General features: G+C 66.3%; 98 protein-coding genes and 1 tRNA gene (2 of these 99 only partly in view). 52 read left to right on the top strand and 47 right to left on the bottom strand.

Translation table 11 applies throughout. The features are described 5' to 3' along the window. The 3 genes in view from FEZ61_RS07420 to FEZ61_RS07410 are tightly spaced (each overlapping or abutting the next) and all read right to left on the bottom strand, a layout consistent with a single transcriptional unit that may run on beyond the window. On the bottom strand, positions 1-615 hold the 5' portion of the coding sequence (locus FEZ61_RS07420) for a histone deacetylase (protein ID WP_173148029.1). The gene continues 312 nt to the left of window position 1, outside the view; the window shows 615 of its 927 coding nt (coding positions 1-615); its start codon is at positions 613-615; its stop codon lies off the left edge, out of view. Next, positions 612-1,244 carry an exopolysaccharide biosynthesis protein gene (locus tag FEZ61_RS07415; RefSeq protein ID WP_064308243.1) on the bottom strand — a complete coding sequence of 211 codons (633 nt, stop codon included), beginning with the start codon at positions 1,242-1,244 and terminating at the stop codon, positions 612-614. The genes FEZ61_RS07420 and FEZ61_RS07415 overlap by 4 nt, the downstream gene beginning before the upstream one ends. Next, positions 1,241-2,857, bottom strand: coding sequence for a histidine kinase famiy protein (locus tag FEZ61_RS07410; RefSeq protein ID WP_093252545.1), 1,617 nt, complete (start codon positions 2,855-2,857; stop codon positions 1,241-1,243). Before FEZ61_RS07410 ends, FEZ61_RS07415 begins: the two co-directional genes overlap by 4 nt. Before the next feature lie 171 nt (positions 2,858-3,028). Between FEZ61_RS07410 and tesB the strand changes: the two genes are divergently transcribed. The 3 genes from tesB (at position 3,029) to FEZ61_RS07395 (ending at position 5,844) form a co-directional block, all read left to right on the top strand. Beyond that, entirely contained in the window at positions 3,029-3,889 is an 861-nt protein-coding gene (gene tesB / locus FEZ61_RS07405; protein ID WP_017642206.1) for an acyl-CoA thioesterase II, read from the top strand. Positions 3,890-4,001: 112 nt separating this feature from the next. Beyond that, on the top strand, positions 4,002-5,450 hold the full coding sequence (locus FEZ61_RS07400; protein WP_017642207.1) for an ATPase domain-containing protein: 1,449 nt from the start codon (positions 4,002-4,004) through the stop codon (positions 5,448-5,450). Positions 5,451-5,475: 25 nt separating this feature from the next. After that, complete coding sequence (locus tag FEZ61_RS07395; RefSeq protein WP_017642208.1) at positions 5,476-5,844, top strand: response regulator; 369 nt, start codon at positions 5,476-5,478, stop codon at positions 5,842-5,844. Between the two features lie 81 nt (positions 5,845-5,925). Here the strand turns inward: FEZ61_RS07395 and FEZ61_RS07390 are convergent, their stop codons facing one another. Continuing rightward, positions 5,926-6,177, bottom strand: coding sequence for a CsbD family protein (locus FEZ61_RS07390; protein ID WP_017642209.1), 252 nt, complete (start codon positions 6,175-6,177; stop codon positions 5,926-5,928). Positions 6,178-6,313: 136 nt separating this feature from the next. On the opposite strand from FEZ61_RS07390, the gene FEZ61_RS07385 reads away from it, so the two are divergent. The 3 genes from FEZ61_RS07385 (at position 6,314) to cadR (ending at position 8,726) form a co-directional block, all read left to right on the top strand. Further along, the gene (locus FEZ61_RS07385; RefSeq protein ID WP_173148027.1) at positions 6,314-7,717 is read left to right on the top strand and encodes a hypothetical protein; all 1,404 of its coding nucleotides are present in this window, start codon (positions 6,314-6,316) and stop codon (positions 7,715-7,717) included. Between the two features lie 170 nt (positions 7,718-7,887). Beyond that, positions 7,888-8,067 carry a hypothetical protein gene (locus tag FEZ61_RS07380; protein ID WP_017642211.1) on the top strand — a complete coding sequence of 60 codons (180 nt, stop codon included), beginning with the start codon at positions 7,888-7,890 and terminating at the stop codon, positions 8,065-8,067. 188 nt (positions 8,068-8,255) lie between these two features. Next, positions 8,256-8,726: a Cd(II)/Pb(II)-responsive transcriptional regulator gene (gene cadR / locus FEZ61_RS07375; RefSeq protein WP_017642212.1), complete on the top strand. Its 471-nt coding sequence runs from the start codon at positions 8,256-8,258 to the stop codon at positions 8,724-8,726. A gap of 7 nt (positions 8,727-8,733) precedes the next feature. On the opposite strand, the gene rimO is transcribed toward cadR, so the two are convergent. Beyond that, positions 8,734-10,059, bottom strand: coding sequence for a 30S ribosomal protein S12 methylthiotransferase RimO (gene rimO / locus FEZ61_RS07370; protein WP_093252824.1), 1,326 nt, complete (start codon positions 10,057-10,059; stop codon positions 8,734-8,736). Positions 10,060-10,365: 306 nt separating this feature from the next. Here rimO and FEZ61_RS07365 point away from each other — a divergent pair, with 306 nt between their 5' ends. Continuing rightward, positions 10,366-12,207, top strand: a complete 1,842-nt coding sequence (locus tag FEZ61_RS07365; protein WP_017642214.1) for a potassium transporter Kup — start codon at positions 10,366-10,368, stop codon at positions 12,205-12,207. 46 nt (positions 12,208-12,253) lie between these two features. On the opposite strand, the gene FEZ61_RS07360 is transcribed toward FEZ61_RS07365, so the two are convergent. The 5 genes from FEZ61_RS07360 to FEZ61_RS07340 form a co-directional block, all read right to left on the bottom strand. Then, positions 12,254-12,559 (bottom strand): hypothetical protein, encoded by a 306-nt coding sequence (locus FEZ61_RS07360; RefSeq protein ID WP_173148025.1) that lies wholly within the window; start codon positions 12,557-12,559, stop codon positions 12,254-12,256. A gap of 238 nt (positions 12,560-12,797) precedes the next feature. After that, positions 12,798-14,072 carry a virulence factor family protein gene (locus FEZ61_RS07355; RefSeq protein WP_173148023.1) on the bottom strand — a complete coding sequence of 425 codons (1,275 nt, stop codon included), beginning with the start codon at positions 14,070-14,072 and terminating at the stop codon, positions 12,798-12,800. Positions 14,073-14,079: 7 nt separating this feature from the next. Further along, positions 14,080-16,737, bottom strand: coding sequence for a bifunctional lysylphosphatidylglycerol flippase/synthetase MprF (gene mprF / locus FEZ61_RS07350; protein ID WP_242455107.1), 2,658 nt, complete (start codon positions 16,735-16,737; stop codon positions 14,080-14,082). Positions 16,738-16,927: 190 nt separating this feature from the next. After that, positions 16,928-17,004, bottom strand: a tRNA-Met gene (locus FEZ61_RS07345). A gap of 91 nt (positions 17,005-17,095) precedes the next feature. Continuing rightward, entirely contained in the window at positions 17,096-17,242 is a 147-nt protein-coding gene (locus FEZ61_RS07340) for a hypothetical protein (RefSeq protein ID WP_017642218.1), read from the bottom strand. A gap of 173 nt (positions 17,243-17,415) precedes the next feature. Here FEZ61_RS07340 and FEZ61_RS07335 point away from each other — a divergent pair, with 173 nt between their 5' ends. The 3 genes from FEZ61_RS07335 (at position 17,416) to dinB (ending at position 19,190) form a co-directional block, all read left to right on the top strand. After that, entirely contained in the window at positions 17,416-17,733 is a 318-nt protein-coding gene (locus FEZ61_RS07335; protein WP_017642219.1) for a hypothetical protein, read from the top strand. Between the two features lie 32 nt (positions 17,734-17,765). Beyond that, positions 17,766-17,999, top strand: coding sequence for a hypothetical protein (locus FEZ61_RS07330; RefSeq protein WP_017642220.1), 234 nt, complete (start codon positions 17,766-17,768; stop codon positions 17,997-17,999). Positions 18,000-18,092: 93 nt separating this feature from the next. Continuing rightward, positions 18,093-19,190 (top strand): DNA polymerase IV, encoded by a 1,098-nt coding sequence (dinB, locus tag FEZ61_RS07325; RefSeq protein ID WP_017642221.1) that lies wholly within the window; start codon positions 18,093-18,095, stop codon positions 19,188-19,190. Between the two features lie 4 nt (positions 19,191-19,194). Here dinB and FEZ61_RS07320 read toward each other — a convergent pair whose 3' ends face one another. Further along, positions 19,195-21,963, bottom strand: coding sequence for a response regulator (locus tag FEZ61_RS07320; RefSeq protein WP_017642222.1), 2,769 nt, complete (start codon positions 21,961-21,963; stop codon positions 19,195-19,197). Between the two features lie 211 nt (positions 21,964-22,174). Here FEZ61_RS07320 and FEZ61_RS07315 point away from each other — a divergent pair, with 211 nt between their 5' ends. The 5 genes from FEZ61_RS07315 to mazG all read left to right on the top strand — a co-directional run bounded on the left by FEZ61_RS07315 (position 22,175) and on the right by mazG (position 28,614). After that, positions 22,175-23,065, top strand: coding sequence for an alpha/beta hydrolase-fold protein (locus tag FEZ61_RS07315; RefSeq protein WP_173148021.1), 891 nt, complete (start codon positions 22,175-22,177; stop codon positions 23,063-23,065). Between the two features lie 80 nt (positions 23,066-23,145). Further along, positions 23,146-24,045: a cysteine synthase CysM gene (gene cysM, locus FEZ61_RS07310; protein WP_173148019.1), complete on the top strand. Its 900-nt coding sequence runs from the start codon at positions 23,146-23,148 to the stop codon at positions 24,043-24,045. Continuing rightward, a complete protein-coding gene (gene rlmD, locus FEZ61_RS07305; protein WP_173148017.1) occupies positions 24,032-25,396 on the top strand; it encodes a 23S rRNA (uracil(1939)-C(5))-methyltransferase RlmD in 1,365 nt (454 codons plus the stop codon). The genes cysM and rlmD overlap by 14 nt, the downstream gene beginning before the upstream one ends. A gap of 63 nt (positions 25,397-25,459) precedes the next feature. Then, entirely contained in the window at positions 25,460-27,700 is a 2,241-nt protein-coding gene (gene relA, locus FEZ61_RS07300) for a GTP diphosphokinase (protein WP_017642226.1), read from the top strand. A 68-nt stretch (positions 27,701-27,768) separates the two neighbouring features. Then, positions 27,769-28,614, top strand: a complete 846-nt coding sequence (gene mazG / locus FEZ61_RS07295; protein ID WP_173148009.1) for a nucleoside triphosphate pyrophosphohydrolase — start codon at positions 27,769-27,771, stop codon at positions 28,612-28,614. A 114-nt stretch (positions 28,615-28,728) separates the two neighbouring features. Here mazG and FEZ61_RS07290 read toward each other — a convergent pair whose 3' ends face one another. Next, positions 28,729-29,043 carry an EscU/YscU/HrcU family type III secretion system export apparatus switch protein gene (locus FEZ61_RS07290; protein WP_017642228.1) on the bottom strand — a complete coding sequence of 105 codons (315 nt, stop codon included), beginning with the start codon at positions 29,041-29,043 and terminating at the stop codon, positions 28,729-28,731. Continuing rightward, positions 29,040-30,614 carry a flagellar hook-length control protein FliK gene (locus tag FEZ61_RS07285; protein ID WP_173148007.1) on the bottom strand — a complete coding sequence of 525 codons (1,575 nt, stop codon included), beginning with the start codon at positions 30,612-30,614 and terminating at the stop codon, positions 29,040-29,042. The genes FEZ61_RS07290 and FEZ61_RS07285 overlap by 4 nt, the downstream gene beginning before the upstream one ends. Before the next feature lie 107 nt (positions 30,615-30,721). Between FEZ61_RS07285 and ccmA the strand changes: the two genes are divergently transcribed. From ccmA to FEZ61_RS07235, 10 genes are read left to right on the top strand one after another with little or no spacing between them, the layout of a single operon-like run. Then, positions 30,722-31,327 carry a cytochrome c biogenesis heme-transporting ATPase CcmA gene (gene ccmA, locus FEZ61_RS07280; RefSeq protein ID WP_173148005.1) on the top strand — a complete coding sequence of 202 codons (606 nt, stop codon included), beginning with the start codon at positions 30,722-30,724 and terminating at the stop codon, positions 31,325-31,327. Further along, positions 31,324-31,995 (top strand): heme exporter protein CcmB, encoded by a 672-nt coding sequence (gene ccmB, locus FEZ61_RS07275; protein ID WP_173148003.1) that lies wholly within the window; start codon positions 31,324-31,326, stop codon positions 31,993-31,995. Before ccmA ends, ccmB begins: the two co-directional genes overlap by 4 nt. 10 nt (positions 31,996-32,005) lie before the next feature. Then, entirely contained in the window at positions 32,006-32,752 is a 747-nt protein-coding gene (locus FEZ61_RS07270) for a heme ABC transporter permease (protein ID WP_017642232.1), read from the top strand. After that, positions 32,749-32,925 carry a heme exporter protein CcmD gene (ccmD, locus tag FEZ61_RS24365; RefSeq protein WP_064308939.1) on the top strand — a complete coding sequence of 59 codons (177 nt, stop codon included), beginning with the start codon at positions 32,749-32,751 and terminating at the stop codon, positions 32,923-32,925. Before FEZ61_RS07270 ends, ccmD begins: the two co-directional genes overlap by 4 nt. Then, complete coding sequence (gene ccmE / locus FEZ61_RS07260) at positions 32,922-33,377, top strand: cytochrome c maturation protein CcmE (RefSeq protein WP_064308940.1); 456 nt, start codon at positions 32,922-32,924, stop codon at positions 33,375-33,377. The genes ccmD and ccmE overlap by 4 nt, the downstream gene beginning before the upstream one ends. Then, positions 33,374-35,335: a heme lyase CcmF/NrfE family subunit gene (locus FEZ61_RS07255; RefSeq protein ID WP_173148001.1), complete on the top strand. Its 1,962-nt coding sequence runs from the start codon at positions 33,374-33,376 to the stop codon at positions 35,333-35,335. The genes ccmE and FEZ61_RS07255 overlap by 4 nt, the downstream gene beginning before the upstream one ends. Further along, entirely contained in the window at positions 35,335-35,868 is a 534-nt protein-coding gene (locus FEZ61_RS07250; protein WP_017642236.1) for a DsbE family thiol:disulfide interchange protein, read from the top strand. The genes FEZ61_RS07255 and FEZ61_RS07250 overlap by 1 nt, the downstream gene beginning before the upstream one ends. Next, entirely contained in the window at positions 35,865-36,314 is a 450-nt protein-coding gene (locus tag FEZ61_RS07245) for a cytochrome c-type biogenesis protein (protein ID WP_017642237.1), read from the top strand. The genes FEZ61_RS07250 and FEZ61_RS07245 overlap by 4 nt, the downstream gene beginning before the upstream one ends. Beyond that, positions 36,311-37,498 (top strand): c-type cytochrome biogenesis protein CcmI, encoded by a 1,188-nt coding sequence (gene ccmI, locus FEZ61_RS07240; protein ID WP_017642238.1) that lies wholly within the window; start codon positions 36,311-36,313, stop codon positions 37,496-37,498. The genes FEZ61_RS07245 and ccmI overlap by 4 nt, the downstream gene beginning before the upstream one ends. After that, the gene (locus FEZ61_RS07235) at positions 37,495-38,430 is read left to right on the top strand and encodes a hypothetical protein (protein WP_160924506.1); all 936 of its coding nucleotides are present in this window, start codon (positions 37,495-37,497) and stop codon (positions 38,428-38,430) included. The genes ccmI and FEZ61_RS07235 overlap by 4 nt, the downstream gene beginning before the upstream one ends. Here the strand turns inward: FEZ61_RS07235 and FEZ61_RS07230 are convergent. After that, on the bottom strand, positions 38,356-40,461 hold the full coding sequence (locus FEZ61_RS07230) for an NAD(P)-binding protein (RefSeq protein WP_173147999.1): 2,106 nt from the start codon (positions 40,459-40,461) through the stop codon (positions 38,356-38,358). The two genes, FEZ61_RS07235 and FEZ61_RS07230, sit on opposite strands and share 75 nt — an antisense overlap. 205 nt (positions 40,462-40,666) lie before the next feature. On the opposite strand from FEZ61_RS07230, the gene FEZ61_RS07225 reads away from it, so the two are divergent. Both FEZ61_RS07225 and FEZ61_RS07220 read left to right on the top strand, forming a co-directional pair. Further along, the gene (locus FEZ61_RS07225) at positions 40,667-47,236 is read left to right on the top strand and encodes a response regulator (RefSeq protein WP_346342861.1); all 6,570 of its coding nucleotides are present in this window, start codon (positions 40,667-40,669) and stop codon (positions 47,234-47,236) included. A gap of 6 nt (positions 47,237-47,242) precedes the next feature. Further along, positions 47,243-48,157: a diguanylate cyclase gene (locus FEZ61_RS07220; protein WP_017642241.1), complete on the top strand. Its 915-nt coding sequence runs from the start codon at positions 47,243-47,245 to the stop codon at positions 48,155-48,157. An 18-nt stretch (positions 48,158-48,175) separates the two neighbouring features. On the opposite strand, the gene FEZ61_RS07215 is transcribed toward FEZ61_RS07220, so the two are convergent. The 8 genes from FEZ61_RS07215 to FEZ61_RS07180 all read right to left on the bottom strand — a co-directional run bounded on the left by FEZ61_RS07215 (position 48,176) and on the right by FEZ61_RS07180 (position 56,948). Next, positions 48,176-49,204 carry a diguanylate cyclase gene (locus tag FEZ61_RS07215; protein WP_017642242.1) on the bottom strand — a complete coding sequence of 343 codons (1,029 nt, stop codon included), beginning with the start codon at positions 49,202-49,204 and terminating at the stop codon, positions 48,176-48,178. 96 nt (positions 49,205-49,300) lie between these two features. Beyond that, positions 49,301-50,338, bottom strand: a complete 1,038-nt coding sequence (gene cheB / locus FEZ61_RS07210; RefSeq protein ID WP_017642243.1) for a chemotaxis-specific protein-glutamate methyltransferase CheB — start codon at positions 50,336-50,338, stop codon at positions 49,301-49,303. Beyond that, the gene (locus tag FEZ61_RS07205) at positions 50,335-52,515 is read right to left on the bottom strand and encodes a response regulator (protein ID WP_017642244.1); all 2,181 of its coding nucleotides are present in this window, start codon (positions 52,513-52,515) and stop codon (positions 50,335-50,337) included. The genes cheB and FEZ61_RS07205 overlap by 4 nt, the downstream gene beginning before the upstream one ends. Continuing rightward, positions 52,512-53,039: a chemotaxis protein CheW gene (locus FEZ61_RS07200; protein ID WP_064308947.1), complete on the bottom strand. Its 528-nt coding sequence runs from the start codon at positions 53,037-53,039 to the stop codon at positions 52,512-52,514. Before FEZ61_RS07200 ends, FEZ61_RS07205 begins: the two co-directional genes overlap by 4 nt. Next, positions 53,036-54,283, bottom strand: coding sequence for a protein-glutamate O-methyltransferase CheR (locus FEZ61_RS07195; RefSeq protein ID WP_160924501.1), 1,248 nt, complete (start codon positions 54,281-54,283; stop codon positions 53,036-53,038). Before FEZ61_RS07195 ends, FEZ61_RS07200 begins: the two co-directional genes overlap by 4 nt. Next, positions 54,280-54,735 (bottom strand): chemotaxis protein CheW, encoded by a 456-nt coding sequence (locus FEZ61_RS07190; RefSeq protein ID WP_017642247.1) that lies wholly within the window; start codon positions 54,733-54,735, stop codon positions 54,280-54,282. Before FEZ61_RS07190 ends, FEZ61_RS07195 begins: the two co-directional genes overlap by 4 nt. Before the next feature lie 2 nt (positions 54,736-54,737). After that, positions 54,738-56,543 (bottom strand): methyl-accepting chemotaxis protein, encoded by a 1,806-nt coding sequence (locus FEZ61_RS07185; RefSeq protein WP_173147995.1) that lies wholly within the window; start codon positions 56,541-56,543, stop codon positions 54,738-54,740. A 204-nt stretch (positions 56,544-56,747) separates the two neighbouring features. Next, positions 56,748-56,948 carry a general stress protein gene (locus FEZ61_RS07180; RefSeq protein ID WP_017642249.1) on the bottom strand — a complete coding sequence of 67 codons (201 nt, stop codon included), beginning with the start codon at positions 56,946-56,948 and terminating at the stop codon, positions 56,748-56,750. Between the two features lie 644 nt (positions 56,949-57,592). Here FEZ61_RS07180 and FEZ61_RS07175 point away from each other — a divergent pair. The 3 genes from FEZ61_RS07175 to cysE are packed head-to-tail and all read left to right on the top strand — an operon-like array spanning position 57,593 to position 59,515. Beyond that, positions 57,593-58,135 carry a helix-turn-helix transcriptional regulator gene (locus FEZ61_RS07175; protein ID WP_017642250.1) on the top strand — a complete coding sequence of 181 codons (543 nt, stop codon included), beginning with the start codon at positions 57,593-57,595 and terminating at the stop codon, positions 58,133-58,135. A 9-nt stretch (positions 58,136-58,144) separates the two neighbouring features. Beyond that, on the top strand, positions 58,145-58,711 hold the full coding sequence (locus FEZ61_RS07170; protein ID WP_093252478.1) for a GNAT family N-acetyltransferase: 567 nt from the start codon (positions 58,145-58,147) through the stop codon (positions 58,709-58,711). 15 nt (positions 58,712-58,726) lie between these two features. Continuing rightward, complete coding sequence (cysE, locus tag FEZ61_RS07165) at positions 58,727-59,515, top strand: serine O-acetyltransferase (RefSeq protein WP_093252473.1); 789 nt, start codon at positions 58,727-58,729, stop codon at positions 59,513-59,515. Here cysE and FEZ61_RS24675 read toward each other — a convergent pair. Further along, positions 59,497-60,237: an NUDIX domain-containing protein gene (locus FEZ61_RS24675; protein ID WP_017642253.1), complete on the bottom strand. Its 741-nt coding sequence runs from the start codon at positions 60,235-60,237 to the stop codon at positions 59,497-59,499. The genes cysE and FEZ61_RS24675 overlap by 19 nt on opposite strands. A gap of 5 nt (positions 60,238-60,242) precedes the next feature. Beyond that, positions 60,243-62,768, bottom strand: coding sequence for a mechanosensitive ion channel domain-containing protein (locus tag FEZ61_RS07155; protein WP_173147993.1), 2,526 nt, complete (start codon positions 62,766-62,768; stop codon positions 60,243-60,245). Positions 62,769-63,240: 472 nt separating this feature from the next. Between FEZ61_RS07155 and FEZ61_RS07150 the strand changes: the two genes are divergently transcribed. From FEZ61_RS07150 to FEZ61_RS07140, 3 genes are read left to right on the top strand one after another with little or no spacing between them, the layout of a single operon-like run. Further along, positions 63,241-64,326, top strand: a complete 1,086-nt coding sequence (locus FEZ61_RS07150) for an ABC transporter substrate-binding protein (protein WP_173147991.1) — start codon at positions 63,241-63,243, stop codon at positions 64,324-64,326. Beyond that, on the top strand, positions 64,307-65,299 hold the full coding sequence (locus FEZ61_RS07145; protein WP_173147989.1) for an ABC transporter permease subunit: 993 nt from the start codon (positions 64,307-64,309) through the stop codon (positions 65,297-65,299). The genes FEZ61_RS07150 and FEZ61_RS07145 overlap by 20 nt, the downstream gene beginning before the upstream one ends. Next, entirely contained in the window at positions 65,293-66,084 is a 792-nt protein-coding gene (locus FEZ61_RS07140) for an ABC transporter ATP-binding protein (protein WP_173147987.1), read from the top strand. Before FEZ61_RS07145 ends, FEZ61_RS07140 begins: the two co-directional genes overlap by 7 nt. Positions 66,085-66,118: 34 nt before the next feature. Here FEZ61_RS07140 and FEZ61_RS07135 read toward each other — a convergent pair whose 3' ends face one another. Next, positions 66,119-67,153: an AraC family transcriptional regulator gene (locus FEZ61_RS07135; protein WP_173147986.1), complete on the bottom strand. Its 1,035-nt coding sequence runs from the start codon at positions 67,151-67,153 to the stop codon at positions 66,119-66,121. After that, a complete protein-coding gene (locus FEZ61_RS07130; RefSeq protein ID WP_093252443.1) occupies positions 67,150-68,172 on the bottom strand; it encodes a hypothetical protein in 1,023 nt (340 codons plus the stop codon). The genes FEZ61_RS07135 and FEZ61_RS07130 overlap by 4 nt, the downstream gene beginning before the upstream one ends. A gap of 196 nt (positions 68,173-68,368) precedes the next feature. Between FEZ61_RS07130 and FEZ61_RS07125 the strand changes: the two genes are divergently transcribed. The 3 genes from FEZ61_RS07125 to FEZ61_RS07115 all read left to right on the top strand — a co-directional run bounded on the left by FEZ61_RS07125 (position 68,369) and on the right by FEZ61_RS07115 (position 72,957). After that, positions 68,369-70,423, top strand: a complete 2,055-nt coding sequence (locus FEZ61_RS07125) for an NADPH-dependent 2,4-dienoyl-CoA reductase (protein ID WP_173147984.1) — start codon at positions 68,369-68,371, stop codon at positions 70,421-70,423. Positions 70,424-70,709: 286 nt separating this feature from the next. Then, positions 70,710-72,023, top strand: a complete 1,314-nt coding sequence (locus FEZ61_RS07120; RefSeq protein ID WP_173147982.1) for a chromosome partitioning protein ParA — start codon at positions 70,710-70,712, stop codon at positions 72,021-72,023. Positions 72,024-72,033: 10 nt separating this feature from the next. After that, complete coding sequence (locus tag FEZ61_RS07115; protein ID WP_017642262.1) at positions 72,034-72,957, top strand: pyridoxal-phosphate dependent enzyme; 924 nt, start codon at positions 72,034-72,036, stop codon at positions 72,955-72,957. Here FEZ61_RS07115 and FEZ61_RS07110 read toward each other — a convergent pair. Further along, positions 72,930-73,910 carry a DUF1853 family protein gene (locus tag FEZ61_RS07110; protein WP_173147980.1) on the bottom strand — a complete coding sequence of 327 codons (981 nt, stop codon included), beginning with the start codon at positions 73,908-73,910 and terminating at the stop codon, positions 72,930-72,932. The genes FEZ61_RS07115 and FEZ61_RS07110 overlap by 28 nt on opposite strands. Before the next feature lie 40 nt (positions 73,911-73,950). Between FEZ61_RS07110 and FEZ61_RS07105 the strand changes: the two genes are divergently transcribed. Genes FEZ61_RS07105 through FEZ61_RS07095 form a run of 3 tightly spaced genes read left to right on the top strand, consistent with a single transcriptional unit; the run spans position 73,951 to position 76,660 of the window. After that, a complete protein-coding gene (locus FEZ61_RS07105) occupies positions 73,951-74,835 on the top strand; it encodes an NAD(+) kinase (RefSeq protein WP_007158929.1) in 885 nt (294 codons plus the stop codon). Then, the gene (locus tag FEZ61_RS07100; RefSeq protein ID WP_173147978.1) at positions 74,835-75,794 is read left to right on the top strand and encodes a metallophosphoesterase; all 960 of its coding nucleotides are present in this window, start codon (positions 74,835-74,837) and stop codon (positions 75,792-75,794) included. Before FEZ61_RS07105 ends, FEZ61_RS07100 begins: the two co-directional genes overlap by 1 nt. Continuing rightward, positions 75,791-76,660 carry a rhomboid family intramembrane serine protease gene (locus FEZ61_RS07095; protein WP_173147976.1) on the top strand — a complete coding sequence of 290 codons (870 nt, stop codon included), beginning with the start codon at positions 75,791-75,793 and terminating at the stop codon, positions 76,658-76,660. Before FEZ61_RS07100 ends, FEZ61_RS07095 begins: the two co-directional genes overlap by 4 nt. Here the strand turns inward: FEZ61_RS07095 and FEZ61_RS07090 are convergent, their stop codons facing one another. Together FEZ61_RS07090 and FEZ61_RS07085 are read right to left on the bottom strand one after the other, a co-directional pair. Beyond that, a complete protein-coding gene (locus FEZ61_RS07090; protein WP_173147974.1) occupies positions 76,661-76,984 on the bottom strand; it encodes a hypothetical protein in 324 nt (107 codons plus the stop codon). Positions 76,985-77,055: 71 nt separating this feature from the next. Then, on the bottom strand, positions 77,056-78,822 hold the full coding sequence (locus FEZ61_RS07085) for a thiamine pyrophosphate-requiring protein (RefSeq protein ID WP_173147972.1): 1,767 nt from the start codon (positions 78,820-78,822) through the stop codon (positions 77,056-77,058). Positions 78,823-78,933: 111 nt separating this feature from the next. On the opposite strand from FEZ61_RS07085, the gene prmB reads away from it, so the two are divergent. Both prmB and FEZ61_RS07075 read left to right on the top strand, forming a co-directional pair. Beyond that, positions 78,934-79,848, top strand: a complete 915-nt coding sequence (gene prmB / locus FEZ61_RS07080; RefSeq protein ID WP_017642268.1) for a 50S ribosomal protein L3 N(5)-glutamine methyltransferase — start codon at positions 78,934-78,936, stop codon at positions 79,846-79,848. Between the two features lie 50 nt (positions 79,849-79,898). Next, positions 79,899-81,218, top strand: a complete 1,320-nt coding sequence (locus FEZ61_RS07075) for a DEAD/DEAH box helicase (protein ID WP_017642269.1) — start codon at positions 79,899-79,901, stop codon at positions 81,216-81,218. A gap of 372 nt (positions 81,219-81,590) precedes the next feature. Here FEZ61_RS07075 and FEZ61_RS07070 read toward each other — a convergent pair whose 3' ends face one another. Then, entirely contained in the window at positions 81,591-83,087 is a 1,497-nt protein-coding gene (locus tag FEZ61_RS07070) for an MFS transporter (RefSeq protein ID WP_173147970.1), read from the bottom strand. A gap of 430 nt (positions 83,088-83,517) precedes the next feature. Here FEZ61_RS07070 and FEZ61_RS07065 point away from each other — a divergent pair, with 430 nt between their 5' ends. From FEZ61_RS07065 to FEZ61_RS07040, 6 genes are all read left to right on the top strand, one after another. Then, positions 83,518-83,676: a hypothetical protein gene (locus FEZ61_RS07065; RefSeq protein ID WP_017642271.1), complete on the top strand. Its 159-nt coding sequence runs from the start codon at positions 83,518-83,520 to the stop codon at positions 83,674-83,676. A gap of 91 nt (positions 83,677-83,767) precedes the next feature. Further along, complete coding sequence (locus FEZ61_RS07060) at positions 83,768-84,655, top strand: cupin domain-containing protein (RefSeq protein ID WP_242455106.1); 888 nt, start codon at positions 83,768-83,770, stop codon at positions 84,653-84,655. A gap of 48 nt (positions 84,656-84,703) precedes the next feature. Next, a complete protein-coding gene (locus FEZ61_RS07055; RefSeq protein ID WP_093252414.1) occupies positions 84,704-85,090 on the top strand; it encodes a GFA family protein in 387 nt (128 codons plus the stop codon). 40 nt (positions 85,091-85,130) lie between these two features. Next, positions 85,131-86,024, top strand: coding sequence for an amino acid--tRNA ligase-related protein (locus FEZ61_RS07050; RefSeq protein ID WP_064308966.1), 894 nt, complete (start codon positions 85,131-85,133; stop codon positions 86,022-86,024). Positions 86,025-86,045: 21 nt separating this feature from the next. Beyond that, positions 86,046-86,702: a LysE family translocator gene (locus FEZ61_RS07045; protein ID WP_173147968.1), complete on the top strand. Its 657-nt coding sequence runs from the start codon at positions 86,046-86,048 to the stop codon at positions 86,700-86,702. A gap of 19 nt (positions 86,703-86,721) precedes the next feature. Continuing rightward, positions 86,722-87,759: an extracellular solute-binding protein gene (locus FEZ61_RS07040; protein ID WP_173147966.1), complete on the top strand. Its 1,038-nt coding sequence runs from the start codon at positions 86,722-86,724 to the stop codon at positions 87,757-87,759. Positions 87,760-87,861: 102 nt separating this feature from the next. On the opposite strand, the gene FEZ61_RS07035 is transcribed toward FEZ61_RS07040, so the two are convergent. The 5 genes from FEZ61_RS07035 to FEZ61_RS07015 form a co-directional block, all read right to left on the bottom strand. Then, positions 87,862-88,389 (bottom strand): hypothetical protein, encoded by a 528-nt coding sequence (locus FEZ61_RS07035; protein WP_143075239.1) that lies wholly within the window; start codon positions 88,387-88,389, stop codon positions 87,862-87,864. Positions 88,390-89,110: 721 nt separating this feature from the next. Then, positions 89,111-90,943, bottom strand: a complete 1,833-nt coding sequence (locus tag FEZ61_RS07030; RefSeq protein ID WP_173147964.1) for a GGDEF and EAL domain-containing protein — start codon at positions 90,941-90,943, stop codon at positions 89,111-89,113. Positions 90,944-91,057: 114 nt separating this feature from the next. Further along, complete coding sequence (egtD, locus tag FEZ61_RS07025) at positions 91,058-92,020, bottom strand: L-histidine N(alpha)-methyltransferase (protein WP_173147962.1); 963 nt, start codon at positions 92,018-92,020, stop codon at positions 91,058-91,060. A gap of 3 nt (positions 92,021-92,023) precedes the next feature. After that, positions 92,024-93,307 carry an ergothioneine biosynthesis protein EgtB gene (egtB, locus tag FEZ61_RS07020; protein ID WP_173147960.1) on the bottom strand — a complete coding sequence of 428 codons (1,284 nt, stop codon included), beginning with the start codon at positions 93,305-93,307 and terminating at the stop codon, positions 92,024-92,026. A gap of 97 nt (positions 93,308-93,404) precedes the next feature. After that, positions 93,405-94,631: a carbohydrate porin gene (locus FEZ61_RS07015; RefSeq protein ID WP_017642283.1), complete on the bottom strand. Its 1,227-nt coding sequence runs from the start codon at positions 94,629-94,631 to the stop codon at positions 93,405-93,407. A gap of 206 nt (positions 94,632-94,837) precedes the next feature. Between FEZ61_RS07015 and FEZ61_RS07010 the strand changes: the two genes are divergently transcribed. After that, on the top strand, positions 94,838-95,782 hold the full coding sequence (locus FEZ61_RS07010) for an NAD(P)-dependent oxidoreductase (protein ID WP_173147958.1): 945 nt from the start codon (positions 94,838-94,840) through the stop codon (positions 95,780-95,782). 53 nt (positions 95,783-95,835) lie between these two features. Next, the gene (locus FEZ61_RS07005) at positions 95,836-100,179 is read left to right on the top strand and encodes a DEAD/DEAH box helicase (protein WP_173147955.1); all 4,344 of its coding nucleotides are present in this window, start codon (positions 95,836-95,838) and stop codon (positions 100,177-100,179) included. Between the two features lie 16 nt (positions 100,180-100,195). On the opposite strand, the gene FEZ61_RS07000 is transcribed toward FEZ61_RS07005, so the two are convergent. Next, the gene (locus FEZ61_RS07000) at positions 100,196-100,921 is read right to left on the bottom strand and encodes a TorF family putative porin (protein ID WP_026083989.1); all 726 of its coding nucleotides are present in this window, start codon (positions 100,919-100,921) and stop codon (positions 100,196-100,198) included. A gap of 465 nt (positions 100,922-101,386) precedes the next feature. On the opposite strand from FEZ61_RS07000, the gene FEZ61_RS24585 reads away from it, so the two are divergent. Continuing rightward, the gene (locus tag FEZ61_RS24585; protein ID WP_272917172.1) at positions 101,387-101,518 is read left to right on the top strand and encodes a hypothetical protein; all 132 of its coding nucleotides are present in this window, start codon (positions 101,387-101,389) and stop codon (positions 101,516-101,518) included. An 82-nt stretch (positions 101,519-101,600) separates the two neighbouring features. Here FEZ61_RS24585 and FEZ61_RS06995 read toward each other — a convergent pair whose 3' ends face one another. From FEZ61_RS06995 to FEZ61_RS06975, 5 genes are all read right to left on the bottom strand, one after another. Then, on the bottom strand, positions 101,601-102,365 hold the full coding sequence (locus FEZ61_RS06995) for an ATP-binding cassette domain-containing protein (RefSeq protein ID WP_160924480.1): 765 nt from the start codon (positions 102,363-102,365) through the stop codon (positions 101,601-101,603). 34 nt (positions 102,366-102,399) lie between these two features. Next, positions 102,400-103,512 carry a succinylglutamate desuccinylase/aspartoacylase family protein gene (locus tag FEZ61_RS06990; RefSeq protein ID WP_160924479.1) on the bottom strand — a complete coding sequence of 371 codons (1,113 nt, stop codon included), beginning with the start codon at positions 103,510-103,512 and terminating at the stop codon, positions 102,400-102,402. 37 nt (positions 103,513-103,549) lie between these two features. Further along, positions 103,550-104,260 carry an ABC transporter permease gene (locus FEZ61_RS06985; RefSeq protein WP_064308978.1) on the bottom strand — a complete coding sequence of 237 codons (711 nt, stop codon included), beginning with the start codon at positions 104,258-104,260 and terminating at the stop codon, positions 103,550-103,552. Then, positions 104,257-104,997, bottom strand: a complete 741-nt coding sequence (hisQ, locus tag FEZ61_RS06980) for a histidine ABC transporter permease HisQ (RefSeq protein ID WP_173147954.1) — start codon at positions 104,995-104,997, stop codon at positions 104,257-104,259. The genes FEZ61_RS06985 and hisQ overlap by 4 nt, the downstream gene beginning before the upstream one ends. Positions 104,998-105,099: 102 nt before the next feature. Next, positions 105,100-105,879, bottom strand: coding sequence for an ABC transporter substrate-binding protein (locus tag FEZ61_RS06975; protein WP_064308980.1), 780 nt, complete (start codon positions 105,877-105,879; stop codon positions 105,100-105,102). A gap of 350 nt (positions 105,880-106,229) precedes the next feature. Between FEZ61_RS06975 and FEZ61_RS06970 the strand changes: the two genes are divergently transcribed. Then, positions 106,230-106,667, top strand: a complete 438-nt coding sequence (locus FEZ61_RS06970) for a GNAT family N-acetyltransferase (RefSeq protein WP_173147952.1) — start codon at positions 106,230-106,232, stop codon at positions 106,665-106,667. Positions 106,668-106,670: 3 nt separating this feature from the next. Continuing rightward, complete coding sequence (locus tag FEZ61_RS06965; protein WP_173147949.1) at positions 106,671-107,156, top strand: hypothetical protein; 486 nt, start codon at positions 106,671-106,673, stop codon at positions 107,154-107,156. Here the strand turns inward: FEZ61_RS06965 and FEZ61_RS06960 are convergent. The 6 genes from FEZ61_RS06960 to ntrB all read right to left on the bottom strand — a co-directional run. After that, positions 107,096-108,199, bottom strand: a complete 1,104-nt coding sequence (locus FEZ61_RS06960) for an FUSC family protein (protein ID WP_173147947.1) — start codon at positions 108,197-108,199, stop codon at positions 107,096-107,098. The genes FEZ61_RS06965 and FEZ61_RS06960 overlap by 61 nt on opposite strands. A 3-nt stretch (positions 108,200-108,202) precedes the next feature. Further along, entirely contained in the window at positions 108,203-109,924 is a 1,722-nt protein-coding gene (locus tag FEZ61_RS06955; protein WP_173147945.1) for an ATP-dependent DNA ligase, read from the bottom strand. Next, positions 109,921-110,940 carry a ligase-associated DNA damage response exonuclease gene (locus FEZ61_RS06950; protein ID WP_017642294.1) on the bottom strand — a complete coding sequence of 340 codons (1,020 nt, stop codon included), beginning with the start codon at positions 110,938-110,940 and terminating at the stop codon, positions 109,921-109,923. The genes FEZ61_RS06955 and FEZ61_RS06950 overlap by 4 nt, the downstream gene beginning before the upstream one ends. A 61-nt stretch (positions 110,941-111,001) precedes the next feature. Further along, on the bottom strand, positions 111,002-111,748 hold the full coding sequence (gene cobA / locus FEZ61_RS06945; RefSeq protein ID WP_026083990.1) for a uroporphyrinogen-III C-methyltransferase: 747 nt from the start codon (positions 111,746-111,748) through the stop codon (positions 111,002-111,004). 241 nt (positions 111,749-111,989) lie between these two features. Further along, the gene (locus FEZ61_RS06940; RefSeq protein ID WP_017642296.1) at positions 111,990-112,790 is read right to left on the bottom strand and encodes an ABC transporter ATP-binding protein; all 801 of its coding nucleotides are present in this window, start codon (positions 112,788-112,790) and stop codon (positions 111,990-111,992) included. A gap of 12 nt (positions 112,791-112,802) precedes the next feature. Continuing rightward, positions 112,803-113,283, bottom strand: partial view of a nitrate ABC transporter permease gene (gene ntrB / locus FEZ61_RS06935; protein WP_017642297.1) — the 3' portion only. It continues 365 nt past the right edge of the window; only the last 481 of its 846 coding nucleotides appear in the window; its start codon lies beyond the right edge, outside the window; it ends in the stop codon at positions 112,803-112,805.

The raw sequence follows: 113,283 nt of genomic DNA, 5'->3' as shown, positions 1-113,283 counted from the left end.
CAGCCCGCGCGGCAGGGGGATGTCCCAGTCGCTCTGCGCCTTGCGCGCCGGATAGTTGGTGGCGCAGTGCAGGGAGACGGTGACGGCGTCCGGCACCTCGGCGAGGATGCGTGCCGTGCCATCGCCCTGGTGGACGTCGCAGTCCAGGATCAGCACCCGTCCGGCGCGCCCGCTTTCCAGCAGCGACAGCGCCAGGATCGCCAGGTCGTTGAAGATGCAGAAGCCGGCCGGATAGTCGTGATGCGCATGATGGGTACCCCCGGCGAGGTGACAGGCCAGGCCATGACGCAGCGCCAATTCCAGGGTGAGCAGGGAGCCGCCCACGGCGCGGATGGTGCGGCGCACCAGGGCTTCGCTCCAGGGCAGGCCCAGCTGGCGCTGCAGCGGCGGTGCCAACTCTCCGGCCTGGAAGGCCCGGATGTAGTCCGGTGCATGGGCCAGCGTCAGCAACTCGTCCGGGCAGGGTTCGGGGCGCCGCCAGTTATCGGCGCCCAGGATGCCGCTGGCACTCAGGTGCTCGTGCAGCAGACGGAATTTCTCCATCGGAAAGCGATGGCCGGCGGGGAAGGACGGACTGTAGTCCTCGTGGTAGACCAGCGGCAGGCGGGCGCTCAAAACACCAGGAGCTCCAGGATGAACCAGAGGATACCGGTGCAGAAACCCAGCGCCAGGAGGAACAGCAGGCCGTCACGGGCGATCAGCGACAGGGCGAAAGAGGTCAGCGCCAGCCCGGCCGTGGTGTTGGCGAAGGGCACCAGATCCAGCACCGGCATGGTCGCGGCGATGAGAATGCAGAGCAGGGCGGTGACGAAGTGCGCGGGCCGCGAGGTGAGTACCCGCAGGCGCGACTTGACCACCTTGTCCACCCAGCGCGCCGGCCGCTGCAGCAGGCGCAGCGACTTGCGCAATTTGCCGCGCGAGATCGAGCGCTGCAGCACCCAGCGCGGCAGCCAGAAGTGGTCACGCCCCATCAGCAACTGGCCGCTCACCAGCATGACGAAGACGGCGATGGCGGTGGCGATGCCGGGAATGCCGGTCAGCGGCGAGATCGCCAGTACCCCTGGCAAGAGGATCATGGGACCAAAGGAGCGACTGCCGATGGCATCGATCAGGTGCTGCACCGAGACCTGGCTGGGGCTGTTGCCCACCCGCTCCAGACAGGCCAGAAAGCTCTGGAGGTCCACCGGGCCATCCTGCCCGGTGTCGCAGCTGGCGGGCTCGCGCTCCAGGGCTTCGTTCTTCATGGCTGGGCGCTGTCCAGCATGCGGCGGATCCAGCGGGTCAAATCCTGGCGGCCATAGGGCTTGTTGAGAATGGGGAAGCGCTCGCCGTTGCCTTCCTCCAGTTCCAGGGCGTTGTTGGCATAGCCCGTGGTGAGCAGGATGCGCAGCTCGGGTTGGCGCCGCTGCGCCTCCTTGGCCAACATCACGCCATTCATGCCGCCGGGCATGATCAGGTCGCTGAATAGCAGGTCGATGGCGGGTTCGCGGGCAAGGATGTCCAGCGCCTGCTGGCCATTGTGGGCGACCAGCACCTGGTAGCCGGTCTCTTCCAGAATGGCCTGGGCCAGGGCCGCCACGTCCGGGCGATCGTCCACCACCAGGATGGTCTCGGAACCGCCGCCGTCCTCGTGCGGGGTCGGCAGGGGCGCCGGATGGTCGCGCGCCTCCTCTTCGGAGACCGGGAAGTAGAGACGCACCGAGGTGCCTATGCCGACTTCCGAATATAGCCTGACCAAGCCGCCCGACTGCTTGAGAAAGCCATAGACCATGGACAGGCCCAAGCCGCTGCCCTGGCCTTCGTCACGGGTGGTGAAGAAAGGATCCAGGGCCCGACCGAGCACGTCGGTGGACATGCCGCAGCCGGTGTCGGTCAGGGCGATGCAAACATAGTGCCCCTGGGCCAGGCCGCCGTGAGCCAGATCCTGGCCATTGACCTCGACGTTGAGGGTCTCCAGGGTCAGGGTGCCGGTACCTCGCTCCTGCATGGCCAGGCGGGCGTTATCGACGATATTGAGCAGCGCCGTCTCTAGCTGGATCGGATCGAGCCGGCAATTCCACAAGGCCGGTGCCGGCCGGAAGATGAAGCGGAAGGGCCCGCCCAGCGCCTGGGACAGGCGCCCCTGACGGGCCTCAATGAGTTTGTTCAGGTCCACCGCGCGCCCGGTCAGGCGCTGCTTGCGGGCAAAGGCCAGCAACTGCTGGGTCAGGGTGGCTGCCCGATTCACCGCGTCACGGGTGTTGTCGACATGGCGCTTGGCCTTGTCCTTGTCCAGTTCCGGACGATCCAGATTGATCCTCAGGATGTCCAGGTAGCCGACCATCACCTGCAGCAGGTTGTTGAAGTCGTGGGCGATGCCCCCGGTGAGCTGGCCGAGGGCTTCCATCTTCTGCGCCTGCCGCAGGGCGTCCTCGGCGTCGCGGCGGCGGGAGACGTCCAGCTGCGAGGCGAAGTAGTAGAGCAGCTGGCCCTGGGGATCGAGCACCGGGGAGATGAACAGCGCGTTCCAGAAGGTCGAACCATCCTTGCGGTAGTTCAGCAATTCAATGTCGCAATCCCGTTGCTCGCGCAGCGCGCTGCGGATTTCAGCGATGTGTTCCGGGCGCGTGTCCGGGCCCTGCAGGAAGCGGCAGTTACGGCCCATGACCTCGTCCAGCGCGTAGCCCGTGGTGCGCAGGAAGGACTCGTTGGCGAAGATGATCGGATTATCCGGCTGGTGCGGATCCGTCACGATCATCGGCATCCGGGTCTTTTTCACGGCGGCAAAGAAGATGTCGTCGTGCCCGAGACCCTTGCCCAGCTCCGCGATCTTGGCCGCGGACGGATGGGGAGACGAGGCGTTGGCGGTTTCGGTCATGGGGAGGAAGCCTGCGAGCGGACAGCGGTACCCTCATTGTGACCGCTTATGGGGCCACAAGCTCCACCAGTTATCGTCATACGATGAGTAATGTGTCTGGAAGCACGGCGAACGCACAGGATTTGACCGGTTTTGCGTATGATGATCGCTCTCTGTCAAGGAACCCTTCCCATGAGCAAGGTGCTGGACAACCTGGTCGAACTGCTGACCCTCGAATCCCTGGCCCCCGATCTGTATCGCGGCGGCAGCCAGGATCTCGGCTTTCCCCAGCTCTTTGGTGGGCAGGTGCTGGGGCAGGCGCTGTCAGCGGCCAGCCAGACCGTGCCCGAGGCGCGCCAGGTGCACTCCCTGCATGGCTATTTCCTGCGCGCCGGTTCGGCCGTGGAGGCGGTGACCTACCAGGTGGATCGCATCCGCGACGGGGGCAGCTTTTCCACCCGCCGGGTCACTGCCTTCCAGGGTGAACAGCCGATCTTTTTCTGCAGCGCTTCCTTCCATATCGAAGAGCCGGGCTTCGAGCATCAGACCACCATGCCGGACGTGCCCGCGCCCGAGACGCTGCAATCGGAGATCGCCCACGCGCAAAAGTACGCCGAGCTGATTCCTGCGCCCTTGCGCGACAAGCTGCTCGGGCCGCGGCCGATCGAGATGCGCCCGGTGGTCTTTACCGACCCCTTCAAGCCGGAGCCCACCGAGCCGGTTCGCCACGTCTGGTTCCGCGCCACCGGCGATCTGCCGGACCAGCCGGCGCTGCATCGCTATCTGCTGGCCTATGCCTCGGACTTCAATCTGCTGCCCAGCTCGCTGCTGCCCCACGGCACCAGTTTCTGGGATCGCTCGCTGCAGATCGCCAGCCTCGACCATGCGGTCTGGTTCCACCGCGATTTCCGCCTGGACGACTGGTTGCTCTACGCCATCGACAGTCCCTGGGCCGGCGGGGCTCGCGGTCTGTGCCGCGGCAGCATCTACAACCGCGCGGGACAGCTGGTGGCCTCGGTGGCCCAGGAAGGACTGATTCGCAAACGCGGCTGAGACCAAGCCCTCTAGCTGGCTATTTCGGTAGCACCCTTATAGGCTCTTGCCTGCGAAGCACCGGCCGCCTAGTTAGGCGTCCCAGACACATCATTAGTTTGAGGCATCGTTCTTGAATCGACTCGAGCGCGTCGTAACCGGTATCCAGGGGCTGGATGAGATCTTGAAGGGAGGCCTGGTTGCAGGCGCGTCCTATGTCATCCAGGGCCGTCCGGGCTCCGGCAAATCGATCATGGCCAATCAGATCGCCTTCAACCATGTGCGCGGCGGTGGCCGGGTGCTGTTCGCAACCATGCTGTCGGAAACCCATGAGCGGATGTTCCAGTTCTTTTCCACGCTGGATTTCTTCGACCGCTCCTGCATCGGGGATCAGGTCCAGTACCTGAGCGCCTTCGATACCATGGAAGGCGAGGGGCTGGATGAGGTCGTGCGTCTCCTGCGGCGGGAAATCAGCCGGCAAAAGGCTAGTCTGCTGGTGGTGGATGGTCTGCTGAACGCTCGGTCGCGTGCGGAAACGCCCATAGACACCAAGAAGTTCATCGCCGAGTTGCAGGGGCATGCGGCCTTTGCCGGTTGCACGGTGATCTTTCTCACCAGCGCGCGTCTCGAAGACGGTAGCCCGGAGCACACCATGGTCGATGGCGTGCTGGATCTGCACGAGGAAGAGATCGGCAGTCGCACCATCCGCCGTCTGGCACTGCGCAAGACTCGCGGTAGCGGCGCGTTGCCGGGCTTCCACGAATTCACCATCTCCGATGCCGGCATCACCGTGTTTCCACGGTTGGAAACTCTCTATCGCGATCCCTCGGTGGGCGCGACCTATCGCATTGGGAACCAGCGCGTAACCAGCGGCGTGGCTTCGCTGGATGCGATGATCGAGAACGGGCTACCGGAAAGCTCGACCACCTTGCTCATGGGGCCCTCGGGTGCCGGCAAGACGTCCATCTCGCTGAATTTCCTGGCCGCCTGCACGTCCGAGGCCCCCGGTCTGATGTTCAGCTTCTATGAACCGCCGGAGCGGCTGCAGCTCAAGGCCGACGCCCTGGGGCTCGATCTGGCCGGCCGTATCGATCAGGGCGCACTGCACATGCACTGGCAGCCCACGACCGAGTTGCGCCTTGATGAAGTGGGTCTGAAGCTGCTTGCGCTGGTCCAGCAGCACGGCATCAAACGGCTGGTGATCGACAGTCTGGGCGCCATTGCCCGCTTCGCCTTGCCCCAGGGGCGGCTCATCGAATACTTCAGTGCATTACTGAACGAGCTGCGTACCCAGGGCGTCACAGTTCTAGCTACCTGGGAACTACGGGACATGTTTGGCGCGGATATAGCAGCGCCGGCTCCCGAACTTTCCAGCATGGTGGACAATCTGATTTTGCTGCGATTCGTCGAGGCCGAGGCGGAGATCAAAAGAGTTCTGTCCATCCTCAAGGTGCGGGATAGCCTTTATGACCCCTCGCTACGCGAGATGGTGATAGACAACTCGGGAATCGAACTGAAAAAGGCGTTCAAAGACATGGTGAAGGTGCTTTCCGGTTCAGCCATGCCCTCAATACAACCATGATCGCGTCGGCTGGGAGAGTCTCCACATGACGACGATACTGGTAGTCGATGACGAATTTCTGATAGCGGACATCCTGGCCTTCGCTCTTGAAGACGAAGGCTACATGGTGGTCAAGGCGAGCAACGGCCGCCGAGCGCTTGATGTCTTCGATCGAGAACTACCGTCGCTGGTCATCACCGACTTCATGATGCCGGTGATGAATGGCCGCGAATTGGCGGAGGCCCTGCGCGAACGCCAGGGCCTACAACACCTGCCCATCATCCTGATGAGCGGTGCCCAGGCGCACCTGGCCCAGGAAAGCGCTGAGCTGTTCGATGCCGTGTTCCAGAAGCCCTTCAACATCGGCGATATCGTGGACACGGTGCGCAAGCACCTCGTTGCGCTGGAATCCTGAGCGAGTCCCAAAACAAAAAGGCCTGTCTGAGCAGGCCTTTTCGTTTTGGGGCTGGCGCATCGGCCAGCCCCGCGTCTCCGATCAGGAGCGCGACAGCAGTACGCCCAGAACGAAACCGACACCGCCGGCGATGGCCAGGGCAGTGAAGGGTTTGTCGGCGGTCACGTTGCGTGCGCAGTCGATGGCCTGGCCATATTGCTCCTGCAGCTTGCCTTCCAGTTGACGGGCCTTGCCCTCGGCTTGCCAATCGGCATTGCCGGTCGCGGCGCCGAAGCTGTCCTGGACCTTGCCGGTAGCGTCCTTGGCATTGCCTATGATCTGATCGGTATTCATGAATGCACCTCGTGTTGGGAAACGGGAGAGGTCATGCCAAGCGGCATGCTTCCCTTATTGATCCGCGCCAGACGCATTTCGTTCAGGTCAATTTGCTGTTCGCGACATCCATCGCGGTTTTCAGCCGAGAGGAACCATGATCTCCAACCGTATTTACGCCTTCTGCCTGCTGTCGCTGCTGGCTGGTTGCAGCACCCAGCAGCCGCCTGCCGAACCGGTGACCGATGCCGAGGAGCTCTTCACCCGGCCCGTTATGGCTGAAAGCGTCCTGCGCCAGGGCTCTCGCCTGCAACTAGCGCTGGCCCTGGCGGATGGCGGCGCCGCGTTGGTGGCCTTGGATTGCGTGGATGAACAGGCCGAATTGCTCTTTCTGGAGGGCGATCAGCGCGTCTATCCCGGACGGGTGAATGGCTATGCCGTGCCCTTGGCGCTGAGCGCCGCCAAGGTCGAGGCGCTCAAGCAGCGTCCAGACGTGGCTGCGCTCTGCGCCCAGCCGGCCAGTGCGGATTGGCGTGTCCTCGCCAGCGGCGCCGGTGGCGACACCCTGGTCATCGACCGCAACAGCCTGGTGGACGCCAACGGGGTGCGCCGCTTCTGGGGAGGCCAACAGTTGCCCGTCCAGCTGCAGACGCCGCGCTATGGCGCTCCGGTGCGCCAGTGGCGCGAATCCCTGGCCGCCGACTGTACCGCGCGCCGTTATCTGCTGCTGGCGCGTTACGGCCTGGACGACGCCGGGCGGATAACTGACAGCCAGCCAGGCGCCCAGGGGCAAGAGACCTTCGCTGCCGCTCCCGTCGAGCGGCGCACCCTGCTGGAAGCCGCCTGTGACCGCCGGGATGCCTTACTGGCCACGCCACGCCTGGGCGGGATCAAGGCCGCCGCGACAACGCCGGCTGCACCGTCGCCCGCTGGCGAGTTGCCCGCGGCCCAGGCTCAGCCTCTGCAGGCGCTCAAGGCGCTGGCGTTGCCCGCGCCAGCCATGGCCGTGCAGCGCTTCGTGGAGGCGGGCGAGAGCCGTTACGAAGGCCAGACCCAGGCCTATCGCGAAGAGGTCCGGGTCAGCCCTGGCGCGCAGCCAGGCTTGTTGCGCTTCAGCGCCCAGGGCAGGGCGGCACGGGTCGACTCGCTCAATTGGCGCGGGCTGATCGACCTGGTACGCCGCACCCGCCTCGACAACGGCAATCTGCCGGTGGAAGAACTCGCCAGCCTGGATCGACTGAGCTTCAGCGGCGACTGGCGGAGGCTCGCGGTGGGCAGCCAGGTCGGCTACCAGGCCCGGCAGACCCTGACCGGCAATCTGAAGGGCGCGGAGCAGCGGGAGATCAAGCTGTCCTGCAAGGTAGTGGGCGAGGGTGAGGCGCGCAAGGTGCTGGCTACCTTGAGTGGCAGGGCCAAGACTCTCGAATGCCGACATGGCATCTCAGGCAATGGTCCTTTGAGTCGCTGGACCTATCTGGAGGCCTATGGCTTGTTCCACCTGACCAGTGTCGGGGCAGGCCAGGCCATGGGCCTGGAAAAACAGCTGAGCGAGTTGCAATAGGCAGGGCAGCGCGCCTGGTCGATGAGCGAATGTCCGAGGCAGTATCAAGACGTTCCCTGGTGATATTTGCCTAATAGGTAAATATCACTCACGGAAACGCGACTTTTTGGCGGATTAGTACTGGGAGTATGCTGTGTCTATCGAAAAAGCACAACCAAGAGGTATTCGCTATGAAAGTCCTGGGTATCCAAGCGCTCGTTGCCGTCCTGTTCATGGGTCTGCTGTCGGGTACCGCATCCGCGGCCAGTCGCGACCTGTCCAGCAAGTCGATCCGGGCCAATGCCCAAGCGCAATTCCAGTCGGAACATCCCGCCCGTGCTTCCGCGCTGTACCAGAACAACGCCAACTAGTCTGATGTTTGTCGCGACGCCCCGGCGATCCACTCATCGCCGGGGCGTCGTTTTGTCTTCCTGCACGTCCGCACCGGCTGAGCGTCGCCAACGTCTCTTCCCTCCGCCTGCCGGTAGTTCCAGAACCCTTGCCCCAGGGCCGCGAGCGCGGCAGGCTGTCCGGATGTCAGCGGAGCGAGAAAGGCACGATGAAGATTGGCGAATTGGCCCGGCGCACCGACTGCGCGGTCGAGACCATCCGCTACTACGAGCGTGAAGGCCTGCTGCGTCCGGCGGCGCGTAGCAGCAGCAACTACCGCAGCTATGACGAGGATCAGGTCGAGCGCCTGATCTTCGTGCGTCATTGCCGTTCCCTGGACATGACCCTGGAAGAGATCCGGGCGCTGCTGGCGCTACGGGATACCGCCACGCCGGGGTGCGCCCAGGTGGACGCCCTGATCGGCGCCCATCTGCATCATGTCGAGGTGCGCATTCGCGAGTTGAATCAGCTGCGCGAACAGCTGGTGACCCTGAGACGGCAGTGCCAGGGGGAAGGCGAAGGCGACCGTTGCGGCATCCTGCGCGAACTCGGTCAGCCGGCGGCGCCATCGGCGACCACCGCCAGCTGCAGTGCGGCCGGGCACGCCCATGTGCCCGGCACCCACCGTCTGCATGACTAGCTAGGGATCAGAGCGCCTCTGCCCAGAGGTCGTACTCGTCGGCGTCGGTGACCCGCACCCAGACCTTGTCGCCTGGCTTGAGGGGATTGGCGCTGTCGACATAGACGTTGCCGTCGATTTCCGGGGCATCGGCGTAGGAGCGGCCAATGGCGCCTTGCTCGTCCACCTCGTCGATCAGCACCTCGATCTCGCGACCGATCTTGAGCTGCAGGCGCGCGGCGGAGATGGCCTGTTGGTGCGCCATGAAACGCTCCCAACGCTCCTGCTTGACCTCGTCCGGAACGGCTTCCAGACCCAGCTCGTTGGCCGGCGCGCCCTCGACCGGCGAATACTGGAAGCAGCCGACGCGATCCAGCTGGGCTTCGGTGAGCCAGTCCAGCAGGTACTGGAAGTCTTCCTCGGTCTCGCCGGGGAAGCCGACGATGAAGGTGGAGCGGATGGTCAGCTCCGGGCAGATCTCCCGCCAGCGCTTGATGCGCGCCAGGGTCTTGTCCTCGAACGCCGGGCGCTTCATGGACTTGAGCACCTTGGGGCTGGCGTGCTGGAAGGGGATGTCCAGATAGGGCAGCAGCTTGCCGGCGGCCATCAGCGGAATGACGTCGTCGACGTTGGGGTAGGGGTAGACATAGTGCAGGCGCACCCAGACCCCCATGCCCGACAGCGCCTCGCAGAGTTCCAGCATGCGCGTCTTGACCGGTTGGCCGTTCCAGAAGTCCAGTTTGTACTTGAGATCGACGCCGTAGGCGCTGGTGTCTTGGGAGATCACCAGCAGCTCCTTCACGCCCGCCTTGACCAGCCGCTCGGCCTCGGACAGCACGTCACCCACCGGGCGGCTGACCAGCCTGCCGCGCATGGAGGGGATGATGCAGAAGCTGCAGCTGTGGTTGCAGCCCTCGGAGATCTTCAGATAGGCATAGTGGCGCGGGGTCAGCTTGATGCCCTGGGGCGGGACCAGGTCGATCAACGGATTGTGCTCCAACTGCGGCGGCACCACCTCGTGGACGGCGCTGACCACCTGCTCGTACTGCTGCGGACCGGTCACCGCCAGCACGCTGGGGTGCACGCCGCGGATGTTGCCCTCGTCGACGCCCATGCACCCGGTGACGATCACCTTGCCGTTCTCGGCGATGGCCTCGCCGATGGCGTCGAGGGATTCGGCCTTGGCGCTGTCGATGAAACCGCAGGTGTTGACCACCACCACGTCGGCGTCTTCATAGGTCGGCACGATCTCGTAGCCTTCCATGCGCAGCTGGGTAAGGATGCGTTCGGAGTCGACGGTGGCCTTGGGACAGCCGAGGCTGACGAAACCGACCTTGGGGGCGGACGTTTGGATGGACATGGGCTAACCTCGGCGGGCGCTCAGGAGGCGCCTTGATCAAAAAACGCGCGATTCTAGCCATCTCTGCCGCTGCTTGGAAGGGGTACGCCGGTCCTGGCGACCGCACAGAGCTTTTTGCCGACCAGAGAGTCTATGGTCCTTGAAGCGCTGCGCCGAGAGGTTGCCCGCGCCACGCTACCGGCCTTTTCAACTTGATCCTGACGCCGCTTCGGCGCAGGATGCGCCGATTTTAGACTCTAGGAGCCCTGCATGAGCCGTCCGGAACACGAGCACGGTGGTAAAGCCCCTTCGGCCTTGGGAATGATCGTGCTCGCCACCGGCGTGGTATACGGCGACATCGGTACCAGTCCTCTCTATACCCTCAAGGAAGTCTTCTCGCCGCACTATGGCCTGGCGCTGAACCACGACAGCGTGCTCGGCATCCTGTCGCTGATCTTCTGGTCGCTCATCTGGGTCGTCACCCTCAAGTACATCACCTTCGTCATGCGCGCCGACAACCAGGGCGAGGGCGGCATCATGGCTCTCACCGCCCTGGCCCGTCGCGCCGCTCAGGGCTCGCCGCGCCTGGCCACCACCCTGGTGTTGCTCGGCCTGTTCGGCGCCGCGCTCTTCTATGGCGACAGCATGATCACCCCGGCGGTCTCGGTGTTGTCGGCGGTGGAGGGGCTGGAGCTGGCCTTCGACGGTCTGGAAGCCTGGGTCGTGCCCATCGCCCTGGTGATCCTGGTCGGCATCTTCGCCATCCAGAAGCGCGGCACCGCCACCATCGGCAAGTTCTTCGGCCCGGTGATGGTGCTCTGGTTCACCACCCTGGGCGCCCTGGGCGTCTATGGCATCGTTCAGCAGCCCGAGGTGCTCAAGGCCTTCAATCCCTATTGGGCAGTGGAGTTCTTTGCCGCCAATCCGGTGAAGGGTTTCATCGTCCTGGGCGCGGCCGTGCTGGCCCTGACCGGGGCCGAGGCACTCTATGCCGACATGGGCCACTTCGGGCGCAAACCCATCGCCCGGGCCTGGCTGCTGCTGGTGCTGCCGGGGCTGGTGCTCAACTACTTCGGTCAGGGCGCACTGCTGCTCGCCGATCCCTCGGCGGTCCGTAATCCCTTCTATCTGCTGGCCCCGGAATGGCTGCTGCTGCCGATGATCGGGCTGTCGACCCTGGCCACCGTCATCGCCTCCCAGGCGGTGATCACCGGCGCCTTCTCCATGACCCGCCAGGCCATCCAGCTGGGCTATATTCCGCGCATGCAGATCCAGCACACCTCCAGCCAGGAGCAGGGGCAGATCTACATCCCGCTGATGAACTGGGCGCTGATGCTGGGGGTGATCTTCCTGATCCTGACCTTCCAGTCTTCGGCCAACCTGGCCGAGGCCTATGGCGTGGCCGTGACCGGCACCATGCTGATCACCAGCTGCCTGGTGTCGGCGGTGATCCTCTTGCTGTGGAAATGGCCGCGCTGGATCATGGTGCCGCTGCTGATCGGCTTCCTGCTGGTGGACGTCCTGTACTTCTCAGCCAATGCGCCGAAGATCTTTTCCGGCGGCTCCTTCCCGGTGATCGCCGGTATCGTCATCTTCATCCTGCTGACCACCTGGAAGCGGGGCCGGCAACTGGTGGTGGAGCGCCTGGACGACGGCGCGCTGCCATTGCCGATCTTTATCAGTAGCATCCGTGCCCAACCGCCATTCCGCGCCAAGGGCACCGCGGTGTTCCTCACCGCCCGGACCGACGTGGTCCCCCATGCCATGCTGCACAATCTGCTGCACAACCAGGTGCTGCACGAGCAGGTGGTGCTGCTCACGGTACGCTACGAGGATCGCCCGCGGGTATCGCGTGGCGAACGCATGGAGGTCGAGGACTTCGGCGACGGCTTCTATCGGGTGGTGCTGCACTACGGTTTCATGGACGAGCCGGACATCCCCCTGGCCTTGAGCCACTGCCCTTATCCAGGCCTGGATTTCACCCCGATGCGCACCACCTACTTCCTCAGCCGGGAAACGGTGATCGCTTCCAAGCGCCTGGGCATGGCGCCCTGGCGCGAGAATCTCTTCGTCTTCCTGATGAAGAACGCCAACGGCAACCTGAGATTCTTCAAGCTGCCGGTGAACCGGGTGATCGAGTTGGGCACCCAGGTCGAGATCTAGTCGAGCGCAGAAAGAACAAAGGCCCCAGCAGGGGCCTTTTCTTTGCCTAGTTGAATACCGGCGGGGGCAGGGCGTCAGGGTCGGTGATGAAGGGCATCTGCCAGCTGTCGAGGGTCTGGCCGCGGCCTTCCAGCTCGCTGCGCACCTTGCCTATGTAGCCAGCCAGGCGCAGCGGATCGCTGTAGTCCGTCTCGCTGAGTTGTTCCTCGGTATAGAGCGTCTTGCCCTGGGCATCCACCACGCCCAGCGCCAGGTCATGTCCATCCGCGCCGGACGATACCACGCAGCCGAGGGGTTGGAAGGCATCCACCAGGATCTTGCTGGCGGCGTCGGCGGAAAGCGGTGTGCTCATGACAGAGGTCTCCGTGGCTGTTGCAGCCATAGACCGTTGGAGACCGCCCCCTTGTTCCGGCCGTTCGTCCGGGACCCAAGCCAGTCCAAAGTCTGCTGCGCGTCGGCTAAGCGGCGTTGAAGATGGCTTCGGAATGCTCATTTACCAATCGTAAACTCCGCTTCCTCAGCCATCTTCGCCTTGCTTAGCTCTAGCTCGCTAGACTTTGAACAGGCTTCAAGCCCGGTCTATCTGGTGGCTATTGCGGCGTACGGGCCTCGATGGCCTTGACCATGAAGTCGGCCAGCTTGTCGTAGTTCTCGTCGAAGTGATGACCGCCCGGGCGGGCCAGCTTCTCACCCGGTTGACCCGGCTGGGTGCAACCACTGTCGTCCTTCTCTTCCTCGCCATAGACACAGAACAGCTTGGCGGCGGGAATTCTGCTGGTTTCCGGCAGGGTATCGGCCTCGTCGCCCGGTTTGCCGAGCCAGCCTTCCACGGCGATCTCGAAGTTGCTCTTGCGGCTGAAGGCCAGCAGCAGCAGCGAGGTCACCTGGTCCTGATCGGCCTTGGGCAGGCGGTTGTAGACCGCTGGCAGGATGTCGGCGCCAAAGGAGTAGCCGGCCAGGACGAAGTGCTTGGCGTTCCACTTCTCGCGGTATTCCTGCATCAGGTTGGCGAGGTCGGCGGCGACCTGCTCGGGACTCTTGTGCTGCCAGAAGTAGCGCAGGGAATCCACGCCGACGACCGGATAACCCGCTTCGTTCATGGCCTGGGCCGAGAGACGGTCGATGTCGCGCCAGCCGCCGTCACCGGAATAGAAGATGGTCACCACGTCGGGGTGGCCTGGCTTGACGTCTGGATCGGCCGGCATCTCGATGGTCGGGATGTCGTTGTGCTGGCCCAGCAGACGATTCTTGAGCTGGGTGCGCAGGACCACCGGCAGGGCGGTGCCGTAGTCGGCGATGGTCAGATCGGCGTTGCTCTGCTGGCGCACGAAGATAGCCGAATCGTCGGTCGGATGATCGTTCCAGGCGATGTGCCATTGACCCGCGGCTGCCTTGGCCGGCAGGGCATCCGGGCAATCCAGGGTTTCCAGGTTGAAGCCGACGCTCAGGGCCGCGGCCTTCGGATTGTCCTGTGTGGTCAGCCAGCGCCAGGCGCGGGCGGCGCCTGGGCCGATGCCGCCGACAAAGGTCGGCGCGCCACTCAGCTGCTTGGCCGCGTTGGCGAAGTCATCGCTCTGCGCCTGGCAGCCATTGGATACCCTGACCTCGTACTGGACGATTTCGGCGCCGGTGTTGGTGGCCAGGCCCAGCAGATCGGCATCCGCCAGCTGCAGGTCCGACGGCGTGGCCAGCACCACGTGGGCATGGGGCTCGCCCTTGGGCGCGGCCATGGTCAGCAGCCGACCATCCGGCTGCTCCAGGACCTTGACCTGGGGCGCCGACGGCCAACGATGGAGCCACCACCAGCCCAGGCCCCCCGCGATCAGCAGGATGACGAGCAGTACTGCGAGTGCACGTTTCAGCATAGGAGTCTCAACGTTTGACCAGACCGGTGTAACCCCCGGCGATTAGGGCGGCGGTATCGGCGAAAGCGACCAGGGGGTCCAGGCCGGCGGGTACCGCCATGTAGCGCGGCTCCCACTCCGGATCGAACTTGTCCTTGAAGCGGCGCAGGCCCTGGAAGTTATAGAACTGTTCACCGCGTCTGAACACCATGGCGCCCAGGCGTTGGGTGATGGGGGCGCCACGGCGGGGATGCAGGCCGGCCAGCGGGACCATGCCCAGCGAGAAGCGGGCGAAGCCGGCGGTCTTGAAGTGCAGGATCAGCCCGAGCATGAGGAATTCCATGGTCTGCTTGGGCGCATCCGCGGTGACCCGCATCAGGTCGATGCTGGCCAGATCCGGGCGTTCGGTTTCCAGCAGGTTGGCGAAGGCCACCGCCTTGCTCTGGAAGCGCACCACGGCGATGCGGAAGTGCTGGAGATAGGCGGGGTCGAAACGACCCAGGGAAAAGCCTTTCTCGCGCACCTGCTTGCTTTCCAGCCAGACGTCGGAGATCGCCTTGAGTTCGTCCAGTGGCGCCTCGCCCGGGGCATGGAATTCGATGGCCAGGCCATCGCGCTGGCCACGATTCCAAGTGTATCTCAGGTCCTTCTTGCCCTTGCTGTCGAGATCGAAGGCGTGCAGGTCCACGCGCGCCTCTTCGCCGAGCTTGAGCGCGGTGAGTCCGATGTCCATATAGAAGGGTAGATTTTCGGCGCGCACCTGATAGAACACCGGTCGGGCATGGTGCAGGTCGCAGAGATCACGAAACTTCCAGATCAGCTCGGCGCGCGGCTGGGAGCGGCCGATGGGATCGAAGAGGGCGATCAGGCTGCGGCCCCGCCGTCCGTACATCAGGAAGGCATCGTCGCTTTCATGGAAGAGCAGGGCTTTGTCACCGGTCATCACCAGACCGCCATCCGGCTGACTGGATTTGCGCACGATACCGAAGGCGCGCTCGAGCTCGGCGTTGGTCGGGGCTTCGATGGGCGGCGGCGCGGCGCGCAGCAGCCAGCCCAGGGCAATGATCAGCAGCAGGACCGAACTGCCCAGGGCGGCACGCAGGCCGCGTGGCGCATCGGCGTCCAGGGCGAATTGCCACCAGAGACGGGTATCGTAGGGCACGTCCTGGTAGGCGAACAGCAGCAACCACACCGAGGCCGCGACCACGCAGATGCTGGCGGTCACGTACAGCGGCGAGAAGGGTTGCTCCATCAGCCGGCTGCGGCGATAGAAGGATTTGCGGAAGGTGGCGAGCAGCGCCGCCGTCAGCGCCAGGATGGAGGCTTCCTCCCAGTCGAAACCTTTCAACAGGGACAGCAGGGAACCGAGCAGCAGCAAGACCAAGGTCACCGCCCAAGCCGCGGACAGGCGCCGGCGCAATCCCTGCGCCAGCAATAGACAGACGACGCCGATCAGGCTCGCGCCCAGGTGGGAGGCATCGATCAACCGCTGGGGCAGCAGGAAATCCATGCCCTCCAGACGGGTGTCTATTTCAGGGGTGACCCCAGAAAAAAGCAGGACCACCCCAGAAAAAAAAACCAGGATGGCGAGGATGGGTGCCGCGAGTCCCGAGGCGACCCGTACCGCAGGACTGTTCGACAGCAGGCGCCGGCCTTCGCTGAACAGCAGCACCAGACAGGCGATCACGAACGGCAGCAGCACATAGAACAGCCGGTAGACCACCAGCGCCGCGGCGAGCTGAGCCGCACCCAGTTCGTTGGCGAAGGCTGCCAGCAGCACCGCTTCGAACACGCCGACGCCGCCCGGGACGTGGCTGAGCACGCCCGCGGCCAGCGCCAGCAGATAGACCAGCAGGAAGGCACCGAAGGGCGGAGCCGTCGGCAGCAGCAGATAGAGCACCATCGAGGCGGCGGTCACGTCGAGGATGGTGATCACCAGTTGCAGCGCGGACAGCCGCAGGGTCGGCAGGCGCAGGGCGCGTTTGCCGATGCGGAAATGCAGGGCATGGGCGCAGGGCTGCTCAGGTGCTCGCCAGCGACGCAGCGCCAGGATGCCGATCGCATAGCCGATCAGGATCACGGCGGACGCGGTAACGATCACCGCTTCCGGTACGCGCAGGGCCTGGGTGGAGGCGGGCAGGTTGGTCAGCGCGGCGATGGCGGCCAGTGGCGGCAGGGCGGTGCCCAGCGCCAGACTGGAAAACACCGTCATCCGCGCCACTTCCAGGGCGCTGAGGCCCTGGCGGGCATAGAGGCGATAGCGTACCGAGCCGCCGGACAACATGGAGAGCCCGACCGCGTTGCCGATGGCGAAGGCGGTGAGGCCGCCCATGGTCCAGGCGCGGGCCGGCAGCTTGACGTCGGCGAAGCGCATGGCCGACCACTCGTAACCGAGCAGGATGGTGAAGCCGGCCGCGGCGGCGATCAGGGCGCCGATCAGGGATGAATGTGGGATATCGTGAAGGGCATCGTGGAGCGCCTCGCCGTCGATGCTGCTCAGCAGATGCCAGCAGACCACCAGCGCGGCGGCGAACAACACCAGGGTCACACCCAATTCGATGGGTTGTCGATAGGCCGTCAACCGCTCCAGCAGGCGCCAGGGCAGTGCTTGAGGGGGCGAAACAGGATGGTCCGCAGGGGATGCCGGCTTCGAGGAGACCTCTTTGGCTGGATCAGGTGCAGTCATGCAAACTCCTCTAGACAGGAACGCGCGTCAGATTACTGGTCGCGCGCGGTTTGCCAAGCCTTGTACAGATAAAAAAGCTCTATACCAACCTTTGTAGCTCGCGTAGCTACAGAGTTCGCACCGCTGGGATCTGACCCCGGTCAAATTCAGCGCAAAAAAAAACCACTCAAGAGAGTGGTTTTTTCGAATTTGGTTGCGGGAGCTGGATTTGAACCAACGACCTTCGGGTTATGAGCCCGACGAGCTACCAGACTGCTCCATCCCGCGTCCGATGTGGCTCAGTATAGGGCCAAGAAAAAATTCGTCAAGGAAAAATTTAATATTCTTCAAAGGCTTATTTAGTCAGGCAGGGTCGAGGTCACTTGTCCCCGTCGCTCTTCTGCATCTGGACCGAAGCCTTTTCACCACTGGAGCGATTCTGCTGATCCGATTGATCGCGATCGAAACAACCACCGAGCGCCAGGGTGACGAGCAGGGCGGAGGATAACAATAGAGGGCGTTTCATGGGTGGTCTCCTGGATGTACGTCCTCAGTCGACCTATGAGGACGGCAAAGAGTCCGAAAAGCCGATGAGAGTCCACCGCGCTGACAAGTGAGACGGTGATAGCAAAACGCCGCGTGGTCGCTCAGGCGGGTGGTGGCCATATGCTATCCTCGCTGGGTGTTATGGAGAACCTCATGCACCCTTCTCAGGATTCGAGTGGTCTGGACCAGCGCATCATGCGCGTGATGGAGCACGACATCGCGACGCTCGTCGCCCAGTTGTGCAATCTTTCGCTGGCGCTGACCGGCAGTAGTGCCAATGGCGCCGCCGACATGGCACTTCAAGTCGTGGAAAAAGTCGAATTGCTCGTCGACGACATGAAGACGCTGCGCGTTTCCGCGCAGGCGCTGCTGGACACCACGTCCCGCCATGTTCGATCCGGCCATTTCGAAGAGCGGATCGTCATCGCCGACGACGAGAGTGCACCTTTCGACGATGGGCAACGCGACTGAACCGTTTGACCAGGAAAGTCCAAGGGGTCGCCATGAATCTCCTGCTGGAAACCTTGCTTCAGCATCTCCAGGGTCTGGGGCGTATCGAGTTCTTCGAGCGCAGTGAGCATTTCGCGCGCCTGATGATCACCACCCCGGATGGTGTCATCGCCGAACGCCACCTCTATTACGATCAGTTGCACCATGCCCATGATCTCAAGGCGGTGGTCGACGAGCTGCGCGAAGAGGTCGTGCATCGGCAGCGCCTGCTGCAGGACGTCGGTTAACCGGCGATTCGTCGTCCGCCATGGACAAATCCGGGCGGTCTTGGCTTACTGTACGGATAATCAGCCGCAGTGCCCGGCCCGGCATCTTTCTCCATGGCTCCGGACAATTCCCCCGCCCAGCTCCCACCCAAGCGCCAGCGCAAGATCATCCATGTCGACTGTGACTGCTTCTATGCGTCCATCGAGATGCGCGATGATCCGCGCCTGGGCAACAAGCCGCTGGCGGTAGGCGGAACCCCTGATCGCCGTGGGGTGGTCGCCACCTGCAACTACGAGGCGCGGGCCTTTGGCGTGCGCTCCGCCATGTCGTCCCATCAGGCGCAAAAGCTCTGTCCCGACCTGGTTTTCGTCAAGCCGCGCTTCGACGTCTACAAGGAGGTGTCGCGGCAGATCCACGCCATCTTCCAGGACTACACCGAGCTGATCGAGCCGCTGTCCCTCGATGAGGCCTACCTGGATGTCACCCAGTGCGAGCTGTTCAATGGCAGCGCCACCCTGATCGCCCGCGACATCCGCCGCCGGGTCTGGCAAGAGCTGAACATCACGGTGTCGGCGGGCGTCGCGCCGAACAAGTTTCTCGCCAAGATCGCCAGTGACTGGAAAAAGCCCAACGGCTTGTTCGTCATCGCGCCCCATGAGGTGGACGACTTCGTCGCCGTGCTGCCGGTGGCCAAGCTGCATGGCGTCGGCAAAGTCACCGCCGACAAGCTAAAGCGCCGTGGCATCGTCCTGTGCAGCGATCTGCAGACCTGGTCGCGCTTCGATCTGCTGCGTGAATTCGGCAGCTTCGGCGAGCGCCTCTGGGCACTGGCCCATGGTATCGACGAGCGCCAGGTCAAGGTGGACAGCCAGCGGCAATCGGCCAGCGTCGAGCGCACCTATGACCGCGACCTGCCCGATGCCGCCGCCTGTGCCAAGGAGTTGCCCGAGTTGCTGGCCAAGCTCGAAGAGCGGTTGACGCGCCTGGCCGACCGCTATCGTCCGGAGCGGCCCTTCATCAAGGTCAAGTTCCACGACTTCACCCAGACCACCCTGGAACAGCAGGGCGCCGGGCGCGATCTCGACAGCTATCGGCGGCTGCTGGAGCAGGCCTATCGGCGGGGCAATCGACCGGTGCGCCTGCTCGGCGTGGGCGTGCGCCTGACCGATCTGCGCGAGGCGGCGCTGCAGTTGCGGCTGTTCGAGGACTAGCCCGCTAGAGCGGGCTCTTGGCCTGGGTGGACAGATTGACGATGGCCGCGTCCAGTTCTTCCAGCGCCGGGCTGGAGGTCGGGGCGCCCTGCTTGAGCAGGGTTTCGCTGTGCTGGCAGGCAGCGCGCAGCTGGGGCACGCCGCAATAGCGGGTAGCGCCATGCAGGCGGTGGACGCGCTCGATGAGGGCGATGCGGTCACCGTCTTCGCGGGCCTGGCGAATGGCCTGACGGTCCGCGGCCAGGGAGGCGAGCAGCATGCTCAGCAGGTCCTTGGCCAGGTCCGGCTTGTTGGCCGCCAGGCGCAGGCCTTCGTCCGCATCCATCACCGCCAGCGTGGAAATGTCCTGGCCGCCGCTGTTGAGGCTGGTGACCTCGGGCGCCGAGCTGTGCAGCAGGCGCAGGCCGGTCCATTTGAGAATGACCTGGGCCAGTTGCCGATCGCTGATGGGCTTGGTGAGGTAGTCGTCCATGCCGCTTTGCAGCAGGGCGCGTTTCTCGTTGGCCATGGCGTGGGCGGTAAGGGCGACGATGGGCACTGGGGTGCCGCCTTCGCTGGCTTCCCAGTCACGGATCGCCTCGGTGGCCTGGCGGCCATCCATGCCGGGCATCTGCACGTCCATGAACACCAGGTCGAAGCGCTCCTGCTGGACGGCTTCCACCGCCGCATAGCCGCTCTCCACCGCGGTGACCTGGGCGCCGAGATCGGTCAGCAGGGTCTCCACCAGCAGCAGGTTGGCCGGATTGTCGTCGACGCAGAGCAGGCGCGGTGGTCTGTCGGTGATGCCCAGGCCGCCACTTTCATTGCGTTGCGGACGCTGGTTGAGCAATTCCGCCACGGCCTGTTCCAGCTTGCGGCTGCAGGCCGGCTTGGAGTGCAGTTGGCAATGGACGTCGGGCAGCGAGGCATGGAACACCGCCTGGTCGGTGGTGGGGCAGTAGACCAGGGTATTGCAGTCCTGGCGACCCAGTTCCCAGATGCGTTCGGTGAGCAGGTCCGGCGGAATGCTGCGCGCGCTGACGCCCAGCACCGCCAGGCTGACCGGTAGTTTGCCGGAGGCCGGATGGGCGACGGCTTCGCTGAGCTGTTCCAGGGTCTCGAACGGCTCCACGCTCAGGCCGCATTCTTCCAGCTGATGCTGCAGCGCCTGGCGGGTGAGGGGGTGGGGCTCGACCAGGCCGACGCGACGGCCGGCCAGGGCGATGCGCTTGTGGCTCTCGACGCTGCCGTGGGCCTTGGGCAGGTTGAGGGTGATCCAGAATTCCGAGCCCTCGCCGGGAATGCTCTCCAGGCCGATCTCGCCACCCATCTGCTCGATCAGGCGTTTGGAGATGACCAGGCCGAGACCGGTTCCGCCGGCCTGGCGGGTCAGGGAGTTGTCGGCCTGGGAGAAGGCCTGGAACAGCATCTGGCGGTCTTCGTCGGTCAGGCCGACCCCGGTGTCCTGGACGCTGATGCGCAACTGGGCGTGGTCGTCGGTCTCTTCCTCGACCATGGCGCGCACGGCGATGGTGCCGGAGTGGGTGAACTTGATGGCATTGCTCACCAGGTTGGTGAGCACCTGGCGCAGGCGCTGCGGATCGCCGACCAGGTGGGTCGGGGTGTCGCGGTAGACCAGGCAGACCAGCTCCAGGTGCTTTTCATGGGCCGACGGCGCCAGGATGGTCAGGGTGTCCTGGATCATGTCGCGCAGATTGAACGGCAGATTCTCCAGCACCAGCTTGCCGGCTTCGATCTTCGAGAAGTCGAGGATCTCGTTGATGATGCCCAGGAGGCTCTCGGCGGAATTCTGGATGGTGCTCAGGTAATCCTGCTGGCGCGGGGTCAGCTCGCTCTTCTGCATCAGATTGGTGAAGCCGATGATGCCGTTGAGCGGGGTGCGGATCTCGTGGCTCATGTTGGCCAGGAATTCCGACTTGATGCGGCTGGCCTCCAGCGCCGCCTTGCGCGCCAGATCCAGCTCGATGTTCTGGATCTCGATGGTTTCCAGGTTCTGGCGCACGTCCTCGGTGGCCTGATCGATGTTGTTCTGCATCTCGAACTGGGCATTTTCCATGGCTTCGGCCATGCGGTTGATGCCGGTGGCCAGTTCGTCGAATTCGGGGCTGCCGAGCTGGGTCGGCAGGCGTGTCTCCAGGCGCCCCTCCTGCAGCTGGCTGACGCCCTGGGCGATCACCTGCAGCGGCCGGTTGATGCGCCGGCCCATGCGCACGGCGATGAAGGCGGTGAAGGCCAGGCCGAGCAGGATCAGCAGGAGGCCGGCCACCAGGTTGCGATAGCCGCGCAGCAGGGTGGCGTGATGGGAGAGTTCGAGCTGGATCCAGCCCAGGGTCTGGGGCGTGGCCGGGTTGCCGTCGCTGCGGGTCAGGCGCAGGTCGTGGGTCTGCACCGGCAGATTGAAGTGGGTGATGTCGAGGCCAGACCTCATGCTGATGGTCTGGTAGTCCCGCCCGGTGAGCGCCACCGTCATCGAGGGGCCCGCATGGGCGAGGACGTTGCCATCGTCATCCAGGAAGGTGATGGCCCGGACATCGGCCTGGTCGAGGGCGCGCTGGGCGATACGGTTGAGCTGGTCGTTGTCGCCGGTACGCATGGCCGGGGCAATGAGCGGGGCCATCTGCTGGGCCACCAGCTGACCGTGCTCGATGAGCTGGTTGCGCATGTCGGACAGCTGCACCCAGCTGAAATAGACCCCCAGCAGCGCCGCCATGCAGCAGGTCGGGAGGACGCTCAACAGCAAGATGCGCCCCTTGAGTCCCAATTCGTCCAGCACTGCACGTCCCCCGAGGAAAATGGCGAGTCTAACCCCTTTACCAAATGTAAAGAGAGTCTTTGCGAAAGGGGTCGCACCCCTTGGCGCGCTGATTCGAGAAAATCCGCGAAGGCTGCCACGGCTTCTGGCCGAGGTGCACAACCATTGACCCCGTCGGCGGTCTGGTAGGGACTGCCGGTCGTTCCGGTACGGTTGCGTTCGAGGAGATCCTTTGAAGAAGAGTTGCAGTCTGATGCTGGCGGGTGCCCTGTTGCTGGGGACCGGCTGGATGGTGCCGACCCAGGCCCAGGAGCCCAAGAAGACCACCCTGGTGGAGCGGGGGTCGATGTACTACAGCTTCGAGACGCACCTGCTCGACTCGGCGGATGGCAAGCGCCGCTATCGGGTCTATATCGGCATCCCCAAGCAACCGGCGCCGATGATGGGCTATCCCGCGCTCTTTCTGCTCGATGGCGATGCCGCCCTGGCACAGCTGCAGGATGTCTGGCTGTCCCCGCATAAACTGAAGAGTCCGCCGGTGCTGGTGGCCATCGGGTACGCCGATGCCGCGGACGCCATGCAGGAACGCACCTACGACTACACCCCGGCGATCGGCAGTGGGCGCAATCATGACGACGTGCGCAAGGACTGGCCAGCAGGGGGCTCGCGGGCGTTTCTCGATCTGATCGAACAACGCATCAAGCCGCTGCTGACCCAGAGCGTACCGGTGGACCCCAACCGCCAGACCCTCTGGGGCCATGGCTACGGCGGGCTGTTCGTGCTCGATACCCTTTATCGGCAGCCCCAGGCTTTCCAGCGCTATGTGGCGAGCGATGTCGCCTTTGGCTGGCAGCAGGGTTTCATCCTCAAGCGGGCGCAGGAATTCCAGGGTGTGGGGGGTGCCCGTCCGGTGCAGCTGTGGCTGTACTCCGGTACCGAGGACCTCACCCGCAAGGTCGCGCCCGAGGCCGCCAAGCGGCTGGCCGAACGGCTGGCCGGGTTGCCGGGGCTGCAGGTGACGCCGCAGGTGCGGCCCAACCTAGGGCCGGAGGGCATCCTGTCGCTGAGCCTGCCCGCCGCCCTGGAGGTGGCCAGCGACGGCGCCGCCACGCCGCGGCCTTAGCCAGGCGCCGGATGGGTAGGGTCAGCGGTGCTTTGGGAGTATCATGGAAGGCTTTCACCCCTGGCGGAACGAGCTGATTCATGAGTCTGCACTATCCCACCATCGCCGATTGCATCGGTAACACGCCGCTGGTGCGCCTGCAGCGCCTGGCCGGCGACACCCGCAGTACCGTGCTGCTCAAGCTGGAAGGCAACAACCCGGCGGGTTCGGTCAAGGACCGCCCGGCGCTGTCGATGATCCGCCAGGCCGAGGCCCGTGGCGACATCCTGCCTGGGGATACCCTGATCGAGGCCACCTCCGGCAACACCGGGATCGCCCTGGCCATGGCCGCCGCGATCATGGGCTATCGCATGATCCTGATCATGCCCGACAACTCCAGCGCCGAACGCAAGGCGGCCATGACCGCCTACGGCGCCGAGCTGATCCTGGTCAGCAAGGAAGAGGGCATGGAAGGCGCGCGGGATCTGGCCACCCGCATGCAGGCCGAGGACCGCGGCAAGGTGCTCGACCAGTTCGGCAATGGCGACAACCCGGTCGCCCACTACCTGGGCACCGGTCCGGAAATCTGGCGCCAGACCCACGGCAGCATCACCCATTTCGTCAGTTCCATGGGGACCACCGGGACCATCATGGGTACCTCGCGCTACCTCAAGGAGCAGAATCCCAAGGTGCAGATCGTGGGTCTGCAACCGGAGGAGGGCGCGGCCATTCCCGGTATCCGCCGCTGGCCGGAGGCCTACCTGCCGAAGATCTACGAATCCAGTCGCGTGGATCGCATCATCGACATGGGCCAGCAGGAAGCCGAGGACACTATGCGCCGCCTGGCCCGGGAAGAAGGCATCTTCTGCGGTGTGTCGTCCGGCGGTTCGGTGGCGGGCGCCCTGCGCATCGCCCGGGAAGTGGACAATGCGGTGATCGTCGCGATCATCTGTGACCGAGGCGATCGCTACCTGTCGACCGGCGTCTATGACCCGCGCTAAGCGAGGCGGCGGCGGGCTGCGCTTCCAACCCGCCGGTGGCGCCCGGGCGGCGGCGGTGCCGACTGGCAAGCGGCAGCTGCTGGCCATCGAGCGGCTGTCCCATGACGGCCGCGGCGTCGCCCGCGAAGGCGGGCGGACCTGGTTCGTCGCCGGTGCCCTGCCGGGCGAGCAGGTCGAGGCGCGGGTGCTCGGTGCTCGTAGCCAGGTGGTCGAGGCCCGTACCCTCAGGGTGCTGGAAGCCAATCCGCTGCGGCGCACACCGCCCTGCAGCGTGGCCGACCGCTGCGGTGGTTGCACCCTGCAGCACCTGCCCCATGCCGATCAACTGACCCTCAAGCAAGACGCCCTCGCCGAGCAATTCCGCCGGCTGGCCGGGGTGCAACCGCTGGCCTGGGCCGCGCCCATGGTCGGTCCCGAATTCGGCTATCGCCGGCGCGCCCGCGTCGCGGTGCGCTGGGACGAACGCCAAGGGCGCCTGGAGGTGGGTTTTCGCGCCGAGGCCAGCCAGGACATCGTCACCCCCGACGACTGCCTGGTACTGGTACCGGAACTGCAGCCGCTGCTGCGGGCGCTACCTGACGTGCTGAGCGGGCTGGAGCGGCCCCAGGCGATCGGTCATGTCGAGCTCTTCCAGGGTACGGCCACGGCCCTGCTGGTGCGCCATACCCAGGCGCTGCTGCCAGGCGACCAGGCCCGTCTGCGCGACTTCTGCGCGGCCGCTGGCGTCCAGCTCTGGTGGCAGGGCAAGGGCGAGCCGCAGCCGGATCAGACCGACGCCAGGCTGGGCTATCGATTGGCGCCCTGGGACCTGACGCTGGCCTATCAGCCGGGCGATTTCGTCCAGGTCAACGCTGCCATCAACGAGGCCATGGTCGCCCAGGCGCTGGACTGGCTGGCGCCCACCGCTGACGACCGGGTGCTCGATCTCTTCTCCGGCCTGGGCAATTTCGCCCTGCCACTGGCGCGGCAGGCAGCGGCGGTCACCGGGATCGAAGGGGTCGCGGCGATGACATCCCGGGCAATACAAAATGCGCGTGACAACGGCATCGGCAACGCGCACTTTCTACAGGTGGACCTGTCGAACCCGCTACCCGCCGATCTGGGCAGCCATTCGCTGGCCTTGCTGGATCCGCCGCGCGACGGTGCGCTGGAGGTGGTCCGGCAGCTCAGAGGGCTCGGCATCGGGCGACTGGTCTATGTTTCCTGCAACCCGGCCACCTTGGCGCGGGATGCGGGAGAGCTGGTCCGACAGGGCTATCGCATGACAAGGGCGGGCATTCTCGACATGTTCCCGCAGACCGCCCATGTGGAAGCCATGGTGCTGTTCGAAGCGGGCAGGATGCCCGGGTAACGACGGCTCGCCAACCGATGCGAGCCAATCCGGCGAGAAGGCTACGCCGTGAGGAAGGGGTAGATGGTACAGGTCAGAGCGCATCAGCCAGTCAACGTCGATGGCAGCATCAACCTCCACGCCTGGCTGGATCATATCCAGAGCGTGGATCCGAATCTCGATCGCGAGGCCTTGCTGGATGCCTGCGGCTTCGCCCGCACGGCGGAAGAGAATTCCGGTCAGGTCGAGCACACCTGGGCGGAGGGTACCTCCAGCTTCCACACCGGGCTGGAGATGGCCGAGATCCTGGCCGACCTCAAGCTGGATCAGGACAGCCTGATCGCGGCCATCGTCTATCGAGCGGTGCGCGAGGGCAAGGCGACCCTGGAATCGGCGACCGAGCATTTCGGCCCGGTGGTGGCCAAGCTGATCGAAGGCGTGCTGCGCATGGCGGCGATCAGCGAGAGTCTCAATCCGCGCAAGTCCATGGTGCTGGGCAGCCAGACCCAGGTCGACAACCTGCGGCGCATGCTGGTGGCCATGGTCGACGACGTCCGCGTGGCCCTGATCAAGCTGGCCGAGCGCACCTGTGCCATCCGCGCGGTCAAGAACGCCACCGAAGAGCGCCGCAACCGGGTGGCTCGCGAGGTGGCCGACATCTATGCGCCCCTGGCCCATCGCCTGGGCATCGGCCATATCAAGTGGGAGCTGGAGGACCTGTCCTTCCGCTATCTGGAGCCGCAGCAGTACAAGCAGATCGCGACCCTGCTGCACGAACGGCGGCTGGATCGCGAGCAGTACATCGCCGACGTCATGCAGCAGCTGCGGGACGAACTCACCGCCACCGGCATCAAGTCCGACCTCAGCGGTCGGGCCAAGCACATCTATTCCATCTGGCGGAAGATGCAGCGCAAGGGTCTGGAATTCAGCCAGATCTACGACGTGAGGGCGGTGCGGGTACTGGTGCCCGAGATGCGTGACTGCTATACCGCGCTGGGTATCGTGCATACCCTTTGGCGGCACATTCCCCGCGAGTTCGACGACTATATCGCCAATCCCAAGGAGAACGGCTACCGTTCCCTGCATACCGCGGTGATCGGCCCGGAAGGCAAGGTGCTGGAGGTGCAGATCCGTACCCACGCCATGCACGAAGAGGCGGAGCTGGGGGTCTGCGCGCACTGGCGCTACAAGGGGACCGACGTCAAATCGGCCTCCAACCACTACGAAGAAAAGATCTCCTGGCTGCGCCAGGTGCTGGAATGGCACGAGGAGCTGGGCGACATCGGCGGCCTGGCCGATCAGCTGCGGGTCGACATCGAGCCGGACCGGGTCTACGTCTTCACCCCCGACGGTCACGCCATCGACCTGCCCAAGGGTGCGACGCCGCTGGACTTCGCCTATCGGGTGCACACCGAGATCGGCCACAACTGCCGCGGCGCCAAGATCAACGGCCGCATCGTGCCGCTGAACTACCAGCTGCAGACCGGCGAGCAGGTGGAGATCATCACCGGCAAGCAGGGTTCGCCCAGCCGCGACTGGCTCAACCCCAACCTCGGCTACGTCAACACCTCGCGGGCCCGGGCCAAGATCGTCCACTGGTTCAAATTCCAGGCGCGCGACCAGAACGTCGCCGCCGGCAAGGCCATGGTCGAGCGCGAGCTGTCACGCCTGGCGTTGCCGCCGGTGGACTTCAACATCCTGGCCGAGAAGGTCAACTACAAGGGCGCCGAGGACATGCTCGCGGCCCTGGGCGCCGGCGATCTGCGCCTGGCCCATGTGATGCACGCCGCTCAGCAGCTGGTGGAGCCGGACAAGGGCCTCGATACCCTCGATCTCCTCCCGCGCAAGCCCACCAACAAGCCGGGCAAGCGCGGCGATGTACAGATCCAGGGGGTGGGCAATCTGCTGACCCAGATCGCTGGGTGCTGCCAGCCGGTACCGGGTGACGCCATCGTCGGCTACATCACCCTCGGCCGCGGCGTGACTATCCACCGGCAGGATTGCGCCAATGCCCTGCAGCTGGCCAGTCGCGAGCCGGAGCGGACCATCCAGGTGAGCTGGGGCCCGGTGCCGGTGCAGACCTATCCGGTCGATATCGTGATCAAGGCCTTCGACCGCTCCGGTCTGCTGCGCGACGTCTCGCAGATCCTGCTCAACGAGCGGATCAACGTGCTGGCGGTGAACACCCGCTCCAATCGCGAGGAAAACACCGCCAACATGCTGCTGACCATCGAGATCCCCGGCCTGGACGCCCTCGGCCGCCTGCTCGGGCGCATTTCCCAGCTGCCCAATATCATCGAAGCCCGGCGTAATCGCACTGCCTGAGCGGTGTGGCGACGACCCCACGAGGCGCCTCTGGCGCCTCGTGCTTTTTCCAGCGATAGGATTCACTCATGTACCAGCTCGACGACCTGCTGCACCTCATGGCCCGGTTGCGCGATCCCCGGCACGGCTGCCCCTGGGATTTGCGCCAGGACTACGCCAGCATTGTGCCCCACACCCTGGAAGAGGCCTACGAGGTCGCCGACGCCATCGCCAAGCGGGATTTTCCCCAGCTGCGCGACGAGTTGGGCGATCTGCTGTTCCAGGTCGTCTACTACAGCCAGTTGGGGCGTGAGGATGGCCATTTCGACTTTGCCCAGGTGGTGGACGGCATCACCCGCAAGCTGGTGCGGCGTCATCCCCATGTCTTTCCCGATGGCGACCTGCATGGCCCCCTGGACTTGCCACGGCTGGACGAGGCGACCATCAAGCGGCGCTGGGAAGAGATCAAGGCCGAGGAGCGTGCGGAGAAGGCCGCGGCGCCCGAGCAGCTGTCGCTGCTGGATGACGTGCCGGCTTCGCTGCCGGCCCTGAGTCGGGCGGCCAAGCTGCAGAAGCGCGCCGCCAATGTCGGCTTCGACTGGGCCGATGCCACGCCGGTGGTGGCCAAGATCCAGGAGGAACTGGACGAGGTACGCGAGGCCATGGCCAACGGCCAGGCCACCCAGGTGGCGGAAGAGGTGGGCGATCTGCTATTCGTAATGGTCAATCTGGCGAGGCACCTGCAGGTCGATGCGGAAGACGCCCTGCGCCAGGCTAACGCCAAGTTCGAGCGACGCTTCCGCTATATAGAAGAGGCGCTGAAAGCCCAGGGGCGCACGCCGCAGGAAGCCAGCCTGGAGGAGATGGACGCGTTCTGGGACGCCGCCAAGGTGGAAGAGAAGGGCGTCGTCGGGCATTCGTTGCAGGGTCGCTGAAACCGGGCGTAGGTTGGTGCTGAGCATAGCGAAGCCCAACGCTGCCGAGATCTGGACGGGTTTCGACGTGTCGTCCAAGCCCGGCTGTTGGACTTCGCTGCGCTCAACCGCAACCTACGGCATCCGCTCCCAGCCGTAGGACAGGTCCGGTTGGTCGGCCAGGTGGGCCGGGCACTTGCCCTTGAGGTGCCAGGCGAAGGCGATGATTTCGGCCAGGGTGCGGTAGAGCGCCTCGGGGATTTCCGCGCCCAGCTCCAGGCGCGCCAGGATCCGCACCAGATCAGCGTTCTCGTAAATGGGCACCTCGTGCTCCCGGGCTGTGGCCAGGATGAGTTCGGCCAGTTCGGCGTCGCCCTTGGCGGACAGGATGGGTGCACTGCTGCCGTCATAGGACAACGCGATGGCCTGGCGGGGGGCGGACGTGCTCATGCGGTATCGTCGATCCAACGTTGTTCGAGAGAGGTGCGCGGATGGCGCGCAGGGCGGCCCTGGCGGCTGCTGAGGTCGCCGACCACGAAGCCGGCGGCCAGCAGGCGGTCGCGCAGATGGGGCAATTCGGTATCGATCAGCGTCGCGGTGGCGCCTTTTTCCGCCCAGAACTCGCTCGACAGCCGGCCGCTGGCCAGCTGTGCCCGTACCTGCAGCGGGCCGAGCGGTGCCAGGTCGAAGGCCAGTTCCACCTTCCACAGGCTGTCGCGGGCTTCGCCGCGGGTATCCGGCGGCGGCCGTTCTTCCTGGAAGCGCACCTGCACCGCACCGAGGCGCTCGCCATCGCGCCAGGGAATCTCGGTCTGCCAGGTGGAGAGGTAGTAGCCGTCCGGCAGGACCTGGGTCTGGGCCAGGCTGGCGAGCTGGTGGGTCTGCAGGCGGGCGATGACGCCGGTGGCCAGTTGCAGCAATTCGTCGAGTTCGGCGTTGGCGGCGCTGAGGCCGCGACCGTCGCGTTCGCCCAGGGGAAAGTCCAGGGCGGTGGGTTGGCGACTGGCAGTGGCGGCGCCGCCTAGGGCCCGGCGCAGGGCGTCGGGGAGATTCTGCTGGGCGGCCTGGGCCGCGACCTGGGGATTGCGCAGGGCATCGCCCGGTACGCTGGCCAGCAGTCGATCCACCAGGCGCAGCAGGTTGGCCTTGAAGTCTTCCTGGAGATCGGGACCGCCGCGCTCCAGCAGTTGCTGCTCCAGTTGCAAGCCGCTACGGGCCAGGGCGCGGGTCCAGCCCTGGGCGGTGGTGAGCGTCTCGGTGTGCTCCAGATTGGCCAGCAGCGCCTTGAGCGCGGCCCCCACCGACGGTGGCAGCTCCGCCTCGGGGACGTCCTCCAGCCATTGCAGCAGGGCGTTCATCGACAGCTGGCGTTGGCCCTGGCCCTGCAGCTGGCGGTCGATGTCGAGCTGGTCGAGGCGCTGCGCCATGGGCAGCACCGTGACCTCCTGGCGGTCCTTGATCACCACGGTCAACAGGCTGCCCACCGGCACCGGACGGGGCGATTCCAGCTTGAGCTGGCGGCCTTCGAGGTTGGCGCTCAGCGCCTTGGCGATCACCTCGTAGGTGGGTGCTGCGTCGGGCTGCTGTTGCAGCAGGCTGCTCAGCACCCGTAACTGCAGGGTGGTCCCCACCGGCAGCTGGCGCAGGTCCAGTTGCTGCAGCGGTGGTGGCGGGGCGTCGCCTTCCAGGCTCTGCAGCAGCACCGCCAGCTGGGTGGAGCCCAGGGTGCTCACCAGCAGCTGGCTGCCCACCGGCAGGTTATTGGTCGGACTCTGGGTGGTGAGCAGGACGCTGCCGCCCTGGGCCAGCTGCAGCTGCAGCAGGAACTGGAAATTCTGGCCGGCTGGCCGGGTGGCGAGCACCTCGGCGGTGGCCGTGCTGCCGGGCGGTATCAGGTCATCGAGGGATTGCAGGGCCTGCAGGATCTGCGCGCCGGCATCCGACGCCTGCGCCGCCGCGGCCCGGACGGGCAGGGCGGGCGTGACGCCGACGCTGGGTGGAATCGCGGAGATGGGGGTCATCGGGCAGGTCCGGTGGAATCGCCTGTGTATAATGGCGCGCCTTCAAGGGCGTGTGCCGGGTTAACGGCCAGCGCCCGACCGACTTTAGTGCCGTGAGATCGCCTGTCTTGAATCAGCCCCTGCTCGACGCCGTCGCGCTCCGTTGCGAACGGGGCGGTCGCCTGCTGTTCGACGACCTGAGCCTGGGCCTGGCGGCAGGCGAGTCGCTGCAGATCGGTGGCGTCAACGGCAGCGGCAAGACCAGCCTGCTGCGCATCCTGGCGGGACTGTTGCCGGCGGATGCGGGCGAGGTGCGCCGACCCGCGGCGGAGGAACTGCTCTGGCTGGGTCATGCACCCGGGATCGCCGAGGGGCTGACCGCGCTGGAAAATCTTCACAGCCTGGCCAGTCTCTGGCGCCCGACCACGCCGGCCGCCTGCCTGGCTGCCCTCGCGGCGCTGGGTCTGGCCGACTGGGCGGACGAGCCCTGCAGGCAGCTCTCGGCCGGTCAGCGCCGCCGCGTCGCCCTGGCCCGTCTCCACCTGCCCGCGCCGCCGCGACTCTGGTTGCTGGACGAACCCTTCACCGCCCTCGACGCCGCCAGCTGCACCCAGCTGGAAGAGCGCTTGCGCGCGCATTGCGCCGCGGGTGGCGCCCTGGTGCTGACCAGTCATCGCGAGCTGGAGGTCCTGCCCGAGGGGCATCGCCTGCTCTGGCTGGACGGTGGCCGATGAGCGGCGCCTGGCTGGCCATCCTCGGGCGCGAAGGGCGCCTGGCCTGTCGCCGTCCGGCGCTGTGGCTCACGCCCCTGGCCTTCCATGCCCTGGTGGTGACCCTGTTTCCCCTGGCGCTGGGTCCCGATAGCCGGCAGCTGGCCGCCCTGGCGCCGGGACTGCTGTGGATCGCCTTGCTGCTGGCCTTGCTGCTGGGCCAGGAGGCCCTGTTTCGCAGCGAATGGCAGGACGGCTCCCTGGAACTCTGGCTGCTGGCGCCCCAGCCCTTGCCGCTGCTGGTACTGCTCAAGCTGCTGGTGCACTGGTGCTTCGCCGGCCTTGGCCTGGTGGCCCTGACGCCGCTGCTGGCGCTGATGCTGGGGCTGCCCGCCGCGGCCCTGCCGGCGACCCTGGCGGCCCTGACCCTGGGCAGTCTGGCCCTCACGCTGATCGGCGCCATCGGCGCGGCCCTGACCGTGGGCCTGGCTCGTGGCGGGCTGCTGCTGGCGCTGCTCAACCTGCCGCTGCAGATCCCGGTGCTGATCCTGGGCGCCAGCACCCTGGACGCGGCGCGCCTGGGTCTGCCGGTGACCGGCTTGCTGCTCTGGCTGGGCTGCCTGACCCTGCTGGCCCTGACCCTGGCGCCCCTGGCGGTCGCCGCCGGCTTGCGCATCGGCGCGGCCCAATGACGAGGACGACATGAACTGGACCTGGCTGCACCGCCTGGGCTCTCCCGCCATCTTCTATCGCCTGGCCGGTCGGCTGCAGCGGCCCTGCCTGGCGCTGGCCGGACTGCTGCTGGCCGTCGGTTTGGTGTGGGGGCTGTTCCTGGCGCCGCCGGACTACCAGCAGGGCGACAGCTTTCGCATCCTCTATGTGCATGTGCCGGCCGCCTTTCTGGCGCAGTCCTGCTATCTGCTGCTGGCGGTCGCCGGAGCCGTCGGCCTGGTCTGGCGCCTCAAGCTGGCCGACGTGGCCCTGCGCGCGGCCGCGCCGATCGGCGCCTGGATGACGGTGATCGCCCTGGCTACCGGGTCGCTGTGGGGCATTCCCACCTGGGGCACCTGGTGGATCTGGGACGCCCGGCTCACCTCAATGCTGGTGCTGCTGTTTCTCTATCTGGGCGTGATCGCCCTGGGGCAGGCCATCGACCATCGCGAGAGCGCCGCCCGGGCCTGCGCCATCCTGGCGCTGGTGGGCTCGGTCAATCTGCCGATCATCAAGTATTCGGTGGAGTGGTGGAGCACCCTGCATCAGCCGGCCACCTTCAGCCTGGTGGAGCGTCCACCGATGCCCGCGGCCATGTGGCTGCCGCTGTTGGTGATGGTGCTGGCGTTCTATCTGTTCTTTGCCGGCGTGTTGCTGCAGCGCATGCGCCTGGAGGTGCTCAGGCGCGAATGGCGCAGTCGCTGGGTACGCCTGGAACTGGGCGAGGAGGGCGCGTGAGCGGCGTGGACTGGGCGCAAACCCTTGGCATGGGGCGTCATGGCCTCTATGTCTGGCCGGCCTTCGGCCTGACCCTGGTCATCCTCGGCGGCCTGCTGCTGCACGGCTGGCGGGCGCGTCGCCGGCTGCAGCGGGAACTGCGCCAGCGCTGGCTACGGGAGCGGCGGCCATGAATCCGCTTCGTCGTCGCCGGCTGCTGTGGATCCTGCTGCTGTTGCTGGGGGTGGGGGGCGCAGTGGCGCTGGCCCTCAGCGCCCTGCAGCAGAACATCAACCTCTTCTATACCCCGAGCCAGATCGCCCAGGGTGAGGCACCGCGGGACACCCGCATCCGTGCCGGCGGCATGGTGGAGCAGGGCAGCCTGGTGCGCGCCGCGGATTCCCTCGCGGTGAGCTTCGTCATCACCGACTTCCAGCGCGAGGTGCGGGTGAGCTATGCCGGCATCCTGCCGGATCTGTTCCGCGAAGGTCAGGGCGTGGTGGCCCTGGGCCGACTCGACGACCAAGGCCGCCTGGTGGCCGACCAGATCCTCGCCAAGCACGACGAGAAATACATGCCGCCCGAAGTGAGCCAGGCACTGCGCCAGGCCGGGCGGCCACTGGACGACGCGAGGCCGGCGCCATGATCCCGGAACTGGGGCAACTCTGTCTGCTGCTGGCGCTGGCCATGGCCCTGGTGCAGGGCACCTTGCCGCTGCTGGGCGCCTGGCGCGGTCAGGTCGACTGGATGCGGCTGGCGCGCCCGGCCGCCTTTGGCCAGTGGCTGTTCCTGGCGCTGGCCTTTGCGGCCCTGATCTGGGCCTTTCTCCAGGACGACTTCTCGGTGGCCTATGTGGCGGCCAACTCCAACAGTCGCCTGCCCTGGTACTACAAGGTCAGCGCCACCTGGGGCGCCCACGAGGGCTCACTGCTGCTCTGGGCGCTGATCCTGGCGGGCTGGAGCCTGGCGGTGGCCGTCTGCTCGCGCCAGTTGCCCCAGGCCCTGCTGGCGCGGGTGCTGGGTATCCTCGGGCTGGTGGCCACGGGGTTCCTGGCCTTTCTGGTCGCCACCTCCAATCCCTTCGCGCGCCTGCTGCCGCAATTTCCGCGGGAGGGCAACGATCTCAATCCGCTATTGCAGGACCCGGGTCTCATCCTGCATCCGCCCCTGCTCTACATGGGTTATGTGGGCTTTTCGGTGTCCTTCGCCTTCGCCGTGGCAGCGCTGCTGGAAGGTCGGCTGGACGCTGCCTGGGCGCGCTGGGCCAGGCCCTGGACGCTGCTGGCCTGGGCCTTTCTCGGCTGCGGCATCGTGTTGGGCTCCTGGTGGGCCTATTACGAACTGGGCTGGGGGGGCTGGTGGTTCTGGGATCCGGTGGAAAACGCCTCCTTCATGCCCTGGCTGGTAGGGACGGCGCTCCTGCATTCCCTGGCGGTGACCGAGAAGCGCGGCCTGTTCAAGGGCTGGACGGTGCTCCTGGCCATCGCTGCCTTTTCCCTCAGCCTGCTGGGGACCTTTCTGGTGCGCTCGGGGGTGCTGACCTCGGTGCACGCCTTCGCCAGCGATCCCACTCGCGGCGTCTTCATCCTGGCCTTCCTGCTGCTGGTGGTCGGCGGTTCGCTGGCGCTGTTCGCCTGGCGCGCACCGGCGCTCGGCGGCTCGGCGTCCTTTGGCCTGGCCTCCCGGGAGGCCTTGCTGTTGATCAACAACCTGATCCTGGTAACCGCCGCTGCCATGGTGCTGCTCGGCACCCTCTATCCGCTGATCATCGACAGCCTGACGGGTGCCAAGCTGTCGGTGGGGCCGCCCTATTTCGACCTGCTGTTCGTGCCGCTGATGGCGCTGCTGATGCTGGCGCTGGGCGTCGGGGTGCTGGTGCGCTGGAAAAGCAGCCCGGGGCGCTGGCTGGCCCGCTTGCTGGCGCCCATCCTGCTGGCTTGCGCCGTGCTCGCCGGACTCGCCGGTTGGTGGCTGGACCAGCCCAGGGCGGGGATCCTGGCGGTGCTGGCGCTGGCGGCCTGGATCCTGCTGACCGCGCTGCGCGATGTGCTGGGCAAGGTGCTGGCGCTGGGCTGGCGCCGTGGCCTGCGCAGCCAGCCGCGCAGCTACTGGGGCATGCACCTGGCGCACCTGGGCCTGGCGGTGCTGGCCCTGGGCGTGGTGCTGGCCAGCCAGCTGGATGTGCAACGCGATCTGCGCCTGGCGCCGGGCGAGCATGTCGAGCTGCAGGGCTATCGCTTCGGCTTCGCCGGGACCCAGCATTACCAAGGGCCGAACTTCACCGCCGAGCGTGCGCTGCTGCAGGTCGAGCGTGAGGGGCGGGTGATCGCCCTGCTGACCCCGGAGAAGCGCCGCTATCTGGCCAGTGGCGCGGTCATGACCGAAGCGGCCATCGATGCCGGCCTGACCCGCGATCTCTATGTGGCCCTCGGCGAGCCGCTGGGGGAGGGCGTCTGGGCCGTGCGCCTGCAAATCAAGCCCTTCGTCCGGCTGATCTGGCTCGGCGGCCTGCTCACCGCCTTGGGTGGCCTGCTGGCCGTGGCCGATCCGCGCTATCGCCGCCGGCGCTCGTCTTCCCCTGTCGCTGCCACGGAGTCCGCCTGATGCGCCGTCGCCTGTTGCTCTGCCTGCCACTGCTGGCCTTTCTGGTGCTGGCCGGCTTGCTCTTTCGCGGGCTCCATCGCGATCCCCAGGCGCTGCCTTCGGCGCTGGTCGGCCAGCCCTTTCCGGCGTTTTCCTTGCCGGGCGTGCAGGATGAGCGACTGTTCACCCGGCAGGATCTGCTCGGCCGCCCGGCGCTGGTCAATGTCTGGGGCACCTGGTGCGTGGCCTGCCGGGAAGAGCACCCGGTGCTCACTCGACTCAAGGCCGAGGGCGTGGTGATCCACGGCATCAACTACAAGGACGACAATGCCAGCGCTCGGCGCTGGCTGGCGGAATTCCACGATCCCTACCAGCTCGATATCCGCGACGACGAAGGCCGGCTGGGCCTGGACTTGGGCGTCTATGGCGCGCCCGAGACCTTTCTCATCGATGCCCGCGGCGTGGTGCGCTATCGCCATGTCGGGGTGGTCGATCAGCGCGTCTGGGACGCAGACCTCGGGCCGCGCTACCGAGCCCTGGTGGCGACGCCATGAGGGTCGGCTGGCTGCTCCTGTTGCTGGTCTGGTCGACCCTGAGCCAGGCGGCCATCGACCCCTATGGCTTTCGCGACGACGCCGAACGCGCGCGCTTCCAGGCGCTGACCCGCGAACTGCGCTGTCCCAAGTGCCAGAACCAGGACCTGGCCGATTCCAATGCGCCCATCGCCGGCGATCTGCGTCGCGAGATCCAGCGCCTGATGGCGGCCGGGCGGAGCGATGAGGAGATCATCGCCCACCTGGAGCAGCGCTACGGCGAATTCATCCGCTACCGGCCGCCCTTCGAGGGCCGCACCCTGCTGCTCTGGCTGCTGCCGGGCTTGGCACTGCTGGCTGGGGCCGGGCTGTTGTTGGTCCTGACGCGGCGCCGCCGCCCGGAGCAGACGCTGAGTGACGCCGAACGCCAGCGACTGGCGCAGCTGCAGGCGGAGGAGGAGCCGTGATACTGACCTTCTGGGGGCTGGCGGGATTGCTGCTGATCCTGGCGGTGCTGATCCTGCTGGTGCCGCTGCTGCGCGGTGGACGTGTCATGGCGGATCAGCGGGCGGTGCTCAATCGTACCCTCTATCAGGAACGCCTGGCCGATGCCCGGGCGCGGGCCGCACGGGGGGAGCTGGACATCCAGGCCCTGGCGCTGGCCGAAGCCGAGGCGGGCCGCAGCCTGCTCGCCGACAGTCCTGCCGAGGGTTCTTCGCCGCTGCGCCAGGGCCGGCGCCTGGGTGTCGCGGTCGCCCTGGGCGGCCCGGTCCTGGCCCTGGGGCTCTATCTGCTGCTTGGCGCCTGGCCGGCGCTGCAGCTGAGCCAGCGCCTCGCTACGCCGCCAGCGTCGCCCCAGGCGCTGCTGGCCGATCTGGAAGCGGCGACGCGACTGCAACCCCAGGCGGCCGACAACTGGTATCTGCTGGCGCGCGCCTATGCCGGCCTGGGCCGCTACCAGGCCGCGGTAGCGGCCTTCGAGCAGGTCATCTCGCGTGATGGCCGGCGGGCGGAGGTCCTCGGCCAACTGGCCCAGGCCCGTTTCTTCGCCGCGGGGCGCCAGCTGGATGCCCGCACCCAGGCCCTGGCCGACGAAGCCCTGGCCGCCAATCCCGGCGAGCCCACCACCCTGGGACTGCTGGGCATGGCCGCCTACGAGCGGGGCGCCTACGCCGATGCGGCAGGCTACTGGCAGCGCCTAGTCGCCGTGCTGCCGCCGGCCGATCCCCTGCGCGGCACCCTGGCCGAAGGGGTCACCCGGGCGGAGCGCGCGGCGCGGGCCGCTGGTCAGGTGCTGACCACGCCGGGGCTGGAGGTGGAGGTCAGTCTGGCGCCCGCGGTGGCGCAGCGTGTGCGGCCCGAGGACAGTGTCTTCGTGCTGGCGCTGGCGGTGGATCAGCCCGGTCCGCCGCTGGCGGTACGGCGGCTGCGGGTCGCCGATCTGCCCCGCCGGGTGCGCTTGGATGACGGCGATGCCATGCTGCCCCAACGCAAGCTGTCCGACTATCGCCAGGTGCGACCGGTGGTGGTCATCGCCCGCAGCGGTGATCCGCTCAAGGGGGACTGGCGTCTGGAGGGGCGTCCGCTGGAGCGCTCTTCTAGTGCGTTCAGCCTATTGCGCGTGGAAGCCGACGATGCCATTACGCCATGATCGCGCAGGATGTCGACAATCAGAGCAAGGACGCCATGTATACCTACGAAGACGCCGTCGCCGCGACCACCGAACTCTGTAGCCAGATCGAGAATCTGCCCGCCAGGCGGCGGGCGGTCCGTGAAGATTTCTACAGGAGCTTCGGCGACGCCGATAACGATGGTCTGAGTTATGGCGACTCGGAACTGGCCTTTCTCGACTGGGAAATCCAGGCTGGCGTCCTGGATCCGGTGACGGGCAGCGCCTGGTGGCGCAACGTCAATCTGCACTTCATCTACCTGTCCGAGTTGGCGGGCTGCCTGGCGACTCATCAGCTGCCAGGCGACCAGGCGCCCTATCCGACGCGCTGCTGGCTGACCTTTATCGCCGATCCCACGCCGCGCCATTGGTACCGGGCGCACAATGCCTCCATCCTGGCCGGTTTCGCCCTGCATCAGGAGGACGCCCGCGCGGAAAACGCGGTGGGTCAGCTGTTTCTCAACATCACCCTGTATCGGCTGATGTTCGCCCAGGCGCTGGTGGAGGAGGCGACGCTGTTCGCCGAGCTGGGCGCGCTGCTGGCCGATCCGCGTGGCTTCTCGGTCAAGTTGCTGGTCAGCCTGGCCGACTTCTATCCGCCGCACTATCCCCTCACCGAGGCCGATCGCGAGGTGATCGAAGGACATGGCCTGGGCATTGAGGAGCTGGGCGTGCGTCTCATGGATGGCTGGATTCGCCTGGAATTGCGCAAGCTGTACCGAGAGGCCGCCGAGTGGAATCAGGCCCCCGAGCTGTTGAACTACCTGGATGGCGACCAACCCGCCTATCCGCCCGCCGTGGACCGCTGCGCTGTCTACGCGACGGCCCAGGCGGTGGCGTCACTGGAAGGCGTCCTCGCCGGGCAGGATCTCGCGGTGGCCGAGGACGGCACGAGCGGTCTGCAGGCCGGATAGGGTCGCCGATTCCACGCAGCCCATGTTGAAGCCGTTGTGGATCCAGTCACCGGTCAGATAGAGGTTGCGGCAGACGCTGCCGTCGGTCGCCAGGCGATAGCGACTGCTGCCGGCCACGCTCTGCACATAGCGTTCGCTGGGGTCGACGTTGGCGCGCCAGTATTGATAGTCGAAGCGCGCCACGCCGCTGACCGTGGCGGGAGCCAGCAGGTATTCCCAGCGATAACCCTGGTCGGTCCCGGCGTCCGGCCAGTAGTCGCGCAGGTTGCCGTTCATGAAGTCGATGAAGGCCTGGTGCACCCGGGCCGCCTGGCGCGCGGGATAGTCGTTTTGCGTGCCGATGGGGGGCGCGGCGTCGGCAGCGAAGACGCCGCAGAAGTAGCTGATGTCCTGGGGCGGGGTGCCGCTCGACCAGTCTTCGCGCGCCACTAGATAGCTGACGTCGGCCCAGGAATCCATCGCCTGGGCGGCGAAGCCGAGCAGTTCCGGCGCCTGGCCGCCTTGGGGCGAGCCGGTCCAGCCCAGTTGCCAGACGTCGCGATCCTGCCAGAGCTGCACCGCCTGGGTAGCCACGGTAGCGACGGCCCGGGTCATCTGGGCGAAGGCCGGATCCAGGGCGCAGAGGCTGGGGGAGAGATCGGCCAGACCGGCGACGGAAATACCCAGGATCACCTCGTCGAAGTCGCGGTCGACCTGCAGTTCCAGTTGTTCAACGCCCGACCAGCCGCTCCAGTTGGACTCCAGATTGATGTGCTGCTCCTGCAACCGCTGGGCGACGTCGTCGGAGATCTGCGCGCACAGCGGCGCCGAAGGCCAGCAGGGCAGGCCCTTGACGTCCACCAGGGGCTGGTAGGGCTCCTGCTTGAGTGATACCTGGCGCTGGATCTGCAGGCGGGTCACCCGCGGTCCCTGGCCCTCGTTGGCGGCCTCGATACCGGTCACCTGATGGAAGAACTTGAAGTTCACGCCTCGCTTGGCCAGCACCTCGTAGTAGGGCGCGAAGACCACGTCGCCCATGCCTGCCTGCATGCGCCAGATGAAGGAGCCCTTCGACGTGGTCAGGGCCAGCAGCGCCGCCCGCAGCACGGTGCCGGCCTCGACATCGGGTTGGGCGAGATCGCCGTCGCGATAGTCGAAGATGCCGCCATGCAGCGACTTGAGCACGGCGCCGTCCAGGGTCGCGGCGCTGGCGCCATGGCGGCTCAGCCAGGCCTGGAAGGTTTCCGCGTTGAGCATCTCGAAGCCCTTGGAATAGACCTCGTCGGCGAGCATGCCGATAAGTACCGTCAGGCCGAAATCCATCAGCAGCCACAACCGGTGAGCGCCGACCTGGGTCTGGCTGCGTTCGTGCAGGATCTCGCCTAGGAGGCTGCGTGCCTTGCGCAGCAGCCACAGCAGCAACGGATGATCGACGCCGTCGGGCAATTCCGTGCGTGCGCGCTGCAGGTGCCGCTCGGCTTCGTCCAGGGCCAGCTCCTGCAATTCCTCGCGGCAGTGCGCACGCAGGCGTGCGAACAGGCCGGTCGGCGCGGCGGTCGGCGGGTTATCGTCCACCTCGCCCAGGCGCAGCAGCCACTCCAGCAGATCGCCGAGGGCGCCCATGAACGGCTTGGGGTTCCAGCCTTCGCCGGGCTTGCCGGGCAGGGCCAGGGTGTCGATGGGCCAGGTGGTCCATTGATCCTGGAAGTCGTCGGCGAAGGCGGTATGGGAATGCGGGAAGAAGGCCTGGTCGAGGGTCGCCAGGGGCGCGCCGGCAGGGCGGTCCAGCTCCTCGTAACACTGCCTCAGGCTATGGAAGGCGTTGTAGTAGAAGCCGAACCAGACATGGATGCCGTGTTCCTCGATGCGCTGGTGGTCTTCGGCGTTGCGCCCGCTGGCGCCCTTGCCGCCGAGTCGCCAGCCCTGCTGGTAGAGGGTGAGCTGATAGCGTTCCTGCCAGTTGGGCTCGCTCGTAATACGAAAGGCGGCGGTGACGGCGGACACGCCGCCACCCAGAATGGCGATCTTGCGGACAGAAGGGATAGCTTCCATGCCTATTGCTCCGAAGTGTGCAAATTGTTGCACCAGTGGACGAATGCCAAGTGATGGCTAAGGTAATATCACTTTATCGAAAAGTTCCCTTGGGACTTTAGCAAGGCAACGGAAATAGTTGAGGTGCTGACCCGGTGTGCCCGGTTGGCCGAGGATCGAGGCGAGCGCGGTGTTGAGGATTCCAGGCTATAGCTGCAAGACGCAGGTGAGCGAAAGTCGCCATGCCCTGATCTACCGCGGCACGCGCCTGGCCGACGGTCAGCCGGTGATCCTCAAGCAGCTGGCCGCCGACTATCCGACGCCCCAGGCCCAGGCCGGGTTGCGCCATGAGTTCGACCTGACCCGGCGCGCCAGCGCCAGCGGCGCGGTGAGCGCGGCCCTGGAACTGCTGGAGTTCCAGGGCCGCCAGGTACTGGTACTCGAAGACATCGGCGGTACCGACCTGGCCGAGTTGCTCGCCGCCGGGCCGCTGGCGCTGGACGACTTCTTCGACTGGGCGCTGGCCATCGTCCGCGCCCTGGCCCGGCTGCACCGGCTGCGCATCGCCCACAACGACCTCAATCCGCGCAACATCGTCTGCAACTGCACCACGGGCAGTCTGCGCCTGACCGATCTGGGCATCGCCACCGTCTTTGGTGCCGTCAAGGGCGGCGACGCCCGCCTGGAGGGCTCGCTGACCTATCTGGCGCCGGAGCAGAGCGGCCGGACCGGACGTCACCAGGACTATCGCAGCGACTTCTATGCCCTAGGCGTGACCTTCTACGAGATGCTCGCGGGCGAGCCGCCGTTTCGCGCCCAGGACCCCCTGGAACTGGTGCACGCGCACCTGGCGATGCGCGCGCCCTCGCTGGTCGAGCGGGTGCCGACGGTACCGCCCATGCTGGCGGCGCTAGTGGACAAGCTCATGGCCAAGGCCGCCGAAGAGCGCTATCAGGGCTGCTTCGGCATCCTGCGCGATCTGCAGCGCTGCCAGGCGGCCCATCAGGCGGGTGAACGCAGCCCCTTCGCCCTGGGCGAGCAGGATCCGCCCGCGCGACTGGTACCGGTACGCACCCTACAGGGCCGCGGAGCCCCCCTGCGGCTGCTGGAAGAGGCGCTGGCACGGGCGACCCTGGGCCGGATCGAAGCCGTCTTCGTCAGCGGCCCTTCTGGGGTGGGCAAGTCGGCGCTGGTGCAGGCCTTCGTCCGCCGCCAGGGCGAGCGGGTGATGCTCGCCCATGGCAAGTTCGAGACCCTTGGCAGCGGCGTGCCCTATGGCGCCCTGCGCCAGGCGCTGCGCGAACTGGTGGAAATCGGCCAGACCCTGGGGGAGCCCTTCGCCGCTCGCCTGGTCGAGGCCCTGGGCGGCAACGCCGGGGTGCTGACCGAAGTGTCCCCGGAGCTGGCCGCCTGGCTCGGTCCCCAGTCGCCAGTGGCCGAATTGCCGCCGCAGCAGGCCGAGCAGCGCTTCGACGAAGCCGTGATCGCGCTGCTGCTGGCCTTTGCCGCGGATACCCGTCCGCTGCTGCTGTGGCTGGACGATCTGCAATGGGCCGACAGTGCGTCGCTGCGACTGATCGAGCGCCTGCTGGCCCGGGCCGACCAGGGTCCGTTGCTGCTGGTGGCGACCCTGCGGGAAGAGCAACTGTCCGGCAGCGGCCTGGAGCGGCTGCTGGGCGCGGCCCTGATCCGCACCCTGTCGCTGGGTCCCCTGTCGCGGGTGGAGATCGAGCGGCTGATCGCCGAACTGCTGCCGGCGCCGGCCGCGGACCAGGCGGCCCTGGCCGGGCTCTGTCTGGACAAGACCCTCGGCAATCCTTTCTTCATCGAACAGCTGCTGCGCAGTCTGCAACAGGAAGGCCTGCTGGAATTCGATGGCGAGACCGGCCAGTGGCATTGGGAACTGGCCCGGCTCCAGGCACTGGACGTCTACGACAACGTCGTCGATTTCATGGTCGGCAAGCTCAAGGACCTGCCGACCGCCACCTCGCAGTTGCTGCAATGGGCAGCCTGCCTGGGCACTCATTTCTCCAGCGACCGCCTCGCCGCGCTGATGGCGGAATCCCCTGCGGATATCCGCCGACTTTGCCAGGCGCTGGTGCAGGAGGGGCTGCTCACCGAACCCGAAGGCGGCCAGGTGGGCGAGCACACGCCCACGCACTACAGCTTCCTGCACGATCAGGTGCGTCATGCCGCCCACTCGTTGCTGGCGCCTGCCGAGCGCGAGCGGGTCCACCTGCGCGCCGGTCAGCTGTACCTCGCCGAAGGCAGCACCGCGCGGCTGGACGCGGTCAGTCACCTCAATCTGGCCCTGGCGCTGATCGAGACGCCCGCCGAGCGGCTGCAGCTGCTGGAGCTCAATCTGGACGCCGCGCGCAAGGCGCGCCAGGCCAACGCCTATCCGGCCGCCCAGGCCTTTTTGCGCACGGCGGTCGCGCTGATCGACGCCGGCGCCTGGGAGACCCGCCATGTGCTGCTGTTCCAGCTGCATCGGGAATGGGCCGAGGTTGCGCACCTCTGTGGCGATGCCAACGAAGCCCTGCGCATCTGCGAACTGCTGCTGCCACGCGCCCGCACCACCTTCGAAGAAGCCGGGGTCCGCGCCCTGCAGATCGACCTCTACAGCGGCCTCGGGCGTTTCACCGAAGCCCTGGCCGTGGCCAAGGCCGGCATCCAGGTGCTGGGCGAGCCCTGGCCAGAGGCACCGGACGATATCAATCAGGCCATCGGCAGCGACAGCGCCGAGGTCGAGGCCTGGCTCGCCGAGCGCCATCCCGCGGCGCTGCTCGACCTGCCGCGCATGGAAGACCCGCGTGCCCAGTTGCTGATCCGCCTGTTGGGCCTGCTCTGGGGCCCGGCGATCAACGTCGACCTGCCCATGAGCCTGCTGGCGGTCATGCGTATCGTCAAGCTGTCGATCCAGTACGGCAATGGCGATCTCTCGCCCTTCGGCTACGCCAACTACGGCTCGTTGCTGTCAGCCTTCCATGGCCGCTACGAACTGGGTTACCAGGTCGGGCGGCTGGCCGTCGACCTGGTGGATCGCACCGGCAATCTGCCGCTCAAGTGCAAGGTCTACACCATGTTCGCGGTGACCAACAGTCCCTGGTCGACCCCCATCGCGGACAACGTCGCCCTGCTGCGCGAGGCCCTGGCGGCCGGTCAGCGTACCGGCGACGTCATCTTCACCGCCTACAGCGCCTTCCACATTCTCAAGCACCTGCAGCACGCCGGCGCGCCGCTCGACGACATCCTGGGGGAAACCGCGGAGATCGAGCGGATCCTGTTGGGGGTCGGCGATCCCAATACCCTGGAGATCTTCACCATCCTGCGCCAGTCGCTGCGCCTGCTGCAGGGCCTCACCCCGGGTCAGGCGACCTGGGACGAGGAGGGCCAGGACGAAGCGGTGCTGGTGCGGCAGATGCAGGACAGCGGTCATGTCCTCTGTCTGAACTACTACGACTTCAACAAGATGCAGGCGGCGCTGCTGTTTCGCCGACTGCCCCAGGCACGGCAGCACGCCGAGGCCATGGAGGCTTCGCTGGCGGCGAGCTTTGGCTGGTTCAGCATCGCCGAGCACGCCTTCTACCAGGCGTTGATCCTGCTCGCCGAGGGCGAACTGGCGGGCGAGGCGCTGGCCAAGATCGAGGCCGCCCAGGAGCGGTTGAGCGGCTGGGCGGCGCACTGCCCGGAAAATTTCGCCCACAAGCGCGATCTGGTGGCGGCCGAGCGCGCGCGCCGCGAGGGCCGCGTCGAGGCCGCCATGGACCTCTACGAGCAGGCCCTGGAATCCGCGCGGCTGCATGGCTTCCGCCAGGGCGCGGCGCTGGTCGAGGAACTCTATGGGCGGTTCTGGCTGGAACAACAGCGTCCGCGGATCGCCCGGACCTATCTGCAGGATGCCCAGCGCAGCTATCTGCACTGGGGCGCCGTGGCCAAGGCCCAGGCGCTGGAAAACGAATTCCCGCACTGGCTGCGCGCCGCCGAGACCAATGCCCTGACCGTGCAGCGCACTCAGGGCCAATCCACCAGCGAGATGATGCGGCTGGACTGGCTGTCGGTGCTCAAGTCGCTGCAGACCATCTCCAACGAACTGGCGCTGGACCAGCTGCTGGCGCGGATGATGCGCATCATCCTGGAGGAGGGCGGTGCCCAGCACGGTTTGCTGCTGTTGCCCGAAGGCGGTCGCTGGCTGGTGCAGGCCTCGGTCTGCAGCGGCGCGGCCGAGCCTCAGGTATTGCAGAGCCTGCCGCTGTCCCTTAACGAACAGGAGTCCGGCGAAAGCCTGGTGCCCCTGACCCTGGTGTCCCAGGTGATCCGGCAGCGCGAACCGGTGATTCTCGATGACGCCGCCCGCGCCGGCCGCTTCGTCCGCGACGCCTATATCCGCGCGCGCCGGCCGCGTTCGGTCTGCTGCCTGCCGATCCTGCGCCAGGGGCGCCTGATCGGCATCCTCTATCTGGAAAACAACCTGCTGGCCCAGGCCTTCACCCCGGGTCGCCTGCAGGTGCTGGGGATCCTGGCCACCCAGGCGGCGATCTCCCTGGAGCACGCGCAGATCTACGAGACCCTGGAGCAGCGCGTCGGCGAACGCACCCGCGAGCTGGACCAGGCGCGCATTCGCGCCGAGGAGGCGGCGGCGGCCAAGTCGCTGTTCCTGGCGACCATGAGCCACGAGATCCGCACCCCGCTCAACGCGGTGATCGGCCTCAGTCGCCTGACCCTGGGCACGCGGCTGTCCAGCGAACAGCGTGGTCACGTCGGCAAGATCCTCGACTCCGGCGAGACCCTGCTGGGCGTGATCAATGACGTCCTCGACTATTCGCGCAACGAGGCCGGCGGTACCCAACTCGAACAGCTGGGCTTCAACCTGGCCAAGGTGCTCGAACGTACCCTCAACCTCTGTGCGCTCAAGGCCCACGAGAAGGGCGTCGAGCTGGTGCTGGATTGCGGTCCGGACATTCCCCTGGCGCTGGAAGGCGATCCGCTGCGCCTGCAGCAGGTATTGGTCAATCTGCTGAGCAATGCGGTCAAGTTCACCGAGCGGGGCCATGTGCTGATTCGCGTCGGTGCCGTCTGCGAAGCCGGTCGCGCCCATTTCAGCCTGGCGGTGGAAGACACCGGCATCGGTCTGACCGAAGCCCAGCAGGCGCAACTCTTCCAACCCTTCACCCAAGCGGATGGCTCCATCAGCCGCCGCTACGGCGGTACCGGTCTGGGCCTGGCGATCTCCCGCCAGCTCACCGAGCTCATGGGTGGCACCCTGGAGGTCCACAGCGAAGCCGGGCGGGGCTCCTGTTTCACCCTGCGTCTGACCCTGCCGGTGGTGGGCGAGCCCGAGCGGCCGCTCAGCCAGACCTCCCGGCAGGTCCTGCTGGTGGACGACCACGGTCTGGCCCGGCGGACCCTGGGGCAGCGCCTGCGCGAACTGGGCATGCAGGTGGTGGAGGCGGAATCCACCCAGCAGGCCCTGGCGGCCATGGCCACGTCGGTCTTCGAGCTGGCCATCGTCGACTGGCGCCTGGGCGCCGAAGACGGTCTGGCCTTGGCGCGTCAGCTGCGGGCCCGGCAGCCGGAGCTGGCGTTGACCCTACTGGCCTCGCCCTATGAGGCGGAAGAGGTGCGCAGCCTGGGCGAAGACCTGGGCGGCCTGGAACTCCTCGACAAACCCGTCACCGGTCCCGCTGTGCAGCGGTTGCTGGCCGGTCTGGGACTGGCGCCGGTCGCCACCCCGACGATGGGCCAGAGCGTGGTGGATCTGCAGGGCATTCGCCTGCTGCTGGTGGACGACAACGCCATCAATCGCCAGGTGGTCATCGGCTTCCTGCAGGGCAGCGGCATCCTCATCGAGGTGGCCGAAGACGGCCAGGCCGCGCTGGACCAGCTGGAACGGCAGCGCTATGACCTGGTGCTGATGGACGTCCATATGCCGCGCCTGGACGGCCTGTCGGCCACCCGCGAATTGCGCACCCGCCCGGCGCTGGCCGGGCTGCCGGTCATCGCCATGACCGCCAACGGCCTGCCGGGCGATCGGGAGCGCTGCCTGGAGGCCGGCATGAACGATCACCTGGTGAAGCCGCTCGATCCCGCCGAGCTGTTTTGCATCATTGCCGCCTGGGCCAACCTCGAACAGCTGCAGCGCGCCGAGCGCAAGGCGGTGGAGGAGGTGGTCGAGATCAAGGAGGCCGGCGTGCTGGCGCGTGCCCGTGCCAGTGCGGCGCTCGAACCCGAGTCGGCGTTGCGCCTGCTGCGTGGCAGCGCCGAACTCTATGAGCAGTTGATGCGGGATTTCCGCGTGCAACAGGCCGAACTGCCGGGGCGGATCGCTGCCTGGCGGGCAGCGGACGATGTCACCGCGTTGTTCGAGTGCGCCCATGGCCTGCAGGCCACCGCCGCCTATGTCGGTGCCATCGCCCTGCAGGAAGCAGCGCAACGCCTGACCAACCGGATCCGCCTGGCCCAGCCCATCGGCGAGGACGTGCGCCGCCTGCACGCCGAAGCCGAGCGCTGCCTGGCGTCCCTCGACGAGATCCTGGTCGAGGTCGCGGGTGACGAGGAAGCCACCGTCGAGGAACTGGAGGCCCTGCTCGAACGCCTGGTCGGACTGCTGCAGACGTCGGACTTCGCCGCCGAGGAACTGCTCGACCTCTTGCTGCGCGCCTGCGTGAGCACCCCCCACAGCGCCGATCTGGTGCGCATCCGTGAGTGGGTCAATGACGTCGAGTTCGAGCATGCCGCCGATGCCACCGCGGATCTGCTGCGGCGGGTGCGGCAGGCCGGACAACGGTCGGGATAACTGCCCATGGAGGGGCGTCGTCCCGACCTGCCATTGATCCTCATCGTCGACGATCAGAAGAGCAACCTGCGTGTCCTCGGCGACCTGCTGCGCGATGAGGCGCGCATCATGCTGGCCAAGAGCGGGGTCCAGGCCCTGACCAAGGCCGCCCGCGAACACCCCGATCTGATCCTGCTGGACGTGGTGATGCCCGGCATCGACGGCCTGCAGCTGATCCAGCTGTTCAAGCGCCGCGCCGAGACCAGCGCCATCCCGGTGATCTTCATCACCGCGGCCAACGACCTGCATCGCGAGGTGGAGTGTTTCGAACTGGGCGCCAGCGACTTCATCCAGAAACCCTTCAATCCGCTGGCGGTGCTGGCGCGGGTGCGGCTGCACCTGCAACTGGCCCGCCAGCGGCGGCTGCTCGAACAGCTGGCGCACATGGATCCGCTGACCGCCGTGGGCAATCGCCGTCGCTTCGACGAGCAGCTGACCATCGAGTGGCAGCTGGCGGTCAGCCGGCGCGGCGCCTTGGCCATCGCCATGCTCGATATCGACTACTTCAAGCAGTACAACGATACCCATGGCCATGGCGCCGGGGATCAGGCCTTGGCGCGGGTCGCCCAGGTGCTGGAGCAGCGCATCCGCGAGCGCGATTGCCTGGCGCGCTACGGCGGCGAGGAATTCGTGCTCTTGCTACCCGGCGCCTCGCGCACGGCCGCGGAAGCGGTGCTGGAACGCTGTCGGCAGGGCATCGCCGAACTGCGCATCGCCCATCCGCTGGCCGAGGATCGCCTCTGGTTGACCATGAGCATGGGCCTGGCCTGCTGCAATCCGACCCCCGAGCAGACCCCGAACGGTCTACTCAAGGCCGCCGACGACCTGCTCTATCAGGCCAAGGCAGAGGGGCGTGATCGCCTGGTCAGTCGCAGCTTCTAGGTCGGTGCCGCCGCGTCCCTAGGCTGGAAGGTCCTTGCCGCTGCCCTCGACCAGATGCACCCGGTTGCGGCCTTCGGCCTTGGCCTGGTACAGCGCCTGGTCGGTACGTTCGATAAAGGCTTCATGATCGTCGCCGCTTTGCGGCTGGATGCTGCCGACGCCAATGGAGATGGTGACGAAGCCCAGGTCGCTGCCGGAGTGGGCGACCTGTAGCCGCTCGACCCCTGCGCGACAGCCTTCGGCGACCTTGCGTGCGCCCTCGGCATCGGTTTCCGGCAATACCATGGCGAATTCTTCGCCACCGTAGCGGGCCACCAGGTCGGCCGGGCGCTTGAGCTGTTCGGTGAGCACCGCCGCCACCTTCTTCAGGCAGAGATCGCCGCTGAGATGACCATAGGTGTCGTTGTAGCGCTTGAAGTGGTCGACGTCGCACAGCAGCAGGGCGAGCGGCTGGCGATTGCGCCGGGCACGCAGCCATTCGCCTTCGTAGGTCTGGTCGAAATGACGCCGGTTGTTGATGCCGGTGAGGCTGTCGATGGCCACCAGCTTCTGCAGCTGGATATTGGCCTCGGCGAGCTGGCGCTGGCTCTCGCGCAGGAAGCGAAAGGCCTCGTCGCGCTGGGCGCGCAGGACATGGGCCTCGGAGTGGTAGCGCACCCGCGCCAGCAGCTCCAGCTTGTCGGGTAGCTTGACCAGATAGTCGTTGGCGCCGGTGGCGAAACTCTGCGCCTTGACCTGGGGATCTTCCTTGGAGGAGAGCACCACGATGGGCACGTCGCGCAGCCCCGGCTCGGCACGGAACCGTCGGACCGTTTCCAGGCCGTCGATCTCGGGCATGATCAGGTCCTGCAAGACCACCGTGGGCTTGAGTTGCAGGGCCATGTTGACCGCCTGGTGGGCATCCAGGCAGTAATGCAGCTCGATATCGGGCTGATCCGCGATCATCCGCCGCAGGGCTTCGATGATGATCAACTGATCGTCTACCAGCAGCAGGCGTACCTTGGGTGCGGTCAGGCTGTCCAGAGTGCTGCCCTCATTCGTGGCCATTACTGCGAGTCCTTGTGCGGGCGGGGTCAGGCATCCCGCGTCTCACCTTGGCCAATCCCTGCCACTGCGCCGTCCAACGCTCCTGTTGGCGACCGGTCATGTCATGCTACGCGAGCTGTTGCCGAAGCGCCGTTGCAGCCAGGCACCGATCTGCGTGGGGCTGAGAACACGTTCCGCGGCGCCCATTCTAACCGCAGCAGCGGGCATGCCGTATACGGCACAACTGGCCTCGTCCTGGGCCAGGGTGGGGCAACCGCTCTGGCGCAGGGCGTAGAGGCCACTGGCGCCGTCCCGTCCCATGCCGGTCAGCAGGATGCCCAGGGCCTTGCCGACCCGGCGCGGGTGGCTGGCGAGGTTGGCGAAGAACACGTCCACCGAGGGACGATAGGGATAATCGGCCGGCTCGACGGTATAGGCGAAGCGGCCACGTGCATCCAGCAGCAGGTGATCGTCGCCCAGGGCCACCGAGACCTGACCGGGCTGCGGCAGGGCGCCGGGCATGGCCGCCGTGACCGGCCAGGCGATCTGGGTCCCGAGCCAGCCGATGAAACTAGGGGCGAAACGCCGATCGATGTGCTGCACCAGCACCACGCTCGCCTCGGGGGTCGGCGTCCAGGTTTCGAACAGACTCACCAGGGCCGCCGGCCCACCGGTGGAGGCGCCGATGGCGACCAGGGTGTCCGGCGTCGCTTGAGCGTGCTCGGTCGGTGCGGTGGCACTGACCAGCTGCGGGCGGGCGGCGCGTTCCGGCAGGCGCACCAGGGGCTCGATGCGGGCGATCTTGCGCAGCAGGGCACCGCCATCGGCACCGCCGCTGAGTGCCGGGGTGGCGGTCACGTCCAGGGCACCGGCGCCCATGGCCCGAAACACCCCCTCGCAATCGTCGGGGGTGGCGGTGACCATGAGGATGGCGCAGGGCGACTGCGCCATGATCCGGCGCGTCGCCTCGATGCCGTCCAGCCGCGGCATCTGCAGGTCCATGAGAATCAGGTCGGGGCGGTCCTCGGCGCAACGGGCCACCGCTTCCTCGCCGTCGTGGGCGATCCAGGCGACCGTATGGCGCCCATCGCTGGCCAGCAGGCGGCGCAGGGCTTCGGTGGCCAGTAGCAGATCGTTGACGATGGCGATTCTCATGGCGCTCCGATGAGGTCCTGTACGGCGGTGATGAGGGCATCGTCGTGGAAGCTGCCCTTGGTCAGATAGTAGTCGGCGCCGGCTTGCATGCCCTTGAGGCGGTCTTCGGGGCGATCCTTGTAGGACACGATCATCACCGGCAGGGCATGCAGACGCGGATCGCGGCGCACCAGTTCCACCAGTTCGATGCCATTCATGCGCGGCATGTCGATGTCCGACAGCAGCATGTCGAATTCGCCGCCGCGCACCGCGTTCCAGCCGTCCATGCCATCCACCGCGACCTCCACCTGATAGCCCTGGCCTTCCAGGAGCTTGCGCTCCATCTCGCGCACGGTGAGGGAGTCGTCCACCACGAGGATGCGCTTGACCCGTCGGGTGGCGACGGCGGCACCGCCCTGCACCTGACGCAGCTGCCCCTCGCCGAGCAGGCGCTCGATACCGGTGAGCAGATCGGCGACGTCCAGCAGCAGCACCGGGCTGCCGTCGTCGAGCAGGGCCCCGGCGGTGACCGAACGTAGCTTGCCGAAGATCTCGTCCAGCGGCTTGAGCGCCAGGCCCTGCTCGCCGCGCAGGCGATCCACCACCAGCCCATAGCGGCGCGCCCCGCTGCCGATCACCAGCACCGCCAGGTCGCCGCTGGGCGGCGCGCCTTCCAGCTCCAGCAATTGATGGGCGGCGACCAGGCCCAGGCGATCCTCGCCGAGCAGGAAGAAGGCCTTGCCCTCCAGCGCGTGGACCTCGGCGGGATCCAGGCGCAGTACCCGTTCGATGCGGTTGACCGGCAGGGCATAGGCCTCGCCGGCGATGTCGACGATCAGGGCGCGGACGATGGAGCGACTGACCGGTACCAGCAGGTGGGTAGTGAAGCCCAGGCCAGGGCGGGTTTCCAGGCGGACTTCGCCATCCAGGGCGCGGATGGCATCGGCCACCACGTCCAGGCCCACCCCGCGGCCGGACAACTCGGTCACCGTCTCCTTGAGACTGAAGCCGGGCAGCAGCAGGAATTCCAGCAACTCGGCCGCGCTCAGTTCGGCGGCCACCGGCGGCGGACTCAGGCGGCGGGCGATGACCGCGGCGCGGATGCGTTCCAGGTCCAGGCCGCGGCCGTCATCGTGCAGGCTGACCTGCAGGCGCCCGGCGACATGCCGGGCTTCGAGGCGGATCTGGCCGCACTCGGGCTTGCCCAGGGCGCGGCGTTCGGCCGGGGTTTCCAGGCCGTGGTCCACGGCGTTGCGCAGCAGGTGATTGAGCGGACTTTCCAGCCGCGCCAGCACCTCGCGGTCGATCAGGGTATCGGCGCCTTCGACCTGCAGCACGGCCTCCTTGTCCAGCCCCCGGGCCAGGTCACGCACCAGCCGTGGAAAGCCTTGGACGGCATCGCGCAGTGGCCGCATGCGCACCCCGAGCACCTCGTCCAGCAGCCCCTGGCAGACGCCGAGCAGGCGCCGTTCGTAGGCTTCCAGCGCCTGGAGCTGCTGCTGGTAGCGATCGAGCAGGCCTTCCTGGCGCTGGCGCACGTCGCTGCTGACCGCATTGGCCTGACCGAACAGCCCCTGCAATTCCGCGCGATAGCCCTGGAAGCCCTGAACCAGGCCGTGCAGACCGAGGCCCATCACCCGGGCCTCGCTGGTGAGGGCGAGAATCTGATTGAAGCGGCCGCTGTCCACCCGTAGCGGATCACGGCTGCGCTCGGCTTCGGGGGCCGGGTCTTCCGCCACGGCGGGCGCCAGCTCCCGGGCTGGCGCTGGCGCCATCGGGGCAGGGGCAGCGGCGCCAGCGCTCAGCGCCTGTGCCAGCGCCCGCTGGGCATCCCGCTGTTCGCGCTGCCAGCGCTGGCTGGCGGCTTCGTCCAGGCGGCTGACCTCACCGAGGACGTCGACGCAGCGAAACAGCTGATCGATGTCCGCCGGACCGAGGTGGCGGCGACCGGCCTGGACGGCGACCAGGCAATCCTCCATGGCGTGGGCCAGCTCGACCAGGCCGTCGAGGTCGACGATGCGCGCCGCGCCCTTGATGGAATGGGCCGCCCGCATCATCGGCTCGATCACCCCGGTGTCGTGGGGATCGCGCTCCAGGCGCAACAAGCCGCTGTCCAACGCCTGCAGATGGCTCTGCACCTCGCTGGCGAAGAGATCGTAGAGGGACATCTCGCGCACATCGCGCGGTGGCTGACTCATCGCAGCGCCTCTTCCAGGGCCCGCTCCAGGCGCGGCAGATCGAGCAGCCCGACCTGATGCGCGCCTTCGCGATAGACGCCACTCAGGTAGCTGAGCAACTCGCCGCCCAGGGTCGCGGGCGGCGGTTGCACCTCGCTGGGGGCATAGCGTTGCAGTCCTAGCACCTCGTCCACCTGCACGGCCCAGTCACGGCGACCGATATGCAGCAGCAGCAATCGCGGAAAACCGCCGGTCTGCTCGCCCGGGGCCACCGCCAGCAGCAGCTGCAGAGCGATGCAGGGCTGCAACTGACCCCGTACCGGGACGATACCGCGCAGCAGCGGCGAACGCCGGTGGGGCACCCGATGGACGGCGGTGGGTTCGGTGGCCGTGACCAGACAGCCGCCGGGCAAGCCCAGCCATTCCGCGCCGAGGCGAAAGACCAGCGCACTGGCCGACTGCGCCTGGCGATCGTCCAGGGGTTCGGCATAGCGCTCGGCCCAGTCGGCACGCTCCAGGGCGCTGAGTTCGCGGTTCAGGCTCATGCGTCGTCACCGGCACGGGTCTGGATGCGCGCGGCGCGGTCGCGCAGGCGTCCGGCTTCGTCGAGTCGGCCGGCTCTTTCGCAGATCAGCGCCAGGCGGCACAGGGCCGGATAGTGCTCCGGCTCCAGATAGAGCGCCTGGCGTAGCGCCCGCTCGGCCTCGGCGGCGCGGGCATCGGGCAGGATGAGCGCCAGCAGGAAATGGGCACCAGCCTGACTGCGATCCGTATCGAGCAGGGTGCGCAACAATGTCTCGGCTTCGGCGCCTCGTCCGGCATCGGCCAGCCGCTGGGCTTCTTCCAGGGGCGGGCAGGCGGCCGGGATGGGCGCGGTCGGTAGCGATGCGGGAGCACTTCTGGCCCGCAGGCGGGTAGGGAGCGTCGTCGCCGGGGGCGGCGGGCGCACCGCGGCCTTGCGCCGGGGCGCCGCAGGCGGTGGCGGCCGTAGCGGATCGGCGATGTTCGCCTGGCGCTTGATCAACGCCGAGGCGTGCGCGACGCCCAGGCTGGCGAAACCATGGCGCATGGCGCTGACCATCTCCGAGCTGCCGACGCAGAGCAGGCCGTCGTCGTGCATGAGCGCGGCCAGGTGGCTGAGGGCTCGGCCCTGGGTCTGGTCGTCGAAATAGATCAGCAGGTTGCGGCAGAGCACCACGTCGAAGGGGGCGCCGTCGCGCAGGCTGCCCAGCTGCAGGATGTTGCCCTGACGAAAGCGCACCTGGTTGCGCACCCGTTCGGTCAGACGCTGGCGATCGCCTTCGGGCTGGAAATAGCGCTCGCGAAAGGCCAGGTCGCGAGCGCGAAAGGAGTTGCGCCCATAGAGGCCGCGGCGGGCGCGCTCCAGGGACGGCTCGTTGATGTCCACCGCGGTGACCTGGAACGCCTGGGCCGGCAGGCCGGTATCGAACAGCGCCATGGCCAGGGTGTAGGGTTCTTCACCGGTGGAGCAGGGCAGGCTGAGCAGGCGTACCGGCGCACCGCTGCGGGCATGGCGCTCCTGGGCGAAGCGCGCGGCATGGGCGATGGCCTGGGGGTCGCGAAAGAACCAGGTCTCGGGAATGACCAGCAGGTCCAGCAGATCGGCGAATTCGCTTTCGTCGTCGAGGATGCGCGCCATATAGACCTCGGCATCGCTCTCCTGGCGCTCGCGTAGGCGCTGGCGAATGGCGCGGCCGAGCATGTCGTCGGCGATGGCCAGGCCGGTGCGCGCCCGCACCAGGGGCGCCAGCCGGGGATCGAGCTTCACGCGGCCTCCTGGAACAGCAGGGCGGCCAGGGCAGGTGACAGCAAACGATCCTGATCGAGCCACAGCCAGAGGCCTTCTGGCGTCTCCAGCACCTCGCCGAGCCAGGGATAGTCAGGCAGCCGGATGCCCGCGGGGCGAGGCGTGGCGGCGCTGATCCGCCGCACGCCGGCGACGCCTTCCACCACCAGGCCGAGCGGGCGACGGGTGCCATCGGGCAGGGCATGGTCGACCAGCAGGATGCGGGTGTCCTGGCGCGCTTGGGCGGCCGGTCCGCCGCTCATGGCGGTGATGTCCACCACCGGGATGGCCGCGCCGTGCAGATTCATCAGCCCGGCCACTCCGGGTGGCGCGGCGGGAAACCGTGTCAGCTGCAGAAAGGGCAGCACCTGGCGGATCGCCGTCGTGGGCAGGGCCGCGGCAGCGTCGGCCAACTGGAAGACCAGGATCTGCATGGTCAACGGGTGACCGAGAAGGTGGCGACGCTGCTCTGCAGGTCCTGGGCCGCCTGCTGCAGATACTGCACCGCTTCGCTGGTGGCCTTGAGCGCCTCGGTGGTCTGCTGGGTGCTGTCGTTGAGCTGGGTGATGGTCTCGGCGATCTGGCCGGCGCCAACCGCCTGGGACTGCATGCCTTCCAGGACGATATCGAAGCGTGCCGGCAATTTCTGCACGTCCTCGATCACCCCGGCCAACTGATCGCTGACGCTGGCCACCTCCTGCACGCTGCGACGGATCTCTTCGGAGAACTTGTCCATGCCCATGACGCTGGCGGATACCGCGGAATTCATGTCCTTGAGCATCTGCTCGATGTCGTCGGTGGCGGCGGTGGTCTGGTCCGACAGCCGGCGGATCTCGGTGGCCACCACCGAGAAGCCGCGGCCCGCCTCGCCAGCCTTTTCCGCCTCGATGGCGGCGTTGAGCGACAACAGATTGGTCTGGTCGGCGACCTTGGTGATGGTGGTCAGCACCTTGTTGATATGACTGGACTTCTCCGACAGGGCGGCGAGCTTGGCATTGATCGAGTCGGTCGCCGCCACCATGCGCTGCATCGTGCTGTCCATGCTCGCCAGGTTGCTGCGCGCCTGCACCGCGCCCTGGGTGGTCTCGTCCGCCACCTGCACGGCTTCCTCCATGGTGCGCACCAGGGCATTGGCGTTGGCGGCGATTTCCCGGGTGGTGCTCAGCACTTCCACGCTGGTCTGTGCCTGTTCGATGCTGGTGGCTTCCTGCTGGCGCGACGAGGCGGCGATCTCGGTAGTGGAGGAGGTCACCTGGATGCCGGCGCGCTGCACCTTGGCGATCATCCCGCGCAGGTCTTCGATCATCTTGCCCAGGCCACGGGCCAGCTGGCCAATGGCGTCATCGCCGCTGACCGCGGTGCGTCCGGTGAGATCACCGGCGGCAGCCCGGTTGACCACGCTCAGCAGATCGTCGACATCGGCGCGCAGGCGCTGCATCAGGACCTGCTCGCGGGCATGGTCGTCCTGGATCTGTTGGGCCATCTGGTTGAAGGCCAGCCCCACCTGGGCGAGTTCGTCTCGGCCCTGCACGTCCACGCGGGCGCCGCTTTCGCCCGCGGAGATGCGCGCCACGGTAGCGGTCAGGCGGCGGATCGAGCGCAGCAGATGACGGGAGAGCAGCCAGGCGATGAGCGCGGCCAGCAGCACGCAGAGGGCACCGCCGGCGACCAGGGTCCAAGTCAGCTGGTTGCGTACCTCCTCGGTATGGCCGGCGCGTTGCGCGGACAGGCGTCGCTCTTCATCGGCGATAGCCTGGATCTCCTGGCGCATCGCCGCGACCTGGCTGGTGAGGTTGTCGATCAGCGGCTCGTTGGCCAGTTGGACCGCGCTGAGATTACCCGTGGCACGCAGGCGCAGCAGCGGTTCGAAGGTGTTCTGTCGCCAGCTATCGAGCTCGGCGATCAGGCGCGCGAAGCGTTGTTGCTGACTGACATTGTCCTGGGTCAGTTGCTGGGGCACACGCAGGGCAGCGGCCAGCGACGGCAGGGCCTGGCGCGCGGTCTCCGCATCGGTGGCGGTCCCGGAATACCAGTAGGTACGCAACTTGGCGCGGGTTTCGAGCAGGGTGTTGTCCAGCGCCGTGACCGACAGCAGCACCTCGGCGGTGTGCCTGTCCCAGCGATTGGCATCGACCAGGCTCTGCAAGGCGGCATAGGTCAGCCAGAGCAGCAGGACCACCAGGGCGATGATGGCGGCGAAGCCGGCGAAGAGTTTGTTCTGGATGCGAATGTTGTTGAGCATGGGCACCGGTGCAGGCGGACGAGGGCGAAAGGAGTAGGCCCTAAGGGCCACTCGGTCTGTCCGATAACGGTAGCACGGCCATGCATTTATGTGAGTTGGGGCTCACTTGGGAAGGCGCAATAGGAGAGGGGTACTGGTCTGGCAGGGATACAGAGGCAGCCTTCTGGCGTGGAGGACAGGAGGCTGCCGGCAAAACGGTGGATTTCAGGTCGCGGCCGCTTCGCTCTCTGCTTCTGTGCGCCGGGTGCCATGACTGTTCTGGCCACCCTTGCGCCCGGCTTCGGAGGCACGAGCGGGATTGTTGGCGAAATTGCCACCACTGGCACGCCCACCCTTGCGCCCGGCCTCGGCGGCGCGGTCGCGATTATTGGCGAAGTTGCCTGGGTTGCTGCTCTTGTTAGCCATGAGGACTTCTCCCAATTACGGTTATTGATGAAGCGAACGCCGTACCCGCAAAGGCCAAGCGGCTCAACTATTAGGAGTAGGGTTTTGTAAGGGCGGTTCGAATGTGGTGATAGAGGGTGGTTTTATTCGACGGACTTCAGGTTGGATACAAGGTTGGTGATGACCATGATCGTGCCAGAGCCCTTGGTAAAAAGGCTGTACAGGAGTTGTAAAAGAATCCGGAAGGTTCGCTAGCAGAATTTCTTACGCACAGCTGAAAAGAGTGAAATCTTTTGAAATATTTTGTCGCAGGGTGCGTCAGCGCTGATTTTTCTGCTGCTGGAGGCTGAGACGATTTTTCTCGACGCTGGTTCTTTTGCACGGCCGAAATCATCGCTGGCAAGGCGCTTTTTTCTGAGCGGTAATTGTTACGGGTCGTTCTTTCAGTGATCTGCAAGAGCTCGGCAAAGGTGTCTTCCAGAGCCTTTTGTAAAGTTGGCAGACGATAATGTCTGTAGTCATCAATATTTAAAAGCTAATAATTTTTCCGATAAAGATTAAGGCGATAGTCAGGGCGAAAGTTAGAAGCAAGGGGCTCTCCCACTACGAGACGCTTGTGCTGTTCTCTCTTTTGTGAGAAAAAATCCCCAATATGGGAGGTGGTCATGCTCGATGAACGTTTGGCATCCAGGCTCAGGGCCCTGCGCCTGGAGCGCGGGCTGTCGCTGGACCAACTGGCGGCCCTCAGTGGGGTCAGTCGCGCCACGCTGTCGCGGCTGGAAAATGCCGAGGTCAGCCCGACCACGGCGGTTCTCGGGCAGCTCTGTTCGGCCTACGGCCTGACCCTGACGCGCCTGCTGCATAGCGTGGAAAGCGCCTATCCGGCCCAGGTCGAGCGCCAGGCGCAGCAGATCTGGGCCGATCCCGAGCAGGCCTTCACCCGTCGTTCGGTTTCGCCGCCGGCCCAGGCGCTGGCGGGCGAGGTCATCGAGAGCCAGCTGGGGCCAGGGGTGGATATCCGCTATCAGGCAGCGCCCCGTCCCGGGCTCGAACACCATCTGCTGTTGCTCGAAGGCGAGTTGCAGCTGTGGATCGAAGAGCAGCCCTATCGGCTGGGCGTCGGCGACTGCCTGCGCTATCGCCTCTGGGGTAGCAGTCGCTTCCTGAGCGGCCCGGCGGGCGCCCGTTATCTCCTGTTCATGATCTGAGGTGTGTCCATGAGTGCTTCCCTGCGTATCGAACAGCTCGATGCCGCCGCTTTCACGAGGCATTTGAATGAATTCCAGCAACTACTGGCCGCCTGTGTCGAGCAGGGCGCCAGCATCGGCTTCATCCTGCCGCTGGGTGACGCCGTGAATCGGCGCTTCTGGACCGAGGCCGTGGCCCCGGGCCTGGCCCAGGGTACCCGGCTGCTGTTCGCCGCGCTGCAGGGCGACCGGGTGGTCGGCAGCGTGCAACTGGTGCTGGATACCCCGGCCAATCAGCCGCACCGCGCCGAGGTGGTCAAGTTGCTGGTGCATCCGGACTGCCGTCGCCAGGGGCTGGCGCGTCGGCTGATGCAGGCGGTGGAGGCGGCCGCCCAGGCCCAGGGGCGGGACTTGCTGACCCTGGACACCCGTAGCGACGACCATGCCGAGCCGCTCTATCTGTCCCTGGGCTATCAGGTGGTCGGCCGGATTCCCGGCTATGCCCTGGATGCTCGCCAGCCCGAACGCCGAGACAGCACCACCCTGATGTACAAGACGTTGGCGGTCGCGCCCGCTAAGCTTGGCGCCCCCCGTTAAGGACCCTTTCCTGCCATGCCGCCTCGCTCCGCTACCGAACTCTGGCAACTCCTGCGCGCCCAGGCCGAAGCAGGGTGCCGCGACGCCCCAGCCCTGGCCGAGGGCCTGACGCGAGCGCTGCTGCAGCCGGTGGATCTGGCCGCCGTCCTGGTGCGGCGCTGCGCCGAGGCCCTGGCGGAAGATCCGCGACAGGCCGAGGCACTCGCCGAGCGCTTCGCCGCGCTGCACGCCGAGTGGCCGGAATTGACCGCGGCCGCCTGCGCGGACCTGGAAGCCGTGCTGGCGCGGGATCCGGCCTATGCCAGCCTGCTGGAGATCCTGCTGTTCTCCAAGGGCTTCCTGGCGTTGCAGACCCAGCGCCTGAGCCATGCGCTCTGGCGCAACGGCGAGCGCCTGCTGGCCCTGCACCTGCAGGCGCGCTGCAATCGCCTGCTGGCCATCGACATCCATCCGGCCGCGCGGCTGGGGCGCGGCATCATGCTCGACCACGGCACCGGCATCGTCATCGGCGAGACCGCGGTGGTGGAAGACGACGTCTCCATCCTGCAACAGGTGACCCTGGGCGGTACTGGCAAGGAACAGGGCGATCGCCATCCCAAGGTGCGGCGCGGGGTGATGATCGGCGCCGGGGTCAAGATCCTCGGCAATCTGGAGATCGGCGAGGGCGCCAAGATCGGTGCCAACAGCGTGGTCCTGCACCCGGTGGCGCCCCACACCACGGTGGTGGGCATTCCCGCCCGCCCGGTGGGCCGTCCGCGCGACGCCCATCCGGCCGAGAGCATGGATCAGTCCTTCGACGACTGAGCGAGAAAGACTTCGGCCTTAGGATAGCGCTCGCTGTTCAAGGCGCTGGGCGCCAGCCCTTCGGCATGGGCCAGGCTGCGCACCAGCTCGCGATTGAAGGCGCTGTTGCCCGGGTCCGCCAGGTAGTCGGGCAGCGCCAGCCAGCGGGCATCCTCGATCTCGTCCGGATCCTGGATGGCGATCTCCGCACTCAGGGGGTCGAGGCGGCAGACCACATAGAGATTGGACTTGCCGAAGCGATAGGGGTGGGTGGTCACCAGCCCGACCACGCCGCGCAAGGCGCTGCGGATACCGGTTTCCTCCCAGACCTCGCGGATCACCGCAGGACCCAGGTCCTCGCCCAGCTCGACATGGCCGCCCGGCAGCTTGTAGCCCTGGCTGCCGCGTTCGCGGATCGCCAGGAGTTCGCCATGGCTGTTCAGCACCAGGCCGCCGACACCCAGGCTGTGGGTCGGGACGAAGGGCGCGAAGGCGGTCGGTGTGCCGCGCCAGACCAGGGTCAGTTCCTCTTCCAGGCAGTTGTGAAAGACGAAACCGGCGGCGGTGGCCACGCCGACCAGTTCGCCAAGGGCGAGGGGCAGGGTCAGCCAGATCAGGTTGCGACCCTCGCGGCGAGCCCTGTCGAGCAACTCGGCCAGCGCCGGGGCGAAGGCCTCGCGGGTGGCGGGCAGCGAGGCGGCATCGATGATCAGGCCGTTGAAGGCGTCTTGGCGATACTGCACGGGGTTCACTCCGCAGGCCGTGGCTGGATGGGCGAGGAGGGCACGATACCGGCTTCGCTAGGCAGCAGCAGACTGGCGCGCGGATTGGCGATCTCGATGCCGCGCTCGCGGAAGCGTTCGAGGATACGTCGGTTGAGTTCGCGCTGCACGCCCCAGCGGCCCTTGTCTAGGCATCTCATCTGCCCGGCGATGGTCACCATGGCGCCGTCGACGGCATCTACGCCCCAGATCTCCAGATCGGCGAGGATCAGGTCCTTGAAGGCCTCGTCGGCACGCATGCCGGCGCCGATGTCCTTGAGTTCGGCGATGACGCGCTCGATGTCTTCGCCGTAGCCCACGCTGATGCGCAGGGCGGCATTGCCCAGCCCGCGGTTGATGTTGTTGACCGCCGACACCGAGCTGAAGGGCACGATGTGCAGCGAGCCATCGCCGGCGCGCAGGCGCACGGTGCGGATCGACAGGTATTCCACGGTGCCCGAGACCCCGGCCACGGTGACCCAGTCGCCTACCTGCATGGCGTTTTCCAGCAGCAGGAAGATACCGGTGATGAAGTCCTGCACCAGCTTCTGCGAGCCGAAGCCGAGGGCCACCCCGATGATGCTGGCGCTGGCCAGGAGCGGCGTGGTGTTGATGCCCAGTTCGCTCAGGGCGGTCAGGCCGACGATCAGCGCGACCAGGATGAACAGCCCGGTGCGCAGCATGGGCAACAGGGTGCGCAAGCGAGCGGCCCGCACCGTGTCGCCGCGTTCGTTCCAGCTGCTCAGCCGACGATTTACCGTGGTGTTGGCGCCTTCCCAGACCACTACGGCGATGACGGCGGCGATGAGGATGGTGAGAAAGGCGGACAGCAGGCTGCGCCCGATGCTGCCCGTGCCGAACCAGTCCAGCACGCTCCAGCCCCAGGACTGGAACAGCGCCAGGACGGTGATCAGGGTGACGATCACCCCCACCAGCCAGCGCGCCAGCGGATAGTAGCGCTGCAGGTGCAGCTCGGTGCCGCTGGCGCCTTCGGTGGTGGCCGGCTGGAACAGCCGACCCAGCAAGCCGAGCAGGAACACCGCCGCCAGGCGTCCGAGGATGACGATACCGGCGGAGAGGGCGACGAAATTCATCAGCCGCGGCAGCCCGTTCTCGATGTCCAGCGCCCACATGGTCCAGCCACCCATGACGAACACGGCGGCGAATACGGCCCAGACCTGACCCAGCCAGGCGCGCAGCACGGTCAGGGCACCATTGCCGTCCTGGCGCCCGGCGATCCGCGCGGCCACCGGTCGACGCATGTGGAAGATCAGCCCTACCACCAGCAGATGGGCCAGCAGCGAGACCAGCTTGACGATGGCTTCACGGCCCTCTTCGTTGGCCCCCAGGATGTCCGCGGCCTGGGCCAGCGCCAGGCCGAAGGTGACCAGGGCAACGAAGGCGTGCAGCCAGCGCAACAGGGTGCAGGCGAGGGCCGTCTTGACCTTGAGCAGGCGGATGCCGTGGGCGGCAGGATCGATCAGCAGGCGGATGACGATCAGCGCCAGGCGGGTGGTGAGATAGGCCCCGAGGAAGCCACCGACCAGCTCGCGCTGATTGGCATCCGACCCCACCAGATAGTGGATCAGCAGCGCCGCCGTGGCCCAGAAGGCCAGCAGTGGTAGCACTTCCAGCAACAGCAGTCCCAGGGCGAAGGGCAGGTGCCGCAGGGTGGTCCAGTGCTCCTCGGCGCTGGGTCGGGCGCGGTTGGCGGGTGTGGGATCGGTGGCGGCGGACTCGGTCGCCGGCGCGGCTGGCGCGGGCGCCGCGCTGTCGGACGGGGCGATGGGCACCTCTTCGAGTTGATCCACGCCATCACGCTGGGTCTTGACCAGGGCCACCGCGGCTTCAGCCGGGCGGGTAGCGGCCTCCTCGACCGCCGGTGCCGACGCTTCAGCAGGGGACTGCTGGGCCGCCTGCTGCTGGGCCTGGCGCCGGGCGCGGGTGTCGGCCAGATCGGCATGGCGCTGCAACCGTTGCCGCGGGCGCCGGAGCGCCCGATGGATCAGCCACTCGCCCACCAGGCCGGCGGCAAAGAGGGTGGCCAGGGTCAGCAGGGCCTGCAGCAGGGCATGGCGACCCGCTGCGGAGGTGAAGCTGGCGCGCGACCAGTCCGGCAGGGTACGCACGGCCCGCTGTATCTGGTTCAGCTCGCTGCCCAGGTTGTCCGCCCAGCGTCCGACGCGACTGAGGGTCTGGGCGATCAGGCCATTGGCTTCCAGCGGTACCAGCGCCTTTTCTTCGCCTGGCGGCGGGGCGGCTGCCGCTGGCGCAGTGGCGGCGGTTGCCGTAGCCGCTGGCGCCGCCTTCGTCCCGGTCGTGCTCGCCGGCTGGCTGGCGATGGCCTGCAAGGTCAGGATTAGCTCCTGGCGCCGCTGCGGATCCTGCAGCAGGGCGGCGACCTGGCGCGCCTGCTGGGGGTCGAGGCCGGTCGCCGCCTGGGCAGGGGGTTCGGCGGCGCGCAGGGGCAATGCCAGGCACAACAGCAACAGGGCGAGCAAGGCTTTGAACATGGTTAAGACCTGAGCAGTACCGGAAGACGAGTCTGGCCTCATAGACTCGTCAGGCAGCGCGATGACTCCCTGGCGAATGACGACGCCAAGAAATGGCCTGTCCTGCATTCAATCGGTCTTAAATGTAAATTTTGCATATTAGATTAGTTCTAAATTGAATTTTACCAATGATCCGCCTGTGTTTTACCGTCGCGCTATTGGATCGCCGCGGCGTATCTGACGTCGGTTCCCGGTCAGGCTCAGCGTCCGCAGCAGGGGGAGCGAGCGGGCGCCTGATACCTGACTCGGAATCGGCTCGATCGCGCTGGTCCGGCCTTAGCGCTAATGCGCGCCCCACGTGGATTCACTCCTCTCGGGCATGACGGGAGACGGCTCGCCGCGGCCGTCGCAAGTCGGTTCATCCGTTCTTTACATCTTCATCGGCACGCCACCCGACGCTGTGGAGCCTGCCCGGATACGTTCAGGAGGCTTCATGACCATCCATACCTTCAATCGCCGCCGCCTGCTCGGCATGGCGGGTGCCGCTACCGCTGCAGCGCTGGTCGGCCGGCTGGGCTTCGCTGCCGAGGCGGGCGATGTCCATGCAGGGCATGCCGGCCATGGGGTGGCCCCTGCGGCCAGTCCGGTGGATTTCCTGCAGGACACCGCGCGCTGGGCCTTGCCGGAGCCGCGCAAGGTGCGGCTGGCGGTCAATCTCAATGCCGTCTGCCTGGCACCGGTGACCGTCGCCGATACCCAGGGCATCTTCAAACAGCACAACCTGGACGTGGAGTTCGTCAACTTCGGCAACTCCACTGAAGTACTGCTGGAATCCATGGCCACCGGCAAGGCCGACGCCGCAGTGGGCATGGCGTTGCGCTGGCTCAAGGCGCTGGAGCAGGGCTTCGACGTCCAGCTCACTAGCGGCACCCACGGCGGTTGCCTGCGACTGCTGGCGCGGGAGGGCGGCCCCGGCGACCTGGCGGCGCTCAAGGGGGCCACCATCGGCGTCACCGACATGGCCGCGGCGGACAAGAACTTCTTCGCCCTGATGCTCAAACGCCATGGCGTCGACCCCAGCCGCGACATCACCTGGCGAGTATATCCGGTGGACCTGCTCGGCCCGGCGCTGGACAAGGGCGAGATCCAGGCGGCCAGCGGCTCGGACCCCATGATGTACCGGGTCAAGCAGCGGCCTGGCATCGTCGAATTGTCCAACAACTTGGTGGAGGATTACGCCAACCTCAGCTGCTGCGTGATCGGGATCAGCGGCACCCTGGCGCGCCAGGACAAGCCGGTGGCAGCGGCCATCTCCCATGCCATCCTGCAGGCCCATGCCTGGGCGGCGCAGCATCCCGAAGTGGTGGCCGAGCGCTTCCTGCCACTCACGGTGAACAGCTCCCGCGAGGAGTTGCTGGCCATCCTGCGGGAACACACCCACGCTCACTACTCGGTGGGCGAGGCCTTCGTCAGGGAGATTGCCGTCTACGCTCGCGACCTCAAGCAGATCGAGGTGCTGCGGCCGCGGACCGACCCCCTCGCCTTCGCGGAGAGCATCCATGCCGACGTCTTCGCTTGAGCGCATCCACTCGGTCCCGGCGACCGCTCTCACCTGGCGGGGTGGTCTGCTCGCCGCGGCGGCCTGGCTGGCCCTGGCGGTGTTCCTGCCGTTCTATCCCGAGCACGGGCGGCCCTGGCCTTTCACCCGCGAACTGGCCGTAGCGGCAACGGTGGTCGCCGGACTCCTGGCCTTGCTGGCACTGCTGCCCGGGCGTAGCGAACGGCTGCTGGCGAGGCTGCGGCGTGCGGGGCCCTGGCTGATCGCGCTACCCCTGCTGCTGGGGCTTTGGACCCTGGCGACCGCCAAGGTGCGGCTGCTGCCGGTCCCCTTCTTCGCCCCGCCCCAGGCACTGGTCGAGGTGTTCGTCGACGACTGGCCGCGGCTGGGCTTGAGTCTGGCGCACTCGTTGTGGCTGTTGCTCAACGGGGTCGCCGCCGGCGCCTTCTGCGGTTTTCTCGCTGGTCTCGCCATCGGTTGGTCCCAGCGCATCGGCTACTGGGTGCATCCGGTGCTGCGCCTGCTCGGTCCCATCCCGTCCACCGCGCTATTGCCAATCTGCTTCTTCTTCTTTCCCACCAGTTGGAGCGCGAGCGTCTTTCTTATCGCCCTAGCCACCTGGTTCCCGGTCACCGTACTGACCTGGTCCGGCGTTGCCAGTGTCGATCGCGCCTATTACGAGGTGGCACGGACCCTGGGCGCGAGCAATGCCTTCCTGATCCTGCGGGTCGCCATCCCGGCGGCCTTGCCACAGGTATTCGTCGGGCTGTTCATGGGACTGGGAGCCTCCTTCTCGGTGCTGGTGGTGGCCGAGATGATGGGGGTCAAGGCCGGTCTCGGCTGGTATCTGCAATGGGCCCAGGGCTGGGCAGCCTACGCCAACATGTATGCGGCACTGCTGGTGATGGCGCTGCTCTGTTCGGGGTTGATCACCCTGCTGTTCGCTATCCGCGACCGGGTGCTGGCCTGGCAGAAGGGGACGATGAAATGGTGAGTGCAGCAACTTCGATAGTCTCGGAAACCAAGGGGATGGTCATTGCGGTGCGCGGTCTGAGCCACGCCTTCGAGTTGGCGGATGGCCCGCTGCCCGTGCTGGACCGAGTGGATCTGCAACTGGCGGCCGGCGAGAGCCTGGGGTTGCTGGGCCCCTCGGGCTGTGGCAAGTCGACCCTGCTGCGGCTGGTGGCGGGCCTGGAGCCTGTGCAGAGTGGCAGTCTGCTGGCCGATGGCGCCGCCATTCCGGGGCCGCATCACTCCCGGGTCCTGATGTTCCAGGATCCCACCCTTTATCCCTGGCGCCGCGTCTGGGACAACGTCGCCCTCGGTCTGCAGGCGCGTGGCCTGCTCGCCACCCAGCGCGAACGGGTGGACGAGGCCCTGCGCCGGGTCGGGCTGCTGGAGTTTCGCAACGCCTATCCGCGACAGCTGTCCGGGGGCATGGCGCAGCGTGCGGCTCTGGCGCGGGCACTGGTCAACGAGCCACGGCTGCTGCTGCTCGACGAGCCTCTGGGCAAGCTGGATTCCCTGACCCGCATCGCCATGCAGAGCGAGCTGATTCGTCTCTGGCAGCGCCAGCGCTACAGCGCCTTGCTGGTCACCCATGACGTCGAAGAGGCCCTGCTGCTGTGCGACCGGGTACTGGTGTTCTCGGCGCGACCGGCTCGGGTGCTGGCCGAGATCGTCGTCGATCGCTCCTATCCCCGACGGCGCGATGATCCCCGGCTGCTGGAATTGCGCCACCACGCCCTGGAGCTGCTTGGGCAGGGCAGCGACTGGTAGCGCCTGGGTCGCACGTGGCGGGGGACCGCGCAGGTCAGGCCAGGCGCGCGGTCCGTCGCCAGTCGCCGGGCGTCTGTTCGGTCCAGCGCTTGAAGGCGCGCTGGAAGGCCGCGGGAGAGGCGAAACCGAGCAGGTAGGCGATCTCGCCGAAACTGGCCTCGGTGTCGCGGATATAGGCGAGTGCCAGGTCGCGACGGGTCAGGTTGAGCAGGGTGCGGTACTGGGTACCTTCCTCGGCCAGCTTGCGCCTCAGCGTCCAGGGGGGCAGGCGCAGTCGACCGGCGATCTGCTCCAGGGTCGGCTCGCCATGGCGCAGCAGTGGCCCCATGACCTCGACCACCCGCTCGGTGAGGCCGCGGGTCCGGGTCAGGCGGCCGTGCTCGGCTTCGCTCAGGGCCAGCAGCTGGCGCCAGGTGGCCGGACAGTGTTCGGGGCCGGGTAGGCTGAGGCTGGCGGCATCGAGCAGCAGGGCATTCTCGGCGGCGCCGAATTCCACCGGGCAACCGAAAGCGGCCGCGTAGGGTGCCGGATCCGCCGGCGCGGGGTATTCGATGAGCACGCGACGCGGTTGCAGCGCCTGCCCGGCCACCGTGCCCAGCAGTGCCAACCAGGCGCTGAGCACCACGTCCACCACGAAGCGGTTGTAGCCGTTGTAGGGGCTGATGCTATAGAAGTGCAGCCAGGCGTCGCGGCCCTGGGCCGCATAGCGCGATCGGCCCCGGTAGTTGCGGCCATAGAGCGGCTCCAGGGTCAGCAGCGTCTCGGCGGCATGCCGCACGTCCGGCGCCTGGCCCACGGTGATGCCGGCAAGGCCGAGCAAGGCCGGGCGCATCGCCTGGCCCATGGCCAGGCCCAGCGCCGGATCACCGGTCAATTCCAAGGCGGCATGGCCCAGGCGCATGTAGTGAGGGATCGACAGCCGTCCGCCGGGTTCGGCCAACCGCGTCGCAGTCAGGCCGAAGCGGGCCAGCAGGGCGGCGGCATCGGTTCCCCGCTGGCTGACGGCAGCCGCCAACGCCAGCACGAAACCGGTGGAGAGATCGCCCAGGCGCAGCGCCGGCACACTCATAGCCGCAGATTGATCAGCTTGCTGCCGGCCCGGGCGGGATCGGTGGCCGCTGCCGCATCCGGGGTAAAGGCCTGGCTGCCGCCAGCGGCCTGCCATTCCCAGAGACGGCCGCGCAGCTGCACTTCCAAGGCGGCGCGAATGCCGGCGGCGCGCAGGCGCTGCACATCGAAGGGCGCTGGTGCGGGGGTGGTGCCCGAGGCAAGGGCAGGGATCGCCAGCAGGTCCACCTGGGGATCGTCGAGCACGCCGACGCGACCGGTGTCGCTCCCCTGGATGACGCCCAGGCGACCCAGCGGCGTCTCCAGCCGCAGCAGCGGCGGACTGAGATCATCGCCGTGCGCCTGGGCCGTCAGCGGTCGCACCAGGGGCTGGCCCAGGGGCTTGCCGTCAGGACCAAAGACCAGGGTGACGTTGCGCAGCGGTCCGCTGCCCACCCGCAACTCGCCGTCGACCAGGGTCGGGCCGGGCAGAACGATGGAGCCGGCCACCAGGGTGACGCCGTACTGGCGGGCGAGTCCGGCGAAAAGCTGCTGATAGGCGCTGGCCATGTCCCAGGCCTTCATGCGCAACAGGCTGTCGGCCAGGCGCCGGTCGCCCTCGGTCTGGAACCAGGCGCGGGCCACGCGCAGCGGATTGCCCAGCAGCAGCCACTGGATGGCTTCTTCGCTGCGGGCCGCGGCATAGACCTCGGGTTTCTCGCCCATCAGCGCCAGGGGCGTGCCCAGGTGTTCGGGCAGCACCACGATGGTCTGGGTGCCGATCAGCCCCAGTCGGCGGGCGTTGGCCAGAGAGGCGTCGAGCTTGAGGCGCAGCCGCTCGGGATTGCCGTAGTCCAGGGCGATCAGCTCGGGCTCGATCCCCAATAGATTGCCGGTGGTGGCCGCGGCTGGCGTGGTGGTCAGGTCCACCGCCAGGCTGCTGCGCAGGTCCGACAGATAATGGAAGGCTGGCCGCTGGGCCACCCAGCCCGCCAGCACGGCGAACAGGGCGATCAGCACCAGGAACACGAGCTTGCGCATCGGCACTCCAGAGCGGTCCCGGCCCCTGTGGCCGGGTGAGATGAAGGTGCTCAGGGTAGGAGACCAGACCGCCACTGCCAAGGGGTGGCTGTGCATTTGGGTAAAGAGGTTGTCATTTCTGGTGATTGAGGCCGGGGCGCGCCGCTCCTATCGTGGCGCAAGGCTTTCCCAGAAAGGCCAACCACCGGAGACCGCCATGATCGAGTTTGCCCCTCGTAATACCACCCCTGTGAATAGCTATCCGCATCTGCTCGAACCCCTGCCCGTGGGGTCGATCATGTTGCGCAATCGTGTGGTGATGGGGTCCATGCATACGGGGCTGGAAGAACGGCCGGGCGGTTTCGCGCGGATGGCTGCCTTCTTCGCCGAGCGGGCGCGGGGTGGGGTCGGCCTGATCGTCACTGGCGGCATCGCGCCAAACGAAGAGGGCGCGGTGGCCAAGGGCGCGGCCAAGTTGACCACGCCCGAGGAAGCCGAGCACCACCGGCCGGTGACCGAGGCGGTGCATGCCGCCGGCGGGCGTATCTGCCTGCAGATCCTGCACGCCGGTCGCTATGCCTATAACCCCCAGCTGGTGGCGCCCTCGGCGCTGCAGGCACCGATCAATCCCTTCACCCCGCGCGAACTGGACGAGGCCGAGGTGGAGGGGCAGATCGCCGCCTTCATCCGCTGCGCCACGCTGGCGCAACAGGCCGGCTACGACGGCGTCGAGGTGATGGGGTCCGAGGGCTACTTCATCAACCAGTTCATCGCCGCGCGGACCAACCATCGCACGGATCGTTGGGGCGGCGACTTCGCCCAGCGCTGCCGCTTGCCGCTGGCCATCGTCGCAGGCATCCGCGCTGCGACTGGCCCGGACTTCCTGATCATCTTCCGGCTCTCGCTGCTGGATCTGGTGGAGCAGGGCAGCACCCCCGAGGAATGCCTGCAGCTGGCGCTCTGGCTGGAAGACGCCGGGGTCAGCCTGATCAACACCGGCATCGGCTGGCACGAGGCGCGCATCCCCACCATCGCCACCCTGGTGCCGCGCGGCGCCTTCGCCGCCGTCACCGCCCAGCTCAAGGGCCGGGTGCGGGTGCCGCTGATCGCCACCAACCGCATCAACACCCCCGAGGTGGCGGAAGCCATCCTCGCCGCCGGTCAGGCCGACCTGGTATCCATGGCCCGACCGCTGCTGGCCGACGCGGATTTCGTCGCCAAGGCCGCCGCCGGCCGCGCCGACGAGATCAATACCTGCATCGCCTGCAACCAGGCCTGCCTGGACCACACCTTCGCCGGCAAGCTGACCAGCTGCCTGGTCAATCCGCGCGCCTGCCACGAGACCGAGTTGCAGATCCTGCCCGCCGCCGAATCACGCCGCTTTGCCGTGGTCGGCGCCGGACCGGCGGGCCTGGCCGCCGCCTGCACCCTGGCCGAGCGCGGTCACCAGGTGGTGCTGTTCGAGGCCAGCGAGCGCATCGGCGGCCAGTTCAATGTGGCCCGGCGCATTCCCGGCAAGGAAGAATTCGGCGAGACCCTGAGGTATTTCCAGCGTCGCCTGGAGCGACTGGCGGTGGATGTCCGCCTCAACCATCGCGTCAGCGCCGCCGAATTGCAGGCCGAGGGCTTCGCCGCGGTGATCCTGGCCACCGGGGTGACGCCGCGGGTGCCGCCGATTCCCGGCGTCGACCATCCCAAGGTGCTGGGCTACCTGGACGTGCTGCTGGAGCGCCAGCCGGTGGGGCGGCGGGTGGCGCTGATCGGCGCTGGCGGCATCGGCTTCGATGTCGCGGATTTCCTCACCCATGGCCACCAGGAGGCGGAGCCCATCACCGCCTTCTATCGCGAGTGGGGCATAGACCCCAGTTTCAGCAACCGCGGCGGGCTGGCACCGGCCGCGCCGCCGGCCGTGCCGCGCGAGGTCTGGCTGCTGCAGCGCAAGCCGGGCAAACCCGGCAAGGGGCTCGGCAAGACCACCGGCTGGATCCACCGTGCGCGCCTGCAGCAGCGTGGCGTCAAGGCGCTCGGTGGGGTGGAATACCTGTGCATCGACAATGCCGGCCTGCACCTGCGCCTGCCCGATGGCGCCGAGCAGGTGCTGGACGTGGACAACGTGGTGCTCTGCGCGGGCCAGGAGTCCCTGCGCGAGCTGGAAGACGAGCTGCTCGGCGCCGGCGTGGCGGTGCATCGGGTGGGCGGAGCAGATGTCGCGGCCGAACTCGACGCCAAGCGCGCCATCGATCAAGCCACCCGGCTAGCCGCGGAGCTGTAACTCTTCGTTGCAATCAGGGATGATTTCTGTGATCCACTCCGCATAACATCCGATCCGGACCGATCCTCGTCCCAATGTCTGGCCTCTGTTCCATCCCACCGACCAGGATTGGCTAAGCTGCCGTCCTGATGCGTCGGGTGGGGGCCTGGCGCATCGGAGCAGTCGGGCGGAGGCGCGAGATACAGGCGTCGCCGCCAGAGGTCGGGCGCGGATGCACGTCCGGTCGCCCGGTGGCGAGACGCCGGCCTCGGAATTCATGTGGGATCGACAGAGCACGCGGCGAGAGATGGCAGAGACGTTGAACGAAGAGGCGGTACTGACCCCGGTGGTGCTGGGGTTCGGCGACCAGGGTGTGAATCGCGCCTTGCTGTTTCCCGATTTTCAGGCGCTCTGGCAGGGCGATCAGACGCTGCTCGACTGCGCCGGACGGCGCCATCGCTTCGTCTATCTGCTGCTGGACGACCATCGCCGGGTCAAGGCCACGGTGTTTTTCCTGCTGGCCTTCGATGCCCAGGGCAGTCCGCTGCCGGAATGGGACCTGCCGCTGGTGGAGCTGGCCGAGCGCGGCGGGGTCGGCCCTGACCTGGGCGCCGGGCCGATCCGCCTGGCCAGTCGCAGCCATTGTCCAATCTCCTGGCACCAGGGCGATCTCTGGGATCCGCGTAGCGATGCCGAGCACGACGACTGGCAGGCGATCCGCGATTGCCTGGGCCTGGTCGCACCGCGCGATGGCGAGGTGGAGCTGGCCGGGGAATACCATCCCAGCGCCGCCGATGGCATCGACGTCGAGGCCCGTCTCGAACGGGTCCGCCGCATCCTCGCCCAGGAACACCAGGAGGCGCTGGACAAGCTGATCGCCGGCCAGCGCACCCGGCTGCTGACCCTGACCCGCCAGCATCAGGAAGACCTGGCGCGCCTGCAGCGCGATGCCGACGAATTGCGTACGGCCAAGGCCGAGCTGGAGGTGCGCTATGCCGCCCTGGCCCAGCACCTGGAGCAGCAGCACGATCTGGCCCGCCGGGAGCGTGAAGAACTCAACGAACAGATGCGCACCCTGGAGCGCAACGCCCTCTACAAGATCGAGGCGTTGCGCATCCAGTCCGAAGCTGAAAGCGAGGCCCGGGTGGCCGCGGCGGTGGGTGAGCTGAAGAATCAGCTGACCATCCGCGAGGTGGAACTCAAGTACCGCGACGAGCTGGACGGCCAGTTGCAGGAAGACATCCGCCAGCTGCGCGAGCGCTGCACCCAACTGATCGGCGACAGCAACGAAGGCCAGCTGGAACGTCTGGCGCGCCAGGGCATCCTGTTCGTCACCTTCCAGCCTGGCGCCGGTCATCTGATCCTCAGTCGCCAGGATGTCCCGCGTTTCAGCGCCGATCCGCTAGGGTATGTCGCCGAGCACTGCAAGGTCAGTCGCGATCAGTACCAGCGCTGGCTGGAGCATCACCAGCAGCCGGTGTGCCTGGCCGAGGTGGACGGCGAACGCTGCGGCCGACCGGTGGTGCGAGTGGAGCATCCGGCCCAGTTCGATCCTCAGCACTCGACGCTGTGCGCCGAGCACCGCGGCGATGACAGCGATGGTGACGTCGCCAATCTCTGAGCCCCGGCTGATGACGTTTCCTACCCCCGCCGCACTCCAGGAGGTGCGGCTCGCCGCCCTGGCCGCACGCGGCCTGCGCCTGGCGGTGCTACGCCTGGATCAGCGTCCCGCCGCCCATAACGGCAACAAGGGCTACAAGCTGCAGCCCTGGCGCGAACGCCTGGCCCGGGGCGCGGGCCGTGGGCTCATCAGCCTCGGTGGCGCCCACTCCAATCATCTGCACGCGCTGGCCGCCCTGGGCCGGGAGGAAGGCTTCGCCACCGTCGGCCTCCTGCGTGGCGAGCCCTGCCTGACGCCCACCGTCGAGGACGTGCAGGCCAATGGCATGACCCTGCACTGGCTGGGCTATGGCGGCTATCGCCGCCGCCATGACGCCGATTTCTGGCAACCCTGGCAGGCCCGTTATCCCGGGCTGCTGCCGGTTCCCGAAGGCGGCTGCGACGAGTCGGCCGCCGCGTCCTGCATGGCGATCGTTACCGAGTTGCGCGAGGGGCTCGCCGCCCTGGGCTGGCCCGATTGCCAGCAACTCTGGCTGGCCGCCGGCACTGGCACCACTCTGGCCGGCGTGATCCGCGCCGCCGATCCCGCCTGGCAGGTGGTGGGTGGGCTGGCGGTGCCGCCCGGGCATGGCGTCGAAGCCAACCTGGACCGGCTGCTCGCGCAGCACACCAACCCGAATTGGCGCTTGCTGGACGCCAGCCGCGGTGGCTTCGGGCGCATCGATGCCGAGCTGGCCCGGGCCATGGCGGACTTCGAGGCGCAGACCGGGATCGCCCTGGAGCCGCTCTATACCGGCAAGCTCTGGCTGGCCTTGCGCCAGGAGATCGAAGGCGGCGCACTGCCACCGGGTAGTCGCCTGGTGCTGATCCACAGCGGCGGCCTGCAGGGCCGCCGCGCCCTGGAGGCTCAGCTGACGGCGTTGGCCGCGGGCTGAATCGGCCAACCGCACGGCACCAGAAACAGTCGGGCGTCCTCGTCGCCTTGGGCGTCGCGACGCACCAGCAACTGCGGCCAGATCGGCTCGCCGTCCGGCAAGGGCAGGCAGGGCGTGTCGGCGACCGCGGGCGCCAGCCAGTGGCCCTTGGGCAGCACCTCCCAGGGGCCGTCCTGTAGCTGTCCGCGCTCGCACCACAGCTGGGGTTGCCGGGGCGGCAAGGTACCGGTCGGCCAGGGCAGGGGGCGGTCGAGGGGCTGGAACAGATAGCCGCCCAGCCACAGCGCCGCCTGCGGCGGAGCGATGTTCAGCGCGGCCAGATTGGCCCGGGCCAGGGGCGTGGCCGACAGCGGCAGCTGGCGCTGGCGCAGATGGGCGAGCTTGCGCGCCAGCTGATCCTCGCCGCCGGGACCCAGCCAGCGTGGTGCCTGCGCTGGTCCTTCGCCCAGGTAGAACTTCACCGCCAGTTCCAGGTGATGGACGCCTTCGGCGTCCTCTACCAGCAGGTCCAGCTCACCCAGGGTACGCTCGCCCTCGCGCAGGGGCAGGTTGGCAGCGCGCAGCCGTACGCCCGGTGCTCGGGCCAGGGCGAATTGCCAGAGTCTTTCGTACTGCCGGCCCAGGCGGCGGTCGCTGCCCTGGGCAAGCCACGCGGCCAATTCAGCGGGTGCCGCGTCCTGTTGCCGCAGCCAGTCGGCCAGTCTTGCGGGGTGGCCCGCCCAGTCGCTGGCGGCCAGGGGGTGGCGGGTATCGGCGGCAGTCAGCAGCGGCGGGGCGACCAGGGTCCAGGCAAGGTCGCGCACCTGGGGCTGGCTCAGGCGGCGGGGCAGGGCGTGCAGCTCGGCGAAGGGCGTCATGGTGCCAGCATAGGCCAAGCCGGGCCGCTGCGGATCGCCGGCGGCGACCCGTGGTCGGATGAGGGCGGTTTGCCGCTGCCACGGGCTTTCGCCCATACTTTCCGCACTTTCCAGCCAACGGGGCCGCCGGCGCGTCATGGACTCCTTTCGTAACATCGGCATCATCGGTCGACTCGGCAGCACCCAGGTGCTGGACACCATCCGCCGGCTCAAGACCTTCCTGCTGCAACGCGGGCGCAACGTCATCCTGGAAAACACCATTGCCGAGGTGCTGCCCGGGCACGGCCTGCAGACGGTGTCGCGCAAGCTCATGGGCGAGATCTGCGACCTGGTGATCGTGGTCGGCGGCGACGGCAGCCTGCTCGGCGCCGCCCGCGCTCTGGTGCGGCCACGGGTGCCGGTGTTGGGCATCAATCGCGGCAAGCTGGGCTTTCTCACCGACATCCGTCCCGACGAGCTGGAGACCAAGGTCGCCGAGGTGCTCGACGGCCAGTACCTGATGGAGACGCGCTTTCTGCTCGATGCCTTCGTCGAGCGCGGCGGCGAGATGATCGGCCAGGGCGATGCGCTCAACGACGTGGTGCTGCACCCCGGTAAGTCCACCCGGATGATCGAGTTCGAGCTGTACATCGATGGCCAGTTCGTCTGCAGCCAGCGCGCCGACGGCCTGATCGTCGCCACCCCCACTGGCTCCACCGCCTACTCGCTGTCGGCCGGCGGCCCCATCATGCATCCCAAGCTGGATGCCATCGTGGTGGTGCCCATGTATCCCCATACCCTGTCCAGCCGACCCATCGTGGTGTCCGGCGACAGCACCCTGTCGATCCTGGTGTCGCCGAACATGACGATCTATCCGCAGGTCTCATGTGATGGCCAGAATCATTTCACCTGCGCACCCGGCGATACCGTGACCATTCAGAAGAAGCCCCACAAGCTCAGGCTGATCCATCCGCTGGATCACAACTACTACGAGATCTGCCGGACCAAGCTCGGCTGGGGCAGTCGGCTGGGAGACGACTAATGCCCCTGGGCTACGATCTGATCGGCGATCTCCACGGCTGCGCCCATACCCTGGACCTGCTGCTGGAGCGTCTCGATTATCAGCAGGTGGACGGCGTCTGGCAGCACCCGGAGCGCCAGGCGATCTTTCTCGGTGACCTGGTCGACCGCGGGCCGCGTATCCGCGGTTCGCTGCGCCGCGTGCGCGCCATGGTCGAGGGCGGTCACGCCCACTGCATCCTCGGCAATCACGAACTCAACGCCCTGGCCTGGCACACCCCGGCGCTACCCGGTACCGGCCAGACCTGGGTGCGCGAGCATACGCCGCGCCACCGTCAGCTGATCCAGGAGACCCTGGCGGCCTTCGCCGATCACCACCAGGAGTGGCAGGACCACCTGCGCTGGCTGTACACCTTGCCGCTGTGCAAGGACTTCGGCCACTTCCGCATCGTGCACGCCTGCTGGGATCAGCGGTTGATCGACGAATTCCTCCACCATTATCCGGATGCCTGCATCGACGAAGACTTCGTCCGCCAGTCCATCGTCGGTGGCAGCCTGGCCAGCCGGGTCGCCTCGCGCCTGCTCAATGGCGTGTCGCTACCCTTGCCCCATGGCCTGCGCCTCACCGGCAGCGATGGCTATGTGCGGGCGCGCTTTCGCACCAAGTTCTGGGAGCGCGATCCCCAGACCTATGGCGACGTGGTCTTCCAACCCGATGCCCTGCCGGCGGAAATCGCCTGCGAACGCCTGAGCGATGAGGAGAAGGCCGGGTTGCTCTGCTATGGCGAAAGCGAGCCGCTGCTGTTCGTCGGCCACTACTGGCGCGATGGCCATCCCGAACCCCTGCGACCCAACCTGGCCTGCCTGGACTACAGCGCGGTCAAGTACGGCAAGCTGGTGGCCTACCGCCTCGACGACGAACGCCAGATCGACCCGGCCAAGTTCGTCTGGATCGATGTCCAGCGCGAGGAGGGCCGATGAACCAGCCGCAACCCGTGCTGCGCGTGCCCCTGGGCCGCGACCTGCTGGCCTTCACCCGCCTGCTGCGGCGCCTGCAGATCCGCCATCGGGTGGTGGAGGAGGGCGACAGCCAGGTGCTCTGGGTGCTGGACCCGGCGCGGGTCGAAGAGACCCGCATGCTCTATGAACGCTATCCCGACGGCGATCCGCGCGGCGAGGTCCAGGCTACCCGTAGCCCGCGGGGTTTCGGCCTGCTGGCGCAACTCAAGGCCAGTCCGGTCAGCGCCGTCTTTCTCGCCGTTACCCTGCTGCTGGGCCTGGCCACCGAACTGGGCGACAACCTGGCGTTGATCCACTACCTGACGCTGCAGGAATTCCGCCTGATCGACGCCGAGCACATCGCCTTTCTCGATCTCGATGTCAGCCTGTCCCGTGGCGAATGGTGGCGGCTGGTCACTCCGATCTTCCTGCACTTCGGTCTGCTGCACCTGGCGATGAACGCCCTCTGGTACTGGGAGCTGGGTCGGCGCATCGAATTCCGCCAGGGCGGCCTGATGCTGCTGCTCCTGACCCTGGCCTTCGCCGCCGGCTCCAACCTGGTGCAGTACGCCTGGACCGGGCCGGCGCTGTTCGGCGGTCTGTCCGGGGTGCTCTATGGCCTGCTCGGCCATTGCTGGCTGTTCCAGTGGCTGGCGCCCAATCCGGCCTATCGCATGCCCCGTGGCGTGGTGGCCATGATGCTGATCTGGCTGGTGATCTGCCTGACCGGCGTCTTCGATCTGCTCGGCTTCGGCTCCATCGCCAATGGCGCCCATGTCGGCGGCTTAGTGCTGGGCTGCCTTACCGGCTTGCTGGGTGGTGGGCTGGCGCGTCTGCGCCAGCGCTGATCAGTGCCGCCGCTTGAGTTCCGGAGCCAGGCTCAGGGCGTTGCGATAGCGCCCACGGTGCTGGCTGCGTCGGCGGAGCCAGAGCCCGATCAACAAAGACAGGACACCCCCGCCCAGGAAACCCTGGGCCGTCTCGCGTGCCATTGGGAGGTAAGGCGTCACCTGCGGCAACTGCAACCAGGCCACGGTGCCGACAAGCAACGCGGCGAGGCCAGTGAGTGCGGAGAGCGTCCCCACACCAGCGGTCAGGAAGGTCAGAAAGGGCCGCCGCAAGCGCAGCGGCGGCGGATCGAAATGGTCGTGCTCGGGCAACTGCATGCTCATGCCCTAGGCTTTTTATCAGGCCGCCGAGGGTATACGCCTCGACGTGCCTTGGCGAGCCTGAAAAGCCCGGGCTAGCGCAGCAACTGCCGCGCACCCTGCTTGAGCATGTCCCAACCGTTCGGATCGCCGCTGGCGATGGAGCCAAGGAAGGCCCGCGCCTGTTCGAAGCTGATGTGCGGCGGCAACGGTGGCACGCTGGGATCGGTGACGAATTCCAGCACGACCGGGCGATCCGCCTCAAAGGCCTGCTGCCAGGCATCCGCCACCTCGTCCGGTCGATGGATGCGCAGGCCCTTGAAGCCCAGCAGCTCGCCATAGCGCGCATAGGGGAAGTCGAGCACGTCCTGGGCCGGCGCGAACTTGGGGTCACCGGCCAGGGCGCGCTGCTCCCAGGTCACCTGGTTAAGGTCGCCATTGTTGAGCACCATGACGATGAAGGTCGGATTGCTGAATCTCTTCCAGTACTGCTGCAGGGTGACCAGTTCGGCGTTGCCGTTCATCTGCATGGCGCCATCGCCCACCAGGGCGATCACCGGACGATCTGGATGAGCGAACTTGGCCGCGATGGCATAGGGAATGCCGCAGCCCATGGTCGCCAGCTTGCCCGACAGCGACCCCAGCATCTGCCCGCGCATGCGGATGTCGCGGGCATACCAGTTGGTGTGGGAGCCGCTGTCGCCGCAGAGGATGGCATCCTGCGGCAGCTGGCTGGAAAGTTCGTGGAACACCCGCTGCGGATTGATCGGCTCGGCGGGCGCCAGGGCGCGCTGCTCGATGGAGTGCCAGGAAGCGGCCACGCTCTTTTCGATGCGCGTGCGCCAACCATCGTGGGGCTTGCTCTCCAGCAGCGGCAGCAGTCGGCGCAGGGTCTCGGCGGCATCGCCCAGCAGCGGCTGCTCGATGGGATACCTCATGCTGATGTTGCGCGCATGCAGATCGATCTGTACCGCCCGCGCCTGGCCTTCCTTGGGCAGGAATTCGGTATAGGGAAAGGTCGAGCCAACGATCAGCAGGGTGTCGCATTCCTTCATCAGCACATCGCTGGCCTCGGTCCCGAGCAGGCCGATGGAGCCGGTGACGTAGGGCAGTTCGTCGGAGACCACGCCCTTGCCCAGCAGCGCCTTGGCCACCCCGGCGCTGAGCTTTTCCGCTACCGCCATGACCTCGCTACGCGCCTGCAGGGCGCCAGCGCCTACCAGCATGGCGACCTTCTTGCCGGCGTTGAGGATGTCGGCGGCGGCCTGCAGGTCGTCTTCCTGGGCGTAGGGCCGCGGTGGGATAGCGCCAGCGCCGGAGAGCACGTTGGCATGCTGGTGCGGCGGACTTTCCACCGCCGGCAACTGCTGGATGTCGTTGGGAAGGATTACCGTGGCCACCTGGCGCTCGGCGATGGCCACGCGGAAGGCGCGGTCGATGACATGGCGCAGCTGGGCGGGATGCACCACCGTTTCCACATAGGCGGAAACGTCCTTGAACAGGGTGTGCAGGTCGACTTCCTGCTGGTAGTCGCTGCCAAGCGAGGAGGCCGCTTGCTGGCCCACCAAAGCGACCACCGGCATATGGTCCATCTTGGCGTCGTACAGGCCGTTGAGCAGGTGGATGGCGCCGGGCCCGGAGGTGGCCAGGCAGACGCCGACCTCGCCGGTGAACTTGGCATGGGCGCAGGCCATGAAGGCGGCCATCTCCTCATGACGCACCCGCACGTAGTCGAACTGGTCGGCCACCCGACCCAGGGCGCCCATGATGCCGTTGATGCCATCGCCGGGATAACCAAAGATGCGCTCGACGTTCCACTGGCCGAGTCGCTCCCAGAGATGGTCGGCTACGGTCTTGCTCATGATGTTCTCCTCGTTGAAGGTCTAGGCTTAGGAAGAAGGGCCCGGACGTTAAGTTCCTGCAGCCGGACCGGGCGCGGGTTAGAATGCGCGGCTGATCATCCGGAGCCTTTCATGAGCGAATCCCGCCTGCGCACCTTGCGCGACCACATCCGCTGGGCCGTCAGCCGCTTCCATGCCGAAGAACTGTTCTTCGGCCATGGCCATGACAACGCCTGGGACGAGGCCCGTGCCCTGGTGCTGGGCGCCGTGCACCTGCCCTGGGACACCGCCGACCGCTACCTGGACTGCGCCCTGGAAGACGACGAGCGCTACGCACTCGGGGTGCTGCTGCACAAGCGCATCCAGGAGCGGGTGCCGACCGCCTATCTGCTTGGCGAGGCCTGGTTCTGCGGTTTGCCGTTCACCGTCGACGAGCGGGTGCTGGTGCCGCGCTCGCCCATCGGCGAGCTGATCGACGGCCAGTTCTCCCCCTGGCTACCGGCCACGCCGGCGCGCATCCTTGATCTCTGCACCGGCTCGGGCTGCATCGGCATCGCCTGTGCCTATGCCTTTCCCGAGGCCGAAGTTGCCCTGGGCGATCTGTCCTACGACGCCCTCGAAGTGGCCTGGCAGAACATCGAGCGCCACGGCCTGGAAGATCGCGTCTATACCGTGCAGGGCGATGGCTTCGCCGGTCTGCCGGGGCAGCGCTTCGACCTGATCGTCAGCAATCCGCCCTACGTGGACGCCGAGGACTTCGCCGACATGCCGGCCGAATACCAGCACGAACCGGCGCTGGGCCTGGCCTGTGGCGAGGACGGCCTGGATCTGGTGCGGCGGATGCTGGCCGAGGCCGCCGATCACCTCACCGAGCAGGGCATCCTCATCGTGGAGGTGGGCAACAGCCAGGTCCACGTCGAGGCGCTCTATCCAGAAGTCGATTTCACCTGGCTCGAATTCGAGCGTGGCGGCCATGGCGTCTTCCTGCTCGCCGCCGCCCAATGCCGCGAGCACCAGGCGCTGTTCCACAGCCGTCTGGTCCCCTGATCACTCGCGGTCGCCCGCGGCGGCCGCCCTTTCTTTACCGAGGTCTACCCGTGTTTACCGAACTCGCTCTGCACGAGCGCCTGCTCAAGGCCCTCGATACCCTGGGCTTCAAGACGCCCACCCCGGTCCAGGCCGCTGCCGTGGGCCCGGCCCTGGAAGGCCATGACCTGCGCGTCACCGCCCGGACCGGCAGCGGCAAGACCGCCGCCTTCCTGTTGCCGCTGCTGGATCGCCTGCTCAAGGATCCCAAGCCCCGCTCCGGCGCTCGCGCCCTGATTCTGCTGCCGACCCGCGAGTTGGCCCAGCAGACCGCCAAGGAAATCGAACGCTTCGGCCAGTTCACCTTTCTCAAGGCCGGCCTGGTGATCGGTGGCGAGGACTTCCGCGTCCAGGCCGCCGGCCTGCGCAAGAACCCGGAGATCCTGGTGGCCACCCCGGGGCGGCTGCTGGAGCAGCGCAACGCCGGCAACGTGGATCTCAAGGACATCGAGATGCTGGTGCTGGACGAAGCCGACCGCATGCTCGACATGGGCTTCTCCGAGGACGTGTTGCAGATCGCCGCGAGCTGCGAGCGCGAGGGTCGTCAGACCCTGCTGTTCTCCGCCACCAGCGGTGGCAACAGCCTGCGTCAGGTGGTCGAGCAGGTCCTGCGCGAGCCGCAGAACCTCATGCTGGACCGTACCGGCGAACTCAACGAAGCCGTGGTGCAGCAGGTGATCCTGGCCGACGAGCCGCCGCACAAGGAGCGCCTGCTGCAGTGGCTGCTGGCCAACGAGACCTATCGCAAGGCCATCGTCTTCACCAACACCAAGGTGCAGGCCGATCGCCTGACCGGCCGCCTGGTGGCCGAAGGTCTCAAGGTCTTCGTCCTGCACGGCGACAAGGACACCAAGGATCGCAAGCTGGCCGTGGAGCGCCTGCAGAGTGGCGCGGTCAAGGTGCTGATCGCCACCGACGTGGCCGCCCGTGGCCTGGACGTCGAAGGCCTCGACCTGGTGATCAACTACGACCTGCCGCGCAGTGGTGACGAATACGTCCACCGTATCGGCCGTACCGGTCGCGCGGGCGAGGCGGGCACGGCGATCTCCTTCGTCACCCATGGCGACTGGAATCTGATGTCCAGCATCGAGCGCTATCTCAAGCTGAGATTCGAGCGCCGTCACCTGCCGGGTCTCAAGGCCAGCTACAACGGTCCGAAAAAGCTCAAGGCGTCCGGCAAGGCGGCGGGCGTCAAGAAGAAAAAGACCGAGGGCAAGAAGGACGGCAAGGCCAAGACCAAGGCCAAAGCCAAGTCCGAGCGTCGCCCCGGTGCCCTGGTGCCGACCTCGGCCGACGGCTTCGCGCCGCCGCGCAAGCGCACCCAGGAGTGATCCCGCGCTGAGCCGGTTCAAAGTCTGCTGCGCGTCGGCCAAACGGTGTTGAAAACAGCCTGGGTCGCCAGCCCCGCCTAGGCGGCCCCGTCGCAATGCTTCTTTACCACGTAAACCCGAGCGCGGGTCTGATCCGCTTTTTCAGCTACTTTCGTAAGGCCGTCTAGGCCTGCTTTGGCTCTAACTCGCTATGCTTTGCACAGGCTCTAAGAAGCATGAACTGCCTTGGGAACTCCGGAGGCTCTTTGGTGTGAGTCATGCCGCTTGGGCCGACGCTGATAGTGGATTGCTTCGGCTTCTGCCGGCGGCCCATGCTCATCCGCTTACTGCTCCCTAACCTTGTGATCGTTTGGATTTGATTCTCAACAAACCCTAATGCCTGCACCCTTTTAGCATGAGGAAGACGAATACCCCGAGGCTTCCCATCATGGCCGAGCAGGTCATCAGCAACACGCTATGCGTTGTCGAAAAGGCCTCGCTGGCAGCCTTAATCAATGCCCCACTCTGAGGCGCTATCAGACCCTGGGCTACGATATAGCTGTCGCCGATTGATCGCATCGCACGGTCAGCCAAAGGCTGAGCAAGGTCCACCGGCAGCTCAAGCATATGGGCGAACACTACGGACATAAACATACCGAAAAAAGTGATTCCCAGCGCTGTCCCCAGCTCATAGGCAGTAGCTTCCAATGATCCCGCTGCTGCACCTTTGCTGGCTTCTACCGAACCCAGGATTGCAATAGAGGCAGTTGTCAGCCCTATACTAAGTGTGAGGCCCAGCAAGGCCAGTATTGCAGGTACCAAGAAACCCGGTTGGTGTAGGTCAGCCGAGGCCATTAAGGCCATGGTCATCGCGCACAGCCACAAGGAAGCACTGGCCACCCAGCGCAGGCTGCCGAGTCTGATAAGATAGCCGGCCAATGGCCCACCCAAGGCCGCAGCAGCCATGATCGGAATCATGAAGGTGGCGGCCTGCAGCGGCGTTTTTCCCAGCATGTACTGAAGTTCCTGTGCAAGCGTAAGCTCCACGCCGGTTAGCGTGCCGTACGTCACCATCGCCATGGCAATCCCGGCCACGATTGCAGGCTGGTTGAACAGCGACAGCTCCAGCATGGGCGTGGTCGAATGCAATTGCAGCCGCACGAAGATACTCAGCAGAGCGACTCCTAGCAGCGCGATCGGCACAGCCAGGGCCAGAGGTTGAGTAGCGCCGAATGCGGCCTTTACCCCGTAAATCAACGCCAGCATTCCTGCGATCAAGAGCAATGCCTGGCCAGGTGCCCAATCGGAAGGAGTGGTCTGCTGGTCTCGGTCAAGTAGCAGCAACACCAGGGGCGCAACTACCAGCATGATCGGGACATTGACCAGAAAGACCGCTCCCCACCAGAAGTACTCCAGCAGCGCGCCACCAATCAGCGGCCCAAGTGCTGCACCAGCGGCAGCGACCATACTCCACAAACCCAGCGCCGTAGCACGCTCTTGCTCATCTTCGAACGTGCGGCGAATGATGCCCAGCACGCATGGCATGATCATCGCGCCACCAAAAGCCAGAAGCACGCGGGCAGCGATGAGCCAGGTAGTGGTCGAAGCCAGGGCTGCCAACAGCGATGCAACTCCGAACACTACCAAGCCGATCAGGAGCAGACGACGGTTGCCTAGCCGATCGGCTAGCGTTCCCATGGGCACCAGCAGACCTGCCATCAGCAATGGATAGATGTCCATTATCCACAGGACTTCGGCGGCAGAAGCCCCCAGCGCCAGGGTCAGGGTGGGCATGGCTACAGTAAGTATGGTCATGTCCAGAACCACGGGTAGGAAAGCGAGCATGATCGCGACAAGGGCAAGCCAGTGACGGGGATTGGCTACATGCATAGCTCCTTTCCTTTCGAAGCCCTAAACCGGCAGCGTTACGTACCTATGACAATGCCACTCTTTACCTTACGAAAAAGATTCCAACACCGTAACGCACACAGTAACAAAACGGTCATCTGGATTGCTCTTCAGATGTCACATGTCACGTTAGCCAATCACATTTGGCTCCCTCGTTTTACACGATTTTTTTAATTTCCATCAAACTGTTAGGCCAATTCATACAACTCGAAACATTTCCGATTTGGAAAATCCTCTGCGGAAGGTAATTGTTTTCTTGCGCCGAAGAAAAGGCTTCCAGGCGTGTTTCAACCCATCGTCTGCACGGGCGGACACACAACTTTGCTCAGATCATTGCAGCGATTCATAATGATTGTGTGGCTGTGCGTGCGGGCAAATCTTTTTGCCAATCATTTTAGAAGGAAAATGCAACATGAACTTCGAAATGGACATGCTGAAAGCAGGTGAGCGCCCTGATGCCCTGAAGACGGGCGTGCGACCGGATGCCCTCAAGGCCGGGGTTCGCCCGGACGCCATGAAGGCGGGTGTACGGCCCGACGCGATGAAGGCAGGCGTGCGACCTGACGCCTGAGTGCGGTAAGCGCCGGCCGCTGCGAGTTGCAGCGGCCGGTCATTTCAACAGCGAGTAGCGTTGCTTTCGATTAGCGAAGGAACTTCTCGATATGTTTGAAGCAAAATTATGGGACGATTTTGATCAAAAGACCGCAGGGGGGCGAGCACCCTACTTATTCGAGTCCATTCTGCCGATACATAAAGGTTTTTCCGGCCCTGAAGTAGTTGAACAAGCATTTTATGATCTGGCCGAGCAATCTGATAGGAAAACTACCGATAGCCGTATTCGTATTTATGATGGTGAACAGCGTCGGGATGACCTCATTGAGCAGGCCTACCGTCAACTACGCCTCAATGGCGAAACGCTGGTCGCATTTATGCAGCGCCTTACTGCAAGGACGCGGTTCAGTCTGGTAATCAACAATCTCGAACAGATCAGCCCTCGCCTGGCAGCAGCCTTTGGTCGCTTCATTCGCTCATTTTTCGCGTTTCGCGGCATGCCCGTGGGTGGCGTGGAGCAAGCAGCGTTTTGCGGCAATTATGCGGGCACTGCATTCGGTATACACGAAGGCTTCGAGCACGCGTTTCTTTGCCATCTGGGCCCCGGCGTGAAGGAATTTTACTGCTGGACTCGCGATGAATACATTGCCCTAGCCGGCGGCCGGGCGCCCACCTTCGCTGGTGCCAGCGCATACGACGCCTTACTCAAGACCGGCAAACTGTTCTTGCTCAAGCCTGGGGACGTGCTGTACCTGCCGGCGTCGGTTTATCACATCGGACGCCAGGACGAGTATTCAGTATCGGTGGCCCTGCCGACTATTACCGCATGCATCTGGACGAGGAACACGAGGCTGCCACTGGCAAAGTGGCGGTCGAGCAAGGGCACCAGGATGGCATTGCTCGTTTCATTCGCCAGGCCCAGTTGTTCGGCTTCCTGCAGCCGCAAGTCATCGACGGTTTCCTGCAGATGCTCACCCCGTTCGTCGATCAATGGGTAGAACTGAGTACGCTGATCGACGCCGCGCGTGACGGCAAGGACTAGTCCCATGAAAGTCACTGTTCATACCGGTGGTTGCCTGTGCGGCCGCATTCGGTTCAGCGCCAAGGGCGAACCGCGATTTCCGCATACCTGCTCGTGCAGCATGTGCCAACGCCACTCGGGTAGTCTCACCCTGTGCTGGGTGGAGTTTGACAAGGCCGACGTCGAATGGACCGGGGAAGGTGGCATGCCGGCGCTGTACCGCTCTTCGAAGCAATCCAGCCGTGCGTTCTGCCCTACCTGCGGCAGCAGTCTCGGCGCCATTGACGACGCGCCCACTGTCGGCCTGCTGCTGGGCTGTTTCGACGCTAAGGGCGACAAGGCACTGCGCCCGACGTCCCATTCATTCACTTCGTCTCGGCCTCGCTGGTGGAAGATCAACCCGCAACCCTGAGTCGACCGCGACCGGTCAAGATACTCGCCAAGGAGTGTGCATGGCCCCCGACATACATCCCGTGATCTACAAGGCTCGGATGCTGCAGCGTATTCGCAGGTTGCTCGACAGCGAAGGCTACCTGGAGATCATGACGCCGATTCTACGCCGCTACCCCGGCGATGCAGATCGTCCTCGCCTGCAACTGAGCGACGGCCGGTGGCTGCGCGAGTCCTCGGCCTTCGCTCTGCGTTGCAACCTGCAGCACGCACCGGCGATCTACGAACTGGCAGCCTGTTTCAGGCCAGACGAGCTCGATAGCACCCACCTACCCGAATTCACCATGCTCGATCTCTATCGTCAGGAGGCCAGCCTGGGCGAAATGCTCGAACTAGCCTGTCGACTGGTCCGCACCTTCTACAAAGGCCAGATCGAGACCTTGTCGTTCGCCGGCCACCTGTTCGAAGACCTAGGCATAGACCTGTTCAGCGACCCCGGCGCTAGTGAGGCCCTGGTGCGCAAGTTTCGCCAAATGTATAACAAGCCGGACATCTCGCCCCTGTGGTTGATTGATCGCTACATCACCGAGCAGATCGAGCCGCTATCGCGGGGACGCTGCATGGTGGTAACCGACTTCCCGCTGTTGCCGGAAGTGCGCGCCCGGCGTCGGGACGGCCAGGGTGCCATCGTTGAGCGTTTCGAGATCCTCATCGATTGCGTGGAAGTGGTCCACGGCTACACCGACGAAGACGATCCGGAACGCTTCGAGGCCCAAGCTCGCCATCTCGCCAGTTTCGGTCCTGAGGACGCGATCATGTGCGACTTGATGCGTGACGGCAGCGTTCCACCACGCAGCGCGGGCTTCGGCATCGGCATTGAGCGCCTGTGCCGCATGGCACTGGGCCTGGACAGTGTCGAACCGTTGCGCACATCACTGCCCTTCACCGCGCCCTGAGCCCCTCTGCGAGGACTTCACATGCCGACACTGGATCACGTGCTGCCCTTGGCGCTGCTTGCCTCACTGATCCTCGTAGTGCCTGGGCCTACTAATACCTTGTTGTTCTCCGCTGGGGTGCAACGCGGCTTGTGGCGGGCCTTGCCGCTGGTAGGTGCAGAGGCGGCAGACTACGCCCTATCGATCCTGGCCTGGGGCAGCTTGCTGCTGGCCTACGGAGCAGACCGGCCCTGGCTTCTCATTGCCATGAAATGGCTGTGCGCGGGCTACCTGCTATGGCTGGCTACCCGCCTATGGCGCAGTAGCGTATCTCGCCTGGTCTCCAATCAGCAGTGCGCTGGCGGGCTGGAGGTGTTTCTTGCAACCTTGCTCAACCCCAAAGCGTTTCTGTTCGCCAGCAGCGCATTTCCATTGACAGCATTCCAGTCACTGCCGCAGTTCGTCTGGTTCATGGGTGTTTTCCTGCTGGTGCTGATTCCAATCGGCAGTCTGTGGACCTGCCTGGGCCACCTCCTAACCCTGCGCCGAGCCTGGTCAAGGTATACCGGCAGATTCCTGCGCTGCGCCTCAGTCCTGCTGATGCTGTTCTCAGCATCAATTGCCTATTCGGCGCTGGAAGGGCAAGACACTCACTCCAAGCAGGTTGCGATGGGACGTGTCCTACTACCGCTGGCCTAACTCGGCAAGGAGACATCTGATGAGCTGGAAACCGGTGACCAGCCTTCTGGTCGGTCTGAGCGGCTTTTTGCTGAGCACGGCGGTCAGCTCTGCTGGTACCCTAACCCTGTACAACTGGGAGAGTTACACCAGCCCCGAACTGCTGGCTAGCTTCGAGCAGGCCTATGACATCAAGGTCCGGCTGATCGAGTACCGCACCAGCGAAGCGGCTTTATCCGAGATTAGAGATGGCAGAGTTCAGGCCGATCTTGCCGTGGTCGCCAGCAACTTTCTGCCTGCCTGGCGCGAAGCGAAGCTGCTACGTCCAAGTGGCGCCATCGATCTGGCCAACTACCGATATGTACAGAAGGCGTGGACCAATCCGCCCTTCGATCCAGAACGTATGTATTCAGTCCCTTGGGCATGGGGCGTAGTAGGGGTGACAGTGCACGCCGACCGTTATGAAGGCGACATCAATACCTGGTCGGTGGTGCTGGATCCACCCGAAGCGCTGAAGGGCACCATCAACATCGGTGCCGACCCAAACGAGGTGATCTACGCCGCGGTACGCCTGCATGGCGGGCGCATGTGCGATGCAGAGCCGGCGTTGATGTCCAAAGTACGGACAACCTTGCTCAAGGCACGCCCGACGTGGAAGGCTATGGACTATGGCAGCGTGGAAATGATGGCCAGTGGGCACTTCCAGGCAAGCATCGACTGGAATGGAGCCGCCTTGCGCCAGCGCCTGGCCAACCCACATGTTCACTTCGGACTACCGCGTGAAGGCACTCAAGTGTTCAGCGACAGTCTGGTTCTGCTGGCCGAGGCTCGGAACGTGGAAAATGCCAGGCTGTTCATGAACTTCATACTATCCCCGCGCAACGCTGCGCTGAATTCGAGTTTCCACGGCTATGACACCGGAATTGAAGGTGCCGACATGTTCCTTTCAGAGGAACTTAGAAGCGCGCCGGAACTGAATATTCCTAAAGCAGTGCTGGACAGTGCCGAGTACACAGTGGCTTGCCCACCAGAGGTGCAGGAGCTTTATGCCAAGGTATGGGATGAACTGCAGCACTAGCACTGGCCAGCAGACACTGTGCAGTGAGCTTTGTGTGGCGCCAGCTCGCATTCGCTCGAAGCCGACTTGGTCAAGGTTTTTCATGAAGTAACGCTTGTCATTTCATTGCAGCAATAGGGCTTTAAAAGGCATCCCCTTCAAGGTCTTTTTAGCCGCGCCTTGCTCGAGTACGCGAGCGGTGGACGCATGAGCGCGAGCAACGGAGCTGTCGACGTAGCTTTTGCCCTGCGGCCTTGGGTTTTCGTTTGGACGTGGCCGACTGCTTGGGGTTCGCTTGTCCAGCAGCAAGTGCTCGACGAGTTGGCCGGGGGCGTCGTCTGCGCGCGATTGATTCTGCGGCGCTAGCAGGCGCAGCATTGGCCCGTAGTCGGCGGCGATGTCCACGGCTATGTGGTAGGTGGACACGTCCAGCTCCGGATGACTGTGGCGACGCGCATGCTTGATGAGCTGTTTGAGTAGGGCTAGCACGTTGTAGGCCAACACTGCCACAGTGAAGCCCTTCAAGGCGGCACGTGGATGGCCCAGCATCTTCATATCGCTGTTAAGCACCGACTCTAGGCGCCCGAACAGGCCTTCGATGCGCCGTCGCTTGCGGTACAGTGCCGCGGAGGGTGGCCGCTTCGATCTCATGGGGCATGTTGCTCCATAGCACGAAGGTCTTATCGCCGGACTCGGTGGGCGTGTGCAGCGTGATCTCGATGCGGCGCCAGTGCCGCAGGGCGCCTTTAGGGAGCTCGGCCTGTTCGATGAGCTGCTCGCGCATGTGCCCGGTCCAAGTGTCGATCTGCTCGTTCCATGGGGCAGTGGGTCGCGGCTTGGGGCGGCGCGCACGCTCGCGCACGATGCAGCCTGCTCCTCGTTCGGTCAGTCCTTAAACGATGGCCTGGGTGCTGAAGTGCCGGTCGCCGATCCACACCTGCTTGTCCTGGGCCTTCGCAAGGAGCAGGGCCGGGGCGCTTGCTCTCATAGGCGTCTTCGCACGCCACGATGTCGCGCACCAGCGCACTGTCCGCGTCGTAGATCACTAGCGCGTGCCCCGGCAGTGCCGCACCACGAAAGCCGCATAACGGCGCCAGCCGTTTCTCGCTGGCCTGAAGGTAACTGCCGGCTGCCGTCGAGCTACCGCAGTTGCCAGCCCCGGCAGGTTCTGCCGCCCATGAAGACCGTGTACTAACAGGCAAGGCTCGGTCCAACGCCTGGTGCGCCATCACCGCACCAAGGGCTTGCTATTCGAATCTCTCAACGACTTCTTTCCAGATGAGGTTGCGCTCCTAAGTTCCACGAACATCCCGTGATAGGGGCAGTTAAGATCATCAAGGATGGAAAAACTTGAAATGGATGGTTCTGAGGGTTAGCTCTTGGCCGCGCCATCGAACAGCTGGAATACCGGGGCCCGGCGCGCCGGGCGCTGCAGGTCGGGTTGCTGCACCAGCAGCCAGGCCTGCAATTCCGGTTCCGCCATGGGCTTGCCGATCCAGAAGCCCTGGCCTTCGTCACAGCCCATCGCCAGCAGGCTGGCCAAAGCCTCGGCGGTCTCGATGCCCTCGGCGGTGATGCGAAAGCCCAGCTGATGGGACAGTTCGATCAGCGAGCTGACGATCAGCCGATCCTTGGTGCGATGGGTCAGCTCGCGGACGAAGCTACGGTCGATCTTGATGGTGTCGGCCGGCAACTCGCGCAGGTGCGAGAGATTGTTGTAGCCGGTGCCGAAGTCGTCGATGGCGATGCCGATGCCCAGCTCGCGTAGCGCCGCCAATTGCCGATGGATCAGGGCCACATCGCCCAGCAGGGCATTCTCGGTGACCTCCAGTTCCAGGCGCCGGGGATTGACCGGATAGCGCTGCAGCAGGTCGGTGGTGTGCTCGGTGAAGTCCGGATCGTTCAGATCATGGGCCGAGATGTTGATCGCCACCCCCAGCGCTCGTCCTTCGCGTTGCCAGGCATAGGCCTGGCCGATGGCTTGCTGCATCACCCAACGACTCAGGGCGGTGATCAGCGCGGTCTTTTCCGCCAGCGGAATGAATTCCGCCGGACCAATCGCGCCCAGGTGCGGATGCTGCCAGCGCAGCAGCGCCTCGACGCTGTGACAGCGACCGGTGGCCAGGTCGATACGCGGCTGGTAGACCAGGCTGAGTTGGTCGTCGGCGCGTAGCGCCTGGGGCAGGGCGCTGAGCAGGGCGAAGGCGCGGCGGTAGGCGGCGTCGTGCTGCGGATCGAAATGCCGGCAGCCGCGCATCTCGGCGCGGGCATCGTCGGCGGTGGCGATCAAGGCGCGTAGCCAGTCGGTGGGATGATCGTCGGTCAGGGACATCACCCCCAGGCCCAGGCGGGTCTGGATGGGAATGCCATTGTAGTCGAGCACCCCGGTCAACTCCTGCTGCAGGCGTTCGAGCAGCGCCTGTTGCGCGGCTTCGTCGGTATCGTGCAAGAGAAAGCCGAAGCGTGCCGGCCCCAGGCGATACAGCGGTTGTTCAGCCGGCAGCAGGCGGCGCAGGTGTTGCTTGATGGCGCGTTGCAGGCCATCGAAATGGGCCTGGCCCATGGCCTTGATGAAGTCGTTGAGATAGCTCTGGGCGAACAGGTCGGCCGCCACGGCCACCACCGGGGTGCCGGCGCGGATCAGGCCTTCGGCGTCTTCGATGAAACGCTGGCCATTGGGCAACTGGGTGACCGGATCCCAGAACGCCTCGGTACGCAGCAGTTCGATGTGCTGGCTGGCGAGGGCCGCCAGCTGCTGCAGGCCCAGCAGCCGGTCTTGCGACAGGGCGGCCCGCGGCGCCGAATCGAACAGGCACAGACTGCCAAGCATCAGCCCCTCGGCCGTACGCAGCGGTGCGCCCAGATAGTAGCGGATATTGGGCTCGCCCTTTACTACCCTCAGGCCAGCGAAGCGCACGTCGTGGCGAGCGTCTTCCACCTGCAGCGGCAGAGCGGTCTCCTGCAGATGCTGGCAGAACGACTGCGAACGCGGCACGGTGAAGGGCTCACAGCCCACCGTGGCCCGGCAATGGACCTGCTGGCCGTCAAGAAAGCAGATCATGGCGTAAGGGACATCGAACAGCCGTGCGCAAAGGGCGGTGAGGTCCTGAAAGGCACGGTCGGAAGGACGGTCGATCAAGGCGAGATCGCGCAGCAGTGCAAGACGCTGGCGTTCATTGGCCGCAGTAAGTGGAGCAGGCTCCATAGCAACGTCTCGATGCGCTGTAGTAGCAGATTGCTACTTAGAGCGTGATCGGGTCGAGAGTTCCCTCACCACCCGCCTCACACTCTGCCAGTCGTCATTTATCTGTCGAAAGGCTCAGGCCGCGAAGTAGAAGACGGCAAACAGCGCCTTGGGGTCGGTCCACACCCGTACCTGTTTGAAACCGGCGTCTTCGGCCAGCGCGCGAAAACTCTCCAGGCTGTACTTGTAGGAATTCTCGGTATGCAGGCGTTCGCCTTCATGGAAGGTGAATCGGCGGCCTTCGAGACGTACGGTCTGGTCGCGGGTGCTGACCAGGTGCATCTCGATGCGCGCCTGTTCTTCGTTGAAGAAGGCCAGGTGCTGGAAGCGCTGCGGATCCAGATCGGTATCCAGCTCGCGGCGGATGCGTTCGAGCAGGTTGAGATTGAAGGCGGCGGTCACCCCGGCGGCATCGTTGTAGGCCGCATCCAGCCGCGCCCGATCCTTGATCAGGTCGACCCCGATCAGCAGGCCACCGGTCGCTGGCAGCATCCGGTGCAGATTGCGCAGGAAGACGCTCGCCTCCTCGGGCGTGAAATTGCCTATGCTCGAACCTGGAAAGAAGGCGATGGGCCGCAAGCCATCGAGACTGTCGGGCAGGGTCATGGGTCGGCTGAAGTCGGCGCAGGCAGCGCTGACGTCCAGCCAGGGGTAGTCGGCTGCCAGGCGCTGGGTGCTGCTGAGCAGGAATTCCCGGGAGATGTCGATGCCCAGGTAGCCGGCCGGATGCATCGCCTCCAGCAGCAGACGCACCTTGCGACTGGCGCCGCTGCCCAGTTCGACCAGGGCGGCATCACGGCCGGCCAGGCGGGCGATCTCGGCTGCAGCCTTGGCGAGGATGGCTTCTTCGGTGCAGGTGGGGTAGTACTCGGGCTGGCGGGTGATGGCCTCGAACAACTCGGAGCCGCGCTGATCGTAGAAGTACTTGGGCGACAGCGCCTTGGGGGTCTGGGCAAAGCCCTGGAGCACGTCGTCCCGCAGCGAGCTGTCGGCGACGGTCACCGGTTGCTGATCGAAGAAGCGCACCGCTAGAGCCATGGGTCAGACCTCTCTGGCCAGGCGCAGACCGGAGAACTGCCAGCGCATGGTGGGATAGAAGAAGTTGCGATAGGTGGCGCGCACATGGTCCTGGGGCGTGGCACAACAGCCACCGCGCAGGACCATCTGCCCGGACATGAACTTGCCGTTGTACTCGCCCAGACTGCCCGGCAGCGGCTTGAAACCGGGGTAGGGACGGAAGGCGCTGCCGGTCCATTCCCAGACATCGCCGAACAGCTGGCGCATGCCCTGACCTTCGCCGGCGACCGGTTGCAGGTGATCCTGCCCGACGAAGTTGCCCTGGATCGGCTGGCGCGCCGCCACGGTTTCCCATTCCGCCTCGGTGGGCAGCCGGGCGCCGGCCCAACTGGCGTAGGCATCGGCTTCATAGAAGCTCAGGTGACAGACCGGTGCCGCCGGATCCACCGGGGTCAGGCCGCCCAGGGTGAAGTGATGCCAGACGCCATCGAGCTTCTGCCAGTACAGCGGCGCCTGCCAGCCGAGGCTGCGGATGGCGGCGGCGCCGTCGGACAGCCAGAGATCGCTGCGGCCGTAGCCGTTGTCCTCGATGAAGGCCAGGTACTCGCCATTGGTGACCAGGCGGTCGGCCAGCTGGAAGTCGTCGACGAATTGCCGATGGACCGGGGTCTCGCAGTCGAAGGCGAAGCCTTCGCCACCATGGCCGACGTGACGGACGCCGCCTGGATGGCTTTCCCAGCCCAGGGGCGCCACCGGAGCTGCGGCGCCCTTGACCAGGTCGGCGCGATAGACCGGATGCAACGGGTTCTGCGCCAGGATGTGCTTGATGTCCATGAGCAGCAATTCCTGGTGCTGCTGCTCGTGGTGCAGGCCCAGCTCCAGGCGTCGGGCGATCTCGGCGGCGTGCTCGGCGGGCGGCGCGCTGAGCAGCTCGGCCATGGCTGCATCCACCGCCGCCCGGAAACGATAGACGTCGTCCACGCCGGGCCGTGACAGGTGCCCGCGGGCCGCCCGCGGAAAGGGCTTGCCGTGGGTCTCGTAATAGGAGTTGAACAGGTAGTCGTAGGCCGGATCGGGCGTCTGGTAACCCTTGAGGAAGGGCTTGAGGATGAACGCCTCGAAGAACCAGGTGACGTGGGCCAGGTGCCATTTCGGCGGACTGACGTCGGCCATGCTCTGGATCACGTAATCCTCGACGGTGAGCGGGGCGCAGAGCGCCTCGCTGGCCCGGCGCACGCGCTGGTAGCGGTCGAGCAGGGTGGTGGCGGTGTCACTCGCTGCGGGCAGCGCGCGGGCGAGAGGATTCATGGCGTTCTCCCTGGTCGGCCTTTGGTTGTCAGGAAACCGACCGGGCGCCAGGGGTTTAGTTCGCCCGCTCAGGACGGGCGGTCTCGCTTGCCGCTCTCTACCACCAGGTTTCCAGCTGCACGCCGAAGTTGTTGCCGTGGCGGGCATCGCCGAAGGCGCCGCTGTCGGACAGCGCCGTGCCGGCCACCGCAGCGTCCTGGGCGCCGTGGTTCCAGCTGGCGTAGGTCCAGTAGAGGCGGATCTCCGGGCGGTCCATCAGCCCCATGCCGCCCAGCGCCAGCGTCGGCGCCACGGTGACCTTGTTCAGCTTGCGGGTGGCCCCGCTGTCGGGGTGGATCTGGTCGTGGCCGAATTCCACCTGCAGCTTGAACAGCCGGGTGAAGGCGTAACTGGGCCGCACCCCGAAGGAATACCAGGTCTGGCCACCATCGCCCGGCGCCCGGTCGCGCTGGTAGAGCGCCAGCAACTGGCCGCCGAAGCGCGGGGTGAGCTGCCAGCGCGGCGATTCGAGCACGCGCAGGCTTTCGTAATCCTGGTCGGCGGTCAGGCTGCCGGTGGCGCCTAGTCCGGTGCCCGGGCCGCGACCGTACTGCACGGTGAAGACATTGACCCCGCCGAAGAACTGCGCCTGCTTGTGCTCGGCGGTAGCCGACCAGCCGCTGTGGGCGTTCTGCACCTGGCCGGCGCGCTGGATATAGGACAGCCCCAGTTCGATCTCGCCGCCGGGATTGGTCTTGATGCCGCCGAGGTTGAGGTCATGGCGGTTGGCCTTGTCCGGCTGGTCGATGTTGTCCTCGCGACTGAAGGCATAGCTCAGCCGCATACCGCTGTCGCCCAGGCCATAGTCCTCCACGCCGAAGCCGGTACCGCTCGGATTCCAGTAGTAGAAGTCGTTGATATGGATGTCGTGACGCTTGTAGTAGCGGCGGCCGGCCCAGAGACCGCCACCATTGAGTGCCGGCAGGCTGAGGCTGGTCCAGATCTGCGGCAGGCGCACGTTGCCATTGTCGCCGCTGAAGGTCGGCGTCTGGTCGTAGACGTTGTAGAGGCTGGCCATGCCGTGCACCTTGAGTTCGGTGCCGTCGACGCCCTTGTACAGCGTCTGGTGCAATTCGAGTTCCCAGTAGGTCTCGCATTCGTTACCCAGGCGGTACTTGGCCGGTGCGCCGGGCAGTTGGAAGCAGCTCTGCTTGCCACCTTCCGCAGAGCCGCCGACACCTACCCGGCCGTAGCCACTGAATTCCAGTGCCGCGGCGCTCTGCGGCAGACCGGCCAGCAAGGCAAGGCAGGACGCGGTACCGACCTGGCGGAGAACTCTACTCATCCCAAAAATCCCTGTGTGGTTGGCGGACGCCGATCGGACCTGGCATCAGGTCCACAAGTTGCGTGAAAACCCAAGCCATTCAAGGGCTTGGGTCGGTTCCACCGCCACGGTGAAGGGGGGCGCAAGCGGCGGCCTAAAGAGAATGGTTGACGACCATGCCCTCCGCTGGCGACGCTGGGTTTTTTAGCCAAGGAAAGTATTACAAGATGAAACCGACGCTGCTGATGGCCCCGCAATTGCCCCAGGGTCTGGTAACCCAGCTAGAAGCTCATTACCGGGTACTCGGGCCCTTTTCGCCGAACGATCCTACGGCGCTGCCCGTCGGTGCCGAGGAGGCGGTTGCGCTGCTGACCATTGGTGGCCTGCCGACCCGTGCCGCCCTGCTGGACGCTCTGCCGGCGCTGCGCCTGGTGGCGTGCTACGGCACCGGCTACGAAGGCGTGGAGCTGGCCGCCTGTCGCGAGCGCGGCATCGCGGTGACCACCGCCGGCGATGCCAATGCCACCGCCGTGGCGGAATTCACCTTTGGCCTGATCCTGGCCAGCGCGCGTTGCCTGTTGCAGGGCGATGCCTTCGTCCGCAGCGGCCGCTGGCAGGGCAACGCCGTCGAGCGCATGCCCCAGGTGCCGGGCCTGGCCGGGCGGCGACTGGGCATCTATGGCCTGGGCGAGATCGGTCGGCGCATCGCCCGGCGTGGCGAGGCTTTCGACATGGAGATCGGCTACTTCAATCGCTCGCCCCGTGCGGAACTGGACTACCTCTACCACGGCAGCCTATTGGAGCTGGCGCGCTGGAGCGATGTCCTGGTGGTGGCGGTGCGCGCCAGCGCCGAGACCGTGGGCGCGGTGGATACCGGGGTCTTGGTCGCACTCGGCGCCGACGGCCACCTGGTCAATATCTCTCGTGGCAGCGTGGTCGACGAAGAGGCCCTGGCCGACGCTCTGGAGCAGGGGGTAATCGCCGGCGCGGCGCTGGATGTCTTCGCCCGCGAACCCGAGGTGCCCGAGCGCCTGCGTCAGCAGCCCAACCTGGTGCTTAGCCCCCATGTCGCGGCCAACGCCGCCTCGGCCCAACAGGCGCAGCAACAGGTGATGCTGGCCAACCTCGAAGCCATGTTGCAGGGAGGCGAATTGCGCAATCGCATCGCGTGAGCCGCCGGTCGGCTTGGGTTGTGGCCCCCGGTGGCCACTCCCATATTGAGCGCATGACCTCGAACTCGCCTGCCGCCGTCCTGGCGGACTTTCACGACGCGCCGCGCAGCTGGTTCACGACGCGCTTTCCCGCCCCGACCGAGGCGCAACGGCAGGCCTGGCCGGCCATTCGCGCCGGCGCCTCGGTACTGGTGGCGGCCCCTACCGGTTCGGGCAAGACCCTGACCGCCTTCTTTGCCGTGCTGGATGGCCTGGTGCAGGAGGCATTGCAGGAGGGTGGCCTGCCCGAGGCCTGCCTCTGGCTCTATGTGTCGCCGCTCAAGGCCCTGTCCAACGACATCCGCCTCAATCTCGAAGACCCCCTGGCTGGCATCAGCGCGGCGCTGGAGGCGCAAAACCTACCGCCCCTGGCGTTACGCACGGCGGTGCGCACCGGAGACACGCCACAAAAGGAGCGGGCGGCCATGCGCCGGCGGCCACCGCATCTGTTGGTCACCACCCCAGAATCCCTTTATGTGCTGCTCGGTTCGGACTCCGGGCGACGAATGCTGGCCAGCGTGCGTGGCGTCATCGTCGACGAGATCCATGCCATCGCCGATGGCAAGCGCGGCAGTCACCTGACTCTGAGTCTGGCGCGACTGGAGGCCCTCACCGGGCGTCCGCTGCAACGCATCGGCCTATCCGCCACCCAGAAACCGCTGGCCGCGGTGGCTGCCTTTCTGGTCGGCCGCGATGCGCAGGGGCAAGCCCGGCCCTGTACGGTGATCGACATCGGCCACCAGCGTGCTCGCGATCTGGCCCTGGAGGTGCCGCCCATTCCCCTGGAGGCGATGCTCTCCACCCAGGCCTGGGAGCTGGTCTACGACCGCCTGGCCGAACTGGCCGAGGCACACCGTACCACCCTGGTGTTCGTCAACACCCGTCGGCTGGCCGAGCGCATGGCGCGCCAGCTCTCGGATCGCCTCGGCAACGCCCAGGTCGCCGCCCACCACGGGAGCCTGGCCAAGGAACAGCGGCTGGACGCCGAGCAACGCCTCAAGCGCGGCGAATTGCGCCTGCTGCTGGCGACCGCCTCCCTGGAACTGGGCATCGACATCGGCGATGTCGATCTGGTCTGTCAGATCGGCTCGCCGGGCTCCATCGCCGCCTTTCTGCAACGGGTCGGGCGCGCCAACCACCAGGTCGGTGGCCTGCCCAAGGGCCGGCTGTTTCCCACCTCGCGGGACGACCTGGTGGAGTGCGTGGCGCTGCTCGACTGCGTGCGCCGTGGTGAGCTGGATACCCTGCACATCCCCGTGGCGCCGCTGGATGTCCTGGCGCAGCAGCTGGTGGCCGAGGTGGCCTGCCAGGAGTGGTCCGAAGCCGGCCTGCTGGCCGTGCTGCGCCAGGCCGAGCCCTATGCCGGGCTGAGCGAAGCCGACTACCGAGCCGTGGTGGAGATGCTTAGCCAGGGCTATACGGATCGCCGCGGTCCGCGGGCGGCCTACGTCCATCGGGATGCGGTCAATGGGCTCCTGCGCGGCCGCCGGGGCGGCAAGGCGACTGCGGTGATGAGCGGCGGCACCATCCCGGAGAGCGGCGACTTCAGTGTGCTGCTCGAACCCCAGGGCCATACCGTGGGCAGCGTCAATGAGGATTTCGCCTTCGAAAGCCTGGTGGGCGACGTCTTCCAGCTGGGCAACACCGCCTACCGCATCGTCAAGATCGAAGGCAGCAAGGTGCGGGTGGAGGATGCCAAGGGGCAGCCGCCCAACATCCCTTTCTGGCACGGCGAGGCCCCGGGGCGCAGCGATGAATTGTCTGCAGGCCTGGCGCGGCTGCGGGCGGAGCTCGAATCGCTGCTACCCGGTGCCGAAGAGCCGCCGGAACCGGCCATCGTCCGCATCGGCGCGGCCTATGCGCTGGAGGAGGGCGCGGCCCGCCAATTGGTGGACTATCTGGGTCGTGCCCGGCAGGCGCTGGGCGCCTTGCCGACCCAACAGACCCTGGTGATGGAGCGCTTCTTCGACCAGGCCGGCGGGATGCAGCTGATCATCCATGCGCCCTTCGGCAGCCGCATCAACCGCGCCTGGGGCCTGGCCCTGCGCAAGAGATTCTGCCGCAACTTCAATGTGGAGCTGCAGGCGGCGGCCACGGAGAATGCCCTGATCCTCTCGCTGGCGACGAGCCACAGCTTCGTCCTCGACGAGGTCTGGCGCTACCTGCATCCGGCCACCGCCGAGACCGTGCTGATCCAGGCCCTGCTCGATGCGCCACTGTTCGCTGTGCGCTGGCGCTGGAATGCCACCACGGCCCTGGCCCTGCCGCGCTTCAGCGCCGGGCGCAAGGTGGCGACCCAGGTGCAGCGCATGCGCAGCGAAGATCTCCTGGCCACGGTCTTTCCCGACCAGGTCGCCTGCCTGGAGAATCTCGCCGGCGAGCGCCAGGTACCTGATCACCCGCTGGTCCGCCAGACCCTCGACGACTGCCTCCACGAGTCCCTCGACAGCCGTGGCTGGCTGGCGCTGCTGGCGCGCATCGCCTCTGGCCAGCTGACCCTGCTCACCCGCGACCTGCCCGGGCCGTCGCCACTGGCCGCCGAGGTGCTCACGGCCAAGCCCTATGCCTATCTGGATGATGCCCCGGTCGAGGAGCGGCGGACGCTCGCGGTGCAGAATCGCCGCTTCGGCGGCGCCGAGCCCGACGAGTTGGGCGCCCTGGATCCCGCCGCGATCGCCCTGGTGCGCGAAGAAGCCTGGCCACGGCTGGAAAGTGCCGACGACCTGCATGAAGCCCTGTTGGGCGTCGGCTTTCTCACCGAGGCTGAGTTGGCACCACACCAGACCCAGGCCCGCCAGCTGGTCAAAGCCGGCCGAGCCGGGCGGCTGCGGCTGCCGGAGCTCACCCTGTGGATCGCGGCCGAGCGCCTGCCGCTCTTTCAGGTGCTGTTTCCCGATACCCCCACGGAGCCGCTGCTCAGTCCTCCGCCCGGATTCAAGGCGCCGGTGGATCCTGAGGGGGCGCTGGTGGAACTCCTGCGCGCGCGCCTGACCGCCCTCGGTCCGGTGGACCAGGATCTGCTGGCCGCCAGCCTCGGGCTCCCGCCGGCGCGTCTCACGCCGGCCCTGCTGGCCCTGCAGGGCGAAGGCTATGTGCTGCAGGGGCGCTTCACCGAGGCAGGCAGCGCCGTGGAGTGGTGCGAGCGCCATCTCCTGGCGCGGATCCATCGCTATACCCTGGGGCGACTGCGCAAGGCCATCGAGCCGGTGCCCCTGGCCGACTACCTGAGATTCTTGTTGGAGCACCACCATCTGACCGGTCCGGCGACCCTGAGAGGTAACGAGGGCCTTGAGCAGGTCATCGGCCTGCTGGAGGGCTTCGAGGTCGCCGCCGCCGGCTGGGAAGGGGAGGTCCTGCCCAGTCGACTGCCGGATTACCAGTTTACCCACCTCGATGATCTCTGCCGCGCTGGTCGGGTCGTCTGGCTGCGCCTGCCGCAACCCGGACGCGGTGGCGGCGGCCCGGTCAAGGGGTCACCCATCGTCCTGCTGCCCCGGCGCCACCTGGCCGATTGGAACAGCCTCACCGCGCCCCCGCTGGCCGAGGCCCTGTCGCCCAAGGGGCAGCGGGTGCTGGAGGTGCTCACGCGTCGCGGTGCCTCCTTCTTCGATGAGCTGCTCGGCGAGGCGCGCCTGTTGCGCAGCGAGCTGGAAACGGCACTGGGTGAGCTGGTTGGTGTGGGTGCGATCAACGCCGACAGCTTCGCCGGTCTGCGCGCCCTGTTGCTACCAGCAGCCAAGCGCGGCAGCCGCACCGGGCTGCGCCGCGGGCGAATGCCTCTCTATGGCGGCATGGACGACGCCGGGCGCTGGGCGGCCTTGCGACTGGCCGAGGTCCCTACTGAGGAGCGGTTGCCGGATGCCCTGCTGGAGCGGCTGGTCGGGCTGTTGCTGCGCCGCTATGGCGTGCTCTGCTGGCAACTGCTGCAGCGTGAGAGCGAGGTGTTGCCCCCCTGGCGCGATCTCTTGCGCGCCTGCCATCGTCTGGAGGCTCGTGGCGAGATCCGGGGCGGTCGCTTCATCGCCGGCCTGTCCGGCGAGCAGTTCGCCGATCCGGTCGCCATCGCACCCTTGCGGGAATGGCGCCAGCGGCCGCCGGAGGATCTGTGGGTATGCGTGTCGACGCTGGATCCGCTCAATCTGGTCGGCACCTTGCTGCCGGGCGCCAAGGTGCCTGCCGTGGCCGGCAATCGCCTGCTCTATCGCGATGGCGTACCCATCGCCACCCGGATAGGGGCGAAGATCAATTGGCTGGTCGAGCTGGAGGCCGGGGAACAGGTGCGGGCGCGGCAGGCCCTGCAGCAACTGGGGCGGGAACGTCCCCAGGTGGGGCTTGGGCGCAGTCTATTGCGGCAGTAGCGGACAGCTGTGGTGTTTAGAAGAAGGGGTGAGAGGCCTTGAGCATCAGGGCGCTGTCGCAATAGGTGTTGTGGCCCGAATACACCGAGCAGTCGGCGCCTCTCAGGCTGGTGCCGCTGTAGGTCAGGTTGAATAGGGTGTTCACCCATTTGCGACTCAGATTCACCGACCAGTCATTGAAGCTGCGTACCATGCCGCCGCTGTCGAGGGTGGTGGGCATGTCCAGCACATAGTTGGTGTACTTGAGCGAGACCCCGGTCTTGATCAGCGGCAGGGTACCCAGGTCGGCGTAGAGCGAGGCGTTCTGGCGTCCGGGGTCATTGGCAAAGGCCGCGCCCAGGCGCTTGCCATAGACGGTCATGCCGGAATACAGCTCGCGGCTGGGATCGACGTTCTGGATCAGGTTGCTGTAGTTGATCACACCCAGTTCGTAGCCGTAGCCGGGCGCGAAGCGATGCTTGTAGCCCGCATAGGTATCCATCTCCAGCAGGGGCGCTTCTGCGGACGAGGCGTTGTTGGTCGTCCACTGGCCGAAGTACAGACCGCTGTCATGGGTGAGATCGAAGCCGCCGCCCATGCCGGCGGAGTTCGGCGCGACCAGGCCCTGAGCCATGCTGCGGGACGGCGCCGTGCTCATCTTCAGAGCGAAATCCCCCACCTCGCGCTGCATGCCCCAGCTGGCCGCCATCACCGGGCTGCCCAGGAGTCCGAGGACGAGAAATAAAGGTAAGGATCTGTTCATGGAAGCACTCCTGCCGTGCTGGTGACGCGCCTGATAGAAGTAATGGAGATAACAACAAGCAGGGAAAACATCGGAGTGCGGACACCCTGATGACATCGTTGTTATTGGATGAGGAACCGCGGCTAACCCGTTATCACTCTGGGATGATAACCAACGAAGGCAGCGTTTTTTCACCATTCGTCAGGTTTCGAGAGGTGGATTGAACTCGCCACGCAGATCAAGACAGACAGATTTGTTATGGGTTCCAATAACAATCGGCATCTCGCCAATCAGTGACGTTTGCTAGCTGAAATCTCTGGCAGGCAGCCTAGAGACATACTTTCTGACAAAGCTCAGCCCTGTTGCGACGAACAACCGCAGCCCTGTGGATTGAATCGGTCGGTGAAGACTCAATATTGTGGAGGAGGGCAGCACGCCCTGCCCGCTGTAGCTGTCCCTGACTGAGCGCTGGCTCGAGGAGTTTCCATGAACGACCGTATACAAGCTCTGATGCTGGACCTGCTCGCCCGACTCGGCCTGGTGAAGGCCATCCCGATTCCCAGCCGCGAGCGCGAGCAGTTGGCTGCCCAACGGCGTCGCGCTCAGCTGCGTCGCTAAGCGACCTCGGCAGCGGCGGGTGCGAACCTGGGTGGCTGGCGCCGCCTGGTTCGCACGGGGTCCCCAGGCAGGGACCCGAGGCCTACTTGAGATTGCCGCTGAGGAACTGGCGCAGACGTTCGCTCCGCGGACTCGCCAGTACTTCGCTTGGCGGCCCTTCTTCTTCCACCACCCCCTGGTGCAGGAACAGCACCTGGGAAGACACCTCGCGGGCAAAGGCCATCTCGTGGGTCACCATGAGCATGGTGCGGCCTTCTTCCGCTAGGGCGCGGATGACCTTGAGCACCTCGCCAACCAATTCCGGGTCGAGCGCCGAGGTGGGTTCATCGAACAACATGATCTCCGGTTCCATCGCCAGGGCGCGGGCGATGGCGACCCGCTGCTGCTGACCTCCGGAGAGGAAGGCTGGATATTGGTCAGCCACGCGTGCCGGTAGACCGACCTTCTCCAGATAGGTGCGTGCACGGTCCTCGGCTTCCGCCTTGCCCACACCCAGGGCCTTGCGCGGCGCCAGGGTGATGTTGTCCAGCACGCTCAGGTGACTCCAGAGATTGAAATGCTGGAACACCATGGCCAGGCGCGTGCGCAGATTCTGCAACTGGGCGGCATCGGCCACCCGGACGGCGCCGCGATCCTCGGCCATGCGGATGGGCTCGCCGTCCAGGGTCATGGTCACGGCGTTGGGCTGCTCGAGGAAGTTGATGCAGCGCAGGAAGGTGCTCTTGCCCGAGCCACTGGCGCCGATCAGGCTGACCACATCGCCGGTTTTGGCCTTGAGCGAGACGCCCTTGAGCACTTCGTGGTCGCCGTAACGCTTGTGCAGGCCTTCGACGGTCAGTTTGTACATGGATAGGGATTCCACAGCTGAAAAGGGGTAGGGGTCACGGCGAGAGCAGGTAGCCGCTGCGATAGGCCTCGGTGCCCGCCACGTGGGCGATCACCATGCCAGCCGTGGCCATGCGGCGATTGGAGCGCGCATAGAGGATGCCAGCGACGGCGCTGCGGACCTCCTCCACGCGATCACTGATGGGGTCGATGACCTGCGCCAGCACCTGACCGACCTCGATGTGCTCGCCTACCTGGGCCTTGAGTACCAGCACGCCCCCCTGGGCGCTCGCCACAGGCTCGACCGCCGCCAGGGGCGTGGCCGGTTGCAGCAGGGGCGGCAGCGGTGCGGCGACGCCGCTCAGGAAGCCCTGATGACGCAGGTAGTTGACGATGGCCTCGGCGTCCGCCGCGGCGAGTTCGTCGCGCACGTCCAGCTGGCCGCGCAGTTCCAGGGTCACCGACAGGCTGCCCAGCGGCAGCCGCTCGCCGAAGCGCTGGTGGAGATTCCACCAGAGCAGGGTGAAGCATTCGTCGAAGGACTGGCCGCCCGAGTCGGTGGCGAGCAGGCTGGCCTCGGAACCGAAGTAACGGGCCAGCGGCTCCACCTGGGGCCAGGCTTCCGGCGTGGTGTAGAGGTGGGCGACGGCGTCGAAATCGCAATGCAGGTCGAGCACCACCTCGGCGTCGCAGGCCAGGCGCTGCAGGGTCAGGCGCTGGCTGTCGAGCTGGGTGCTGGCGGTTTCGGCGGCCAGGGCCGTGCGGAAGGCCTCGCGTACCAGGGCCTGGTTGGCGGCCACGTCGTCACCTAGGCGCTCGGCGATGGCGGCTTCGACCTGGGCGGTCATGTCGCGGAAGCGGCGGTTGAAGTTCTGGCCCGTTTCCAGTTCGTAGCGACCCAGGTGCACGTCGGCGACCTGCTGGTCCTGGCCGATGGGGTTGGCCACCGGCACCAGCACCACCTCCGCCAGCAGCTCATCGGCGGCTTCCAGCGCCCGGAGACGCTGCTTGAGGTGCCAGGCGGTGAGCATGCCGGGCAATTCGTCGGCATGCAGCGAGGCCTGAATATAGACCTTGCGGCCACTCTCGGCGGGGCCGAAGTGGAAGCTGTGGATGCAGCGCTCGGTGCCCGGGACCGGGGCGACCAGCGGATGGGTGAGATGGCGCATGACAACTCCGGGGCCGCGCCAGGCGCGGCCGCTTGGGTCAGTGGGTCGGGCCGAGGAAGGCCAGCCAGCGGCGCTCCGCCAGGCGGAACAGGCCGATCAGGATGAAGGACACCGCCAGGTACAGCAACGCGGCCAGGCCGAAGGCCTGGAAGGTCAGGAAGGTGGCGGTGTTGGCATCGCGGGCGATCTTGAGCAGGTCCGGCACCGTGGCGGTAAAGGCCAGGGTGGTGGAGTGCAGCATCATGATGACTTCGTTGCTGTAGAAGGGCAGCGAGCGGCGCAGCGCCGAAGGCAGGATCACGTGCACGTACAGCCGCCAGCCGTCCAGGCCATAGGCCTTGGCCGCCTCGACTTCGCCATGGGGCGTGTTGCGGATGGCCCCCGCGAAGATCTCCGTGGTGTAGGCGCAGGTGTTCAGGGCGAAGGCCAGGATGGTGCAGTTCAGGCCGTCACGGAAGAAGCTGCCCAGCATGGGCTGGTCACGCACGAAGCCCAGGCTGTAGATGCCGGTGTAGCAGATCAGCAGCTGCAGATAGAGCGGGGTGCCACGAAAGACGTAGGTGTAGAAGCCGATCGGCCAGCGCAGCCAGCGGCGCTCCGAGACCCGGGCCACCGACAGGGGCACCGAAACGACGAAGCCGATCACCACCGAGGCCACCAGCAGCCAGAGGGTCATGGCCAGGCCGGTGATGTGGTAGCCATCGGTCCACAGCAGAGGCTTCCAGTATTGCTGGAGGAGTTCGATCATCGCTTGGCCTCCCGCACGCCGACGTGATAGCGCCGTTCCAGGGTCCCGAGGATGGCGTTGGTCACGGCGGTGATGAGCAGATAGATGACGCCGGCGACGATCAGGAAGTAGAACAGCTTGAAGGTGCCCTTGCCGGCTTCCTGGGAGGCGCGGACCAGATCGGCCAGGCCGATGATGGAAACCAGCGCGGTGGCCTTGAGCAACACCTGCCAGTTGTTGCCGATACCGGGCAGGGCGAATCTCATCATCTGCGGAAAGGTGATCAGGGTGAAGGTCTGCCAGCGGGTCAGGCCATAGGCCACGGCAGCCTCGCCCTGACCGCGCGGCACGGCGAGGATGGCGCCGCGAAAGGTCTCGGTGAAGTAGGCGCCGTAGATGAAACCGAGGGTGGCGATACCGGCCGCCATGGGATCGATGTCAATGTAATCCCAACCCATGTAGTCGGTGAGGGCGCCCAGCCAGTTCTGCAGGCTGTAGAAGATCAGCAGCATCAGCACCAGATCGGGCACGCCACGGATCAGGGTGGTGTAGCTCTGGGCAATGAAGCGCAGGGGCGCGAGGCGCGACAGCTTGGCCGAGGCGCCGAGCAGGCCGAGGATGACCGCCACCACCAGCGCGAAGCCGGCGAGCTTGAGGGTCGTCAGGGTGCCTTCCAGGATCAGCGGGCCGTAGCCATGCAGGCTGAGCGTGCCCAGTCCGATGGACTGCAAGAAGGAGTCGAAGGAATTCTGCTGCATGCGTCTTGGGAGAATCGCCTGGTGAGGCCGCGAGCACGGTGAGCGCCAACGGTCATACGTAAAACGCCCCCGGTGGCACCGGGGGCGTCTGCCGAACCGAACTTACTTGGGATCGTAGAGGTTCAGGTCGCCGAAGTACTTCTTCTGGATCTTGTCGTAGGTGCCGTCGGCGTGGATGGCCGCGATGCCCTTGTTGACGAAGGTCTTGAACTCGTCATTGCCCTTGCGGATACCGACGGCGGTATCGGCCGGCAGCAGCTCGTCGTGGATGGCGGTGTTGACGTAGCCCTTGCCCTGGGGCGACTTCATGAAGCCACCCTCGGCCTGCAGCATGTCCTGCATGGCGACGTCGATACGGCCGGACACCAGGTCGGCATAGACCTGATCCTGGTTCTGGTAGCTCTGCACGTTGACGCCATTGGGCGCCAGCTTCTGCTTGGCGAAGGTTTCCTGGATGGTACCCTGCTGCACGCCGACGGTCTTGCCCTTCAGGCTTTCCGGAGTGGCCTGCAGGTTGGAGCCTTCCTTGACGACCATGGAGGAGGGACCCGACCACAGCAGGTCGGAGAAGTCGATCTGTTCGGCACGAGCCGGGGTCTTGGTCAGCGAGGACAGGATGCCGTCGAACTTGCGCGCCCGCAGGCCGGGGATCAGGCCGTCGAAGTCACTCACCACCCACTTGCACTTCACTTCCAGCTTTTCGCAGATGGCGTTGCCCAGTTCGATGTCGAAGCCGACGAAGCTGCCATCGGCGGCCTGGGATTCGAAAGGCGGGTAGGTGGTGTCCACACCGAAGCGGATCTCTTTCCATTCCTTGGCCATCGCCGAACCGGCGGCCAGACACAGGGCGAGCGCAGAGAGAGTCAGCCAGCTTTTTTTCATGTCGGATCCTAGTGCGAATGTGGATGAAATCATGGCGCCAGTACGACGCCCGTGCCCTCGCGGGAGCAATAAGCTTACCAGTCGGCGAAGATCGTCCCAAATCTGTACGCGGTTGCCGCGTTGGTTACATCCTGTCGCAGCCGACCCAGCCGAGCGGCGCGCATTATGCACCGGAAAGGCGCGGCTTTCCTGCCCAGGGCGGACGAACGCACCGCTTTGGGTCTAAAAAGATACGCCTGCGCCAAAGGTGGGCAGAAAGGTAGCAGAAGAGCCGATTCGATGAGCGGTCGTATCGGTTCGGTAGCAATCATCCGCCGTGGCTGGGTGTAAAGGAAACGGGAGCGAAAACAATGGCTGTTCGGGGCAAGGCTGTACAGCTGGCCAGGGTTCATCAGGCGAGCGTTGATCAGGCGGCAGCGGTGGCCCAGGGTTTCCAGGCGTTTGTCAGCGCTCAGCACCCGCAGTTGGCCGATGAGTCGGCCGACGTCCCGCTACAGCTGGTCATCATCGAGGATTCCCGAGTCATTGCCGGCCTCTTGGGGCGAGTGTTCTGGCAGGGTCTGGAGATCGAGGTGCTCTGGGTGGATGAGGGGCATCGCCAGCGTGGCTTGGGTCGGCAACTCCTGCAGCAGGCGGAAGCCAAGGCACGCACCCAGGGTGCTCAGGTCGCGTATCTGCGCACTGCCCAGGCGGCAGCCTTCTATGAGCGGTGTGGCTACCAACACTGTGGCTATCTGCCGCGACCGCTGGGAGCGGGGTTGCACAGCTACCACAAGGCCCTGGGCTAGCCGGTGGCGCGAGGCCTGGGCAGGCTATTGGCGCTGATCGCCCTGGCCGCGCTCTATGGGGCGCTGCATGACCAGCTCAGCTACCGCATAGGTCCGGACTACTTCCACTGCCTGAAATTTCCGCAGTTCGGTTTGCTCGACACCGATGTGACGACGCGCTGGCGAGCGGCGGGGGTCGGCCTGCAGGCCGGTGCGGTGGCAGGCCTGCCGCTGGGCCTGGCGCTGCTCTGGCTGGCGCGCGGGCGTGCTGCCATGGAGCGCTATCTCTGGCACGGCAGCGCGGCCGTCCTGTTCGGAGCCTTGAGCTTCGCCTTTCTGGGCCTGGGCCTGGGCTGGCTCGCCCTGGAGCTGGGCAACGTGCAGCGGGTTCCCGCCTGCGTGCAGGACAGCCGTGGCTTCCTGCTGGCGGCCTGGATGCACGATGGCAGCTACCTGGGCGCCTTGTTGGGGTTGCTGGTGTTCGCCTGGCGCGACTGGCGGCGTCGCTGAAGGCGGGCGAGTCCTCGTTCGACGCCCGCTTCCAGCGCCAGGAACAGCAGGGCGACCGCACCGCCCAGCAGGGTGCTGCCGATCCGTTCCCAGGCGATGCTCGCCTCGGGGGCGCCGGCCAGGGCGACCATCAGCACCGTGGTGCCGGTGATGAACAGCGTCTGCAGCGAGTAGCGCCCGTCCTGCAGCAGATAGGCGCCCGCCGCGCACAGCAGGCAGGCACCGGCCAGGACGGCGGGCGTATCGTCGAACCAGACCACCGTGCCCGCCAGCAGGCAGCCTGCCAGGGTGCCGCCCAGCCGACCCAGCCCACGCCGCCAGGTGTCGCCCAGTCGCGGCTTGAGCACTAGCAGGGCGGTCATTGGCGCCCAGTAGCCATGGCCATAGTCGAGCAGGCCGGTCAGGGTCTGGCAGAGGGCGACCACGGCGGCCGCATAGAAGCCGTAGCGGCCGAGCCGTAACCTGTCGGCGAACAGGGCTACCACTTCCCAGAGATGGGCCTTCAGGGAGCCGGTGCGCAGCCGCCACTGGGAGCGGTAGAGGGCCTTTTGCACCAGGGCGAAAAGCAGCAGTTGCAGCAGCCCACCGCCGAGCAGCAGGCCGCCCCGCAGCAAGGCTTGCTGCAGATCACCGGGAAAGCCACCAGCGACCAGCAGGGCCACCGTCCACTGCTGGGTGATCCACCAGGGGCCGTTGCCGACGGCGAACAGCCAGGCGCAGCAGGCGGCCCAGAGGGCGCCGGCCATGACCAGCGCCGGCAGCTGATGGCCCAGCAGGGAGCCAACCACGGTAGAAAAGGCCATCCCCAGCGCCGCCACCAGCATGGGCGCCAGGGGTTCTGCGGCAAAGCTCTTGTAGGCGCCGAAGCCGACGGTATAGGCGCCACCCAGGGCTACCACGCAAGGCAGCCAAGCCCCCGTCCACCAGCCGGCAAGCAGGATCGCCGCCAAGGCCGGCAGGCAGGCGAGCGCCAAGGCCCAGCGGGGTTCCTGCGGCGCGCCTATGGCACCATCGGCTACCGGTGGCGGTGCCTGGCCGGTCATCCGCTAGGCCAGCAGCTGCTGCAGGATGTCGAGGGTATCGGCTTCGGCCACCGGCTTGTCGTGGCGCCAGCGCAGCATCCGCGGAAAGCGCACGGCGACGCCGCTCTTGTGGCGCTTGGACAGGGCGATGCCCTCGAAACCCAGCTCGAACACCAGGGTCGGCTCGACACTGCGTACCGGGCCGAACTTCTCCACCGTGGTGCGGCGGACGATGGCATCCACCTTGCGCATCTCCTCGTCGGTAAGCCCCGAATAGGCCTTGGCGAAGGGCACCAGGGTACGTTCGCTGCTCTCCGGCGGACCGTCCCAGACAGCGAAGGTGTAGTCGGAATAGAGACTGGCACGCCGCCCATGGCCGCGCTGGGCATAGATGAGCACCGCATCCACCGAGAAGGGATCGACCTTCCATTTCCACCAGGTGCCCATGTCCTTGGTACGACCGACGCCATAGAGCGAGTCCTGGGCCTTGAGCATCATGCCTTCGACCCCCAGGGTGCGGGAGGCCTCGCGCTGACGGGCGAGATCCTGCCAGTCTTTGCCGTGCAGCAGCGGCGAGGGGCGCAGCAGCGGACTGGCGCAGCGCGCCACCACCCGTTCCAGCTCGGCGCGGCGCTGACGTTGCGACTGGCTGCGCAGGTCGTGGCCCTGCCATTCGAGCAGGTCGTAGGCGAGCAGGATGACCGGTACGTCTTCGAGGATCTTCTTGCCCAGGGTCTTGCGGCCGATGCGTTGCTGCAGCAGGGCGAAGGGCTGCACGCCGAAGGGGATGGGCGCGGCCGGATCCTGGTCATCCTGGTGCTCGCTGACCTCCTCGCTGCTGAGCAGGGTGTCGGGGGCGGCGTCTTCCTTCCAGACCACGATCTCGCCGTCGATGACGGTACCGTCGGGCAGCGATTCCGCGAGGGGATGCAGTTCGGGAAAGCGATCGGTGACCAGGTCTTCGCCTCGCGACCAGATCCACAGCCGACCGTCACGCTTGACCAACTGGGCGCGGATGCCGTCCCACTTCCATTCCACCTGCCAGTCTTCGGCCGGGCCCAGTTGCGCCTCGAACTGCTCCACCGGCAGTTGCAGGGCGTGGGCGAGAAAGAACGGATAGGGTTGACCACCCCGCTGGGCATGCTCATCCGGGCTTTCCGGAGCGACCAGTCGGGCATAGCCCTCGGCGGTGGGGCGATGGGAGAGATCGGTATAGCCCACCAGGCGCTGGGCGACGCGCTTGGGATCCAGGTCCGCCAGGGTGGCCAGGGCGCGGGTCACCAGTAGCTTGGAGACACCGACACGGAATTCGCCGGTGATCAGCTTGATGCAGACCATCAGACTCTGGCGATCCAGCTCGCCCCAGAGCGGCGGCAGGCGCTCGGCCAGCTCTTCCGGCGGCAGCCCGCGCAGGGGGAGCAGGTATTCCTCCAGCCAGAAGGCCAAGCCTTCGGCATTGGCGGCATCGGCGGTGGGGATAAGCAGTGCCATGGTCTCGGCCAGGTCGCCGACCGCCTGGTAGCTCTCCTCGAACAGCCATTCGTGCAGGCCGGAGAGCGCCATGGTCAGCTCGCGCAGCTGGCGCGTTGGCACCAGGCGCCGGGGGCGGCCGCCGGCGAGGAAGTACACCGCCCAGGCGGCATCCGCGGCCGGGGCGCTGCCGAAGTAGTCCACCAGGGCGGCCAGCTTGGCGTTGCTGGAGGTGGTGGCGTCGAGACGGCCATAGAGTTCGGCGAAGGCCTTCATGCCTGGGCCTCCGTGGCGACTGGGGTGTCGTCTTCCTCACCGTATTCGGTGGTGAAGCCCTGGGCGTCCAGGCCCTGGTCGCGCAGGTAGCGCACCAGGGTGGCGACCGAGCCATGGGTGACCATCACGCGCTCGGCGCCGGTCTGCTCGATGGCCCACAGCAGGCCCGGCCAGTCGGCATGGTCGGAGAGCACGAAGCCGCGATCCACCCCGCGCCGGCGGCGGGTGCCGCGCAGCATCATCCAGCCGCTGGCGAAGGCGTCGCTGTGCTCGCCGAAGCGGCGGATCCAGGTACTGCCCCCGGCCGAGGGCGGGGCGATGATCAGCGCCTGGCGCAACGTGGGATCGCTCTTCTTGAAGTCGCCGGCGTAGTGGGTCTCGGGAATGCGGATGCCGGCCTCGCGATAGACCCGGTTGAGCGGCTCCACCGCGCCATGGGCGAGGATGGGGCCGATCTCCGGATCCAGGCCGTGCAGCAGGCGTTGCGCCTTGCCGAAGGCATAGCTGTAGAGGACGCTGGCCAGCCCCTGGGCCTGGTTGGCGCGCCACCATTGGTTGACCTCGGCAAAGATCTCGGCCTGGGGTCGCCAGCGATAGATCGGCAGGCCAAAGGTGGATTCGGTGATGAAGGTATGGCAGCGCACCGGCTCGAAGGGGGTGCAGGTGCCATCGGGTTCGACCTTGTAGTCGCCCGAGGCCACCCAGACCTCCCCGCGATACTCCAGGCGCACCTGCGCCGAGCCCAGCACATGGCCGGCCGGATGGAAGCTCAGCCTGACCCCGTGGTGGTCGATGACCTCGCCGTATTCCAGGGTCTGGAGGTTGATGTCGGCCCCCAGTCGGGCGCGCAGGATGCCGGCACTGCCCGATGTGGCGAGATAGTGACCGTTGCCTACCCGGGCATGGTCGCCGTGGCCATGGGTGATGACCGAGCGCTCCACCGGATGCCAGGGATCGATGTAGAAGTCGCCGGGCGGGCAATAGAGGCCGTCCGGGCGGGCGATGACGAGGTCCATGGGCGCCGCTCTGCTGGGGGATTACCCATAGGAACGGCGGCTGGGCTCCGGAGTTCGCCGCTCAGGCCTGGGCGGCGAAGCTCAGGGCCTGTTGCAGGGCGGCCTGGCCGACCACCTCGCCGATCACCAGGATCGCCGGACTGCGCAGCTGGAAGAGCGCGGCGTCCGCCTGCAGATCCTGCAGGGTCGAGCGGCACTCGCGCTGGCTGGGCAGGGAGGCGTTCTCGATCATGGCCACCGGGGTGGTCAGGGCCAGACCGCCGTCCAGCAGGCCCTGCTGGATCTCGGCCAGGCGGGCCACGCCCATGTAGACCACCAGGGTGGTGCCGGTGGCGGCCAGGGCCGGCCAGTTGGGCGCACTGTCGTCCTGGGTGTGGGCGGTGACCAGGGTCACGCCTCGGGCTACGCCTCTCAGGGTCAGGGAGATGCCGCAGGCGGTGGCGCCGGCCAGGCCGGCGGTGATGCCGTTGACGATCTCGCTGCTGACGCCACGGGCGGCCAGCCATTCGGCTTCCTCGCCGGCGCGACCGAAGATGCAGGGATCGCCGCCCTTGAGCCGGGCCACGCAACGGCCCTGGCGGGCATAGCGCAGCATCAGTCGATGGATGAAGGCCTGGGGCGTGGAGCGGCAACCGCCGCGCTTGCCGACGCGGATCACCCGGGCGTTCGGACAGTGTTCGAGCACCGCCGGATTGACCAGGTCATCGATCATCACCACCTCGGCCTCACCCAGGGCGCGCACGGCCTTGAGGGTCAGCAATTCGGGATCGCCGGGGCCGGCACCGATCAACCAGACTTTCCCGCTCATGTAGTGACCTCTCGTATCCAGGGTGGCGACTGTAACGCAAAAAAAAGGCGTCCCGCTGCAAGCAGCTGGGACGCCTTTGTCCGGAGGGTCTTTCCTCGCCGTTGAAGAAAGACCTAAGTTGTCTGAGGATTTGCAGGCTTCGTGCCAGTTGCCCCAGCGAGACAAATCCCGGGTTTGTGCGCGCGGGAGACCGCAAAATCGCCCCGTTTCGAGGCGTGCTGCCTCGAAACGGGGCGAATCATCAGGCTACGGCACCGGGGTGGCTGTGCTTCTCGTAGAGGAAGCTCAGCACCGCGTGGCGATAGCCGTTGTAGCGGGGATCGTCGACCAAGGTGATGCGATCGCGCGGCCGCGGCAGGTCGATGGTGAGGATCTCGCCAATGGTGGCCGCCGGGCCGTTGGTCATCATGACGATGCGATCCGAGAGCAGCACCGCCTCGTCCACGTCGTGGGTGATCATCATCACGGTGTTGCGCAGTTCGCTCTGGATGCGCATCACCTCATCCTGCAGATGCGCCCGGGTGAGGGCGTCCAGGGCGCCGAAGGGCTCGTCCAGCAGCAGCACCTTGGGCTCCATGGCCAGGGCCCGGGCGATGCCGACCCGCTGCTTCATGCCACCGGAAATCTCGCTGGGTCTTTTGTGCAGGGCATGGCTCATGTTGACCATTTCCAGGTTGTGCAGCGTCCAGGCATGGCGCTCGGCCTTGCTCTTGGCGCCCCTGAACACCTTGTCCACCGCCAGGGCGACGTTCTCGTAGACCGTCAGCCAGGGCAGCAGCGAGTGGTTCTGGAACACCAGGCTGCGCTCCGGACCAGGACCGCGGACCTCGCGGTTCTCCAGCAGGATGGAGCCGGAGGTGGGTTCGATCAGGCCGGCGACGATGTTGAGCACCGTCGACTTGCCGCAGCCGGAGTGGCCGATGATGGAGATGTACTCGCCGCGTTCGATCTTGAGATTGACGTCGCGCAGCACCGTGGAGGTCAGGCCGTTGCGGGTGAAGCTCTTGTCGACGTGTTCGATGCTCAGGTAGGGCTGGGCCATGGTGGGAGTCCTCTAGTTCGCGGTGCCGCGGGTGACCAGCCGGCCGATGAGGGCCACCAGCCGGTCGAGCAGGAAGCCGATGACGCCGACGTAGACCAGCGCCAGGATGATGTCGCTGATGCGCGAGGCGTTCCAGGCATCCCAGATGAAGAAGCCGATGCCCACGCCACCGATCAGCATCTCGGCGGCGATGATGGCCAGCCACGACAGGCCCACGCCGATGCGCAGGCCGGAGAAGATGTAGGGCGCGGCGGCCGGCAGCATGATCTTCTGGAAGTATTCCCAGCCATTCAGGCGCAGGACGCGCGCCACGTTGCGGTAGTCCTCTGGGATGTTGCGGATGCCTACCGAGGTATTGATGATGATCGGCCAGATGGCGGTGATGAAGATGACGAACAGCGCCGAGGGGTGGCTGTCCTTGAAGCCGGCCAGGGACAGCGGCAGCCAGGCCAGCGGTGGCACGGTGCGCAGGACCTGGAACAGTGGATCGAGG

Source organism: Pseudomonas sp. MS15a(2019), assembly GCF_013277805.1.
Classification (GTDB): Bacteria; Pseudomonadota; Gammaproteobacteria; order Pseudomonadales; family Pseudomonadaceae; genus Chryseomonas; species Chryseomonas benzopyrenica.
Note: the sequence above shows the minus strand (reverse complement) of the source record. Positions and strands in the feature narration are given on the sequence as shown.

Bases quoted from the DNA above. Each gene is read 5' to 3' on its own strand.
- FEZ61_RS07415 (WP_064308243.1), bottom strand. From the start codon at position 1,244: ATGAAGAACGAAGCCCTGGAGCGCGAGCCCGCCAGCTGCGACACCGGG.
- FEZ61_RS07410 (WP_093252545.1), bottom strand. From the start codon at position 2,857: ATGACCGAAACCGCCAACGCCTCGTCTCCCCATCCGTCCGCGGCCAAG.
- tesB (WP_017642206.1), top strand. From the start codon at position 3,029: ATGAGCAAGGTGCTGGACAACCTGGTCGAACTGCTGACCCTCGAATCC.
- FEZ61_RS07395 (WP_017642208.1), top strand. From the start codon at position 5,476: ATGACGACGATACTGGTAGTCGATGACGAATTTCTGATAGCGGACATC.
- FEZ61_RS07390 (WP_017642209.1), bottom strand. From the start codon at position 6,177: ATGAATACCGATCAGATCATAGGCAATGCCAAGGACGCTACCGGCAAG.
- FEZ61_RS07385 (WP_173148027.1), top strand. From the start codon at position 6,314: ATGATCTCCAACCGTATTTACGCCTTCTGCCTGCTGTCGCTGCTGGCT.
- FEZ61_RS07380 (WP_017642211.1), top strand. From the start codon at position 7,888: ATGAAAGTCCTGGGTATCCAAGCGCTCGTTGCCGTCCTGTTCATGGGT.
- cadR (WP_017642212.1), top strand. From the start codon at position 8,256: ATGAAGATTGGCGAATTGGCCCGGCGCACCGACTGCGCGGTCGAGACC.
- FEZ61_RS07365 (WP_017642214.1), top strand. From the start codon at position 10,366: ATGATCGTGCTCGCCACCGGCGTGGTATACGGCGACATCGGTACCAGT.
- FEZ61_RS07360 (WP_173148025.1), bottom strand. From the start codon at position 12,559: ATGAGCACACCGCTTTCCGCCGACGCCGCCAGCAAGATCCTGGTGGAT.
- FEZ61_RS07355 (WP_173148023.1), bottom strand. From the start codon at position 14,072: ATGCTGAAACGTGCACTCGCAGTACTGCTCGTCATCCTGCTGATCGCG.
- mprF (WP_242455107.1), bottom strand. From the start codon at position 16,737: ATGACTGCACCTGATCCAGCCAAAGAGGTCTCCTCGAAGCCGGCATCC.
- FEZ61_RS07340 (WP_017642218.1), bottom strand. From the start codon at position 17,242: ATGAAACGCCCTCTATTGTTATCCTCCGCCCTGCTCGTCACCCTGGCG.
- FEZ61_RS07335 (WP_017642219.1), top strand. From the start codon at position 17,416: ATGCACCCTTCTCAGGATTCGAGTGGTCTGGACCAGCGCATCATGCGC.
- FEZ61_RS07330 (WP_017642220.1), top strand. From the start codon at position 17,766: ATGAATCTCCTGCTGGAAACCTTGCTTCAGCATCTCCAGGGTCTGGGG.
- dinB (WP_017642221.1), top strand. From the start codon at position 18,093: ATGGCTCCGGACAATTCCCCCGCCCAGCTCCCACCCAAGCGCCAGCGC.
- cysM (WP_173148019.1), top strand. From the start codon at position 23,146: ATGAGTCTGCACTATCCCACCATCGCCGATTGCATCGGTAACACGCCG.
- rlmD (WP_173148017.1), top strand. From the start codon at position 24,032: ATGACCCGCGCTAAGCGAGGCGGCGGCGGGCTGCGCTTCCAACCCGCC.
- relA (WP_017642226.1), top strand. From the start codon at position 25,460: ATGGTACAGGTCAGAGCGCATCAGCCAGTCAACGTCGATGGCAGCATC.
- mazG (WP_173148009.1), top strand. From the start codon at position 27,769: ATGTACCAGCTCGACGACCTGCTGCACCTCATGGCCCGGTTGCGCGAT.
- FEZ61_RS07290 (WP_017642228.1), bottom strand. From the start codon at position 29,043: ATGAGCACGTCCGCCCCCCGCCAGGCCATCGCGTTGTCCTATGACGGC.
- FEZ61_RS07285 (WP_173148007.1), bottom strand. From the start codon at position 30,614: ATGACCCCCATCTCCGCGATTCCACCCAGCGTCGGCGTCACGCCCGCC.
- ccmB (WP_173148003.1), top strand. From the start codon at position 31,324: ATGAGCGGCGCCTGGCTGGCCATCCTCGGGCGCGAAGGGCGCCTGGCC.
- FEZ61_RS07270 (WP_017642232.1), top strand. From the start codon at position 32,006: ATGAACTGGACCTGGCTGCACCGCCTGGGCTCTCCCGCCATCTTCTAT.
- ccmE (WP_064308940.1), top strand. From the start codon at position 32,922: ATGAATCCGCTTCGTCGTCGCCGGCTGCTGTGGATCCTGCTGCTGTTG.
- FEZ61_RS07255 (WP_173148001.1), top strand. From the start codon at position 33,374: ATGATCCCGGAACTGGGGCAACTCTGTCTGCTGCTGGCGCTGGCCATG.
- FEZ61_RS07250 (WP_017642236.1), top strand. From the start codon at position 35,335: ATGCGCCGTCGCCTGTTGCTCTGCCTGCCACTGCTGGCCTTTCTGGTG.
- FEZ61_RS07245 (WP_017642237.1), top strand. From the start codon at position 35,865: ATGAGGGTCGGCTGGCTGCTCCTGTTGCTGGTCTGGTCGACCCTGAGC.
- FEZ61_RS07235 (WP_160924506.1), top strand. From the start codon at position 37,495: ATGATCGCGCAGGATGTCGACAATCAGAGCAAGGACGCCATGTATACC.
- FEZ61_RS07230 (WP_173147999.1), bottom strand. From the start codon at position 40,461: ATGGAAGCTATCCCTTCTGTCCGCAAGATCGCCATTCTGGGTGGCGGC.
- FEZ61_RS07220 (WP_017642241.1), top strand. From the start codon at position 47,243: ATGGAGGGGCGTCGTCCCGACCTGCCATTGATCCTCATCGTCGACGAT.
- FEZ61_RS07215 (WP_017642242.1), bottom strand. From the start codon at position 49,204: ATGGCCACGAATGAGGGCAGCACTCTGGACAGCCTGACCGCACCCAAG.
- cheB (WP_017642243.1), bottom strand. From the start codon at position 50,338: ATGAGAATCGCCATCGTCAACGATCTGCTACTGGCCACCGAAGCCCTG.
- FEZ61_RS07205 (WP_017642244.1), bottom strand. From the start codon at position 52,515: ATGAGTCAGCCACCGCGCGATGTGCGCGAGATGTCCCTCTACGATCTC.
- FEZ61_RS07200 (WP_064308947.1), bottom strand. From the start codon at position 53,039: ATGAGCCTGAACCGCGAACTCAGCGCCCTGGAGCGTGCCGACTGGGCC.
- FEZ61_RS07190 (WP_017642247.1), bottom strand. From the start codon at position 54,735: ATGCAGATCCTGGTCTTCCAGTTGGCCGACGCTGCCGCGGCCCTGCCC.
- FEZ61_RS07185 (WP_173147995.1), bottom strand. From the start codon at position 56,543: ATGCTCAACAACATTCGCATCCAGAACAAACTCTTCGCCGGCTTCGCC.
- FEZ61_RS07180 (WP_017642249.1), bottom strand. From the start codon at position 56,948: ATGGCTAACAAGAGCAGCAACCCAGGCAACTTCGCCAATAATCGCGAC.
- FEZ61_RS07175 (WP_017642250.1), top strand. From the start codon at position 57,593: ATGCTCGATGAACGTTTGGCATCCAGGCTCAGGGCCCTGCGCCTGGAG.
- FEZ61_RS07170 (WP_093252478.1), top strand. From the start codon at position 58,145: ATGAGTGCTTCCCTGCGTATCGAACAGCTCGATGCCGCCGCTTTCACG.
- cysE (WP_093252473.1), top strand. From the start codon at position 58,727: ATGCCGCCTCGCTCCGCTACCGAACTCTGGCAACTCCTGCGCGCCCAG.
- FEZ61_RS07155 (WP_173147993.1), bottom strand. From the start codon at position 62,768: ATGTTCAAAGCCTTGCTCGCCCTGTTGCTGTTGTGCCTGGCATTGCCC.
- FEZ61_RS07150 (WP_173147991.1), top strand. From the start codon at position 63,241: ATGACCATCCATACCTTCAATCGCCGCCGCCTGCTCGGCATGGCGGGT.
- FEZ61_RS07145 (WP_173147989.1), top strand. From the start codon at position 64,307: ATGCCGACGTCTTCGCTTGAGCGCATCCACTCGGTCCCGGCGACCGCT.
- FEZ61_RS07140 (WP_173147987.1), top strand. From the start codon at position 65,293: ATGGTGAGTGCAGCAACTTCGATAGTCTCGGAAACCAAGGGGATGGTC.
- FEZ61_RS07135 (WP_173147986.1), bottom strand. From the start codon at position 67,153: ATGAGTGTGCCGGCGCTGCGCCTGGGCGATCTCTCCACCGGTTTCGTG.
- FEZ61_RS07130 (WP_093252443.1), bottom strand. From the start codon at position 68,172: ATGCGCAAGCTCGTGTTCCTGGTGCTGATCGCCCTGTTCGCCGTGCTG.
- FEZ61_RS07125 (WP_173147984.1), top strand. From the start codon at position 68,369: ATGATCGAGTTTGCCCCTCGTAATACCACCCCTGTGAATAGCTATCCG.
- FEZ61_RS07120 (WP_173147982.1), top strand. From the start codon at position 70,710: ATGGCAGAGACGTTGAACGAAGAGGCGGTACTGACCCCGGTGGTGCTG.
- FEZ61_RS07115 (WP_017642262.1), top strand. From the start codon at position 72,034: ATGACGTTTCCTACCCCCGCCGCACTCCAGGAGGTGCGGCTCGCCGCC.
- FEZ61_RS07110 (WP_173147980.1), bottom strand. From the start codon at position 73,910: ATGGGCGAAAGCCCGTGGCAGCGGCAAACCGCCCTCATCCGACCACGG.
- FEZ61_RS07105 (WP_007158929.1), top strand. From the start codon at position 73,951: ATGGACTCCTTTCGTAACATCGGCATCATCGGTCGACTCGGCAGCACC.
- FEZ61_RS07100 (WP_173147978.1), top strand. From the start codon at position 74,835: ATGCCCCTGGGCTACGATCTGATCGGCGATCTCCACGGCTGCGCCCAT.
- FEZ61_RS07095 (WP_173147976.1), top strand. From the start codon at position 75,791: ATGAACCAGCCGCAACCCGTGCTGCGCGTGCCCCTGGGCCGCGACCTG.
- FEZ61_RS07090 (WP_173147974.1), bottom strand. From the start codon at position 76,984: ATGAGCATGCAGTTGCCCGAGCACGACCATTTCGATCCGCCGCCGCTG.
- FEZ61_RS07085 (WP_173147972.1), bottom strand. From the start codon at position 78,822: ATGAGCAAGACCGTAGCCGACCATCTCTGGGAGCGACTCGGCCAGTGG.
- prmB (WP_017642268.1), top strand. From the start codon at position 78,934: ATGAGCGAATCCCGCCTGCGCACCTTGCGCGACCACATCCGCTGGGCC.
- FEZ61_RS07070 (WP_173147970.1), bottom strand. From the start codon at position 83,087: ATGCATGTAGCCAATCCCCGTCACTGGCTTGCCCTTGTCGCGATCATG.
- FEZ61_RS07065 (WP_017642271.1), top strand. From the start codon at position 83,518: ATGAACTTCGAAATGGACATGCTGAAAGCAGGTGAGCGCCCTGATGCC.
- FEZ61_RS07060 (WP_242455106.1), top strand. From the start codon at position 83,768: ATGTTTGAAGCAAAATTATGGGACGATTTTGATCAAAAGACCGCAGGG.
- FEZ61_RS07055 (WP_093252414.1), top strand. From the start codon at position 84,704: ATGAAAGTCACTGTTCATACCGGTGGTTGCCTGTGCGGCCGCATTCGG.
- FEZ61_RS07050 (WP_064308966.1), top strand. From the start codon at position 85,131: ATGGCCCCCGACATACATCCCGTGATCTACAAGGCTCGGATGCTGCAG.
- FEZ61_RS07045 (WP_173147968.1), top strand. From the start codon at position 86,046: ATGCCGACACTGGATCACGTGCTGCCCTTGGCGCTGCTTGCCTCACTG.
- FEZ61_RS07040 (WP_173147966.1), top strand. From the start codon at position 86,722: ATGAGCTGGAAACCGGTGACCAGCCTTCTGGTCGGTCTGAGCGGCTTT.
- FEZ61_RS07035 (WP_143075239.1), bottom strand. From the start codon at position 88,389: ATGAGATCGAAGCGGCCACCCTCCGCGGCACTGTACCGCAAGCGACGG.
- FEZ61_RS07030 (WP_173147964.1), bottom strand. From the start codon at position 90,943: ATGGAGCCTGCTCCACTTACTGCGGCCAATGAACGCCAGCGTCTTGCA.
- egtD (WP_173147962.1), bottom strand. From the start codon at position 92,020: ATGGCTCTAGCGGTGCGCTTCTTCGATCAGCAACCGGTGACCGTCGCC.
- egtB (WP_173147960.1), bottom strand. From the start codon at position 93,307: ATGAATCCTCTCGCCCGCGCGCTGCCCGCAGCGAGTGACACCGCCACC.
- FEZ61_RS07015 (WP_017642283.1), bottom strand. From the start codon at position 94,631: ATGAGTAGAGTTCTCCGCCAGGTCGGTACCGCGTCCTGCCTTGCCTTG.
- FEZ61_RS07010 (WP_173147958.1), top strand. From the start codon at position 94,838: ATGAAACCGACGCTGCTGATGGCCCCGCAATTGCCCCAGGGTCTGGTA.
- FEZ61_RS07005 (WP_173147955.1), top strand. From the start codon at position 95,836: ATGACCTCGAACTCGCCTGCCGCCGTCCTGGCGGACTTTCACGACGCG.
- FEZ61_RS07000 (WP_026083989.1), bottom strand. From the start codon at position 100,921: ATGAACAGATCCTTACCTTTATTTCTCGTCCTCGGACTCCTGGGCAGC.
- FEZ61_RS24585 (WP_272917172.1), top strand. From the start codon at position 101,387: ATGAACGACCGTATACAAGCTCTGATGCTGGACCTGCTCGCCCGACTC.
- FEZ61_RS06995 (WP_160924480.1), bottom strand. From the start codon at position 102,365: ATGTACAAACTGACCGTCGAAGGCCTGCACAAGCGTTACGGCGACCAC.
- FEZ61_RS06990 (WP_160924479.1), bottom strand. From the start codon at position 103,512: ATGCGCCATCTCACCCATCCGCTGGTCGCCCCGGTCCCGGGCACCGAG.
- FEZ61_RS06985 (WP_064308978.1), bottom strand. From the start codon at position 104,260: ATGATCGAACTCCTCCAGCAATACTGGAAGCCTCTGCTGTGGACCGAT.
- hisQ (WP_173147954.1), bottom strand. From the start codon at position 104,997: ATGCAGCAGAATTCCTTCGACTCCTTCTTGCAGTCCATCGGACTGGGC.
- FEZ61_RS06975 (WP_064308980.1), bottom strand. From the start codon at position 105,879: ATGAAAAAAAGCTGGCTGACTCTCTCTGCGCTCGCCCTGTGTCTGGCC.
- FEZ61_RS06970 (WP_173147952.1), top strand. From the start codon at position 106,230: ATGGCTGTTCGGGGCAAGGCTGTACAGCTGGCCAGGGTTCATCAGGCG.
- FEZ61_RS06960 (WP_173147947.1), bottom strand. From the start codon at position 108,199: ATGACCGGCCAGGCACCGCCACCGGTAGCCGATGGTGCCATAGGCGCG.
- FEZ61_RS06955 (WP_173147945.1), bottom strand. From the start codon at position 109,924: ATGAAGGCCTTCGCCGAACTCTATGGCCGTCTCGACGCCACCACCTCC.
- FEZ61_RS06950 (WP_017642294.1), bottom strand. From the start codon at position 110,940: ATGGACCTCGTCATCGCCCGCCCGGACGGCCTCTATTGCCCGCCCGGC.
- cobA (WP_026083990.1), bottom strand. From the start codon at position 111,748: ATGAGCGGGAAAGTCTGGTTGATCGGTGCCGGCCCCGGCGATCCCGAA.
- FEZ61_RS06940 (WP_017642296.1), bottom strand. From the start codon at position 112,790: ATGGCCCAGCCCTACCTGAGCATCGAACACGTCGACAAGAGCTTCACC.